At 65.7% G+C, this 105869-nt stretch carries 149 protein-coding genes (1 of these 149 running past the window's edge); 37 read left to right on the forward strand and 112 right to left on the reverse strand.

The features are described from left to right. The first annotated feature begins 595 nt into the window (after positions 1 to 595). Positions 596 to 1048, forward strand: coding sequence for a hypothetical protein (locus tag MYCSM_RS33055; protein WP_015297873.1), 453 nt, complete (start codon positions 596 to 598; stop codon positions 1046 to 1048). A 488-nt stretch (positions 1049 to 1536) separates the two neighbouring features. Here the strand turns inward: MYCSM_RS33055 and MYCSM_RS37525 are convergent, their stop codons facing one another. The 9 genes from MYCSM_RS37525 to MYCSM_RS35545 form a co-directional block, all read right to left on the reverse strand. Beyond that, positions 1537 to 1704, reverse strand: coding sequence for a hypothetical protein (locus MYCSM_RS37525; protein ID WP_015297874.1), 168 nt, complete (start codon positions 1702 to 1704; stop codon positions 1537 to 1539). 234 nt (positions 1705 to 1938) lie between these two features. Further along, positions 1939 to 2085: a hypothetical protein gene (locus MYCSM_RS37530; RefSeq protein WP_015297875.1), complete on the reverse strand. Its 147-nt coding sequence runs from the start codon at positions 2083 to 2085 to the stop codon at positions 1939 to 1941. Between the two features lie 28 nt (positions 2086 to 2113). Continuing rightward, entirely contained in the window at positions 2114 to 2347 is a 234-nt protein-coding gene (locus MYCSM_RS33060) for a hypothetical protein (protein ID WP_015297876.1), read from the reverse strand. A gap of 54 nt (positions 2348 to 2401) precedes the next feature. After that, positions 2402 to 2941, reverse strand: a complete 540-nt coding sequence (locus tag MYCSM_RS35540; RefSeq protein ID WP_157681600.1) for a DNA N-6-adenine-methyltransferase (Dam) — start codon at positions 2939 to 2941, stop codon at positions 2402 to 2404. 67 nt (positions 2942 to 3008) lie between these two features. Continuing rightward, positions 3009 to 3245: a hypothetical protein gene (locus MYCSM_RS33070; protein ID WP_015297878.1), complete on the reverse strand. Its 237-nt coding sequence runs from the start codon at positions 3243 to 3245 to the stop codon at positions 3009 to 3011. A gap of 57 nt (positions 3246 to 3302) precedes the next feature. Further along, entirely contained in the window at positions 3303 to 3662 is a 360-nt protein-coding gene (locus MYCSM_RS33075) for a hypothetical protein (protein ID WP_015297879.1), read from the reverse strand. A gap of 431 nt (positions 3663 to 4093) precedes the next feature. Continuing rightward, positions 4094 to 4840 carry an Rv3717 family N-acetylmuramoyl-L-alanine amidase gene (locus MYCSM_RS33080; RefSeq protein WP_015297880.1) on the reverse strand — a complete coding sequence of 249 codons (747 nt, stop codon included), beginning with the start codon at positions 4838 to 4840 and terminating at the stop codon, positions 4094 to 4096. Between the two features lie 96 nt (positions 4841 to 4936). Next, entirely contained in the window at positions 4937 to 5242 is a 306-nt protein-coding gene (locus MYCSM_RS33085) for a hypothetical protein (RefSeq protein WP_015297881.1), read from the reverse strand. Between the two features lie 92 nt (positions 5243 to 5334). Then, positions 5335 to 7323 carry a hypothetical protein gene (locus tag MYCSM_RS35545; protein ID WP_157681601.1) on the reverse strand — a complete coding sequence of 663 codons (1989 nt, stop codon included), beginning with the start codon at positions 7321 to 7323 and terminating at the stop codon, positions 5335 to 5337. A gap of 246 nt (positions 7324 to 7569) precedes the next feature. On the opposite strand from MYCSM_RS35545, the gene MYCSM_RS33105 reads away from it, so the two are divergent. After that, positions 7570 to 8016 carry a helix-turn-helix domain-containing protein gene (locus MYCSM_RS33105; protein WP_015297883.1) on the forward strand — a complete coding sequence of 149 codons (447 nt, stop codon included), beginning with the start codon at positions 7570 to 7572 and terminating at the stop codon, positions 8014 to 8016. A gap of 49 nt (positions 8017 to 8065) precedes the next feature. Here the strand turns inward: MYCSM_RS33105 and MYCSM_RS33110 are convergent, their stop codons facing one another. From MYCSM_RS33110 to MYCSM_RS35555, 12 genes are all read right to left on the reverse strand, one after another. After that, positions 8066 to 8329: a hypothetical protein gene (locus MYCSM_RS33110; RefSeq protein WP_015297884.1), complete on the reverse strand. Its 264-nt coding sequence runs from the start codon at positions 8327 to 8329 to the stop codon at positions 8066 to 8068. Positions 8330 to 8509: 180 nt separating this feature from the next. Then, positions 8510 to 8932, reverse strand: a complete 423-nt coding sequence (locus MYCSM_RS33115) for a hypothetical protein (protein ID WP_015297885.1) — start codon at positions 8930 to 8932, stop codon at positions 8510 to 8512. A gap of 265 nt (positions 8933 to 9197) precedes the next feature. Next, a complete protein-coding gene (locus MYCSM_RS37535) occupies positions 9198 to 9356 on the reverse strand; it encodes a hypothetical protein (RefSeq protein ID WP_015297886.1) in 159 nt (52 codons plus the stop codon). 165 nt (positions 9357 to 9521) lie between these two features. After that, positions 9522 to 9902, reverse strand: a complete 381-nt coding sequence (locus tag MYCSM_RS33120) for a hypothetical protein (RefSeq protein ID WP_015297887.1) — start codon at positions 9900 to 9902, stop codon at positions 9522 to 9524. A 43-nt stretch (positions 9903 to 9945) separates the two neighbouring features. Next, the gene (locus MYCSM_RS33125; RefSeq protein WP_015297888.1) at positions 9946 to 10233 is read right to left on the reverse strand and encodes a hypothetical protein; all 288 of its coding nucleotides are present in this window, start codon (positions 10231 to 10233) and stop codon (positions 9946 to 9948) included. 272 nt (positions 10234 to 10505) lie between these two features. Then, the gene (locus MYCSM_RS33130; RefSeq protein WP_015297889.1) at positions 10506 to 11162 is read right to left on the reverse strand and encodes a metallophosphoesterase family protein; all 657 of its coding nucleotides are present in this window, start codon (positions 11160 to 11162) and stop codon (positions 10506 to 10508) included. Between the two features lie 7 nt (positions 11163 to 11169). Continuing rightward, on the reverse strand, positions 11170 to 11466 hold the full coding sequence (locus MYCSM_RS33135) for a hypothetical protein (protein ID WP_015297890.1): 297 nt from the start codon (positions 11464 to 11466) through the stop codon (positions 11170 to 11172). A 64-nt stretch (positions 11467 to 11530) separates the two neighbouring features. Next, the gene (locus tag MYCSM_RS35550) at positions 11531 to 13279 is read right to left on the reverse strand and encodes an FtsK/SpoIIIE domain-containing protein (RefSeq protein WP_015297891.1); all 1749 of its coding nucleotides are present in this window, start codon (positions 13277 to 13279) and stop codon (positions 11531 to 11533) included. A 67-nt stretch (positions 13280 to 13346) separates the two neighbouring features. Beyond that, positions 13347 to 14114 (reverse strand): HNH endonuclease family protein, encoded by a 768-nt coding sequence (locus MYCSM_RS33145; protein ID WP_015297892.1) that lies wholly within the window; start codon positions 14112 to 14114, stop codon positions 13347 to 13349. Between the two features lie 212 nt (positions 14115 to 14326). Further along, on the reverse strand, positions 14327 to 15004 hold the full coding sequence (locus MYCSM_RS33150) for a hypothetical protein (protein ID WP_015297893.1): 678 nt from the start codon (positions 15002 to 15004) through the stop codon (positions 14327 to 14329). Positions 15005 to 15054: 50 nt separating this feature from the next. After that, complete coding sequence (locus MYCSM_RS33155; RefSeq protein WP_041315971.1) at positions 15055 to 15942, reverse strand: hypothetical protein; 888 nt, start codon at positions 15940 to 15942, stop codon at positions 15055 to 15057. Positions 15943 to 16227: 285 nt separating this feature from the next. Next, positions 16228 to 16479 (reverse strand): hypothetical protein, encoded by a 252-nt coding sequence (locus MYCSM_RS35555; RefSeq protein WP_051073998.1) that lies wholly within the window; start codon positions 16477 to 16479, stop codon positions 16228 to 16230. Positions 16480 to 16909: 430 nt separating this feature from the next. Here MYCSM_RS35555 and MYCSM_RS33165 point away from each other — a divergent pair, with 430 nt between their 5' ends. Beyond that, positions 16910 to 17236, forward strand: coding sequence for a hypothetical protein (locus MYCSM_RS33165; protein ID WP_015297896.1), 327 nt, complete (start codon positions 16910 to 16912; stop codon positions 17234 to 17236). Between the two features lie 13 nt (positions 17237 to 17249). Here MYCSM_RS33165 and MYCSM_RS33170 read toward each other — a convergent pair whose 3' ends face one another. The 3 genes from MYCSM_RS33170 to MYCSM_RS33180 form a co-directional block, all read right to left on the reverse strand. Beyond that, positions 17250 to 17927 carry a hypothetical protein gene (locus MYCSM_RS33170; protein WP_015297897.1) on the reverse strand — a complete coding sequence of 226 codons (678 nt, stop codon included), beginning with the start codon at positions 17925 to 17927 and terminating at the stop codon, positions 17250 to 17252. 227 nt (positions 17928 to 18154) lie between these two features. After that, the gene (locus tag MYCSM_RS33175; protein ID WP_015297898.1) at positions 18155 to 19063 is read right to left on the reverse strand and encodes a hypothetical protein; all 909 of its coding nucleotides are present in this window, start codon (positions 19061 to 19063) and stop codon (positions 18155 to 18157) included. A gap of 81 nt (positions 19064 to 19144) precedes the next feature. After that, entirely contained in the window at positions 19145 to 19549 is a 405-nt protein-coding gene (locus tag MYCSM_RS33180; protein ID WP_051073999.1) for a hypothetical protein, read from the reverse strand. 772 nt (positions 19550 to 20321) lie between these two features. Between MYCSM_RS33180 and MYCSM_RS33185 the strand changes: the two genes are divergently transcribed. Both MYCSM_RS33185 and MYCSM_RS37540 read left to right on the forward strand, forming a co-directional pair. Then, a complete protein-coding gene (locus MYCSM_RS33185) occupies positions 20322 to 21233 on the forward strand; it encodes an alpha/beta fold hydrolase (protein WP_041315975.1) in 912 nt (303 codons plus the stop codon). Positions 21234 to 21259: 26 nt separating this feature from the next. Next, on the forward strand, positions 21260 to 21418 hold the full coding sequence (locus tag MYCSM_RS37540; protein WP_015297901.1) for a hypothetical protein: 159 nt from the start codon (positions 21260 to 21262) through the stop codon (positions 21416 to 21418). A 15-nt stretch (positions 21419 to 21433) separates the two neighbouring features. Here the strand turns inward: MYCSM_RS37540 and MYCSM_RS36520 are convergent, their stop codons facing one another. Together MYCSM_RS36520 and MYCSM_RS33190 are read right to left on the reverse strand one after the other, a co-directional pair. Continuing rightward, entirely contained in the window at positions 21434 to 21802 is a 369-nt protein-coding gene (locus MYCSM_RS36520; protein WP_157681604.1) for a hypothetical protein, read from the reverse strand. Between the two features lie 111 nt (positions 21803 to 21913). Then, positions 21914 to 22492, reverse strand: a complete 579-nt coding sequence (locus MYCSM_RS33190) for a hypothetical protein (protein WP_015297903.1) — start codon at positions 22490 to 22492, stop codon at positions 21914 to 21916. Positions 22493 to 22886: 394 nt separating this feature from the next. On the opposite strand from MYCSM_RS33190, the gene MYCSM_RS37545 reads away from it, so the two are divergent. Beyond that, the gene (locus MYCSM_RS37545; protein ID WP_041315977.1) at positions 22887 to 23111 is read left to right on the forward strand and encodes a hypothetical protein; all 225 of its coding nucleotides are present in this window, start codon (positions 22887 to 22889) and stop codon (positions 23109 to 23111) included. A 38-nt stretch (positions 23112 to 23149) separates the two neighbouring features. Beyond that, positions 23150 to 23314 (forward strand): hypothetical protein, encoded by a 165-nt coding sequence (locus MYCSM_RS37550; protein ID WP_157681605.1) that lies wholly within the window; start codon positions 23150 to 23152, stop codon positions 23312 to 23314. 454 nt (positions 23315 to 23768) lie between these two features. Here MYCSM_RS37550 and MYCSM_RS33200 read toward each other — a convergent pair whose 3' ends face one another. Continuing rightward, positions 23769 to 24017, reverse strand: coding sequence for a MarR family transcriptional regulator (locus MYCSM_RS33200; protein WP_015297905.1), 249 nt, complete (start codon positions 24015 to 24017; stop codon positions 23769 to 23771). A 39-nt stretch (positions 24018 to 24056) separates the two neighbouring features. Beyond that, a complete protein-coding gene (locus tag MYCSM_RS36530; protein ID WP_015297906.1) occupies positions 24057 to 24269 on the reverse strand; it encodes a hypothetical protein in 213 nt (70 codons plus the stop codon). Between the two features lie 301 nt (positions 24270 to 24570). Between MYCSM_RS36530 and MYCSM_RS35560 the strand changes: the two genes are divergently transcribed. Further along, positions 24571 to 25479: a hypothetical protein gene (locus tag MYCSM_RS35560; RefSeq protein WP_015297907.1), complete on the forward strand. Its 909-nt coding sequence runs from the start codon at positions 24571 to 24573 to the stop codon at positions 25477 to 25479. Positions 25480 to 25545: 66 nt separating this feature from the next. Here the strand turns inward: MYCSM_RS35560 and MYCSM_RS33210 are convergent, their stop codons facing one another. From MYCSM_RS33210 to MYCSM_RS33235, 6 genes are all read right to left on the reverse strand, one after another. Continuing rightward, positions 25546 to 25845 (reverse strand): hypothetical protein, encoded by a 300-nt coding sequence (locus MYCSM_RS33210; RefSeq protein WP_015297908.1) that lies wholly within the window; start codon positions 25843 to 25845, stop codon positions 25546 to 25548. 170 nt (positions 25846 to 26015) lie between these two features. After that, complete coding sequence (locus MYCSM_RS33215; protein WP_015297909.1) at positions 26016 to 27476, reverse strand: UvrD-helicase domain-containing protein; 1461 nt, start codon at positions 27474 to 27476, stop codon at positions 26016 to 26018. A gap of 99 nt (positions 27477 to 27575) precedes the next feature. Continuing rightward, positions 27576 to 28115: an Imm61 family immunity protein gene (locus MYCSM_RS33220; RefSeq protein WP_015297910.1), complete on the reverse strand. Its 540-nt coding sequence runs from the start codon at positions 28113 to 28115 to the stop codon at positions 27576 to 27578. Positions 28116 to 28402: 287 nt separating this feature from the next. Continuing rightward, a complete protein-coding gene (locus MYCSM_RS33225) occupies positions 28403 to 28717 on the reverse strand; it encodes a hypothetical protein (RefSeq protein ID WP_015297911.1) in 315 nt (104 codons plus the stop codon). 129 nt (positions 28718 to 28846) lie between these two features. After that, the gene (locus MYCSM_RS33230; RefSeq protein ID WP_015297912.1) at positions 28847 to 29128 is read right to left on the reverse strand and encodes a hypothetical protein; all 282 of its coding nucleotides are present in this window, start codon (positions 29126 to 29128) and stop codon (positions 28847 to 28849) included. Further along, positions 29121 to 29372, reverse strand: coding sequence for a hypothetical protein (locus MYCSM_RS33235; protein WP_015297913.1), 252 nt, complete (start codon positions 29370 to 29372; stop codon positions 29121 to 29123). The genes MYCSM_RS33230 and MYCSM_RS33235 overlap by 8 nt, the downstream gene beginning before the upstream one ends. 201 nt (positions 29373 to 29573) lie before the next feature. Between MYCSM_RS33235 and MYCSM_RS33240 the strand changes: the two genes are divergently transcribed. Next, a complete protein-coding gene (locus MYCSM_RS33240; protein ID WP_051074000.1) occupies positions 29574 to 30329 on the forward strand; it encodes a metallophosphoesterase in 756 nt (251 codons plus the stop codon). A gap of 47 nt (positions 30330 to 30376) precedes the next feature. Here MYCSM_RS33240 and MYCSM_RS33245 read toward each other — a convergent pair whose 3' ends face one another. The 11 genes from MYCSM_RS33245 to MYCSM_RS37570 form a co-directional block, all read right to left on the reverse strand. Continuing rightward, positions 30377 to 30964 (reverse strand): exonuclease domain-containing protein, encoded by a 588-nt coding sequence (locus MYCSM_RS33245; protein WP_015297915.1) that lies wholly within the window; start codon positions 30962 to 30964, stop codon positions 30377 to 30379. Between the two features lie 117 nt (positions 30965 to 31081). After that, positions 31082 to 31234, reverse strand: a complete 153-nt coding sequence (locus tag MYCSM_RS37555; RefSeq protein ID WP_015297916.1) for a hypothetical protein — start codon at positions 31232 to 31234, stop codon at positions 31082 to 31084. Positions 31235 to 31325: 91 nt separating this feature from the next. Continuing rightward, on the reverse strand, positions 31326 to 31478 hold the full coding sequence (locus MYCSM_RS37560; protein ID WP_015297917.1) for a hypothetical protein: 153 nt from the start codon (positions 31476 to 31478) through the stop codon (positions 31326 to 31328). A 64-nt stretch (positions 31479 to 31542) separates the two neighbouring features. After that, the gene (locus MYCSM_RS38640) at positions 31543 to 31758 is read right to left on the reverse strand and encodes a hypothetical protein (protein ID WP_232425892.1); all 216 of its coding nucleotides are present in this window, start codon (positions 31756 to 31758) and stop codon (positions 31543 to 31545) included. A 216-nt stretch (positions 31759 to 31974) separates the two neighbouring features. Further along, complete coding sequence (locus MYCSM_RS33250) at positions 31975 to 32289, reverse strand: hypothetical protein (RefSeq protein WP_015297919.1); 315 nt, start codon at positions 32287 to 32289, stop codon at positions 31975 to 31977. Between the two features lie 169 nt (positions 32290 to 32458). Then, complete coding sequence (locus MYCSM_RS37565; protein WP_157681606.1) at positions 32459 to 32626, reverse strand: hypothetical protein; 168 nt, start codon at positions 32624 to 32626, stop codon at positions 32459 to 32461. A 62-nt stretch (positions 32627 to 32688) separates the two neighbouring features. After that, on the reverse strand, positions 32689 to 33006 hold the full coding sequence (locus tag MYCSM_RS33255) for a hypothetical protein (protein WP_015297921.1): 318 nt from the start codon (positions 33004 to 33006) through the stop codon (positions 32689 to 32691). Positions 33007 to 33154: 148 nt separating this feature from the next. Then, positions 33155 to 33394, reverse strand: a complete 240-nt coding sequence (locus MYCSM_RS36540; protein ID WP_015297922.1) for a hypothetical protein — start codon at positions 33392 to 33394, stop codon at positions 33155 to 33157. A 63-nt stretch (positions 33395 to 33457) separates the two neighbouring features. Further along, positions 33458 to 33646, reverse strand: coding sequence for a hypothetical protein (locus tag MYCSM_RS33260; RefSeq protein WP_157681607.1), 189 nt, complete (start codon positions 33644 to 33646; stop codon positions 33458 to 33460). Between the two features lie 510 nt (positions 33647 to 34156). Beyond that, positions 34157 to 34531: a type II toxin-antitoxin system death-on-curing family toxin gene (locus MYCSM_RS33265; protein WP_015297925.1), complete on the reverse strand. Its 375-nt coding sequence runs from the start codon at positions 34529 to 34531 to the stop codon at positions 34157 to 34159. Then, the gene (locus tag MYCSM_RS37570) at positions 34528 to 34671 is read right to left on the reverse strand and encodes a hypothetical protein (RefSeq protein WP_015297926.1); all 144 of its coding nucleotides are present in this window, start codon (positions 34669 to 34671) and stop codon (positions 34528 to 34530) included. Before MYCSM_RS37570 ends, MYCSM_RS33265 begins: the two co-directional genes overlap by 4 nt. 49 nt (positions 34672 to 34720) lie before the next feature. Between MYCSM_RS37570 and MYCSM_RS36550 the strand changes: the two genes are divergently transcribed. Together MYCSM_RS36550 and MYCSM_RS33270 are read left to right on the forward strand one after the other, a co-directional pair. Then, positions 34721 to 34930, forward strand: a complete 210-nt coding sequence (locus MYCSM_RS36550) for a hypothetical protein (protein ID WP_015297927.1) — start codon at positions 34721 to 34723, stop codon at positions 34928 to 34930. Then, positions 34875 to 35417, forward strand: coding sequence for a hypothetical protein (locus MYCSM_RS33270; protein ID WP_051074002.1), 543 nt, complete (start codon positions 34875 to 34877; stop codon positions 35415 to 35417). Before MYCSM_RS36550 ends, MYCSM_RS33270 begins: the two co-directional genes overlap by 56 nt. 143 nt (positions 35418 to 35560) lie before the next feature. Here MYCSM_RS33270 and MYCSM_RS33275 read toward each other — a convergent pair whose 3' ends face one another. Together MYCSM_RS33275 and MYCSM_RS33280 are read right to left on the reverse strand one after the other, a co-directional pair. After that, the gene (locus tag MYCSM_RS33275; RefSeq protein WP_015297928.1) at positions 35561 to 35974 is read right to left on the reverse strand and encodes a hypothetical protein; all 414 of its coding nucleotides are present in this window, start codon (positions 35972 to 35974) and stop codon (positions 35561 to 35563) included. Between the two features lie 321 nt (positions 35975 to 36295). Then, positions 36296 to 37378, reverse strand: a complete 1083-nt coding sequence (locus MYCSM_RS33280; protein ID WP_232425893.1) for a hypothetical protein — start codon at positions 37376 to 37378, stop codon at positions 36296 to 36298. Between the two features lie 114 nt (positions 37379 to 37492). On the opposite strand from MYCSM_RS33280, the gene MYCSM_RS33285 reads away from it, so the two are divergent. Next, the gene (locus MYCSM_RS33285; RefSeq protein WP_015297930.1) at positions 37493 to 38551 is read left to right on the forward strand and encodes a hypothetical protein; all 1059 of its coding nucleotides are present in this window, start codon (positions 37493 to 37495) and stop codon (positions 38549 to 38551) included. Positions 38552 to 38699: 148 nt separating this feature from the next. Next, entirely contained in the window at positions 38700 to 39146 is a 447-nt protein-coding gene (locus MYCSM_RS33290) for a hypothetical protein (protein ID WP_015297931.1), read from the forward strand. Positions 39147 to 39159: 13 nt separating this feature from the next. Here the strand turns inward: MYCSM_RS33290 and MYCSM_RS33295 are convergent, their stop codons facing one another. The 6 genes from MYCSM_RS33295 to MYCSM_RS33320 form a co-directional block, all read right to left on the reverse strand. Further along, positions 39160 to 39471: a hypothetical protein gene (locus MYCSM_RS33295; RefSeq protein WP_198345149.1), complete on the reverse strand. Its 312-nt coding sequence runs from the start codon at positions 39469 to 39471 to the stop codon at positions 39160 to 39162. Positions 39472 to 39578: 107 nt separating this feature from the next. After that, positions 39579 to 39959 (reverse strand): hypothetical protein, encoded by a 381-nt coding sequence (locus MYCSM_RS33300; RefSeq protein ID WP_015297932.1) that lies wholly within the window; start codon positions 39957 to 39959, stop codon positions 39579 to 39581. Between the two features lie 95 nt (positions 39960 to 40054). Then, entirely contained in the window at positions 40055 to 40483 is a 429-nt protein-coding gene (locus MYCSM_RS33305; RefSeq protein ID WP_015297933.1) for a DUF6283 family protein, read from the reverse strand. Beyond that, positions 40480 to 41472, reverse strand: a complete 993-nt coding sequence (locus tag MYCSM_RS35570; RefSeq protein ID WP_015297934.1) for a DNA cytosine methyltransferase — start codon at positions 41470 to 41472, stop codon at positions 40480 to 40482. The genes MYCSM_RS33305 and MYCSM_RS35570 overlap by 4 nt, the downstream gene beginning before the upstream one ends. Positions 41473 to 41606: 134 nt before the next feature. After that, on the reverse strand, positions 41607 to 41915 hold the full coding sequence (locus tag MYCSM_RS33315; protein WP_015297935.1) for a hypothetical protein: 309 nt from the start codon (positions 41913 to 41915) through the stop codon (positions 41607 to 41609). Between the two features lie 240 nt (positions 41916 to 42155). Beyond that, positions 42156 to 42623 (reverse strand): hypothetical protein, encoded by a 468-nt coding sequence (locus tag MYCSM_RS33320; RefSeq protein WP_015297936.1) that lies wholly within the window; start codon positions 42621 to 42623, stop codon positions 42156 to 42158. 298 nt (positions 42624 to 42921) lie between these two features. On the opposite strand from MYCSM_RS33320, the gene MYCSM_RS35575 reads away from it, so the two are divergent. Beyond that, a complete protein-coding gene (locus MYCSM_RS35575) occupies positions 42922 to 44022 on the forward strand; it encodes an FHA domain-containing protein (RefSeq protein WP_015297937.1) in 1101 nt (366 codons plus the stop codon). Continuing rightward, complete coding sequence (locus MYCSM_RS33330) at positions 44019 to 44765, forward strand: sensor domain-containing protein (RefSeq protein WP_015297938.1); 747 nt, start codon at positions 44019 to 44021, stop codon at positions 44763 to 44765. Before MYCSM_RS35575 ends, MYCSM_RS33330 begins: the two co-directional genes overlap by 4 nt. A gap of 15 nt (positions 44766 to 44780) precedes the next feature. On the opposite strand, the gene MYCSM_RS33335 is transcribed toward MYCSM_RS33330, so the two are convergent. From MYCSM_RS33335 to MYCSM_RS36555, 3 genes are all read right to left on the reverse strand, one after another. Next, on the reverse strand, positions 44781 to 46712 hold the full coding sequence (locus MYCSM_RS33335) for a serine/threonine-protein kinase (protein WP_015297939.1): 1932 nt from the start codon (positions 46710 to 46712) through the stop codon (positions 44781 to 44783). Between the two features lie 77 nt (positions 46713 to 46789). Beyond that, positions 46790 to 48031 (reverse strand): DUF7373 family lipoprotein, encoded by a 1242-nt coding sequence (locus MYCSM_RS33340; protein ID WP_015297940.1) that lies wholly within the window; start codon positions 48029 to 48031, stop codon positions 46790 to 46792. After that, on the reverse strand, positions 48028 to 48615 hold the full coding sequence (locus MYCSM_RS36555) for a DUF4333 domain-containing protein (RefSeq protein WP_015297941.1): 588 nt from the start codon (positions 48613 to 48615) through the stop codon (positions 48028 to 48030). The genes MYCSM_RS33340 and MYCSM_RS36555 overlap by 4 nt, the downstream gene beginning before the upstream one ends. Here MYCSM_RS36555 and MYCSM_RS37575 point away from each other — a divergent pair. The 3 genes from MYCSM_RS37575 (at position 48614) to MYCSM_RS33360 (ending at position 50374) form a co-directional block, all read left to right on the forward strand. Further along, complete coding sequence (locus MYCSM_RS37575) at positions 48614 to 49093, forward strand: hypothetical protein (protein WP_157681608.1); 480 nt, start codon at positions 48614 to 48616, stop codon at positions 49091 to 49093. The genes MYCSM_RS36555 and MYCSM_RS37575 overlap by 2 nt on opposite strands. A 214-nt stretch (positions 49094 to 49307) precedes the next feature. After that, positions 49308 to 49754, forward strand: a complete 447-nt coding sequence (locus MYCSM_RS33355) for a hypothetical protein (RefSeq protein WP_015297943.1) — start codon at positions 49308 to 49310, stop codon at positions 49752 to 49754. Then, a complete protein-coding gene (locus MYCSM_RS33360; protein WP_015297944.1) occupies positions 49745 to 50374 on the forward strand; it encodes a hypothetical protein in 630 nt (209 codons plus the stop codon). The genes MYCSM_RS33355 and MYCSM_RS33360 overlap by 10 nt, the downstream gene beginning before the upstream one ends. Positions 50375 to 50388: 14 nt before the next feature. Here MYCSM_RS33360 and MYCSM_RS38810 read toward each other — a convergent pair whose 3' ends face one another. From MYCSM_RS38810 to MYCSM_RS33395, 9 genes are all read right to left on the reverse strand, one after another. Continuing rightward, a complete protein-coding gene (locus MYCSM_RS38810) occupies positions 50389 to 50517 on the reverse strand; it encodes a hypothetical protein (protein WP_015297945.1) in 129 nt (42 codons plus the stop codon). Between the two features lie 112 nt (positions 50518 to 50629). Next, positions 50630 to 50833, reverse strand: a complete 204-nt coding sequence (locus MYCSM_RS33365; RefSeq protein ID WP_015297946.1) for a hypothetical protein — start codon at positions 50831 to 50833, stop codon at positions 50630 to 50632. A gap of 140 nt (positions 50834 to 50973) precedes the next feature. Further along, positions 50974 to 51135 carry a hypothetical protein gene (locus tag MYCSM_RS37580; protein ID WP_015297947.1) on the reverse strand — a complete coding sequence of 54 codons (162 nt, stop codon included), beginning with the start codon at positions 51133 to 51135 and terminating at the stop codon, positions 50974 to 50976. 114 nt (positions 51136 to 51249) lie between these two features. Then, on the reverse strand, positions 51250 to 51558 hold the full coding sequence (locus MYCSM_RS33370) for a hypothetical protein (protein WP_015297948.1): 309 nt from the start codon (positions 51556 to 51558) through the stop codon (positions 51250 to 51252). A 102-nt stretch (positions 51559 to 51660) separates the two neighbouring features. Continuing rightward, on the reverse strand, positions 51661 to 52578 hold the full coding sequence (locus MYCSM_RS33375) for a hypothetical protein (protein WP_157681609.1): 918 nt from the start codon (positions 52576 to 52578) through the stop codon (positions 51661 to 51663). A 177-nt stretch (positions 52579 to 52755) separates the two neighbouring features. Then, a complete protein-coding gene (locus tag MYCSM_RS33380) occupies positions 52756 to 53211 on the reverse strand; it encodes a hypothetical protein (RefSeq protein WP_015297950.1) in 456 nt (151 codons plus the stop codon). Continuing rightward, positions 53208 to 53816, reverse strand: a complete 609-nt coding sequence (locus MYCSM_RS33385; protein ID WP_157681610.1) for a hypothetical protein — start codon at positions 53814 to 53816, stop codon at positions 53208 to 53210. Before MYCSM_RS33385 ends, MYCSM_RS33380 begins: the two co-directional genes overlap by 4 nt. Before the next feature lie 11 nt (positions 53817 to 53827). Further along, a complete protein-coding gene (locus MYCSM_RS33390; protein WP_051074012.1) occupies positions 53828 to 54067 on the reverse strand; it encodes a hypothetical protein in 240 nt (79 codons plus the stop codon). A 105-nt stretch (positions 54068 to 54172) separates the two neighbouring features. Further along, positions 54173 to 55051 carry a sce7726 family protein gene (locus MYCSM_RS33395; RefSeq protein WP_015297953.1) on the reverse strand — a complete coding sequence of 293 codons (879 nt, stop codon included), beginning with the start codon at positions 55049 to 55051 and terminating at the stop codon, positions 54173 to 54175. Positions 55052 to 55317: 266 nt separating this feature from the next. Here MYCSM_RS33395 and MYCSM_RS33400 point away from each other — a divergent pair, with 266 nt between their 5' ends. Then, positions 55318 to 56328, forward strand: coding sequence for an immunity 63 family protein (locus tag MYCSM_RS33400; protein ID WP_015297954.1), 1011 nt, complete (start codon positions 55318 to 55320; stop codon positions 56326 to 56328). Positions 56329 to 56452: 124 nt separating this feature from the next. On the opposite strand, the gene MYCSM_RS33405 is transcribed toward MYCSM_RS33400, so the two are convergent. The 22 genes from MYCSM_RS33405 to MYCSM_RS33490 all read right to left on the reverse strand — a co-directional run bounded on the left by MYCSM_RS33405 (position 56453) and on the right by MYCSM_RS33490 (position 67410). After that, on the reverse strand, positions 56453 to 57040 hold the full coding sequence (locus MYCSM_RS33405) for a hypothetical protein (RefSeq protein ID WP_015297955.1): 588 nt from the start codon (positions 57038 to 57040) through the stop codon (positions 56453 to 56455). A 233-nt stretch (positions 57041 to 57273) separates the two neighbouring features. After that, positions 57274 to 57495 (reverse strand): hypothetical protein, encoded by a 222-nt coding sequence (locus tag MYCSM_RS33410; RefSeq protein ID WP_157681611.1) that lies wholly within the window; start codon positions 57493 to 57495, stop codon positions 57274 to 57276. A 447-nt stretch (positions 57496 to 57942) separates the two neighbouring features. After that, the gene (locus MYCSM_RS33415; RefSeq protein WP_015297957.1) at positions 57943 to 58476 is read right to left on the reverse strand and encodes a hypothetical protein; all 534 of its coding nucleotides are present in this window, start codon (positions 58474 to 58476) and stop codon (positions 57943 to 57945) included. An 80-nt stretch (positions 58477 to 58556) separates the two neighbouring features. Then, positions 58557 to 59072 carry a ribonuclease HI gene (rnhA, locus tag MYCSM_RS33420; protein ID WP_232425896.1) on the reverse strand — a complete coding sequence of 172 codons (516 nt, stop codon included), beginning with the start codon at positions 59070 to 59072 and terminating at the stop codon, positions 58557 to 58559. 11 nt (positions 59073 to 59083) lie between these two features. Then, positions 59084 to 59365 carry a hypothetical protein gene (locus MYCSM_RS37955; RefSeq protein ID WP_015297959.1) on the reverse strand — a complete coding sequence of 94 codons (282 nt, stop codon included), beginning with the start codon at positions 59363 to 59365 and terminating at the stop codon, positions 59084 to 59086. Between the two features lie 390 nt (positions 59366 to 59755). Further along, positions 59756 to 60046, reverse strand: a complete 291-nt coding sequence (locus tag MYCSM_RS37585; protein ID WP_157681612.1) for a hypothetical protein — start codon at positions 60044 to 60046, stop codon at positions 59756 to 59758. Between the two features lie 148 nt (positions 60047 to 60194). Continuing rightward, positions 60195 to 60809, reverse strand: a complete 615-nt coding sequence (locus MYCSM_RS33430; RefSeq protein ID WP_157681613.1) for a hypothetical protein — start codon at positions 60807 to 60809, stop codon at positions 60195 to 60197. A gap of 31 nt (positions 60810 to 60840) precedes the next feature. Beyond that, on the reverse strand, positions 60841 to 61011 hold the full coding sequence (locus tag MYCSM_RS37590; RefSeq protein WP_015297963.1) for a hypothetical protein: 171 nt from the start codon (positions 61009 to 61011) through the stop codon (positions 60841 to 60843). 269 nt (positions 61012 to 61280) lie between these two features. Further along, on the reverse strand, positions 61281 to 61487 hold the full coding sequence (locus MYCSM_RS33435) for a hypothetical protein (protein ID WP_015297964.1): 207 nt from the start codon (positions 61485 to 61487) through the stop codon (positions 61281 to 61283). Between the two features lie 106 nt (positions 61488 to 61593). After that, a complete protein-coding gene (locus MYCSM_RS37595) occupies positions 61594 to 61743 on the reverse strand; it encodes a hypothetical protein (protein ID WP_015297965.1) in 150 nt (49 codons plus the stop codon). A 219-nt stretch (positions 61744 to 61962) separates the two neighbouring features. After that, positions 61963 to 62439, reverse strand: coding sequence for a hypothetical protein (locus MYCSM_RS33440; RefSeq protein ID WP_015297966.1), 477 nt, complete (start codon positions 62437 to 62439; stop codon positions 61963 to 61965). A gap of 18 nt (positions 62440 to 62457) precedes the next feature. Next, entirely contained in the window at positions 62458 to 62610 is a 153-nt protein-coding gene (locus tag MYCSM_RS37600) for a hypothetical protein (RefSeq protein WP_015297967.1), read from the reverse strand. Between the two features lie 2 nt (positions 62611 to 62612). Then, positions 62613 to 62906 (reverse strand): hypothetical protein, encoded by a 294-nt coding sequence (locus MYCSM_RS33445; protein ID WP_157681614.1) that lies wholly within the window; start codon positions 62904 to 62906, stop codon positions 62613 to 62615. Positions 62907 to 62920: 14 nt separating this feature from the next. Next, a complete protein-coding gene (locus MYCSM_RS33450; protein WP_015297969.1) occupies positions 62921 to 63670 on the reverse strand; it encodes a DNA-methyltransferase in 750 nt (249 codons plus the stop codon). Between the two features lie 28 nt (positions 63671 to 63698). Further along, complete coding sequence (whiA, locus tag MYCSM_RS33455; protein ID WP_015297970.1) at positions 63699 to 64637, reverse strand: DNA-binding protein WhiA; 939 nt, start codon at positions 64635 to 64637, stop codon at positions 63699 to 63701. Positions 64638 to 64857: 220 nt separating this feature from the next. Further along, complete coding sequence (locus tag MYCSM_RS33460; protein WP_157681615.1) at positions 64858 to 65004, reverse strand: hypothetical protein; 147 nt, start codon at positions 65002 to 65004, stop codon at positions 64858 to 64860. A gap of 38 nt (positions 65005 to 65042) precedes the next feature. Beyond that, positions 65043 to 65603: a hypothetical protein gene (locus tag MYCSM_RS33465; RefSeq protein ID WP_015297972.1), complete on the reverse strand. Its 561-nt coding sequence runs from the start codon at positions 65601 to 65603 to the stop codon at positions 65043 to 65045. 10 nt (positions 65604 to 65613) lie between these two features. Then, a complete protein-coding gene (locus MYCSM_RS33470) occupies positions 65614 to 65898 on the reverse strand; it encodes a hypothetical protein (protein WP_041316096.1) in 285 nt (94 codons plus the stop codon). A 58-nt stretch (positions 65899 to 65956) separates the two neighbouring features. Further along, the gene (locus MYCSM_RS33475; protein ID WP_015297974.1) at positions 65957 to 66352 is read right to left on the reverse strand and encodes a hypothetical protein; all 396 of its coding nucleotides are present in this window, start codon (positions 66350 to 66352) and stop codon (positions 65957 to 65959) included. 150 nt (positions 66353 to 66502) lie between these two features. Then, a complete protein-coding gene (locus MYCSM_RS33480) occupies positions 66503 to 66697 on the reverse strand; it encodes a hypothetical protein (protein WP_015297975.1) in 195 nt (64 codons plus the stop codon). Between the two features lie 30 nt (positions 66698 to 66727). Beyond that, positions 66728 to 66997, reverse strand: a complete 270-nt coding sequence (locus MYCSM_RS33485; RefSeq protein WP_015297976.1) for a hypothetical protein — start codon at positions 66995 to 66997, stop codon at positions 66728 to 66730. A 101-nt stretch (positions 66998 to 67098) separates the two neighbouring features. Then, a complete protein-coding gene (locus MYCSM_RS33490; RefSeq protein WP_015297977.1) occupies positions 67099 to 67410 on the reverse strand; it encodes a PE domain-containing protein in 312 nt (103 codons plus the stop codon). Between the two features lie 102 nt (positions 67411 to 67512). On the opposite strand from MYCSM_RS33490, the gene MYCSM_RS33495 reads away from it, so the two are divergent. Further along, positions 67513 to 68517, forward strand: a complete 1005-nt coding sequence (locus tag MYCSM_RS33495; RefSeq protein WP_232425894.1) for an ATP-dependent DNA ligase — start codon at positions 67513 to 67515, stop codon at positions 68515 to 68517. 60 nt (positions 68518 to 68577) lie between these two features. On the opposite strand, the gene MYCSM_RS33500 is transcribed toward MYCSM_RS33495, so the two are convergent. Next, positions 68578 to 68922, reverse strand: coding sequence for a hypothetical protein (locus MYCSM_RS33500; protein WP_041316101.1), 345 nt, complete (start codon positions 68920 to 68922; stop codon positions 68578 to 68580). A gap of 58 nt (positions 68923 to 68980) precedes the next feature. After that, positions 68981 to 70810, reverse strand: coding sequence for a TNT domain-containing protein (locus MYCSM_RS33505; RefSeq protein WP_015297980.1), 1830 nt, complete (start codon positions 70808 to 70810; stop codon positions 68981 to 68983). Positions 70811 to 71108: 298 nt separating this feature from the next. Here MYCSM_RS33505 and MYCSM_RS33510 point away from each other — a divergent pair, with 298 nt between their 5' ends. Continuing rightward, a complete protein-coding gene (locus tag MYCSM_RS33510; RefSeq protein ID WP_015297981.1) occupies positions 71109 to 71450 on the forward strand; it encodes a hypothetical protein in 342 nt (113 codons plus the stop codon). Here the strand turns inward: MYCSM_RS33510 and MYCSM_RS33515 are convergent. After that, positions 71445 to 71768, reverse strand: a complete 324-nt coding sequence (locus MYCSM_RS33515; RefSeq protein ID WP_157681616.1) for a hypothetical protein — start codon at positions 71766 to 71768, stop codon at positions 71445 to 71447. The genes MYCSM_RS33510 and MYCSM_RS33515 overlap by 6 nt on opposite strands. A gap of 59 nt (positions 71769 to 71827) precedes the next feature. After that, positions 71828 to 72037 carry a hypothetical protein gene (locus tag MYCSM_RS33520; RefSeq protein WP_157681617.1) on the reverse strand — a complete coding sequence of 70 codons (210 nt, stop codon included), beginning with the start codon at positions 72035 to 72037 and terminating at the stop codon, positions 71828 to 71830. Positions 72038 to 72108: 71 nt separating this feature from the next. On the opposite strand from MYCSM_RS33520, the gene MYCSM_RS35580 reads away from it, so the two are divergent. After that, on the forward strand, positions 72109 to 73653 hold the full coding sequence (locus MYCSM_RS35580; protein WP_015297984.1) for a winged helix-turn-helix domain-containing protein: 1545 nt from the start codon (positions 72109 to 72111) through the stop codon (positions 73651 to 73653). Positions 73654 to 73744: 91 nt separating this feature from the next. On the opposite strand, the gene MYCSM_RS33530 is transcribed toward MYCSM_RS35580, so the two are convergent. Then, positions 73745 to 74632, reverse strand: a complete 888-nt coding sequence (locus MYCSM_RS33530) for an FtsK/SpoIIIE domain-containing protein (RefSeq protein ID WP_157681618.1) — start codon at positions 74630 to 74632, stop codon at positions 73745 to 73747. 489 nt (positions 74633 to 75121) lie between these two features. Between MYCSM_RS33530 and MYCSM_RS33535 the strand changes: the two genes are divergently transcribed. After that, positions 75122 to 76864 (forward strand): type II toxin-antitoxin system Phd/YefM family antitoxin, encoded by a 1743-nt coding sequence (locus MYCSM_RS33535; RefSeq protein WP_015297986.1) that lies wholly within the window; start codon positions 75122 to 75124, stop codon positions 76862 to 76864. 30 nt (positions 76865 to 76894) lie between these two features. Next, positions 76895 to 77134, forward strand: coding sequence for a hypothetical protein (locus MYCSM_RS33540; RefSeq protein ID WP_015297987.1), 240 nt, complete (start codon positions 76895 to 76897; stop codon positions 77132 to 77134). A 54-nt stretch (positions 77135 to 77188) separates the two neighbouring features. On the opposite strand, the gene MYCSM_RS35585 is transcribed toward MYCSM_RS33540, so the two are convergent. Next, complete coding sequence (locus MYCSM_RS35585) at positions 77189 to 78250, reverse strand: C40 family peptidase (RefSeq protein WP_015297988.1); 1062 nt, start codon at positions 78248 to 78250, stop codon at positions 77189 to 77191. Positions 78251 to 78493: 243 nt separating this feature from the next. After that, positions 78494 to 79243 (reverse strand): TetR/AcrR family transcriptional regulator, encoded by a 750-nt coding sequence (locus MYCSM_RS33550; RefSeq protein WP_015297989.1) that lies wholly within the window; start codon positions 79241 to 79243, stop codon positions 78494 to 78496. A 302-nt stretch (positions 79244 to 79545) separates the two neighbouring features. Between MYCSM_RS33550 and MYCSM_RS33555 the strand changes: the two genes are divergently transcribed. The 4 genes from MYCSM_RS33555 to MYCSM_RS37605 all read left to right on the forward strand — a co-directional run bounded on the left by MYCSM_RS33555 (position 79546) and on the right by MYCSM_RS37605 (position 82672). Beyond that, the gene (locus MYCSM_RS33555) at positions 79546 to 80457 is read left to right on the forward strand and encodes a DNA processing protein DprA (protein ID WP_015297990.1); all 912 of its coding nucleotides are present in this window, start codon (positions 79546 to 79548) and stop codon (positions 80455 to 80457) included. Continuing rightward, positions 80454 to 81284 (forward strand): phosphoribosyltransferase, encoded by an 831-nt coding sequence (locus MYCSM_RS33560; protein ID WP_015297991.1) that lies wholly within the window; start codon positions 80454 to 80456, stop codon positions 81282 to 81284. Before MYCSM_RS33555 ends, MYCSM_RS33560 begins: the two co-directional genes overlap by 4 nt. 301 nt (positions 81285 to 81585) lie before the next feature. Next, the gene (locus MYCSM_RS33565; protein WP_015297992.1) at positions 81586 to 82134 is read left to right on the forward strand and encodes a MerR family transcriptional regulator; all 549 of its coding nucleotides are present in this window, start codon (positions 81586 to 81588) and stop codon (positions 82132 to 82134) included. Between the two features lie 211 nt (positions 82135 to 82345). Then, on the forward strand, positions 82346 to 82672 hold the full coding sequence (locus MYCSM_RS37605; RefSeq protein WP_157681619.1) for a hypothetical protein: 327 nt from the start codon (positions 82346 to 82348) through the stop codon (positions 82670 to 82672). On the opposite strand, the gene MYCSM_RS33575 is transcribed toward MYCSM_RS37605, so the two are convergent. The 5 genes from MYCSM_RS33575 to MYCSM_RS33595 form a co-directional block, all read right to left on the reverse strand. After that, on the reverse strand, positions 82636 to 83691 hold the full coding sequence (locus MYCSM_RS33575) for a transglycosylase domain-containing protein (protein ID WP_015297994.1): 1056 nt from the start codon (positions 83689 to 83691) through the stop codon (positions 82636 to 82638). The two genes, MYCSM_RS37605 and MYCSM_RS33575, sit on opposite strands and share 37 nt — an antisense overlap. A gap of 158 nt (positions 83692 to 83849) precedes the next feature. Continuing rightward, entirely contained in the window at positions 83850 to 84170 is a 321-nt protein-coding gene (locus tag MYCSM_RS33580; protein WP_015297995.1) for a hypothetical protein, read from the reverse strand. A gap of 91 nt (positions 84171 to 84261) precedes the next feature. Then, on the reverse strand, positions 84262 to 85293 hold the full coding sequence (locus MYCSM_RS33585; RefSeq protein WP_015297996.1) for a hypothetical protein: 1032 nt from the start codon (positions 85291 to 85293) through the stop codon (positions 84262 to 84264). Then, entirely contained in the window at positions 85290 to 86426 is a 1137-nt protein-coding gene (locus MYCSM_RS33590) for a sensor histidine kinase (protein WP_041315997.1), read from the reverse strand. Before MYCSM_RS33590 ends, MYCSM_RS33585 begins: the two co-directional genes overlap by 4 nt. 68 nt (positions 86427 to 86494) lie before the next feature. Next, complete coding sequence (locus MYCSM_RS33595) at positions 86495 to 87163, reverse strand: response regulator transcription factor (RefSeq protein ID WP_015297998.1); 669 nt, start codon at positions 87161 to 87163, stop codon at positions 86495 to 86497. A gap of 272 nt (positions 87164 to 87435) precedes the next feature. Here MYCSM_RS33595 and MYCSM_RS37610 point away from each other — a divergent pair, with 272 nt between their 5' ends. The 3 genes from MYCSM_RS37610 to MYCSM_RS33610 all read left to right on the forward strand — a co-directional run bounded on the left by MYCSM_RS37610 (position 87436) and on the right by MYCSM_RS33610 (position 89419). Then, positions 87436 to 87657: a hypothetical protein gene (locus MYCSM_RS37610; RefSeq protein WP_041315999.1), complete on the forward strand. Its 222-nt coding sequence runs from the start codon at positions 87436 to 87438 to the stop codon at positions 87655 to 87657. Between the two features lie 3 nt (positions 87658 to 87660). Then, a complete protein-coding gene (locus tag MYCSM_RS33605) occupies positions 87661 to 88557 on the forward strand; it encodes a putative toxin-antitoxin system toxin component, PIN family (protein ID WP_015298000.1) in 897 nt (298 codons plus the stop codon). A gap of 151 nt (positions 88558 to 88708) precedes the next feature. Further along, positions 88709 to 89419, forward strand: coding sequence for a hypothetical protein (locus MYCSM_RS33610; protein ID WP_015298001.1), 711 nt, complete (start codon positions 88709 to 88711; stop codon positions 89417 to 89419). 79 nt (positions 89420 to 89498) lie between these two features. On the opposite strand, the gene MYCSM_RS35590 is transcribed toward MYCSM_RS33610, so the two are convergent. From MYCSM_RS35590 to MYCSM_RS33625, 3 genes are all read right to left on the reverse strand, one after another. Beyond that, positions 89499 to 89876 (reverse strand): hypothetical protein, encoded by a 378-nt coding sequence (locus MYCSM_RS35590; RefSeq protein ID WP_157681620.1) that lies wholly within the window; start codon positions 89874 to 89876, stop codon positions 89499 to 89501. Positions 89877 to 89965: 89 nt separating this feature from the next. Next, positions 89966 to 90601 carry an RES family NAD+ phosphorylase gene (locus tag MYCSM_RS33620; RefSeq protein WP_015298003.1) on the reverse strand — a complete coding sequence of 212 codons (636 nt, stop codon included), beginning with the start codon at positions 90599 to 90601 and terminating at the stop codon, positions 89966 to 89968. A gap of 11 nt (positions 90602 to 90612) precedes the next feature. Next, on the reverse strand, positions 90613 to 91212 hold the full coding sequence (locus MYCSM_RS33625) for a hypothetical protein (protein WP_015298004.1): 600 nt from the start codon (positions 91210 to 91212) through the stop codon (positions 90613 to 90615). Between the two features lie 335 nt (positions 91213 to 91547). On the opposite strand from MYCSM_RS33625, the gene MYCSM_RS33630 reads away from it, so the two are divergent. From MYCSM_RS33630 to MYCSM_RS38645, 4 genes are all read left to right on the forward strand, one after another. Further along, on the forward strand, positions 91548 to 91964 hold the full coding sequence (locus MYCSM_RS33630) for a hypothetical protein (RefSeq protein ID WP_015298005.1): 417 nt from the start codon (positions 91548 to 91550) through the stop codon (positions 91962 to 91964). Positions 91965 to 92354: 390 nt separating this feature from the next. After that, the gene (locus MYCSM_RS33635) at positions 92355 to 92939 is read left to right on the forward strand and encodes a hypothetical protein (RefSeq protein ID WP_015298006.1); all 585 of its coding nucleotides are present in this window, start codon (positions 92355 to 92357) and stop codon (positions 92937 to 92939) included. Next, entirely contained in the window at positions 92936 to 93580 is a 645-nt protein-coding gene (locus MYCSM_RS33640) for an RES family NAD+ phosphorylase (protein ID WP_015298007.1), read from the forward strand. The genes MYCSM_RS33635 and MYCSM_RS33640 overlap by 4 nt, the downstream gene beginning before the upstream one ends. Positions 93581 to 93839: 259 nt before the next feature. Then, entirely contained in the window at positions 93840 to 94067 is a 228-nt protein-coding gene (locus MYCSM_RS38645; protein ID WP_015298008.1) for a hypothetical protein, read from the forward strand. Between the two features lie 12 nt (positions 94068 to 94079). Here MYCSM_RS38645 and MYCSM_RS33650 read toward each other — a convergent pair whose 3' ends face one another. The 8 genes from MYCSM_RS33650 to MYCSM_RS33685 all read right to left on the reverse strand — a co-directional run bounded on the left by MYCSM_RS33650 (position 94080) and on the right by MYCSM_RS33685 (position 103238). Further along, positions 94080 to 94343, reverse strand: coding sequence for a type II toxin-antitoxin system VapB family antitoxin (locus MYCSM_RS33650; RefSeq protein ID WP_015298009.1), 264 nt, complete (start codon positions 94341 to 94343; stop codon positions 94080 to 94082). Positions 94344 to 95109: 766 nt separating this feature from the next. Then, complete coding sequence (cas6e, locus tag MYCSM_RS33655; RefSeq protein ID WP_015298010.1) at positions 95110 to 95847, reverse strand: type I-E CRISPR-associated protein Cas6/Cse3/CasE; 738 nt, start codon at positions 95845 to 95847, stop codon at positions 95110 to 95112. Between the two features lie 2 nt (positions 95848 to 95849). Then, positions 95850 to 96533 carry a type I-E CRISPR-associated protein Cas5/CasD gene (cas5e, locus tag MYCSM_RS33660; RefSeq protein WP_015298011.1) on the reverse strand — a complete coding sequence of 228 codons (684 nt, stop codon included), beginning with the start codon at positions 96531 to 96533 and terminating at the stop codon, positions 95850 to 95852. Beyond that, on the reverse strand, positions 96530 to 97660 hold the full coding sequence (gene cas7e, locus MYCSM_RS33665) for a type I-E CRISPR-associated protein Cas7/Cse4/CasC (protein ID WP_015298012.1): 1131 nt from the start codon (positions 97658 to 97660) through the stop codon (positions 96530 to 96532). The genes cas5e and cas7e overlap by 4 nt, the downstream gene beginning before the upstream one ends. A gap of 27 nt (positions 97661 to 97687) precedes the next feature. Next, positions 97688 to 98338, reverse strand: a complete 651-nt coding sequence (casB, locus tag MYCSM_RS33670) for a type I-E CRISPR-associated protein Cse2/CasB (RefSeq protein ID WP_015298013.1) — start codon at positions 98336 to 98338, stop codon at positions 97688 to 97690. Further along, positions 98335 to 99975 carry a type I-E CRISPR-associated protein Cse1/CasA gene (gene casA / locus MYCSM_RS33675; RefSeq protein ID WP_015298014.1) on the reverse strand — a complete coding sequence of 547 codons (1641 nt, stop codon included), beginning with the start codon at positions 99973 to 99975 and terminating at the stop codon, positions 98335 to 98337. The genes casB and casA overlap by 4 nt, the downstream gene beginning before the upstream one ends. Beyond that, entirely contained in the window at positions 99972 to 102716 is a 2745-nt protein-coding gene (locus MYCSM_RS33680) for a CRISPR-associated helicase/endonuclease Cas3 (RefSeq protein ID WP_015298015.1), read from the reverse strand. Before MYCSM_RS33680 ends, casA begins: the two co-directional genes overlap by 4 nt. A 165-nt stretch (positions 102717 to 102881) precedes the next feature. Continuing rightward, positions 102882 to 103238, reverse strand: coding sequence for a hypothetical protein (locus MYCSM_RS33685; RefSeq protein WP_041316003.1), 357 nt, complete (start codon positions 103236 to 103238; stop codon positions 102882 to 102884). A gap of 173 nt (positions 103239 to 103411) precedes the next feature. Between MYCSM_RS33685 and MYCSM_RS33690 the strand changes: the two genes are divergently transcribed. Then, the gene (locus tag MYCSM_RS33690) at positions 103412 to 103675 is read left to right on the forward strand and encodes a helix-turn-helix domain-containing protein (protein WP_015298017.1); all 264 of its coding nucleotides are present in this window, start codon (positions 103412 to 103414) and stop codon (positions 103673 to 103675) included. Positions 103676 to 104106: 431 nt separating this feature from the next. Here the strand turns inward: MYCSM_RS33690 and MYCSM_RS33700 are convergent, their stop codons facing one another. Continuing rightward, positions 104107 to 104577 carry a hypothetical protein gene (locus MYCSM_RS33700; protein ID WP_015298019.1) on the reverse strand — a complete coding sequence of 157 codons (471 nt, stop codon included), beginning with the start codon at positions 104575 to 104577 and terminating at the stop codon, positions 104107 to 104109. A 75-nt stretch (positions 104578 to 104652) separates the two neighbouring features. Beyond that, positions 104653 to 105384: a hypothetical protein gene (locus MYCSM_RS33705; RefSeq protein WP_015298020.1), complete on the reverse strand. Its 732-nt coding sequence runs from the start codon at positions 105382 to 105384 to the stop codon at positions 104653 to 104655. Positions 105385 to 105540: 156 nt separating this feature from the next. On the opposite strand from MYCSM_RS33705, the gene MYCSM_RS37965 reads away from it, so the two are divergent. Beyond that, on the forward strand, positions 105541 to 105869 hold the start of the coding sequence (locus tag MYCSM_RS37965) for a hypothetical protein (RefSeq protein WP_015298021.1). 2188 nt of this gene lie beyond the right edge of the window; 329 of the gene's 2517 nt are visible here — the first part of the coding sequence; the start codon lies at positions 105541 to 105543; its stop codon lies beyond the right edge, outside the window.

Genomic DNA, 105869 nt, shown 5'->3' on the forward strand with positions numbered 1-105869 from the left:
CTCCGCCCAATGTGCCATACCTGAATTATGCTGTACTGGAACGGTTCTCACCACCCGCGCCCGCTCACGGCTCCGCCGCGCGCTTACAGCCAAACCTACTGTATTGCAACGGGTTACGAGGCCAACACTGCGCGCCGGCTGCGCCGCGCTCATACCTTCACCCATGACTGCATCCTACCAGTGTTTGCTGGAACTATCACCGGATCCACACTGCCACCGGGGCGCCGGCTCACGCCGGCCCCCTCCCCCACCATGACACACACCCCACCAACCCACCGCCACCCACGGGCCACGCCCTAAAACCATAAACAACACAACGCAGCATTTACACCCCGCCGGGGGGTCCCCCGGCCCAACCACGCACCGCGGAACACGACACCAACAGCAGGACTCACACCGCACGCCTCACAGCACACCAACTCGTCACGGACGTGCTAATAGCAATCACCACACTAACGACACCGCACCCCCGAGATAGTCCCGCAAGGTGTCGTTATGCAAGCTTGTATGGCGCGAATTCTGGCGCTTTTCTGGGTCTTTCGTTGGAGGTCTTCGCATCGGTAGCCTGAAAAGAGTGAACATCGGGAACAGACGTATGAGAACGGTGACTGAGGCGCGCAATGGGTTCAACGCGCTGCTCGCCGATGCCGCTCACGGCATAAACACGCATGTCATCCGGGGCGCCAAGGTTGCGGCCCACATCGTGCCAGCCGGCGCGCCTATCATCGACGATCCGGCGCTCCTGGACCAAATGCTCGCTGCCTTCGTTACTGAGCAGGCCACAGCCATAGCAAACTCCAGCGACGCAAAAGAAGGCGCGTCATGGACCGCGCCAGACATCGTAGGCAGGATGTTCGCCTGGGCATGGCTCACTGATCCCGTAGTGTTCGACAACGCAGTTTTTGCATTCCACAAGGCACTCAGTGAGCAAACCGGGCGATCGATCGATCTTTGCGAACTATGGGACGTATTGCTGCCTGGGTTAACCGCCCACCTCAGCGATAGTGACATCCCCCAACTCGACGCCCGCCTACGCCGGCTTAGCTGATTGGCACTCTCGAGCACAATTAGGGTGACGATGGCGCGGGCCTTGAGGCCTCCTGCGCCTCGCTCAACTTCGGCCGCGCGGTCGTGATGGTTCGCGGCCGCGGTCTCACACTCACCGATATGCGTTGTCGTGGTGATGCTTCGGCACATGCGGCGCGAACACTTGTCGGGCACCCAGCGGGTTTCGATTGACCAGCGGATCGGTTGGTATACAACCTGATTCAGCGCAATGTTCAAGAGCCGCTACGACGGCAACGGAGCGTAGCCTCCGCCGTGGACGGGACCACCCGCATGTGCACCCCGCCTGCCACTTGCGAAACCCTGGGCACTGGGCTACCGAAGCGCAACCTTCATTTCTCGACACAACAAGTCGAAGCGCTACCGCACTCTGTGTGCCCGCGGATTGTCCATTCATCGTTGTCGGGCGACGGCCAGCGGGCGACTCAAGCCGCCGATTGTCTGTGCCAGTCTCATTTTTGGTGCCCGTGCTCATTCTTTGCCGAGGTTCCATAGCTCATCCAGGCCGTCGCTGAATCGGTTGTACTCCTCGGATTGTTCGGAGATGGTGAGTCGGCGGGACTGTCCGCCGGGCAGTGTGATGGTGATTTCGGCGTCATCGCTGCCGTCGCGCCTGACGATGGTGATCTCGGTGGTCATCGGCGTTCCGTCTCCTTTGGTTGATCGGTTTCACGCTCGCTGCTCGCGGTGTCAGATCGAATAGATGCGAATGTTCAGTGTTGCGTTTGATGGCAATGTTTCTGGCCTGTCGGTACCGGACCAGGCGTCCGTTTGTATCCACCCAAACGTGCTGTGCGTCTGCGCCATGCGAAGGTGTCGTTGCAGCGTCGGTGGCAGTCACTGTTCTGCCGACTCAGCCCTCTTCCTGGCCCGTCAGGTTGCGTGTTTCTCGATCACCCAGTCCCAGTAGCCGAGGTTGGTGTCGTCGTTCTGAACCTCGGACTTCCAGTCGCTACGGGGGTAGTCTGCGCACTCTCCCCACACGCCAAGTTCGTCGATCAGGCGTTCTTTCAGAGCCATGAGACGCTTGAGTTCCTTCCCGTGGTTGCTAACCGATGAAGTGCAGGAGCGCCCACACGGACCCGATCACGATGGCGTACGCCAGTAGTCCTCGGATGAGCCTTACGGCAATGCGTATGGGTCGCAGTACCAATCGCCGCGCTGCGCGCATCGTCCGCAGGGTTACGTGAGCTGCTGCCCCGGCCGACGCCGTCATGGTCACGTACGACGAGTGGGGGTCGACGCGGTTGATGACCGTGTCGAGGATGTCGGCTATCGCCATCAGATGCTTTCCCTCTGGTCTTGGTGGGTGGACGTCATGGTGCGAAGGTGCGTCTTACGCGGATGTGTTGATGCCGAAACGCTCTGGGGGCGACGCGGTTACGGTGTCAAAGAGGCTCAGTTGACGGCGGGGGGCATCCCACCCCAAGACCACGGCGCCGTCAAGGACTCCGTGCTCGACAGCCTGGCGCAAGCGTGCGGCGCACGCATCGCCGTAGGCGATGAGCGCGGTGGCCACCGGTGCCGGTGGCTGGCCGCTCACTACCTCGGACCGTGCGGGTGGACGTAGGCGTCCGTATACGAAGACGACCGCTGTGGCTTTCGCCCACACGTGTTCGGCGAACCACCTCGAGTCGGGCCGCGCGGGAGTCAGTGCGATGCCCCCCTCGGCGTGGTCCGCCAGGCGCGCCAACCATTGCGGTCTTGTGGCAGGTGGTGGATTGAGCCACACGACTCCGCTCCATGGCGCCCGTAACCCGTTCGCAGAAGCGTCGGTGATGCACCGCGCCGCGGTGGGCCACGGTTGCGGTCCTGGCGGGGGACACGGGTCCAGATCGAAGGGACCGAGGGCTTCGACGAGCCAGCGCGGAGCCAATGCTGCTGCACCGCACTGTCGCGCTGACCTTTTGGCGGATGACATTGTCACAACCCGCCGTTCGCGGTCACGATTGAGGCCCTGGCGACAGCGGAGTGAGTTCGTCGGCGAACACTTGCACGATGGCGCCGGTCGCTTCGGACTTCACCTCGTAGATGTGAAACGGACTGTCGGTGGGGACACCGTCCATGGGGCCGAGGCGCCTGAGGACGCTCACCTCACCTTCGGCTGCGCACACAGCGGCTTCGGCCGTACCGGCGAGGAATAGGGCGCGGTCACCCGGGTCGAGCTGAGGTTGTGCCATAGTCGTCGCTCCATTCGCCTGTGGGGATGGGATGCCTCGCGGGTCGAACCGTGTGGGTTACCAAGGGGTGTCGGCAACGACCTGTTGGACGAATAGCCATTCGCCGGCGGCGGCCGCGTCCCGCGTTGTGAAGGTCGGCTGCTCGTCAAAGGGACGGGGATCGCAGACGATGCGCCATTTGTGGTCGCTGAAGTTTCGGCTGACGCAGCCGCATCCGCCGTTGGGCCATAGCGTTTCGTGTACGTACCACCCGCCGTGCCGCCAGGCCTCGTACGTGAACTGGCTGGGCACCTGCCCGCTCATGCGGTGCTTGGCCATGGCCAGCGGGCTCACGTATAGGCCGTTCTGCAGCTGGAACCATCCGCTCTGCAGTTGGGCACTCTTGTGCTGATCGGGTATGGCTACTGCGTCAATCACTATGTTGGACAACTGCTTACTCCGCTTGTCGGTGATATCGGCGGTTGCGTTCAGCGTTCACAGAACGTGGTCGCACCGTCGGATCGTGGGGTGGTACCGTGAGCGCTCGGAGACCCGTGAAGCTGCTCATGCACATCGCGTCACTGCTCCCACCCCTCGTTAGTTCGCTCCGCCCGGTCAGTGTCGCGAGCTGCGGGCCCGCAGCTGTTGCGCGACGCGTTTTCGGGCGTTGTTTTTGAGCGACGACGGCGTTTCCGACTAACCGAGGAGCCTCTGGCCGGTAGGGCGGGCACAACTGGGCCGCGCAGTCAGGCGCAATCGTCGGCGAGGATGAGCAACTTCCACCGCTGGTCTGGCGCCTGCATCATTTGCCGTCGATCTGTCGAACGGGTCGCATATCAGCGGTGCCGTACCGATCATCCTGACAACTGTCAGCTGTGGCCGGCCTTCTGAGCGCGCAGAAAGGCGACGATGCCGTTCACGATGGCGTCTGCGTAGCGTTGCCGGCCGGCGGGGCTCTCCATGGCGCTGGCCTCTGCTGGGTTTCGCATGTTGCCTAGCTCGATCAACACCGCGGGATACTGGGCGAGGTTGAGGCCGGTGAGATCGGCTCGACCGTAGAGGCCAGAGCGGCCGATGTAGTTGGCCGGTGAGAATCCCGCGGCGACGAGTTGGTCCCGCGTCTGTGTGGCCAACTCGAGGGCTGGCCCCTTCTGGGCCTGGTTGAGGGGCGGGTCAGAGAAGTTGACGTGAAAACCGTTGCCGGTGGGCGGGCCCCCGTCGGCGTGGATGCTGACGATGGCATCGGGCTGCAATCCGTTCGCCGCCGCGGCTCGGGCGTCCACACACGGTCCGACCGAGGTGTCGTCGCCGCGGGAGAGCGCCGATCGGATGCCGAGGTCGGTCAGTGCTGCCCGCACTCGCAATGTGGTGTCCCAGGTGAAGGAGTGCTCTGGGTAGCCGTCGGCGGTGGCGGTGCCGGTGGTCTGACAGTCCTTGGTTCCACCGCGGCCAGTGGGGACCTGGCGGCTGATTGAGGCATCGTTGGACCCGTTGTGACCGGGGTCGAGGAAAACGATCCTGCCGGCGACGTCGGAGTCAGCCAGGGCGACTGGCGTCGCCAGAAGCGACAGCGCAGTCGTCGCCACTGCAGCGAGCGCAGCGACCAAGTTGTTCATATCCGCTACCTCCTCACCCGCGCCCGAGTATGCCGGTCAGGCGGCCCGACGGGGAGGAAGACAGCGGCATGAGAGTGCGGTTTCGCTGTGCCCGGCCTACTGGGCCTCGACGATGAAGGCTTCGGGCGGCAGCCAGAGGGTCATCAGCAGCTTGGACCGCTTGTTGGCGCTTCCCGCCGGCATCTGTACACACCCGAGCCAGTCCCCGTCCGCGCGCCGCAGCCATGCCACCTGCCGACCGAGCATGCGCGGCTCCAGCCAAAGCCCGGAGGCCTTGAGCCCAAGCGGCAGTTCATCCTTCCGGGCGCCCGATGGCGGGAACACGCGGGTGACGTCGACGGTGACCGCTCGATCGACGTGTGACAACGTCGGATAGTCCCCCTCCGCCCATTGTTCGAACACGCGTTCGATACTGCCAGATCGGGGTGGATTTGTCGCCGTCGGGCTTTCTTCCGTTGCGCTCCCGTGGCCAGCCAGAGGGCGAACGTTCGTTCTTATGCCGCAGCGGCGTCCTTACCGGACGCGTGGCGGCCACCACCGGTTGTTTCATGCGATGCGCGGCCGGCATCGGCGTTCGATCCACCCTTCTGCGAAGTGCCCTCGTCGCGCCGGTGGCGGCCGCCGGATTCCGACGGCGCCGAATCCGCGCCCTTGGTGGTTGCGGTGGACGCGCGAGTGGTTGCATTTTGCGGCGGCGTCGCGGCATGGCGGCCGTAGGTGTCGGCAGTCTGGTCGACGGTGGATGCCCCCGCCGTCGATGTTCCGGGTTTCGGTTTCACGGTTGGGGGCTTGTCGGTGTCTTTCGCGGTTGCCGGTTTGTCCGCGCCTTTCGTGGTTGCCGACTCGTCCGAATCCTTCGCAGTCGCCGGCTTGCCGGAGGCCGTCGTGGCGGTAGCGTCGGGGTCGGTCGTATCGGAAGGCGTTGTTGCCAACGGAGTATCGGTACGCGGCGCAGCGCCCTGGCGGTCGGGGTCAGAGGCCTCCGGTGTTGCACTTGTCGATGTTGATGCTGCCGCGTCATCGACGTCGGCGGTGGCGGCACTGTCCGGCGCCGTCGTCGCTGCGGCTGCTTTCCGCTGAGTGGCCAGGGGATGAGGGGAGTTGGGGATGCCTCTATCGTCGGCACCTGCGCTCGAATCTATGGCGCTGTCAGATTCGGCCACGCTCAGGGCGCTCAAGGCGACGGGGGTCGCGGCCGACTTCAATGAGGTGACCCACCCTCCGATGGCGTGTCCTACATCGATCGTGGTGGCGATCGCGTTGAGCGTCGCCGTGGTGGCCAATGCGGCCACATTGATGGCTCCGGTGACGACGGTGGCCAGATTGTTGGGCAGGCCGGCAACCAGTGGCGAAAGACCGGCCGCGAGAAGCAATCCGGACGCTGCTGTAGCGACACCGGAGACCAGGGAGTTCACCACTTGGGCGCCGGGGCCGGTCAGATCCGCCGCGAACCGGAAGGGCATCGAGGCGAACGCCGTGACGGTGTTGGCCACCGTTCCCACGGTGCTGCCCGCAGCGCCGACCAGAATCGACACGGCGCGGGTGTAGCTACCCAGGCTCAGTGGCTCTTGGCCGACGGCGCTGACCGCCCCAATGACAGCACCGGGCGTGCTGCCGCTGCCCAGCCAAGTTCCCACGATGGTGTTGGCCCCGCCGGCCACAAGCCCCAACGCGGACACTCCTGCATTGGTGACTGCCGAGGCGATGCCGTTCACGCCGGCGACGATGGCACTGACCGGTGCTGAGACGATGCCCTGGACGGCGGTGAGGGCACCGTTGATGAGCGCGATGTCGGTGACCGTCTTGCCGGCGTCGAGTAGACGATCTACCGCGTCTAGCGCATTGGTTACCTGCGCGGTGACACCGTGGACGAGATCGTTGACCAAATGCAGGCCGGTGGCTCCGAGTTGGCTGACACCGGTGATGCCGTCCTGCAGCGCCAGGCCAGCGACCCCGAACGGGGTGTTGAGAAGGCCGATGTAGCTCGACGCCGCCAGCGGATTGTTCACGACGCTGGCCACCGCTTGCGCCACCGTCCCCACGGTGCCCGTCACGGTTGACGTGAGCAGCTCGGCAATCTGGCCGGTGGTCAGGGTGATGCCGTCTCCTGCAGCGCCGACCGTGTTGTTGAGCTGAAGTAGCGCACCTCCGGAGGAAGCCTTGAGGGCGACGAGAACGGCTTTCAGGGTGGGGCTGCCGGCGGCCGCGGCGATGAGCTGATCCCACAGCGAGGTGTTCAGCCCGGACGCGGTATTCAACGCGCTGGTGAGGGAATGGCTGGCGTTGTCGACGAGCGCGGTCACCGTGGAGCTCGCCGACTCGAGTGCGACGTTGAGGTTCGCGGTGAGGGCGGCGACGTCGCGCGGGGAGATTGCCGCGGCCAGCTGCACCTCCGAGATGCTCACCTGGGGTAGGTGCACCGGCAGCCCGAGCGGGTGCTGGTTGGTAGCGATGACCGGACTGAGCGCGATGGCACTCGCCATGGTGAACGCGATACCGGTTCTGAACAGGGGACGGGCGGACAGTTCCACGGGAGCCTCCAACAGGCTGGTCAATCGGACATGAACAATGACGAAGGCGCTGGTCAGACGTGCGCAGCGGAGTCCGCTGACACCAATAATACTTTAAACGCGTACGCTATAACACTGCGTTAAAACACTCTGTCTACGCAATACAGCGATGGTGCGATGAGTCTGTGCGGTTATGAGCGACACCCGGATGGCCGCCGCATGAGCCGACGCGTTCTGCGCGGCTTCGACGCCGACACGTTCGCGACACTGCGCCGCGAGCGGGGATTCAGCGTCAGCGACCTGGCACGGCTGTCGGGGACATCGCTGAGCACCATCCACCACTGGGAGTCCGGGCGGCGAACGCCGCAGATCGACATCCTGGCCACCGTCATGACCGTCCTGGCGGCACCGATTGACGCCGTTGTGCGCATCGTGGAAGACCAGCGCTTCCCCGGCGATTGGCGGGTCATGAAGGGGCTCACTCAGCCGCAACTGGCCGCTCAAGCCCAGCTGCCCACCGCGACCGTGCAGCGGATCGAACGCGGAGAACACCCGTTGTCGGAGGCCAACGCTCACACGTTGTCTGGTCTGCTCGGCATCAGCCCGCAGACCTATCGCGACGCCTACCATCGTGCCCGCCAACGCCCCCCGGGTACGTCCTGCTGACTTGCGACACCGCGGGGGGTCGGTTCAAAAGTCATCGCGCCAGTGACAATCACTGCGGTGCCGACCCGAAGAACTGCCGAACCCATTCGGGGCCGAAGGGGCCGAATCGGGCGGGATCGTCGACGAACACCTGGGTCTCGTTCCCACCGGCGGCAGTGGTGATCATGACGACCGGTCCGCCGAGTTCGTTGCCGACGAAGACCACCGGCTTCGTCGGCTCGCCGGGGTAGCTGACATTGACACGGTAGGACACCTGCCCGGCGATACCGTTGTTCCGAACAATCTCCCCCAGAGTTGGTGTCACTTCGCCCATTTGAGTAATCCCCCAGTGCTGTCGAACCACCCGCCTATTACCGCGCGGGAGCGCTTGTGCGCTGTATCGTCAACCTAGGAGACCGTGGACGGGTGACCGCGCACATCTGCGTGTCGGCGGGGAGTTTGTGAGCCTGCCGCGGCGTTTCGAGCCGCGGACCGCGGCGGATGCGCTTGGTCTCTAGTCGCTGGCGATGTTGTTGATGCGAGCTGCCGCGTTGTCGTGAGCGACTGTGGCCAGCCCCGCGAAGGCGCCCAGGCCACGCAGCCGGTCGAGCTGGGCCTCACTGGTCGAGCCGAGGTGGGCATTCGGGAAGTTCTGGCTGCGGAACTGTCCGACGAGTGCTTGCGCAGCGTCGGCGTCGATGTTCATGAGGGCGAGAACCAGCGTCGCAGTGACTACCTCTTCGCCCTCTTCGTTGGTTCCGGTGTCGACTCTGGTGACGTTGTCGGTGCCGCTGGACGGAATTCCGACGACAACAGCGCGGCGCGAGAAGTGTTGTTGCAGTTCCTGGTTGACCGTCGTGACGGCATCGGTGAGGCGCTGGGGGGTGAGCTGATCGCTGGTGAACAGTTCGACCTGGGCCTGTACTGGTATCAGCACGATCGTTCCCCTCTCCGGCCCGCTCCGACTCCGACCAGCCTGCATCAATGCTAACCGGGGAAGTTCTGCAACACGACGACCTCGGCGGTAAACGCGCTGTTCCTTCCGGGCGCGGGTGTGGTTCCCTTCCAGATGTCTTGCCTATGTCTCCCGGCGCGGAACGTCGTCGCCCCTGATCTCAATCCGGGCGGGTGGGCGTGGTCGGGCCGCATCGCAGCGCCCACAGCGGTGTGGCCGCCCGGCCAGAGGCTGGTGCACCGTGGTGCTACGTGATCGCCTCGTTCGCGATCACATCAATGGCTTCCGGTATCGAGGAGTTCGGGAGGCAGTCGTCGATCGCCTCGACCTCCTCGTCGCTGAGTGGGCGCCGTGCCCACGCTTCCAGTTGGTCCCTGCTGAGCGTGATTCCTCGCCTGCTGTCCATCGTTACGTCCTCCGTGCTTTCTGTCGTCTGTCGATCCGCCGCTTCCCCCGAGCAGGATGTGTTCTCCGTGCTGCTGTGGCTGCGAGGAGACCCGGTCCTCCTGGTCTGTCGGCTGTCACACCCCTGGCGCCGCTCCGTTTGCGATGGGCAACGCCCCCAGGGCGGTCAGGCGGCGTGCAGAGCTGGGTTCCATCCGGCGCGGGCCGCTGCCGTGAGGCGGGCAACGAGGTCTGCCGCGGTGCCGCCATCCTCGGGCCCGGCGGCGACCGACAGTCGGCGGCCGACTTGGTCGGCATCGATCACGGTGATTTCGTCGAGGCACAACTCTTGCCAGCCGTGGTCGTCTTCGGTGGGGTAGCTGGAGTACTCCCCTGATCCGTAATGCATGAGGCCGATCTGCCCTGGTACGTAGTAGAGGCCATCGCTGAGCGCGGCGCGCGCTGCCTGAATGTCGGCCTCGGCGAGTTCGCCCTGGACGTGGATTTCGCCGTGCACCTTCCAATTCGACGCGTCGCGATACATCGTGGGTATGACGGTGATCTTCATGGTCTTCCCCTTTCGGTTGTGTGGTTTATCGCCGCGGGTCGTGTCACGGCGCAGTTCTCTGGTCGCCATCGCGGGCTGTGATGGCGACGGTGAAGTGGTTGACTGTCTCTACCTGCGCACCGAATTGCTGTTGGAGCGCCGCGAGGAGGTCGACGCGGTAGGCCCACTGAAACGGCCCGGTCTCCCAGCAGATGACGTACGGGGCGCCGTGACCTTCGCTGATCCCAGTGCGGACCTGCGCGCCGGCGTCGGATGCGTGCGCACCCAGCTGAGCCGGGATGGCGGCCGCTACCCGTTCGGCCAGTTCCCGTGTCCCGGCCTGGGCCGTCACGCTTCGCTCCACTTGGCTGTCTGCGAGTCAGGGAAGTCATCTATCCGCCGACGGCCGCGCCCATCCCAGAGGACCGCGATCCCGGTGTGCGCGACCCTCAGGCGCTGTGTTGCAGCGTCTTTGGCTGCTATCGCATTCAAACTGCGTTCCCTCCTCACGCCGTGGTTCGGCACCTGCGGCTGATGCTCACACGCCCACTGTTCGCGATGTGAGAGGCGGGTACGTGTCGGGGATACTTTCGGTTGGCGCCTCAGGGCGGCGCCGCGGCGTCCTCAGGTAGCGAACGTCACGATCCGGCTTCCCTGCACGTATTCGATGCGAGTTGGGCCGAATGCCGTCATCGGAGACCGGGGGTAGGTGTGCCCGTGAATCACCAGGCGCGGATGTCGTGCTTCGACCCAGGTCCGCAACGCGTCGATGCCGTGGTGCGCGGGGTCCTGGTGATCGTTGATCCCCCGTGGTGGGCAGTGGGTGACGAGGACATCGGCGGCCGGTAGCTGTTGCACCATTTGCCGATACTCTTCCTGTGTATAGAGGATGTCGCTAGTTCCGGCTTTGTAGCGGACGCATCCCTCAAGCCCCGTGAACGTCAGCCCCGCCACGTCGACAGCGGACAGATGAAGGTTGGTAAAACCCATGTTGGCCAGATACATTCCGTCGCAGTGGTTTCCATAGACACCGAGCGTGGGGCGGCTTGTCTGGGTCAATCCTCGGAGGTCGCCCGAGAAGAGGTCCCCGGCGAGCACTACGACGTCGACTGCTTCGACGTCGAGGAAGCCTTCGACGTCACTGGGGAGTTCGGGCGCCATGTCCGCAATGACGAGCAGGCGTACTATCCGCGAGGACGCCGGCGCGCGCAGTCGTTTGGCGGCGTTGCCAGCTCTCTTGATCCATGACTGCTTGGTGTTCCCAGCGTTGTTGACGGCCATGGGACCGTTACCCGAGGCCTTTGGTGGTGATCGCCGCGCGGATGCGAGATAGGGAGACGGTTCTGTCGGTGAGCATGGCCCAGCTCTCCCAGTTGTCGAGGGCTTGCTCGACATCGGTGAACGATACTCCCGGTCGGCTGATGAAACATGTTGTGCCGTTGTCGGATCGGCCCGCGGATGCGATGACGGCGATGAGTTGACCCTGGTCGCTGAAGTGCTGTTCGCGGCGGAATCTGAGCTGGTAGGGTCGACCGTCGCCGTCATCGTCGATGAAGTCGTAGGCCATCGCGTAGTCGATCTCCATAGTCATTCCTTCCGATGATGAGCCCTCGGGCATCGTCGTGTATCACGTTGTACTTGAGCGTGTTTCACATGGGTTGGCAGTTCTCACCGCTGACGGCGGGTAGGTCTGACGGTGCCGGGCTCGGCTGGACTGTGGGTCGTTTGAGTTCTCGTAGCGCCCCGTCGTGGTCGGATCCGCGTAGGTGGCCATTGTAGTCGTCGCGGCTCTTGTCGTACTGGAACATCTGCGGGTCGGGGGTGCCGTCGTCGAGGTCGAGGTTGACCATCTTCAAGGCGTGCAGCTCGGCCATGGGCAGAGACGCGAACTCGGGATCCTCCACGCAGAACCATTGCCGGCTATAGAGTTTCGGGATCTTGCGAGAAACGTTGTCGCGATACGTGCGCCAGAGCCCGCGAATACCTTCCGGCACTTTCGGGCCGTCGATGTCGGTGCCGGGCGTGTAGCTCCAGTACGACTGGAATTCTTTCACCGACGCGGTCTCGGGCACGGCGACCAGGCCGCGGCCTTGCGACTCCGGGCTGATGAGTTCGCCGACTCGTCGGGCCTTTGGTTCCATCTCTTGGGTGAACGCCTGCTTGAGTGTCATGTCGCTCGGTGGGCCAAGAGTGATGATGAGCTTGCACTGCCCGAGGATGTCGCGGGGGATGGTCCTGGCGTAGAGATCCTGGGTGGACAGCATCATGTGCATGCGAAATTCACGGCCCACCTTGAACATCACGCGCAGATCCTCGACGAAGGCGTTGTCTTTGCCTGGGTGCTCCTCGTAGAGTCCGGCAACTTCGTTGCGCATGGTGGCGAATTCGTCGAGGATGATGGCCCACGCCGGAAAGCCCATGGGGTCGGGGTGGCCGGCCGCCTTGCGTTCCTGTGCGACCCGCCGGCGTCGGGACAGCTCCTGCACCGCAGCGTGAACCAGGCGCGGATGCTCAGCGGGGCTGGAGGAGATCATGACCATCTGCGCCTCACCGTTGAGACTGGTGTAGTCGGTACCCTTGCCGTCCCCAGCCAAGATCGGTATTCCTCCGGCGCGCAGTTGTTCGATGATGCCGCGCACGAAAACGCTCTTGCCCGAGCCTGTTCCACCGATGATCAGCCAGTGGTGGTAATCCTTGAGCGCATATTCGAGCCGCTCACCAAGTTCATCGACGCCGATCCCGATGGTGAACTTGTCGTATCGACGGATGGCCTCCTCGGGGCTGTCGATGATGACTTCGGGCAGCGGGGGGGCTACCCACGGAGGGAAGGGCTTTTTGCGTGTGACGGTGACTTGATCACGTGCGGAGTCGACGTCGACGAGCCAGTCGCCGGCGACCGCACCCTGTAGCCGTTGGGCGACCATGGTGGCGTTGCGCCTATCGGCGAGGTATCCGGGGACGATGGCACGCAGGGCGTAGGACATCAGCCTGCCGGTGGTGTCGTCGTAGTGCACCGCTGAGTCGAGGAGTTCGAAGGGGAACTTGCCCGAGAGCAGCTGTCTGATCCGGTCGATGTCGCCGCCGCCGAGCACGACCTGGGGACCCGGTGGAGGCGACTGTTCGAGTGGCGCCGGCGCGGGCGCGGTGTGCTCTTGGCCTCTATGGGTGGTGGCAGTTGGGCGTTGGAACACCCATCCGGCCCCCAAGGATGTCGCGATGACCGCCGGGATCCAGAGCAGTGAAGCGAATTCGACATAGTGAGGGTGACCCAGCCGTCCCACCATGTACATCAACAGTCCGATACCGGCCAAGAGCAGGCAGCCGCCGGTGAGACTGCGGCTGGGAGTGAGCCAGTAGGACTGGGCGTGGCGCGGCTGCGGCGCATCGGGGTGTGTCACAGCCTCCCCGCCCTCGCTGCGTGCCGTGCGCCCAGATGGACCCGGGCCGGTGTGCGTGGTGCGCTGGTCATGGCGTCTGACCGCACGCGGCCACGGCGGCCGCCTTGTCGGACGTCGTGATGGGCAGCTGGTAAGCCACCACGACGCTGAGGTAGCGCACGACGTACGGGCACTGTTGTGCGGTGTTGGCAGGTAGCCATTCACCAGGCCCGAGGTCTTGCTTGGACTGGTTGGCGTGGGCGGACACGGCGAGCAGGTTGCGTTGATCGTTGGCGAACTGTTGCCGCCGGGCCGCAGTCCATGCCCACGCTCCGGCGTCGAAGGCGCGATGGAGTGGCACGACGTGATCGATTTGGGTTTGCGACAACGTGATTCGCTGTCCGGAGTACGGGTCCATGAGCCAGCCGGAGGTCACTTTGCAGTTGCGCGTGCCCGGCTTGAAGGTGACGTCGTGCAGCTGGGCGGCCAGTACGGTGCTGCGGGTGTCGCACCCTGTCGTCGAGGCCGGATCGTTCCAAGCGGGGCCGAAGACGCATCCTTCCTTCTGCCCGGTCTGCTTGTTGGTGCCGCATCCACGTTCGTAGCCCGACGCGGGGTCGATCTCGTCGACGACGCTTACCTGCACGATGAGGTCGTTGAACTGGTTCACCTGTGACGGCGGAGCCGCTACCGTGACGGTCGGTTCCGCTGTGAGGGGGCGCATCGCCCAGGCGCCGTACGCGCCGAGCGAGATTGCCAGCGCCATCACGGCGGTGATGATGCGCGTGCGCGGCCGGTACCGCCTTCCACCCCGTCTCGATGCTCCCGCCAAGGCGTCGAGTAGCAGCCCGGTCATCCAACCCCCTCTGTGCCCTGATCGCCGTGAACGGCGATCCTCGTGCGGGCCATTGTGGGTGCGCCGGACGGCGCCTCGGGTGAGGCTGCGGTGTTGCGCGCCAGGTTTTTTGGCTGAATGAACGGGCGACGAACCAAGACGCCCCAGCGGTGTGGGCTTCCGCAACGTCGTTGGATTCGAGCGCTGGCGTAACGCGCTCGGCGCCGATCAGCTCAGTTCAGGCTGAGGTTCCATTTGTCGAGCCATGGTCCGATCAGTTCGGCCACGGGTAATCCGTCATCGGAGCTGGCCCTGATGGTGATGCCTACTGCAAACGCCGTGCCGTCGTCTTTGAGCCCGTACACGGGGCCACCGGAGTCTCCCGGGGCGATGTCAGCGGCGAACTTGACCTTCGATGAGGAGGCCTCGACGACTCTGCCGCACGAACGGCCTGTGGCCACGCCGACCTTGCAGAGCCACATGCCCTCGGCGACGCTGGAGGCGAAACCGGTCACCGGTAGGTGGCCGGCGATGTTTGGGTCGAGCTGCAAGGCCCCGGTCAGGCTCATCACGGCGACGTCGGTTTGATTACCTGCATTACCGGCGTACTGGCTGACTACGAAGTTGGCGGCGGGGACGAGTCGTCCGTCGGCCGCTGAGTTCACCGCGGCGGTGTCGCCGGTATCGCAGTGGCCCGCGGTGAACAGGACCGGGGCGCCGCGCTGGTTGTGCGCAACGAAGCCAGCGGTGCAGATCGAGGGGTCATCGCCGAGGATCTCCATGCCTGCGCCCGGATAGAGCGCGGACACCGCGGGCAGTGGGCCGGCGTGGGCAGGGGTGGTGGGAGCGATGATCACACAACTGCCGGCAACCACCACTGCGGCGAGTCGTCGCAGTCGATGCCAACTCATTTCTGTTGCCGCCCTTCGCTATTAGCTCCGCCTTATGGTTGTGCGGCCGATCAGGCCGGGTGGACTGATCCCGGCGGTGATGGCCGGTCGTCAGGCACCCATACACCGGGCGAGATCTCCATGTAGCGGTTCATCCAGTACGGAGGCAGGGGTTGCTCGGGCGTGGGGCTCCACATGACCACGTCGTCGTGGCCCTGCTTTTCGATGGCGTCCCGCGTGAGCCCGTTCGGAAACTGCGATTCTGGGACGTAGGGCGGGTATTGGGGGGTATCGGTGCCTGGCGATTGTGCCGGCGCCGGCGGCAGCAGCGGCGGCAGCGACGGATCGGTGGTGGTCTGGGGACTCATAGGCGCAGGCTGCCATCCGGCCGACAGCACGGTCGGCGCGCCCGCCGCGGCTTTCTTCGCTGTCTCGTCGGGCGAGTCGCCACTGACGATGCCGTTGGCGACGACGCTGTGGCGGTCCTGAAAGGCCGACCTGGTAGACCGTATGCGTTCCTGGGCTTCGGCGACGAGTTCGTCTTTGGTTTGCCGCAGCTTCTGCTGGGGCCAGCTCTCGGCGACAGCGCGGTCACAGAGCTGGTCGTAGGCCGCGTGGTAGTCGGCGCTGATCTGATTCATCTGCGACTTGGTGGCGCCGATGTTTTCACCCCCGGAGTCCAACCATGCCGCCACGTTCAAGTGCCGCGCCTCGTCAGCCGTCAGCGTGTGATGGTGAGCCGCCAGCTTGGTGGCCAGCGCACCCCCGGCCAGGCCGCGGAACTCAGGCTCGGTGTATCCGGCGGCCGCCAGGGCCACCCCGCCAGCACCGGCGGCCTGCTCTGCCGCCCGGCGTTGCACCTGCGCTTCACGTGCGTAGGCGGTCTCATCCTGCACCGGGAAGTGTTCGCCGATGATCAGCGCCGTCTCCGGTAGGTCCACCGGTTCGATCGCACCCATGTCTGTTGCCCCCTGACTACTGCCCAGCGTGCCTGTCACCAGACCTCCAGATTAAAGCGACGTCGCCGAGGGGGAGCGTTTGAGCGCGGTGTCGCGACGCTTTTCACCGGGTGCCCATGAGCGGCCGAGACCTATCTCCCTGTCCCCCTGGTTGGCGGCATGTCCTCGGACCGGTGACGTCGGGTACCCAGCACAGGGGGAAGGTGACGCCTGGTCGCAGGGCCTTGGCGTTCGCGGTGACGGTAAGCCGCCGTCTGTTGCGCAGTCGGTAGCCTTCGCCAACCGTCATTCGGGAACGTCGATGGTGACGCCCACCTCTCCCAATGCGTTCAGGATGAACTGAGTGAGGCGTTTACCGCTGTAGTGATGCACGGGCCCGTTGATCGCGATGAACGGAATCCCTCCCAGGCTCGACGCGGCGATCGGACCGACGGTCACCGGAGGACTCAGAATGGGCCCAGGAGTGAGGGCGGTCTCACCGGTGTCGCCCGGGCTGGGCATCACCTGCCGCGAGGCGTCAGGTGGCGGTGCGTTCATACGGCGCAGTTTAATGACCGACGAACCCGGCGGGCATTCCGCCGCGTGTCGCGGGGCAGTTTTTCGCCGAAGCAAGCACCACCCATGGGTCGCCTAGGAGTCCCCGTGCACGGCTCGCCAGATTCCGCTATCTCCGAAGCGCGTTCACCTGGCCTGCGGCCTCGACGACACGCGCAGATCAGCCACCGGTTGCGACGTTGGCACCGCGGTCGGCCGCTTGGCACAGCAACTCATTCTGGGCCGTGGATTAACCGCCGTGACGCGCTAACCCCATCACCGCAACGTTGAAAATGCCGTCGCTGAGGACCAAGAGTCGGGTTGCACACCCTCTGACCACACGTGACAGTACGCACGTATTGCCAAACGGAGCCGCGACGCGCTTGCTCCGCAAACCCACGGGACCTTAAACAGGGCTTTATACTTCTGCTCTATGGCCCGGGAGAAAAAGCCCACAGCCGACCAGATCCCCGTTCTCGAGGACCTGCGTCGCGCGGCCGCGTTGCGCAATGAGGCCTACCGTCATTACTTGTCGGTTTTTCACCGGGCGCTCGAAGCGGGCGTCGGCCCCAGCGTCATCGCTCGCTACGCGAGTATCAGCCCCCAAGCGGCGAACAGCACGCGAAATCGGCTTGAGGCCACAGGTGACGACACCGAAGCCCCCGCAACCGTCGACGACGTGCTCAACCGTGCCGGTTTCCCGACCCGCCCCGGAAAGGAACACCGCCCGGCGCGGGGACGGCGAAAAAGCGCAAGTTGAAGACGGCCGAGACTCACCAACCGGCGAGGCCGGCGTGCATCAAGCACTCCGCATCGGACAGGTACGCGGCCCTGAGGTCACTCGGTAGATCCATCCACCGCCGCCCGTGCCGATGCGCCAACACCGCTCCTATTGCCGCGGCCGTGCGGTCGCGCCCGACGGTTTGAGCCGCAGGAGGTGCCGACGAGGGGACCGGCGGCAGCGGTGACCGCGCCGCCGCGACGGGTTCCCCGGTTTGAGCCGCGAATCGCCGCGACCAGAGAATCCGCGCGGACTCCGACACCGACACTGCGATCGTCACCCAGGCGTCCCATTCCTCTGGGTCGGCCTCCTCGATATGAGACGACGGATAGACGGCCGTCTCGCGCCAATGGGGATGTCTGGCGTTGAGGTAGGACATGAACCACTCCATGGAGCGATCGAATTCGAAGACCTCGGCTTCCAACGCCGGCGATACGGTGTCACCGGGATCTCGATCCACCCAGGACGGAGTCATGCCCTGGTCGATCAGCGCATCGGCGTCAGCGAGATATTCCACCTGCACCTCACCAGACAGCGACACCCAACCGCTCCCGTGATTGCCCGCCAACCGTGCAGCGATCGACAGCCGTAGATCCTCGCGAGGCGCCACCGACTGGCGTCGCGCCGCGTGCTCGGCACCGTCGATTGACGTGGCGTCGTCGGTCAACATCGTCCCCCATAGCGGTCTCGGTCTGTAGTGGCGTGGACCATACCCCCGGCGCCGGACGACTGCCGGGACAAACGCGTCACGCGCCCGCTATTTCGTATCGACGACGACGCCGTGCCCGGAGCACGGGGCCTTCACTGGTCGGGCGCGCCGCCGTCTGAACGCTCACGGCTGCCGAAGACCGACCGTCACGCCCGTACGGTGCCAACTCAGCTGCGCTGCCGTGGCGCTTAAGACGGGTTGAGGAAGTATTGCTCGATACGGGCCCTCGTCCGCTCACCCCAGTCAGTCGACAGGGCCGACATGAGGTTGTGCCAACGCCCCAGCCATAGCGCGTGAACCGCGGAAGGATTGCCCTCGTTGTACGCCGGCGCAGCGGTCGCCCAGGCGCGAGCAAGGCCGGCGGCTAGATCATCGACGATCCAATACACCAGCTCCTGCCGGTTGTCGGTAGTCCGCGGTGGCGTGCCTGCCAGCCCGTAGTAGGTTGCGGACGCTCCGTTCAACACGTATCCCGGAGCCTGCTCCGCATCGCTGATGAGGTCCGGAATCACTTCGGGCGCTGCTGCCGCAACGGCAGCCAGTTGGGACACCCACACCTCGAGGTCGCCGTCGACCTCGTCATAACCTAACGTCGACCCCGCCTCCGGTAGATCCCCCGCACCACTGGTTCCTGATGTCTCGTTGGCGGTCCCGATCTCGGTATCAATTCTGGCCTCGGCGTCGGCCCCGGGTGCCGGGGGCTCGGGTCCCGCCGCGACGGTGACGTCGTCGATGTAGGCCTCCCCCACGGCACCGATGTACGGGCTCGACAGGTCGTCGACCTCCTCGGGATTCAGGACGTAGGCAAGGTGAACCCGAAGCTGCCGGACACCCTGCAGGGATTCACTTCCGCCGGCCACGGCCACCGCGCGAACCCACAAGAATGGGCCGTGCTCGTCGAATTCCACCGTCAGCGAGGCATCGCCCGGGTGAGCATCCAGGGGAATGTGAAACCGCACCGGCCAGTCGAGCTCGACGATCCAGACTTGCCAGCCGTTGGGATCGGGCAAGCGGCGCGTCAGGGTGCCCGATACCGGGAGCTGGACCGCCAATTCCGGCGGCCCGTTGTGCAGCGCACTGACCGCGATTCTCACCATGGCCGTAACGTAGCAAGCTCGTCGCCATTGCGACGTTCGCTGATCACGCGTGCCGACCTGAACCCCGCGTCCGGGGGCCGGCTACACCGGGAAGTCATGGATCGGCACGACATCGGGGGCACCCAGACCCACCAGCTCGGCGGGTAGCCGCGCGTCTCGGTGCCCCCTGGCCAACCTCCCGTTATTGAGATGGAACCGGCCGGTCGCGGAATTGAGCACCACCGGCGACAGGTACCAGGTCACACCATCGGGCGTGCCGAACCCCCGCAGATAGGACGTCGAACTGTGGCCCGTATCGGCATCGAGCGAGGTGACCTTGGTGGCCCAATCCACCGAAACCAGGGCGTAGAGCCGCTCGACTGCATAGTCAGCCGGGCTAACCTCATACCCCTGAACGAGCGCATCGACCACCGTCCCAGGCTCCGGGTGCCGAGGAAACGAATGCACGTGCCCCACCAGGATCAGGGACTCGCCCTGTGTTGTCATGGCCTCAAAAATCATCGCTCACTTCCCAGTCTGCCTGTGGTATTTCATCATTCACCCCTAGCGCGGCGACCCAGCGGGTCAGTCCAGCGTCACGGGCCGTCCTAGTGCGCGCAGCAATGATCCAACCGCGGCGGACAGTTCTGCAGCCTCTCGTACGCCCGCAGTGTCCACATCATCCGGGTCGGCGGCCCGTTCGTACTCCACATGACGCCTGGCGAGATCATTGAGAAGACAGTTGATTTCGCCTCCAGGCGCTGCTGCGCCAGCGATCTGATCCATACCCCGCCCATTCCCTTCGCCCTGGGAAACGACAAGCCCCAGACGGAGACCCCGCCCGAAGGGTCCACGTGCTACCCGGCGTGAACGGCTGCACCATATCCACGCCGGCTACCCGCCCCGTCCGCACGACACGTGAACAACCCCATCAATTTTTCGCGGCCCCACCCAGGGCGGTGGCTCGCCAGTTGTCGACGCGCTGCGTCGATTCGCCGAGGCCCTGGCCACCACCGACCCCCTTCGTGGGCCGGCCACGTGGGTGTCGTCGGTCCGGGCGAATGTTCGCGGGACTGCGGGCAAGGTGTTGGTGACGTTGTTGAAGGCTGGCGACCGCGACACTCACCCTCACCAACAAACCCGCACGACACGCACCCGCCCTCGAACACCGGAACCTCGGTGGGTGCCACCCTCGCCATCGAGGCAACGCGCACCGCCGGACTTCGCAGCACACATTCGAGGCGGCTCGCCAGTCTCCTACGCCGATGGGAATCGCATGATGAATAGTTCTCGCCTGCAGCGGGTTTACACATCGGACGGAACGGCACTGGCCTATCGCCAGATCGGATCACCGACCGCCCCTCTTACCGTCGTGTTCTCGCATGGCTTCTGCTTGACGATGGACGCCTGGCTACCGCAGGCACGTCATTTGAGCACCGCTCTCGGAGACACCGTCCGCCTCGTTCTCTACGACCACCGCGGGCACGGCCAGTCCGACACCCCTGACGACCACGCGACCTACACCCTTGATCAACTCGGTGACGACCTCGCCACGATCATCACCTCGCTGAGCTTCAACCAACCCGTTGTGCTCGTCGGACACTCGATGGGTGGGATGGCTGCTCTCTCGTTCGCAGCGCGCCACCCCGAGATGGTCAGCCGTATCGCCGGCATTGGCCTCATCTCCACCGCCGCGGGACGACTCGATACCTGTGGTCTGGGTCGCGCACTAGCGACCCCAGCGGTGCCCCTGATGCAGTACTGCGCCCGCCAGGCTCCCGGCATCACCAGTCGGCTATGGTCCCTGGCCCGCAACACCATCGCGCCACTGCTGGGTGTTCCCGTCACGGCCAGCCCGACACTGCGCGCGAATCAGACATGCTGCCGCATGATCAGCGACACACCGATCGCCACTATCGCCGCGCTACTGAGCACCTTTCGGACACACGACGAGACAGCCGCACTCCCGAGACTGGCCCACCTGCCCGCCTTCGTCGCCTGCGGCAGCGCGGACAGAATCACCCCGTTGCAGCATTCGCTCGACCTCGCGGCCGCACTACCCGGAGCTGAATTCCTGCAGGTGCCTGGCGCGGGACACATGCTCGAACTCGAACGCCCCCAACAGGTCAACGACGGCCTGCTACGCCTCATCGCACGCATCCAGAACAATCACGTCATGGCGCACGCCTAACCGAGAACGGACAGAGGTCTGCTCAGATGTACACCGAAGACATGGATTTGGACCAGGCACGCCAGTGGAGCGCTCAACTCCAACGCCAAATCGACGATCCCGCATCCCAATCCAGCTCACGACGACAGCAGATTCGCCAGGACCTCGAAGACGTCACCGAGCGCATTGCCTACCTCACCCGCTGAGACACCGTCGGCACCTTAGGGATCGCCGATAGCATCCACCGCGGCGTTGAAGTAAGCGTCACTCGCATTGTCAGCGCACTGCCAGTAGACGCAGCCGGAACGGGCACCCATCACGTGGTCGTAAACATTGCCTGCGGCAACGGCTTTGGCGATGCTCTCTGCGTTCGGGTAGTGAACGCGTTCCACGACGCCGAGACGTTCCAGCGCCAGGATCTGCGGCCGAAGTTGCGGCCCCTTTGGCCCGGGCGTCTCCCAGCACCAGGCTGGACAGTGTGGGTAAACGCCACCAGCGCGACCTGCCCAGTCGGGGCACACCGGACCGCGCGGACTGTTGCAGTTGCGGCCGCCATCAGCTACGCGCACGATGATCTCGGGCGTTGGCAAAGGGGCCTCGGCAGCTTCCAAAACCGATACAATCAGCGTGCGTAGAGCAACCGAACGCGCGGCCGGCCTACCCATCGCATCCCCTACAGCAATCTTGCAGCACGACAAGCCTTACGCCTTGGCCTCGTACCCCAAGACCGTTCGGCAACTGGGGCATAGCGTCTTGATCCGACTGTATTGGGGCCCGGTGGATAGCGATCCCTCGGCTCCGCACCGCTCGCAGATCGTGGCCGACCGGCGTTCAGCTTCGGCAATCAAGGCATCGAACTCTGTACGCACAGCCATGTTTTCGGTGTGTGCGTAGTACCGGAGGGTCGCGAATTTCTCTTTGGCCTGATGTAGCTCGTAGTCGGGATCCAGCGCCGCCAATCCGGCGTCGAGTGCCGCTAGCAGCGGATACCAGCCTGCATCACAGGACACCCATCGGCCCCATCGTTCTGGAATGCGCAGCAGAATGGCAATGAGCGCCTCCCGGTAGGGCCCGGCGTCACTCGGTAGGTGCAGACTGTCGCGGACCTGCTCGAGATCCAGATTGAGTTGAGCCAGCTGCCGGGCATAGGCCGTCACGCCGGCGTCGTCGATCGTTCCGGCTGCGAGTCCGCGCATGAGGTCATCAAGCGCGGTCCGCGCTGCCGAGCGAACCTGGTCACGTCCGGTCAGCTCGTCGACCTCGTCCCCGTCGCCATTCATCTCAATCGATCCCCCTCTCCGGCAGCGATGACCATCGCCCGCCGGTGAGGGTGGTCCGTCGCGCTGTCAACCCTAAGTCGGACGCGCTGCTGTCTCACGGATCGACGCCGATCGAGGCATCGAATCTTCATCCGCTGTTCCCGAGGCACCGGGGGCTCCTCCGCCGAGGTGCACCAGGGGTGCCCGTACGCACGTCGTCGATGGGAAGGTTTCCCGCGACCGGTCGAGCACCACCCTGGGGCGTGAACACGCCACCGATCGTCTTCCCCGACATTCCTGCTCCCCAAAAGTGTCGGTCGCCGTGCGCTCCGACTGACCGGCCAACAATTCCTCTGTGCGCACCGCGTAGAACGCGACAGCGGGACTATCGATCAACATCGGGACGGCGGGGACCATGCAGACATCATCAGACAAGCTTGCCGAGGCTCGTTCCTCGCTTCATCTCGCCGTCGCCGCGGCCGACGATCCCGACTATCGACGGCAACACGCTCACCACGCATCGACCCTTGCGGCTGATGTGGTGCTGTCGAGCGATTCGAGTCCCGAGCAGAAACGTACGGCCGCCCTGTATCTGGATGAGGCTCTGGCAATGAAATCGCCGGCACGGCAGGGGGACTGAGCGATGCTCTCCATTCCGTCGCGGCGGCGGAGTGTCTGATGGCCTTGGTGTTGAGCGCTGGCTGCGATCTGTGCGGGGCGGAAGCGGAGTGGACAGCTGCGGTGCGCCACGGGAATGTCGACGTCGACGGAGATCCCGTCGACGACGGGTGGTCCTGTGACCTCGACGGCGAGTTCTGTCCAGCCTGCGTGGCTGCCCGATGACGTTCGCCAAGTGCTGCTGGCGGTGTGGGCGGTGGGGCACTCACCAGTTCAGGTCGTCCAGCTTCAACGATTGCGGGCGAGGCCGCGAGTGGGAATGCGCCAACGACCGCGCGTGCCGCCGCCGGGCTGAAACCACAGCTCCTCTGGGTCCTTCCGCGCAACAATGACTCGCGGAGACACCCGCAGATCGTGCAGGGATGCGACGGTTGGCGCCGCTTCGCTGAACGGGTAGCGATCTCGCGCGACACGGACAGTAGTCGATGACTGTCGTTGCGTGACAGGGGCTTACCGTGCCGACTCAGAGCGGGATGGCAGAGCAGTAGCCACAATCTAGGCAGACCTGCACAACCAGATGCGGGCCCGGTCGCTCGGTGCGAGGCACGTCGAAGGGGTTGCGATGTCGAGATCGCCGCAGTCGCCGCCACCGCATTGGGGGCAGATCATCCGTTCCCGATCACAACTCGCGATCGGCAACGTGATCGCGGCCAGCCGGCGTCAGGTGATACTTGTAGGCGGTCGACGCTGGCCGGTGTCGCCTCTCGATTAAGCCCTTGCGACACAGCGCCGCCAGCAGCGATGACACATCATTGGCATCGTGACCGCCGACGTCCATCGGGCGAAACCATTCGTCGGGATCGAACCCGGCGCGTTGGACCTGGCCGAGCATCCACGCCTGGTTGGCCGTCAATTTGAGATCGCCCATAGCTTCCTCGCTTCGTCGTCGACGTCGGCACGGCAGCGGCTACCCGCGATCAACGATCCGCCCGTGCTCGTCGACCTGGACTTCGACGCCGTTGTAGTCGAAGTGTCGAAACCGGGCCTCCTGATAGGTGTAGGTCCCACGGTCAACCGGCGGCTCTGACACGTCGACCGTGTGATAGGGCACCTTGTGCGCACGCCCGTACACACACGGACCCAACTCCGAGTGTGTCCACGTGCAAGAGATCGCCGACATGCGTCCTCCTTCGGTCGGCCGGCCGCGAGTAGCGCTGCTGTGACTGTCCGGCGTATACCTCTCGCCCGGCGTTTGATCACCGCGACGACGACCTGTATCGCAATCGAGGCCTTCTCCATGGTGGCGGCCCCGGCGGCCACCTCCGGTCATCTCTGGCGTGTCGGCACCACTTTGTCGCCCACCGCCCAGAGCCTTGAGCTACACGCACGCACGACGTGGCGATACCCCAGGACCGCACCCCAGCCGTTTAACCTCGATGGGCAGGTGAGGCGACGTCGACGAATCGGTTGGGGGTGAAGCGGTGACGGGCGGGGACGCTGTAGAGGGTGCTTTCGGCGGCGCCGACGCCACCGAAGACGGCATCGACGGACCGGACACCGCACCTATTCCGCTGCCACCGGCATCACCATTCACACCGTTTTCATGGGCCGCCATTCCCCCGACGTCCCCGTCCGACGGCGCGCCACCCCTCGGCGAGGAGCAGTACTCCCAGGTCAGGCAGCCGCCCGCGGCGACGATCGGCGCCACTCCTGCGCAGCGCCCTGAGCCGGGCTACGGCCACACACCGGTCCGTCGGGAGGACCGCTTCGCACGGCAAGCATCCCCGTTTACGCCCACCCCACCGGCGGGGCGCCGGCGCACTCGCCTCGCGCTGGCGATCACGGCCGCGGCGGTCATCGCAGGAGCGATCGTCACAGTGGCCGTCAGCACCAGCGACGGCGGCGGCGAGGACGGTCAGAACGGCACTGGCAGCGTCAGCAATGGACCCCACCCGCGTGACGACGCGGCGGAGACCAAGCTGCGCACCCTGCTGCCGACCGGTTACGGACCCTCAGCGTGCACAGCGGTCGATCCCGAAGGCAACGCGACGGCCACAATCCGATGCACCGCCAACACCGACCCGGGCGGCCCACAGTCGGCAACCTTCTCACTGTTCGGCGACGCGGCCGCCCTGAGGGCCGCATTCACCAAGGCGACAGCTGACAACTCTGTGGTGGTGTGCCCGGGCAACATTCAAAGCCCAGGCCCGTGGCGCCGAAACAGCGCACCCCAGCAATCGGCCGGGGACCTGCTGTGTGCCCTGGACACGTCCCGCACGCCGATCATGGCCTGGACCAGCACGCGTGACCTCCTGCTGGCCGAGATAACAGGGGACCTGCCGACAACATCGCTCAGCGGTCTCTACTCTTGGTGGACGACCCACTCCTGAATCTGGCTGAACGTTGATCGGCCGACAAGGCGCCGCGACGCCGTTCCATCAAGGGTCGAACCGGAGCTAGAAATCGAACACGTGCATGTCGGATTTGCGCGTGACATTGATGACCTCCACCGGCCTTTCGCAGCCCTGGGGTCGCGGCAAGGCGTAGCGGGCGTCCCCCTTCAACTCGCCCATGTTCTTGGCGGTCGAGAGAAAAGTGGTATCGAGGCTGAACATGACGTAGCCACCGTCCTCATCTACGTCGATAACGTCCCCGGCCGCCTCCAGCTCGGCGATGACAGTGACCATGGGTACGGTCCCGTCGAGGTGGTAACGGCCGACGGCGTACCAGTGCATGTCCTCCATCGTCAGTGCCATGATTGACCTCCTGTCCCCCAGATCTGATCCGCGTCGTGTTTGCCGAAGCTCCCCCGCCCGCCAGCCCCCGGTACGAGAATCACCCGGTTGAATAACGCTCCCCCGCAGCGCTTTACGCGCGTCGAGTAGCTGTACCTGTCATCGTTGGAGCCCGGTGACGGTTGGCGGTATCAGCTCGCCAGGGGGCCGCGGATTCCCGCTCGCATTCCCGGCCGGGTGTACTTGTCGATCCAAGCCAGTCCGGCCCGGTCGAGCTGGCGGCGGGCCCGCGTCACCGCGACGTAGCCCAGCATCGCGTCGGTCTTGGGGATCTCACCGCGGCCGATGGGTTCGGCGAAGTCGTTGGCGATCGACACTGACTCCCATTCTCGACCCTTGGACTTGTGCGCGGTGCTAACGGTTGTGTCACAGCGCTTCTCGTCGACCAGGGAGTCCACGGCCACGATGATGTCGTCCGCCCCATGCGCGTCGATCAGGTCCACGAACGGTTTGAGGTCCCGGCCGGCCTCGTCCCCTTCAACGTATTCCTGCAACGCGGCCCAGGTGGGGAACACGTACAACTCGGAGTGGCTGGTTCTGCGCCCGGATTGCAGTTCCTTGGCGGCCTCCGCTAGCCGTTTGATCTCCGTGCCACCGCCTGCCAGGGCCACCTTCTGCCCCTGGGCGAGCAACGACAGAACGTTGCGCACGGCTTCGGCGTTGGTCCGGCACAATATCGCCGTGGGTCGACTCAGCGCACCGATATGCGACCGTATCGCCGGGTTGCCCACCAGCCGCAAGGGTGTGTCGATCTGCTGTAACCATCGGTTGGCTTCCTCGGCGATGACGTGCCCGAACCTCCACGACCGCGACAGGTAGAGCACTTCATCGGCGTCCCAACTACCCAACGCGTCGCACGCGCCGCGCCACTCATACATCGACTGATTGCTATCACCCACGGCAATGCGCTGGGCGTGCACTTGCTGGTGCACCAGCTGCGCGACAACGGGATTGGAATCCTGCGCTTCATCGAGCATCACCACGTCAACGGGCAGCACCGGTCGCGTAAGTGCCCACATCTTCAGGTAGTGGTCGTGTTGAAACTTCAACGCACCGTCGGCGTCGTTGACGTCGGCCCACGCGCGACGCGCGTAAGGCACCACAGCGGCCGCCAAAGCTGAGTGCGCAGCCCCGAACACACCGTGTTGGTGCGGGACGTGTTCGGTGGAGATGTCGTCCTCGGCGGAGTAGCAGAATCGCGTCACCGTCTCCACGGCGATGCGCGCCATCTGTACCGGCGAGATCGTCAGCTGCGGCCCGAGATCGAGGAACGTCGTCCCCAGGAGCTCGGCGCGTCGTGAGGGAAGTTCACGAGGGCCGTTGAGTCGGTGTGCGAACCGTTTGCCGACCGCCGCGAACGCCAGGGAATGAGCTGTGCGGCAGGTGACATGGGCAGGGAAGCTCCGTCCGGCTTCCTGCGCGATCGACCGGTTGTACGCGATGTAGAGCGACCTGTCGCGGCGGGCCTGGGCGACCATTTTCAGCGTGCTGGTCTTACCCGTTCCTGCGCCGGCCTGGATGACGAGGTTGGCGCCGCGGCGGGCGGCCTCGACGATCTGAAGCTGCTCGGCAGTGGGTTTCAGTTCGGGCATGACGGGACTGTACGAGCGCCAGCCGACGAGCTGATGGATCGCCGCGGTTGATCGCCGCTTTTCTGGCTACCATGCCGGTCTCGTGCGGCCGGCGACCGTTCAGCGGGTGTACCGGCCGGCGGCGAGCAGGGGCTGACCACCCGGATCCAGAAATGACGCCTTCACCGACGCGAGGTCCCAACGCAGTAGATGCGACAACGGCACCAGCTTGACCAGCCCTTCGACACCGGCGCCGGCGCCGGCCAACGGACCGTGGCCGCTGCGCACCAGCGTCAGCGATCCCGGCCGCGACGTCGTCAGCTCGAATCCCTCGGCGAGCTGGTCAGCCGACCAGGGCAGTTCGAGAAACGGCAGCGCCAGCGTGTCGCGGACGTCGTCGCCCAGAACGCCCATCAGGAATGTCTCGAGCACCGGTACCGTCGCCGCATACATCACGACCTCGTCGGAGTCGGTCGCGCCGGGCAGGTACTCCGACAGGCGAAGGCGATCGCGGCGCCACTCGATCATGTACCGCGTCCCCTCCCCGGACACCGGAACCAACCGCGCCGAAGCGGCGTCGACCTCGCATCGGTAACCTGCAACCTTCGCCCACGCCAGGCATTCATTCCCCAGCTGCGGCGGTTCGAGCTGCACGCTCATGAAAGGCTCACCGCGACACCGCGCGTCGACATGCAAGGCGCCCTACACACGCGTCGTACGGTACTGGCCGTTGGCCACGGTCGGTGACCGCCCTACCCGCCTGACGCCGACGGCAGCCAACCCCACGACCTGGCGGTCAGCGTCGACACTGAGGAGCAGTTGGGCGCGGCACTGGAGGACCTGCGACGCGTGTCGTCAGCCAAGCCCCCTCCGGCTCCCGCGCCGGACTGGGTGGGCAGCTCCTCCCAACGGAGGGGCTGCCAGTGTTCGAGGCCTGCTGGCGCGGGTCAGTCGCGCGCCCCATCGATCGGACCGGCAGCGGCCATGCCAGCGCGCGTGACGGTGCGCTCTGGAATGAGGTGCCCGTTGGGGCCCACGGTATAGCCGTCCGGTGGTGGAAGAGGCAAAGGCACGATGGTTCCGCCGGTGGCGCTAGCGTATTGGTTGGCTTCGGCTTCCTCGGTAGCGGTGAAGACGCGGATCACCTCGGGCCGGCCCGGGACCTTCACCATCAGGGTGAAGTCGGACACCTGAGCGTTGTCGCTCCGCTTCCGTGGCTTCTGCATGACGTGGTGCGGGGTCGATTCTCCGGGCTCGCTCACTCGGCCATTGTCCTGCCGGGCACCGACAAGGCGTGTGACCACTCACTGAGCAGACACCCGCGACCTGGTCTGCCGCTAGGTGGCTCCGACTCCACGCCCGATTCAAGGCTGAGGTGTGCCGACGTGCACTCAGCTTCTGTGGACGTTGTAGGAGTGGTGGGTGCCGTCGGCTTCGACGACGAGCAGCCGCAGCCCGTCGACGGAGGCCTGCCCGCCACGGCCGGTGACGACGTCGGCCAATCGGTCCAGCTGGCGTTGTGCGTCGCGTTCCGTGTAGTGAGCAGTCAGCGGTTCACCGGTGCCTACGGGGTCTCCGTGGCCGGGGTGCCGGCGTACTTCGAACCTGTCGCTGTAGCCAACGCTCTCCCCCAGGTCCGGCGGATCGTTGTCGGGGCCCAGGATGTCACCCACTGCACTGCTCCGCGTGGGCCCCGTTGGCCGCCGAGTCGGACGGCAGGCGCAGGTGCCGGTCGTCGGTCTGGACGATCACGCCGCGTCGAATCAGCGTCCCGACGCCGGCGTCCGCGGAGCTGCGGGAGAAACCTCGGGCAGCCAGTTCCCTCAAGACTGTGCCCAGCGGCACACCGCGGACGCCGAGCAGTCCCACGATCGCGGTCTCTGCATCGTCGGCGACGGTATTGGTAGGTGCTGTCATCGTCGTCTCCTCCCGAGTCTGTCGGCACGCTCAAGCACCGAACACGCGCATCGTGCACTGACTAGGCGCGCCGCCGTGCGAAGGTCACCGTGTCGGAGCCACTTTCTTCGAACGGCGATCGGAACCGTCCGGCGGCCGATGGATTCCGGAGGGCCCATAATTGGCTTGCTCCCCATCGTTGTCGTGCAGCACCGTGGTCGGATGCCGCCGAACCCGTTGCTATCTCCAGAGCCAACGGCGGTAGTACTTGCCGGCGACTGGGACGCCAACATCGGCCGCGCAATCGAGGTCGTCCAGCTGGCCGGCAGCCGGGGTATCCGTGTGGTCCTGCAACTGGGCGACTTCGGCTTTGCCGTCGAAAGTGGCTGGGGTGATGCGTTTCTCGCTGCCTTGTCGCGACAATGCGTTCAAGAAGACGTCGATGTCTTCTTCGTTGACGGCAATCACGAGGACTTCCCCGAGCTGCTCCGCCTCCCAATCGACCGCGAGACGGGCCTACGACGGGTCGCCCCACGGGTCTATCACTTGCCGCGGGCACTGCGCTGGGTGTGGCACGGTGCCACCTGGATGGCGCTGGGGGGCGCGCATTCGATGGATCGGCGTGAACGCCGCGAAGGGGTCGCGTGGTGGCCCGACGAGCATCTGAGCGACGCCGACGTAGCGCGAGCGGTGGGGGCGGGTCCCGTGGACGCGATCATCGCCCACGACGCACCCGATGGCGTCGACATCCCGGGCCTGTGGCCTGCGGGCTCCGTGCCCGCCTCTGAGGCTGCCGCCGCGCAACGGCATCGTCAGCACGTCGGTCATGTCGTCGAGCAGACGCAGCCGGCGGTGTTGTTCCATGGTCATTACCACGTGCGTTACGCCGCTGTGCGCGGGCACACGAAGGTGGTCGGCCTCGCCGATGACAGCGCCCCTCTTCGGGATCACTGCAGCGTTCTGGATCTGATGCGCTGAGCGGGTGCCGGCCACGACAAAGACACGACCGGCGCCACGATCGATCGTCACGCGCAAGCCGGATACCGCGGTAGCGGCAGTGGCAACGTCGATGGGTGGCGGATGGGCAACTTCATCCGCCGCGCAGCGGCGCGCCTGAGTGCTGACGGCAGGATCGCAGCCAGAACGCGGGCGTCGTCGAGCGCGTCGTGCGGACGGGCCTGCGGGACGTTCCAGTAGGCGGCCAGGGAAGCGAGGCTGAGGCTGTCGAGTCCGAGGTCGAGCAGGCCGGCGAGTTCGAGGCTGCATAGCACCTCAGCGACGGGCAACGTGGCACCGCAGCGGTGGCTTTCTGCGGCCAAGAACCCGTAGTCGAACGCGGCATTGTGGGCGACCAGGATGCGACCGTTCATCAACGACGCGAGCCGGGCGGCAACGTCGGCGTATCGCGGCTGACCAGCCAGCATGGCCGCGGTCAGGCCGTGTACATGCGTCGGGCCAGGATCGACCCCGGGATCGAGCAGCGTGTACGTCGAATGCTCGACGACGCACGTTGGACTGAGTGTCAGGGCGGCCACGCTGAGTATGCGTGCGCTGGCGGGATCAAAGCCCGAAGTCTCGACGTCGATGACAACCAAGCCCCGGTTGATGTTCATGCAACCAGCATCGCCCTGGGCACCGACAGACGGACAACGCTCCTCGTTGCTGCACTGCGTCCTGAGAGCCCGCCGTGCTGCTCGCAGCGGGGTGATTCTCCCTGCTTCAGCGGTGCTTCAATAGACGGTCGACACTTCGTTGTTGTGGTGCACCGCGACGATGCTGATCTCCTCAGCATCGGTTAGTTCTGGATGGTTTTGCACGACGTGGGCGGCTGCCACGGCGTTGGGGCGTTCGTCTTCGGAGTCGATGAAGATTTCAATTCGCATGATTCGAGCTCGCTTTCGATAGTTCGGCTAGTGCCTGTGGGGGGCAACCGGTTTCACAGCAGGTTGGGTGAGGTCGTCGCGCTGGCCGTGATCAGCAGTTGTCCCAGTTGTCGACGACGCGGCGGGCGGCGGCTATCAGGTCCCTTAAAGCGTCACCGATGTCGGCGTGCCCTCCATCTTGCACACGTTCGGCGTATTCCAACGAGGCGTCCAAGTCATGGACGGCGTCTGCTAGAGCGCTCATCTGTTTCTCCCCGCTTTCTCTGCTACTCAACGGTTTTGGGTCAACGCACTTCAGGTGTAGACGCTCACGGCCAGGAGCCGAGGTCGGTGTAGTCGGTTTCGTCGAGATCCCATGCCTGCCCATCGGTATCGAGCACCCAGTCGTGGCCGCAAGCTGGGCATCGGAAAGCGGTGAGGATGAGCGCGAGGCGGCGCGTATTCCGCTGCAGCGCAGCAGTAACCGAAGGAGCGTGTTCTGCTGAATCCGAGTCGGCGTCCGCCCACGCTCGGCCTATACTCATTGCGGGTAGGGACGTGCCCGCGCACTGTGTGCAAGGATGCACCGATCGTGCGCTTCGCCCACATATTCTGATCCCCTGGGTTGGTGACCACGCGCCCCATTCGACAGCCAAGCCGTCCCACCGAGGTGGGAGGTCATGGGTGCGCGGCCAGAGGTCGAAACCGAGTTGCTCACCGGCCATTTCGCCGCCTTTGATGGCCTTGTTGTCGTCCGATTGTCACGGCCGGGTCAGGCGGTAGCCCAGTGATTCGGCCCATTGCTTCAGTAGGGCGGCCGCGCCGTCCTCGGTGTGGTGCGGACCGGCGTAGGTGCCGGTGTAGACCTTCGTGGAGTAGTTTCCACCCACCGCGATGAGAACCACGGCGTCGGCATGATCGGCGGCGTGGACCGTGGCAACGTTGGCGTGCCTTCCCACGGCGATCTCGCCGCCGGTGGCCATCCGGCTCTTGACGGCCATGACGAATTCTTCTGCATGCATTCCGATCTCGGCCAGTCCATCGTTTCGGATGACCACGGTTGTGTTGAAGCCCATGATGGCGGTCCTGTTCCTTTCATTCCGGTCGAGACTGACGCCGTGCGCCCGATGTCCCTAGTCGCCAACGTCGATGCCGGCGGAATCGACGTGTCCGCCGGCCGCTGGTCGCTGGTGGGTCGCGACGTTCACGGGGTGATTACTCCAGGCGGGGGTGACCATGTGGCCTTCAGTTGTCGAGGACATCGATGGCGTTGATCACGGCACGCAGGCTCCGCCTCAAGGCCCGGCGTTCGCCCGCGAGCATCGTCTCCAGCAGTGTGTCTACGCCGTCTTCATCCTCGGCTAATGCCGCTTCCACGACGTTGAGCTCCACGAACTTGTTCTCATAGCCCATCGTCAACACGCTGCCCGGATCCGGCTATCTTGCAACGGATTTGCGAACCTCATGGTGTGCACTCAGCCGGCGTGCGTGTATGACGCCTCGACTTCGTCGACGCGCTCTGCGAATCCCTGTTGTCGGGCCAGGCGTGCGACGACGTTCCACACGCTCTCTGGTTCCTCGAAGCGCTGTCCGGTCAACGCGTATCCGATGTCCTCGACCGTCCTGCAGAGACCGAGCACGCTGCTCATTCCCACGCTGTTCTCGTATGCGTAGTAGAGGGCCCACGCTTGGATGGCCGCTTGGTCGCCGACAGCGATTGCCTGGTCGAGAGTCCCGTCGGGCCGCGGTGGCGGCAGTCCCACCCCAGCCGGTGCGCTGCGTGTCGTCGTCATCGTGAGCCTCCTGAGAATCGCCGGCAATATCTTTGGCGATTCACATCGTGTTGCATCACGAGCCGGTGCGGGTGTAGCCGGTAGGTGTCGTATCGAACTTTCTGTCGCGCCGACTCGCTCATCTCGGCACGACGGTCGGCATGCTGGCTTAGTGCCGCGGAACAGACGGCTCGTCCCGTCGCGGCCGTCCGCGAGGGTTGGGGTCGGGCCAGTAGGGTTCGACAACTGCCAAGACCTGTTCGGGGTGTGTACGCAAGGCGGTGAGGCACGCGACAATGAAGGCGCGCAGTTCGAGGCCGCGGCCCGCGAGTGTGTGTCGAGCGTCGGCTTTGAGCCCTGAGGGGACGCGGACGGTCATCGCCGGGTCTTTGTGTTGGCTGCCGCTCATCTGCCCATCGTAGATTTATGGCTTGCCACTAACAAGCGTCCATCGCCTGCGCTGCCTGTGCTCTCAGTCGCCGACCTGATACGCGTAGCGCCCCGGATCGCACTCGCTCCACCGGCCCACCTCGAATCCGTGATCGGCCACCAGGCACGCCGCGGCCGGGCCGAGCACCCGCTCCGCGCGCCCTTCAATGCGCGCAAGTAGCGATCCGTCGGGCACCCGGGTCAACGCCCAGACGTTCCCGCTCTCGTTCACCAATTCAGCCACCGTAACCATCAGCGGAGCCCGTCCTGCTCACGGCTTGGGCAGGCGGCCCCAAGGTGGGGGCAGGAGTCCGCCATTGCGGGTGAACCCATTGGTTCGTTGCACTGCGGTGCACACCGCCTACGGTGCCCGGCACCCATCGCCAATTCCGTTGCTCGTCGGCACCGGATGGCGGCTGTTGTGCACAGCGCTATCACCGATATCGGCAACGCCATGGCGGTCAGCGGCCCACCATGTCGAACGTGCCACGCCATCAGCGTCGCCGAGAGACCGACGGCCACCGCCGACGCCGCCCCGGCCCGCCATGGCCTCCGCGCGCCGATCAAGTTCCCGCGCAGCCGTCGTTCCATGAGCCCACCCCCTCGTCTGATCGCGCCGACCAGACGCGCCCCGGCAGGATCACCCGACCCAGCCTTGCCAGCCGGCACCGACACAAGAACGAGTCGCTTTTCCCACGGGACACGTGGCGGTCGCCCCCAACTCGGCGGGCAGGCGCGCGGGTTAGACGCTCCAGACTCGCAGCTGGGCGGCGATAGCCGGCACGTCGGCCACCTGGCCGGCAGCCACGGCAACCACGAAGGAAAACCGATCCTCGACCGTGGCCGTGACGTGCACTCCGTTCAGTACGAGAAACGTTCGACATGCGGTCCAACACAACCTCTTGTTGCCGTCCGCGAGAGGGTGATTCTTGGCCAGCGAATGCATCAGCGCCGCAGCCTTGGAGTACAGGTCGGGGTAGGCGTCGGCACCGAACACCGTTGCGTGGAGCCGCCCCAGAGCAGACTCGAGAAGATCGTCGTCACGCACAGCAAGGGCATCACCGACGGCGCGGAGCGCAACCAGGCGGAGGTCGTCGAGGTCGAGGTACTCGGTCACGTGTCCTTCAAGAGGCGCAGTACTTCCAATTCCTCGGCCATCACTCGGTCCAGAGCGGCGTGCACTGCCGCCGCATGCCGCGCGGCGCGGCCCGCATGGTCGGGGTCGGCTGCGTCGTGGCCGTTACGCGTCGGCACCATCGGGCGATGATTTGCAGGTGGGGAAGACTCCGTCGGCAAGGAGACACCCATGAACGCGATCGCACTGAACACCTTCCTCGGCAACCGCCAGCGCTACTTCCCCCGCAGCTGTGACCTGAGCACGGTGGAACTGGGCGTTCCCCGGGTGCACTACGAGAGCCTGCACAGTGTCGAACTGCTTGGACTGGCGCGCCGAAATCTGCATGTCGGCACTCGACGCGCACGGCCAGGCGCCCGATGTCGTGGTCGGCAGCGTTGAGTTCCTCGTCCTGCGGCTGGGTTACGAACCGGTCTGCGATGTCCTGCCGCAGTTCGGCGAGCGTGCCGGCGACTTTGCCGTGCTGTTCACCGACTCTTGGCTCGGCGAGGATCTCGACGAGGACGACGACTTCACCGCGGGGATGCCGATCAGCGTGGCACTGCTGGTTCTGGGCGCGCAGGTGGCTATCGCTGATCCCGATCTCCGGGCGTGGGCCCTTGCCGAGGTCATTCATACGATGCTGCCGACCAGCGCCGGCTTGGTGCTAATGGCAGCCAATCCGCCCCTGAGATGGGCCAGTGCCGCGACCCCGCGGATCCTGAACTCCGTCGCCTCGCCGGATCCGGATTGGCCGCGGATCGGCTGTTCTCGGGTCCCCGGTTACCCGTCGTTCTTCGGCCGGTCGACCGCCTACACCTTCCTCGACGACGCCCGCGCAGCACTTACCGGATGTCGCGACCGAACTGTTGAGGTACCGATCGGTTGAAGGGGCTAGGCGCAGCTAGAGGCGCCTTCGACCGGCACGGGCCAGCGACGCCGGGTGCAAACTCCAGAACGCGTGATCGAGCATGGCGGTAGGGCGGAGGACGTGATCGACGCCTCGCCGCTCACGACGAATCGTCCCTCGACTCATGAACCCGGTCGCAGTTCAATGCCCGCGGTCTGCAGTCCCGGGTAGTTGATCGCTGCACTGCGGCAAAGGCCGGCATCGCCGACGAGTAGATGGATAAGGAGATGCTTGCGTCCCAGGGCAGCGACGAGCTCGTCGACGAGCTCCTGTCGAAAGTGGTCATGGGGTCCCGAGAGGCTAGCCGCTCGGGTTATCGTCAAACACGCACCGTCAGGGAGTTTTTCGATCAGGCCCCATACGTTGGAGGAGGTGTCACCGATATAGGGGCCGATGAGCTGTTCGAGAGTGACTTCGGTGTCCGCCACTGCGGTTGGACGTGTTGTGGCCGATAGCGCCTGGCGGTAGTTCATGCCGGTGCGGCTTTGGAGCTGGCGGGCAGCGGCCTTGGCCGCGTTGTTCCGTCGGTCTGTCATCGTTTCAGTTGTCCCGTCGAAAGTCGCGACCAACGTCGAAGTAAGTGCCACGCACACCCGTTGGCCGACCGTCGAATGGAAGCAATCTGTCGCATCGCCCGAAGGGCGTTGCCCTAGAGGAACTCTCGGCGTGGTCGAGTGTGCTAGGGGGCCGCTGCGAAAGCGGGCTGCCTCGATCGTAGCAGCCGGGCCATACCGCGGCTCGAACCACAATGGCCGCGTAGCACGTTCCGATCGGGCGTGCCTTGCAACCTGCAGTGATCACCGGCGGCGTTCATCCGACGCAAGTTCGGGGCGTTTACCCGCACCCACCATGCGCCCCTAGTGTCCGATCAGGTCTTCGACTACACGCTTTGACCTCTGTGGAATGCGGATGCCGGGGAAGAATCGAGCGACGATGTCCCACGCTTGTTGCCGAGTGCTGACATGCAGATAGTCAATCAGCCTCGCGCAGTCTTCGCGGTCCGAAGTCGAATGTCCCGCAAGTAATTTCATGGCCAGCAGGTGGTCCGCCGGAGTGGCCATCACGTGCAGGTGCGGGTGATCAAAAACCCGCGGACCCTCCCCCGGGTTCCTCGAGGCGTAGACCGCGGCGTGATCGTTCAGCCACGTGCTTGGCCATCGACGTTCGCGGGCGATGTCGCGCGCCGCGTCGACCACCGCGGCATCCGGGCTGAACATCGCACCGATGTCGCGCGTGCTGGCCCGGACCGGACGGTAGGCCAAGAACATGGCCGCACCGCCGATCACGTGTACCTGCCCGATCACGTCGGCGTGTTCGAGGCGCGCCGCAAGGTCGGTGAACGCGTCGAGCGTGTCATCGCGACCGAGAAGCGGTTCGGGCACGGACACCCTTCCGTCGTCGGCGAGGTCGTAGCGATCGACGTAGATGCCGCGCCGGCGGAACGCTGCGGGTGTGCCCGCCAGCGCGTAGAGCCGGGCTGACGGGAGATCGCTGACCCACCAGGCCGAGGTGAGGAATCGTTCCCAGGCGACCGTCCACAGTGGGCTCGGAGTCCCGTAGTGGGCCGTGATGTCCTCGGCGGCCGCGGCAAGGAGCGCGTCGTAGCGTGGCTGGCCGGTCAGGACGGGCTCCGCTTCGACCAGGGACAAAGCGGCGCGTCCGACATCTGCTGCGCCGCGGCGGAATTCCAGGAACATGCGCCAGCGGGTGGGCTCCGATTCCGTGTGCGCGAGGGAGCGGGCGATTTCGGCGAGGGTAAGAGCTCGGGCAGTGGGCATGAGGTCGGTGCGGGCGCCGCGACGCAGGGTTACCGACAGGATCGCGGCACGTGAGTAACCGGTGACTCGGTCGATGCGGCGCGAGGACACGATGCTGCGCGCCCGGGCGGCGGAGACACCCCAGTAGTGCGCGGCCTGGTCGATTGTCCACAAAGGACCCACCACTTCAACGTACGCGCGCGGTGCGCCCATGTTGAGGGCCGGGTCGCGCGCCTGGGGGACCCCGCGAGGTGCCGCGCATTGCAGAATGGACGGCGACGACGAGAGGGGGACGCGATGAGCAGACGCGGAACAACGCCGTGGGCGGCGACCAGCATGCCCGACATCCGCCGCCAGTGGTGCCGTGCGATCGACGCGGTCGCGAACTACTCCTGGGACCACCTCCTCACCGAACTACCCCCTCAGCCACCAGCGCAGCTCGTCGCGATGCGCAAGCGCATCGACCGGACGACGGCGAAGATGGCGGCGATCTCCGAAGTTCTCAAAGACGAGGCAGCAGCCATCCGGAGCGCACCCTTGTACTGGGTGTCGCGCGAAGCGGTCGATACGGTGATGCACGCCGCGGACACCCTCCCGGAGTGGACACCCGCCATCGCCGCCCCAGCGCAATCGGGGTTCCTCTGCTGGGCGAAGTCCGCGGGCACCACGACGTGGGCCACACCGTCGGCGGAGCACACCGAGGCCTCACTCGGATCCAGCGACTACTCCCCCATGCCACTCGATGCGGCCACCAACATCACCGAACTGCCGTGGGACGGCATCGTATGGTGGACTCGCCCAGACGGCCTCATGCAGCTCCTGCCCTGCAGCCGGGACACTTCGGCGACTACCGCGCTCACCCGGGTCGGCATGTCATCGCCAGTCTGGGGCAGCCACACGGTCATGCTCAATCCTGACGTACCGCGCACCGCGGAGGTTCAGAAAACGGTCGGGTCGCACCGCTTCGTGAGCGGACTCGGCGCCGCCTGGCTTCTCATGGGCCAGGCCAACGTCACCGAAACCCGCACCATCGGTCAGCCCACGCCTCCGGCACCGCCGCCCGACAGTGACACCGACGACCTGGAGGCATCACCGTCGGCACCCTCGGCGGTCACCATCGTCGACCTTCTCCGACGTGGCTCAGCCACCCGCCGGTCGACCGGTGCCGGCAAGCAACTCGACCACCGCATCCCGGTAGAGGGCTACTGGCGCCAGCAGCCATGCGGGCCGCGCAACAGTCAGCGTCGACCCCAGTACATCGACGACTACGTCAAGGGCCCCACCAACGCTCCACTCGTCGCCAAAGAACGCGTCCACGTCTTGCGCAACCGACCCGAAGCCGACCTCGAGCCGTGACGCCGGCCACCGCATGCAGCTCGCACCGACAACTACTCCCACACACGGGGCGAGAGGAAATCGACCGTGACGAACGCCTTTCGGGACGCCGTTGCCGCGGCCACCTCCGGAACGCCCTACACCGTCACCGACACCAAGCGAGGCTTCGATGTACGCCTCGACCTCGCCGATGCGCGCTGGTGGGCGCTGGTGGGCGCTGGTGGGCGCTGGTGGGCGCCAGGGACTACGCAACAGCTTCCGGTGGCGCGTCAAACAACAGCCGAACTACTACACCATCATCGACCGCCAGATCACCCTCAACTGGCGGGCCGGGCGTCCCTTCGTCGCCAATATCCTGTGGGAAGTGCAGAGCGGCCGCATCCTGTGCCTGAGCCGGCAGAAGATCTGGGCGCTCTCTGACCACCGCCGTATCGAGCCCGTGTTGGACTACCAATTCAATGCCCGCGAAGGCCGCGACCTCATCCGCGCCGTCGCACGCCAACAGGGGCTCAAAGAGCGACCACCGCTGATCCTGGTACTCCCGCCGGCCATCATCGTCGCCCTGACCTTGGCCCTCATCTCCGCCCTGGCGGTGTACACGGCCACCCACCCGTGAGCGCGGACGCCGATCAGTCCGGGTCCCGGCGGGTGAAGATCGACGCTCTTCCCTCGGTCAGCCATGCGGGTTCCAGGTACTCGTTGAGCGAGATGACGAGAGTCCTTGCGGCACTCGACATCTCGTCGACGTAAAGATGACCGGGATGACCGTCCCCGCCCAACGCCTTGGACTTCTCGAGGATCTCGCGCGCCTTGATCCGATTGAACCGCCAGGCCACACACGCATCGCCGACCGCGATGTGGGCAGCCCCGTCGTCGACGACGGCGAACTCATGGGACCGTCGTCGCTGCAGCCGCGACGCTCCGTTCTGCAACGCGGTCACCATAGCTGCTACTAAGGCCGCCAAACCAGCATCGTCGACGGCCAACAGCAAGACGTCGTCGCCGTTGAAATCAGGCAGGCGCTTCAGCCAAACCGCTCATCGTTGCGCTACGACAACCCGTTGCTGCGGTGTAGCGGGCACAGAACACGACCGCCCACCGTCGAGGTCCACCCCTGGGCCACCATTTCCAGTGGACGCCTGTCGCCAGAGTGGTCCTTATCGGCGGCGAACACCGCCTTGCACCCGGCGGTATCGCATTCGAACAGCCGCCATTCGTCAGCTTGCTCCCTCGTTTGGATCGTCGGCGCAGCGTCCGCTTGAAAGACGATGAGGTACGAGTGGCCCGGGTACCTCGCCAGCTCAATTTCGATCCGCTGCTGCATCTCTGCACATGTGAGCGCTTGTGCGCCGCGGAGCGCCTCGTGGAATCCCGGGCTACCCCGCATTGCGGCGTGCTTGAGCTGCATCTCCCAATCGTCGGTTGTCATCGTGATGCAATCCTTCCTGGTGCGATCCAAAGCCTCGGGATGACCGGCTAACGCTCAGCGACTCGAACCCTATGACTTCGAGGCTCTGTGTTCTGCTATCGCATGTCGGGTCGGCGGCGAACGATCGCGTCGATCACCGCACTCGCGGCCGGGCCGGGAGCGACGAGGTCCCGCAGGCCGTGACGGGCCGCGGCCGCCCCGCTTTCGAACAGGGGCACCGGGCTGGTGTAGTTCATCGCCGCCCGCACCACCTCCGGTGGCATGTCGCGGCGCGCGCCGGCCAATCGCAGGGCCAGTAGCTGATCTCCGTGACACCCAGCCCATCCGGCGCAGAGACGGGATTCGGCGCTCTCCGGTGAATTCTGGTGGCAAAGAAACATTTCGGCAGGTTGAGCGGCCGTGTCTCGGTCGTAGGCGCCGAGTTTGGCGTACTCGCTGGCGGCCCACACTCCCGAGGGGACGTCGCGGCGGTAGGGGCAGGACTGGCACGGGCGCGGCGCCGGCCCGCGCACGGCGGGGCTCACGCCGCGGCCTGGCGATCGGCCAGTGCCTGTGCGACGCGCTCGCCCAACCATCGTGCGACGGGCACCGGCACTGCGTTGCCGATCTGGCGTTTGACCTGCTTGGCCGTGCCGAGGAATTGGTAGTCGTCGGAGAATCCCTGGGCGCGTGCGCATTCACGGTTGGTGAGCATGCGGTGGTAGACGCCGGTGCAGGACACGGTGGCCAGGCCATGGTGGTTGCCCCCTGCGGTAATGGTGGCCAGCGGGTTTTGGTCGGCACGGCGGGGTCGAGCGTTGCGCCGGTACATCACCAGGTGCGGGACGTCGGTGTCGGTGATCTGGTCGATCTGCGCGGAGACGTACAGGCGGCGGGTGAGTCGCGTGCCGAGGTCGGCTTCCAGGATGGCGGCCGCCGGCACCGCCTCGCGTAGAGGGGGTGTGAGGTCGACGGCGCCATCACGGGTGAAAACGCCGAACCAGCGGCGCCGACGTTGGGGTGCACCGAAGTGGGCGGCGTCGAGGACCACGGTTTGGGCGCAGTATCCCAACGCGCGCATGCCGTCGAGCCACCATCGGTAGAGAACCCAGTCGGCGAACTCGGGGACGTTCTCGACAATGACTGCTTCGTAGGCGTGCGCTTCGGCGGCGGCGATGACGGCGAACGCAGTGGCGCGGTCGAGAGCGCCGGCGTCGTTGCGGCTCATTTCCTCGTTGACGGGCAGCTTCTTTCGCCCACCGGCGGGGGTGTGCCACACGCATGACGGTGAGGCCCACAACAGGGTGGTGCGGGGGAACCGTCGCATGTCGGCGTCGTGGAGGTTGGCCAGGTGGTGCTCGGTGTCGGGGTGGTTGAGGCGGTGGGTGTCGACGGCGGTTTCCCAGTGGTTGGCGCAGGCGTCGATGCGGTAGCCGGCCTGGCGTAGTCCTTCAGAGGATCCGCCTGCGCCGGCGAAGAAGTCGGTGACCGTGAGTCCCTGCGATCGCGCGGAGCTGTCGATGAGCGAGTGCATGTCGCCCCTCCCGTCGTTAATTAAGTGGCTTGCCACTTACGATAGCCGGCGATGCGTTACGGCGCCAGGCCATGGGCGTCGGCGAGGTTCCGGGCGTTCCCGTTGGCGTTCGACGGTGGGGCCCAGTTGCGGCATTAGGCGCTGGAGCGGGGTGCCACGTCGGCCCACCGCGCGGCGATGACGGACGAGGGTGCGATGCCGAGCTGGTCGGCGGCGCCGAGCGCAGCCAGGAATACATCGCCAAGTTCTGCCAGTACGTCGGCGGTTTCGGCGCGCCCGTAGGAGCGTTTGATGAGTGCGCCGACGACTTCTCCGCCTTCTTCACCGACCTTCGCTACCCGCACCCAGTCGCATCGCTGGACGCCGAGCCGGTCGAGGTGTTCCCCGACGTCCTTGGCTAGCGCGTCGAGGTCGGTGAGTGTGCGTGGCCGCGTCGTCGACATGTGTTCTCCCCTAGGTTCTCGGATGTGGGCACTGCACGTGCCGCGCTTCCGGGATTGCAGTGTCGCGGTTGCAGCGGTGGTCAGACGAGACGGACACGGCGCGACGCACACTATCTCCGCAGACCGGCCTGGCAGGTGCGTCCGAGGTCGGGGTTGGTCGATGCTCGTTCAATGAACGGTCTCATCAACCGGCAGCTCGCGGGAGGGGTCAGCCAGGCGGGCAGGTCACGGGGAGGCGCTTCATCCGGTTGTCCGAGCGGGTGCGGCGTGGCCGAGGAGCGAGAGTTGGTTGTCGGCATCGAGGGAGTTGATGTGCCAGCTGTGCGGGAGGACGGCCATGTGGTGCTCGGTGAGCAGCCAGTAGTTGACGAGCTCGAAGACTTCGGGCAGTGGCGTTCGAAAGACTTGTTCGGATTCGTGGTGGGTCGCCTGCCCGGCTTCGTATCCGTCGGCGTACCAATCGGTTTCGCCGCTGATGAACCTTGCGGTGAACGGGAGCCCGGGTCGCTGTTGAGTGACTTCGACCGTGTAGGTGGTCTCGGTGACGACGAAATCGAGCACGTCAGCGCCGTAGCGGTCTGCTGGGGTGTGATCTTGGTCGAAGACGGGGGCGACCGATTTCAACAGTGGGGGCCCAGCGAGCGCCTCGACGAGCGGAGGGTTGCCGCGATCAGTAAGGCCTGCGGCGCGGAGTGCGTTGGCAGTCATGAGTTGGAAAAACCTCCCGGTGCTACACAAATAGATGAAGCATATGGGAAGACTATAACCATGCGCCAGATCACATGCAACACCTAAAGATGAAGCACTCCGCGTCCACCCGTGTTGCAGTACGCAACTGTCGGAGCGCTCCGCCATGCCATCTGACCTGCATATGACCGTCCGGCGGCTAGCGCAAATGCGAGAAACGCCCAATCGTCCCCCAGCAGCTGTCCCGCGCAAAGATGCAGCAACTAGCCCGTTTTCCCCGTCGAATCGCCCTTGGTGTGCGATTTAAAGATGAAGCAGCATGGGATACGATTTGACCGTGCCGAACATCCCTCCGCTGCTGGTAGCGACCAGCGGCACCACAACGTTCGCAGTTCAGCCAGACGACGGTGTCGCCACGCTGGGACGCGACCCCTCGGCGACGATCCACATTCCCGACAACCGCGTCTCCCGGCGACACCTGCTGTTTGAGCCTCGCGAGGACGGCTGGCACGCCGTCGACACCAGTCGTAACGGCACCTATCTGGCCGGCGAGCGTTTCGAGGACATCGTGATCAGTGCCACCACGGAGGTGCATCTCGGTGCTCCCGAGGGCATTCCAGTCCGACTCACGGTGACCGAGACAGCACCCAGTCACCCCGCCGACCCGGCAGAGCCCAACGCGGACGCCGATCTCGACGAGGACTTCGCTGACGACACCGAGGATGTCGACCCCATCATCGCTCGGGTCGGATCTCAGGTCGCCGCCCGCCGCGAGCAGCTCGGATTGGCTCAACGCAAGCTGGCCCGCGACGGCGTGGTTGCCGCTGGTGCTCTCATCGCACTCGAGAAGGGGCGCCGGTGGCCGCGGGCGAAGACCATTTCGAAACTCGAACATGCACTTGGTTGGCCTGCCGGATATCTCGGAGAGCTTCGCGACGAAGCCGCGGCCTCGTTGTCGACGACAGTAGAGGCTCCCCTGCTGGCCAGCGCAATCGAACTTCACCTGGCCACCCTGAGAGCCTCCGTCGGTCGGCTCCCCGCTATCGACGATCCTGACTACACACCGGTGGTGACGTCAATCTTGGCCGACCTGCGCAACGTGGAGCACGTGGTCGCAAATGCCGCGCGGACGGCAAAGGGCACGCCAGCGATCGCGCGCACACTCGGCTCGGTACGCCAACTGTACGGAGACCTCATGACCCAGGCGGCGCGCTCGCCGTACGCCACTCTCGGTCAGCGTCTCTACGCCACCCGGACCGCCGGCGGGCTGACCGCCGAGGAGGCCGCCAACGCTGCTGGCGTCGCCGCGGACGCAGTCCTGGCCGTCGAGGACGGCCGGGACGTCGACCCGGTCACGGCCGCAGCCCTTGCTGCGCTCATCACCCAGCTCCAGGGCCCCGGCGGAACGGCTCCGCGATGACGATGAGGCCCCGCGGTGCGCGCGCGGCTGGCGTCGTGGCCGTCGTCTGCGCGGCCGCGGTCACCGGGTGCACGACGACCATCCCTGGTGCAGCGCACACGTTACGGACCAGCCCACCCAGCACACCTTCCACCGCGGCGCCACCGGCCGGGGACGGCCCTTCGAGCGGCTTCATCACGCCGACGTCGTTGGGATCGAAACTTCTCAAGCGCGACGCCGTCGCAGAGACGGTGGGAGACGCCGGCCTGAAGCCGATACAGACCTACGACAAGCCGGATTTCAGTTCGGTGATGCAACCTCCGCAGTGCGACTACCGGGCATTCCCGGCGCGCAGCACCGCCTACATGAGTTCGCTCCTGGAAGGCATGGCCGGGGAGGCCAACAGCGATGACGCGACCGGTGTGCTTGCGGCGCAGGTTGTCTCATCCTGGACGACGGTGGACCACCCGAAGATGGTGCTGTCGACCATCACCGGGGAATGGCGCATGTGCCCAGAAGGGCAGGCGTTCACCTCGTTTTCCAACGGTGACACGACACCGTGGGTCAGTGGGCCGATCACCACGGCCTCCGAGGATCGGGCAGTCTCGCTGATGACTCGTCAGGAGGGGGCCGCGAAGTCGTGTGCGCACGTCGTGACCGCCTACCTGAACACGGTGATCGAAACGTTGGTTTGCGGGCCGGGTGACACTGTTGCCCAGGCCAGCGTCATCGCGGATGGCCTTGTGGCGAATCTGCGGGCCTGACCGAGCGCGTCAGCGCTACTGCAGCGCCGCGGCCAGTTGGGGGGCCAGGTTCTCGTTGAGATACTGGGTGGCCAGCACCCCGCCAGGATCATCAAGCGCCGCAACGACGTTGGGGTCATCTGCGACGACGATGGTCCCGTGGTAAGCGACGAGCTGCTTGGGTAGCCCAGAGAAGCCTCCCCCGCCGGCGTCCTTATCGGTGCGAATCACGAGAAGGACATCGGACTCGATTTGGTAGAGCTTCTCGGGGTTCGCCAGCGGCCGAAGGCCAGTGGCGTCGGTGGCTTCGCGCCTGAGATCCTGGTTGTAGACGAAGCCCAGCGCAGTCAGGTAATCCGCGGTGTTCGACGGTGTCAGGACTTGGCCGACCCCGAAGTCGGTGAGGGTGATCGCCGTCGCCGACTTGTTCTTGAACGCCTCAGTGTTCGCGTTGCGCATGTCAGCCAACTGCGAATCAGACAGGGCAATCAGCTCATCAGCCGATTGCTGTTTGCCCAGGATCCGCCCAACCCATTTCAGTCGTTCGCGCCATGTCCAGTCCTGGGGACGCAGGGCTTTGGGTTCAGTGATGGTGGGCGCGATCGCCGTCAGTTTCGTGTACGTCGCATCGTCGATCGCGCCGGAGGCGATGATGACGTCGGGATGGGCTGCCGCCACGGCGGCCGTATCGAGGAAACCAAGGACGTGGGTCCCCGTGGCGTCTTTCGCCTGCAGCCATCCCGGAAGTGTCCCGCCGGCGGCGACGGCAACTACCGGGTGCACACCGAGCGCGAACACGGCGTCCGCATCGCCCGGCCCCACGACGGCAACGGCTGACGGCGCCGAGGCCAGGGTGATCGATCCGTGGGTGGTGTCGAAGGTTTGGGGCAGATAGACCGCCTCCGGCGCGCGGCCGGGCCACCACCAGAGAACTCCGGCTGCGGCCACGGCCGCCACGACGGCCATCAGCAGGATCGGGCGCAACCACCGTCGCCGTGAACGGGCGGCCACGTGCGCAGCTCCCGGCCGGCTGCGTCCCGATTGTGGGCCAAAGAACCGGCCATCGGGAGGCGTCGACGCCTCGGCTGCCGATGGATCCGTGAACTGCCCGGACCGCGCCGACGTACCGGCGGGGACCTCGTCGAGGGCAGCTGCAACGGCCGCGGCGAACTCCCCCGCGCTGCTGTAGCGGTCAGCCGGATCCTTGGCCATGACCCGGACCAAGATCGGGTTGAGGGCTACGGGCAGGTGCGGGGCACGGTCGGTGAGCAACGGCGGCGCTTGCAACAAGTGCGCGGCCGCCATTCCCGCGAGACCGCCGCTGAATGGCGCGTGCCCCGAGAGCAGTCGGAACAGCGAGCATCCCAGTGAGTAGATATCGGCGCGCGGACCCACCGCTTGAGGATCACCGGCGAGGGTCTCGGGTGCAGCAAAGGCGACACTGGCCATAACGGTGCCGTCCTGGGTGAGTGCCGAGGCTTCATTGAGTGCGCGCGCGATGCCGAAGTCGGCCAGCAGCACGCGACCAGATTCGGCGGCGAGGAGGAAGTTGGCGGGTTTGATGTCGCGATGGATGATGCCGCGGCCGTGCGCGTAGTCGAGGGCGGCGGCCACTTCGGTCACGATATGAACGGCGCGCTGCGGTGCCATGTGGCCGGCGGTCTGCTCACGGTCGGCGTCGGTGCCCTGGACGTACTGCATTGCGATCCACAGTTGACCGTCGCTGGTTTCCCCGCGGTCGTAGACGGTGACGATGTTGGGGTGATCGAGCGTGGCCGCCAGATCGGCTTCGCGAACGAATCGGGATCTGAACTGTTCATCGTGGGAGAGTTCGGCGCTGAGGATCTTGAGGGCGTCGTGACGGGGCAAGGAGCGGTGGGCGGCTCTGTAGACGGTGCCCATTCCTCCGGCGCCGAGTCGCTCTTCGATGCGGTAGCCAGCGATGGTGGTGCCTGGAGGTAGCGTCACGACGCGTCCTCGGTGCTGTTCATCGCCTCAAACTACCGGCGGCATGGGCCCGTTCCCCCGGCCGCGCGCCGACGCCGTCAGGGGGCGGTGAGCATCAGATACTGCGCAGCGGACTTTTGGCGAAGTTCTTCAGGATGGGTGGCCAGCACCACAGCGACGTAGCGGCCGGCGGTGAGAAGACATTGGTAGAGACTGAGCGGATCGGTCTTGCTTTTACCGCTGCAGACCGTCGTCGAGGGCAGGCCGTCGGCCGGCGGGAGCGGTATGAAGTCGGCGTCGGCGGTGATGTCTCGGGTGAGGCCGTCGAACAGTGTCTTCGCGGCGGCAGCATCGGGTGTTGAGTACACCGCGGCCGCGTCCCCGACGCCTTGGACTTGCATGCCGGAGTCAGCGAACAGCTTGGCCGAGACGACGGGGGCGCCCTGGAAGTGCAGTGCGGCCCGCGGCTCGAACACACCGTTTTGGATCGTGAGATTTTCGCGGGCTACCGGCAGGGTTCGTTGCAGCACCCCGTTCGAGTCGACGGGAAGGGTGCCAAACTGCGCCGGATCGGTGGCCGGGAATTCGTCGAGGCGCGGGAGCTGCAGGTCCAGGATCTTGGCGATCAGTTCGGCGGTTTCGTCGCTGTCGCCTTTTTGGATGCGGCTGTAGTTGTAGATGACGTACTTGCCATGGGGGGTGAAGCTTTCGACGGTACTGGTGCCGTCGGTGAGTGTGCCTGCCCGGGCGCGGGCTTGCGGATACCCAGGGACGCTGTGAGGGGACACCTGCCCGTTGGGATACAGGGCGGCGGGCGGGGGTTGTTGGCTGATGTCGTCGGCCGCGGCCCGCGCGTCGTCGGGCGAGGCGAATTCCCAGACCGAATTGGTAAGGCCCTTGGCCCCGCCGGCTTGTCCCCCTGATTCGATGGAGGTGGTTCGGTCCGACGAGAACCCGAGCACGAAGTGGTGCCGTTCGGCGAGGAATTGCACTGGGTCAGGAAGTAGCCCACTGAGCGCCTTCGCATTCTTGAGGGCGTAGGTTTCGGTCACGACGGCATGCAGCAGTGTGGGGTCGACCTCCCAGGGGCCCACGACATAACCGGCCAGGCGCTGCGCCTCAATCACCGTGCCGTTGCGTCCCTCCTGATCAGCCGTACCGAGCGGCCGCGACGGGGTGGTGGGGTAGTTCCCGGGGCGCAGAAGACCCGGGATCGCCGAATCTGCGGTGAAGCCCCGGTCTCGATGGGCGTGCCCGTCGACGATCGGGGTGCAACCAGCGCCGGCCAGAGCTATTGCGAGCAAGACACTGGTGGTGCGCGCGGCCTTGCTCACCGTCACTGCGGGGGACTCACCGTGTAGTCGCCCGAGGAGTTGTCGAAGGAGACGTTGACACGTCGCGGGATTCCGTTGATGCGCACGGTGCAGGTGAACGTTGCGCCGGCGCGCACGGTGGGGTTCTGGCCGTTGTTGCAGGTGACGTCGGAGACCGCGCCCAGTCCATAGCCGTTAGCCTTGTCGGAAAGTAGCTGCTCGATGCTGCGTTGAGCGACGGTGATGTCGAGCTTGGTGGTGTTCAGGAAGCCCGGCTTCCACAGGCCCAAAATCAGGAACGCGGCAATGCCCACCGCCGCCGCGGCACCGACTTGAGCTGCGCGTCTAGTCGTGGCCGCCCGGGTGCCGGATGGGGTGTCGGGGGCGGTTGTTGCAGTCAAGAGGTGGGCAGTCGGCGGGCCAAGTCGCTCGTCGGCTGCGTTCGGATGTAGCGGCGACGCGCCAGGCCCCTCTTGGTGCTCCTCTGCGGCAGCTCCCTGCTCGACACCGGCCGCGATCTCCGCGAACGGGTCCGGCCCCGGGGCCCGGGGCGTCCACGGCGCAGTCCCGTCCGAAGTTGTCCCTTCCGACTGTGATTCCGAGGGATCCATGCTCGTCATCCTGTTGCAATTCTGCCGGCGCGCGCGCATCGCAACACCACCACATCACAGCGCCGACTCACCCGGCGCTCCCGCCGTCGACGGCGCCGCCGAACTCCCTGAACCACACGAAGTACTTGTTGTTCCAAATGGCAGCATCGGTGAGATCCCCAACATCGACGCCTTCAGGGCCGTAGGTATCGAGCACCTCCAACGCGAGCCGGAAGCACGCTGCAAGATTGGGGCCTTGCTGGCTATTCCACAGAGCAACCAAATCGTCGACACGTTGGCGCACTTCTGTCACAACGTCAACGGGAGCATCAGCAGGCAACGTGATGAGGACTTGTCGCGCGTGGGCGAGCAGGCGTTGCCCATCGACGAACTGTCGGGCCAGGACCTCGATCGCGGCGGCAGGCTTCATTCGGAAGACAGCATCGCCGGAATCGCTATCGGTTACGTCCATAGGCCTGCTCCAATCCCCTCCGGCTGATCCTTCGGGACGCAGAAGAGCCGCCGACTACCTTGCTGGTCGAATCTACAGAGTTCCGGCTCTCTGGCCTCCCGGTGGACGGACGCGCGCTGTTTTGGCCGTCGCCGCGACACCGCAGACCTCCGATGAACGGCGCGGTCGACCCGGGGCCGTTCATCGTCGGCGCATGCCGCTCACGCCGCGATAACCTGTCGACACGACACGACCACGATGGATGCTCAATTTGCTGACCACACTGCATGCCAGCCACAACGGCGAGTTCTACCGCACCCGGCTGCACGACCTCCTCGACGTCGCCGAACTCATCCGTGAGAGCCCGCGACGCCTCGAATCCGCCACCACCGCCCACGGATCCCTGATCATGTGGTTCAGCCCGCGCTCGCGCTCACTGGTCAACAAACACGCCACCGAACTCCTGCTGGCCACCACAACCTTCTCCGCAAGCCAGGTCCCCCTATTGCACGGCGACATCGTCATCACCGGGCGTGACGGTCACGGCCACCTCGACAGCCTGACTGAGGAGCAACTCCAGCACCTCGTCAACTACGAGCCCGGGATCATGCGGGCCCGCACCCTGAGCCGCCGCTTCGCCCGTGATCACCGCCATCGCCGCGCAGCGTTCGACGCCGCATCTGCGGCCACCCCGCCTCCATGGCGTTGACCGCGGCCGCCCCTACGTGGGTCGATTCACCCTGGCTCACTCTCGTTCGAGAACTCGCGCCGGCGGCGGCCGCTCTCATCGCCCTGGGCGCGGCATGCGTCGCGTTCGTCATAGGCCGGCGTCAGATCGCGGCCAGCAGCGCCAACCTGGACAAGCAGCTCGCCGCCCAAGCTCGCGAAGCCCGCCTCGACCGGCAAGCGCAGGACGCCCGGGCCACACGCGCCGAGCGACGCGATGTCCTCGTCGACGCCGCACGCGCCGTACAGACCGTTCGCCACCTCGCCATCCGTTTGCACTGGATGCGCATCGCGACCCGCGCACCCGAACTATCGGGTCAGCCCTACAGCGCCGACGACGCCAACACTCTCTCCCAAGAACTCGACGGCGCACGCGAGACCATCGACTTTTACGTCAGCGTGCTCACCGTGATCGGCTTATCAGAACCCGCCCAAGCCCTCTCGGATCTCCAAGACACCTTCGACTCATACTGCACAGCCGGCGACGCACCACCCGGCGAAGTATCCGAAGTGACTGCCGCGGCCCGCGCCACCCTGAGCCGCTTCGCCGCATCCCTACCCACCGAACGGCGTCCCGTCGCGGGGGATGGTCCGCACGATTGAAACCACCGTCGGAGTTACGTGCCGCGTACCGAGATGATCAACCGCCCGTCCGCAACGTAGGCGCTGAATAGCTCCAGCGGGTCGCCGTTCACGTCCAAGACATCAATCCCGTCGAGGTTGAGCAGATTCGACGCTTCGTCCATTGGCCTAGTTCACCTTTCGTGTGCTTGACCTGATCTCATTCAGGGCGACCCTCGCGCTTGCTGAATCGGCGAGCCCGCGGATTGCACCACCAACCGCACCATCGCCGAGGGATCAGAGGGCAACCACTTGACCGGTCGCAGGATCGAATACTTCGACGTGCTGGCCGAAGATCTGCTCCTCAGGCGCCCATCGCCATTGCAGGCCTCGCCTACCCAATCGCCGGTTCAGCTCCACCTGCTCGTCGTCGTATCCGAAGTCCTCGGCCTTGTTCATCCGCTCGATCAGTGCCCGATCGCTGAGCCGCGCGATGTCCACTACGCACCTCCCCGAAGAACGTTCTTCGATTGCCGTTGGCAGCCATGATGCATAGCGACGAGCCACCCACCAGGCACCGACACTGAAACTCGCACAGGTTTCCGGAAGCTTTGCACCGCCGACCGACCGGCAGTCCTCTGTCAACCAGTGATCACTACTCCGGCTATTGCGGCGAGCGCCAGAACCAGGCAGAGGAGCGCCCACCATGGGCGGCGCTGGGCCAGCAGAACGAAACCGAGAATGCACAGGACCACCCCGGCCGCAGCCAGAAGCAGCCCGGCGACCGCCGCACTCAGCGACATGCAACCCCGCCCAGTCCCAATACCTGCTGCACGTGGCGCCTCTCCCCGGCTCGATACAGAAGTGGTTGGCGATCGCCGTGATCACACCCACGCCTCTCAAGGATGCCCCAGAACTCAGCGATCATTGTCTGGATCCAGCAAGGCTGCCGCCAGTCGGTCTTCCTCGACATCTGCTGCGACGATGACATGCTCTTCTCCTGTCAGGAGGTAGGGCCATCGCGCGTCGGCGAGACTACGACGCGCCAGATCGCGGCCCAGGACCGAGCGCGCCCACTCCTCACCGCGCCGCTGGATGACCGCCAGACAGGCGTGCACGGCATGTGGATCGACGAACTTCGACGCACGGCCCGCTGTGACTGCGGCCTGACGCATTTGCACCAGCTGCGGTTCCGGAATCTTGGTCTGCTGCAACGGTGTTCCCATTCTTGTCATCTGAGCCGGATAGCACGACCACGCGCGAACCGACTCGTTGCCTGTCAGCCGTTCTGTTTTTCTCACAGGGTTACGCCATGCAGGTTCGGCGTTTCATCCCCGGGCTCCACTGCCGGGCACCGCTGAGGTGCAGGCCGTCGCGGCGCCTTGCAGGTCGTCGACTTCGCGGTCCAGGTAGTCCAGCTGCGTTCGTAGCGATCTGATCGAGGGTCGGATTCGCGCCGCTATAGCCTCGGCGGCGGCGGTGATGTTGCCGTATTCCTTTACCGCTGCGCCTATCTGAGCGATCGCCGCGACGTCAATGGTGGGATACATGGCTGTGGAGGCATCACCCCAGTTCACGCGGAGTCCGAGCGCATCTTCGAGCACCCGCAGTCGTCGGTGGAGTTCTTGGGCGTCGGGACCGCGTCGCTTCGCGAATTCGGCCTCGACCTGCAACCGGATTGTGCGCCGCGTCTCCTGCTCGATCTGCCATGTCTGGTTCTTGATGGTGCTGGCGCGCAGAGTCTCTAGGCGAGACATGATCGAGCGCAACGCATCCCAGGACGGCTGGTGGTCGCGTTTTCGCTCAGCCCGCACATGGACCGTCATCAGATGGTCGCCGCCGGTAGGTGGCGACATCAACCCCCAACCGTGCGGCAGTTCACCGTCTTTGACGATCGCGGGGTCGGATACGACGATCCACCACTCATGGCATTGATCGGCCCACTGGTCCGCTTTGTCTGCTGCACGGGTGATTTCGCGGCGCCAGTCAGCGCGCGAGGTCTTGATTTCGTATCCGATGAGGCATCGACCCGACGCGGCGGTGTATCCGACGTAGACGGCGTCTGCGCGTCGGCCGTCCCCGAAGGGGCCGTTCGGAGACACTTCAGGGACGAGGGTTCCGCCGGCCCATTGATCGGCCGGGCCTGTCAGACCATGGTGGGCGCGCAGCATCTGGAGTAGAGCAGCAGCTGTGACCTTCGGTGCGGCTGAGCAGTTGCCGCGCCGGCTCGTTCTGCTTGTCGTCATTCGAATATCCCTGTCCCGTAGCGTCTTCCGCTCTACTGATCACGCCGCCACGATTCGAAGGACCTCGCGGTCACCGGTAGCTGGCCAACCATTGACTATCTTGGCCGCCGCCCGGCATCCGATATCGGAGGAAGGGTGTGTCGCAGTGGACTTTCCGCGCCTAGGGCCGGGGGCGGTTCATGCGAAGCGACAGGCCGCCATGACACGTTGTTCGGTATCCACGATGTCGGAGACGTCGACGGCGAAGCCGCCGGCGATCCCACGCTGGCTGGCCGAGCCGGACGGGGCCGGGTTGTCCCTGGCCAAAGCCACCATCCCCATCGTGTGGCGGGCCCGATCGGCGATGCGATCGAGCTCGGGCCTCACGGACGGTGACGATGTCGACTCGGCGAAGCGCTGCAATGCGTCCGCCCATGCGAGGTAGTCGCTGAGGGGCGGCCCCGCGTCGATCTGGTCGTCTGCGATGAGGTCGCGGTGCTCGTGGATGTAGGACACCGTCGCGCGGACGGTGCGACAATCCGCGCTCGGCGCGGTGATCAACAACGCGGCGGCCCCGACTGCGGATGCCACCAACACGGCGAAGGCTGCGACGCGGACCCACTGGCACCCATGCGGCGCGCGTTCTCGGTTCATCGTTGGGTGGGCAGCGCTTTGCCGGTCAGTGGCACCTCGAAGGAGACGCACATCGCCAACACGGGGCTGCAGGGCCAGTCCACCTGGCACTCCGTGTAGGTCGTGCCGTCGTACTCGCCGCCGCCGATATACACAGGGGTGCACCCACGGCACCACAGCTCCAAACGTGGCGTCGCGGCGCATCCTCCTTCGGGATCACGATCGTGCTCACAATCGCCGTCCCAGCACTCTTGCGGCTTGGTGGTAACCCGCCAGGGACGATGAATGTCGAGGTGCGCGAACAGGCCGTCGCCGTAGGGTCCCTCACCGGCTGCTCCGTGCCGGCGGGCGATGGCCTCGCGCAACGCAACCTCGAGCGGCTCGCGTCGATCGCGGGGCGGCACACCGAACAGGCCGGGTTCGCCATCGGGATCGCCGACCCGAGGATTCAACCGGTCAGCGGCTTCTGCGGGGTCGATCAGTGCCGCGTAGTGATGGCGGTAGCGGTCGGTGTCCCATACGTGCGCGCTGACAAAGCCCATGGCATCGGGCATCCCGTCGAACGGTCCGAACATCCACCGCAGACCGTCTGCCTCGACGCCAACGGCCAAGCGGCCATCCCACATCCCACCCACCGTCACCCTCCCCGCGTCGCTTCTACGTCACCTCGACGCGTAACCGACGCCGCTGCAGCTGCCGCGGTCATGCCCGATTTCCATTGGGCGTAGAAGCGGTCCATGGAGTAGCCGTCGGTCTTCTCGTCGCCATCGGCGCTGTGGCCCAGCTGGGCCTCGAGGTCGTCGACCCAGCGCTCCCATGCGTCGGGTTCACAGGCCGCCGACTCGGCGGCCCACAACGCGGCGTGATCATCGTCCATGCCCTGATTCTGTGCCCGCACCCCGACAACCGCGGTGTGCACACGCTCAGCTGGGCCGGAAAGTGCGACAGCGGCGGCTCGGAGGGTCTGATCGGCACGGGTCGGTTACCCAGCGGCGACGCTGCGACCAGGCGGCCGGAACTGCTCCGCGGGGCGGTGCAGCAGCGCACCGAGCCGCCGCCAGGCGGTCGGCGTCAGGCTCAGGCCGGCCGCGGCGGCCTGCAGTGACATCGGCAGGCCGGCGTCGCGGGCTGCCTGGCGCTTGCGCTGGTCACGGCGGGCAAGTTCGGTAACGAATTCGTGGTAGGCGGTCTCGACGTCGAGCTGCATGAACAGTCCGCTGAGTCGGTGGTAGATGCGGGTGTTGGGCACGTCTTGTGCGTAGCCCAAGCGTCGACCCACGATGTTGAGCAGTTCGTCTCGGCGCAGGACCCGAAACAGTGAGGAACGCTCGATGCGGTCGAGTCCCCCACTGGGTGGCCGGACGGCTACGACTGTGTCGTCCTCGGAGAGGGTCGATACCCCGACGTGCCATGGAGTTTCGGCGAGCACCCGGTTCAGCTTGGGCGGCGAGGTCAGAACGACGACATGTTCGAAACACGTAGCGTAGCTATGTAGTTGAAGATCGAGGCGGCCCAGCCCGTCGAGGTCTGTCTTGATCTCGTAGACCACTGGCCGTTCGCCGGCGATGACAAGGTCGGCCACCGACATGAACACCGGCAAGCCGGTCATCGCGTTCACCACCTCCCCTGTCCCGGCCGCTTGGCTGATCACAGCGGTGGCGTAGACGTATTCGCAGCGGTAATCGCGCCTCAGTGCCGCGTAGGCGGTGTCGAACGCGCCCGCCAAGGTGTCACCGGGCAGAGCATGCTCGAGCACGGTTGCGAGCCGGTCCCACGGCGCGGGCTGGTGCTTACCGGCCAACTGCCTGATACACCGGGTACTGAACGCCGCTGCAAGCTCCCGACCCCAGCCTCTGCTCATCGCCCCCCCTCTTGCCCCCGGTGCGGGCCGTCCGCGACGCTGCGAGCCACACCGCCAGTTGATCCCGCCGATTGTTGACACCCGTCGGCGGCGATGGTGGGACGTCCACACCAGGCAGTGCATGAAAATTGCTATCGGGGCACCGCGGCTGGGGGGAATGTGCGGCGAAGCCGCGTCACACCCGCACCCCCGCGACGGCACAGCCTAGGGTGCGCTCATAAGCACCTCAGCAAGGTCGATCAGCCCGGGGGAAGGAGTACAGGAGCATGGAGGATCCTGCGACGTTGCAGTTCGTGATCCGTGAGGTCACCGCGGCGAATGCCGTGCAGGTCGATGAGGTAGTCGGCACCGAGGCCGCGGTTGTGACTGCTATGCCCACGACCGACGGGCACACCGTGTACTGCGCTCAGCTGGCGCAACCAATCACGCATCAGATCGACCCTGCCCAGCGCGACCGCTACGACCCGGCCTACCTCACCGAGGATCACACGGGCACCTTCGCTTGGGCCTACTTCGTCACGGTCCACCCCCACCAACCGGGAGCGCTTTACCCCGGCGCCATCGACGTCGCCGCCGACCTGGCATTCGTCATCGACCTCACCCTCAGCGCTGATGCGTACTTCGACCCGAACAAGGTCGAGTGGGCCGCCACCGTCATCATCGACACCGCCCCCGCGGAGACCGGCCCCGCGCAGACCGCACCCGCCGCACCGCCCGCCGCCGCCGACCAGCACTGGCCGCCGCCGGCCGCCACCGACCCGCCGGCACAGGTTCCGCTCGGGCCGGCGCCGTCGCAGATGCTCCAGCACAGCGATCACACGGTGTCATCCCCGCAGTTCGCCCACGCACTTGACGCCGCCATATCGACCGCGGCCACCCTGACGGGGACACCCATCGACAGCATCCCGCGACCGCAGGAAGTGAAGCCGCGCAAACACTCTCGCCACCGCGGCGCTGGACCGTCTTACAGCATCGGCGCCGAGTTCCGCTACCACACAGCCGATCCCATCAAGGGTGTGATCTGGAAGTCGACGACCGACCCCGAGGAGGCCTTGTACTGGGTCGTCGACGACGTCACCAGGTCCCTCGCCATGGCGTGGGCCCATCGCACCCCCGCCGCTGCCACCATGAACGACCGCCAACTGCAATGGACGGTCGCCGTCCCGTTCTGGCACACCTTGATGACCGCCCTCGATCCGCGGTGGGAGGCCAAGACTCGGGCCCGCATCGCCGAACTGCGCAACCACGCCGGGCTCGGCGGCCCACAGCGGCGATAGCAGCTGGCTGGGCTCCCGTCGGCGCCCCGCGTACACACGAGGGCCATCCCCCCACGTCCCGACCTGTCGGAGTGTTCAACTGGGCATCAGCACCAGTTGAACATTCGCGCCTGCAACAGGACGCTCAGAGCGCCGCCACCGCTGCCGACGGCGGCGCACTCCACGCCCGCAAAGCGTGCACGTGCCGCGCCACGACCACAATCGCCGCGGGCGCACCGGGCGTCCCCTGCTGCTGCTCAACCGACGATAGGCATGAGCTGGCGTGTGTAAGCATCGCGACGACGTCGTGAAGCCCCGTATGCGTTCGCAGCGACCCGGGAAACGCCGGCGACGCCGGCGACGGTTGAAAGGGATCGTCAGGGACGAAGGGGCCGCACGCACTCATCATGTCCACGAAGGTGGCGACTTCGGTCAAGCACATCGCCAACCAGTGCGCGAAGTAGAAACCTTCCACTCGGCGATCACGGTCTACAGGTTCGCCGCAGTCCTTCGCGGCGGCCTCCAGCAGCGACGCGGCCTCGCCGACGTAGCTCGCGCAGCTGGCCACCGTCGCGTAACCCGGTGACTCCGCGAACTTCCGCCAGCTTTGTGCATCCGGTGTTGATGCGGTGTAGGCGTCGGTGTACCGAAGCCCCGGGTAGCGCTTCTGAAGGCGACGCGCGTCGGCCTTGCGCGCATTGTGTCGGCGTCGCGTGTCTTGGTCGTCACTCATCGTCGGATCCCGTCGCACTCAGTGCTGCACCGGGCGCCCCACACACCCACGGCGGCAGAGCAGCAGGTCGGAATAACTGGTTTCACTTCCGCACCGCCCGCGTGGGCGTTCCCCCATGACGTCGGTGGCGGTGTGGGGCCGCCACCGGGAGGTCCGCCGAACGGACGGCGGTGCGTTCAGGATAGTCCGCCCAGCGAGGCGACGCACAGGTCCTCCGCAGCGACGCGCAGTGGCTACGCACCGACCACGTTGGTGACGATCGACCAGAAGTCTGGGTCTGCAGTGGTCACCACCTGCCCACCCTCGACGCTCCACGTGTCCAGCGGCGCATCGGCGATCAGAGCATCGGTGATCTCCCAGCAGGTCTTGTCGTCGTAGGTGACACCTACACGCGCGGCGACATAACCCAACCGGATGTCCATGCGCGTCAGCGGACGCGGATGCTGAACTGTCACAGTGCGACAACACCTTTCATCGTTTCCCACCTCTGGTGGTGGCGAAGATCCGCCTGGGATGTGACCGGCGCGGCCACATCAAGCCCACCCTGGTCACGACTTACCACGGTTCCGCAACCGGCGGGCCCCGACGATGGCCAGGACGACGATCACCGCGACGATGATGAAAAGTGCTGGGGCCAAACGAAACAAAGAGTGAGCTACGTCGCTTCCAGTTCGCCAGGCGAAGCCCCGAAGCAGTGTGTCGATAAACGATCCGCGACCGACGTGGGAACCGTGATGCGACCCGCCGAGGGAAAGCTGCCCAAAAGAAGTACTCATGGGCGCCATGGTGCCCTGGGCCCACAGCTAGCAGGGCTCACCGACGCGTTAGCGCCCGCCCTTTTCCTCCCCGGCATCCCCCGGGGTCGGTGGGCGCCGCACCCGCGGTCGGCCACTCCGTCAGCGTCACTGCTGTCGTGGGTCGCCGGCCACCAGCCACGGGCCGGGAAGGTCGTGTCCGGTGATGGGCCCACCAGCTGGGGCCGCGGGGTGCACGTCAGAAGCCCAATCCTCGTCGCGGAGGTGTACCCACGCCTCGGCGTCCCCGGTCCGACGATGGATCGCGCCGTTGCTGATCGGTCCCCGGCAATGAAGGCAGATGTCGTGGGTGATCAACTCGGCCCCGGGCCCGAACAGTGCTCGGCGCGCACGCGTGAATCGTGTCGCGTGCCGCACCGGCGGAGCGGCCTCGGAGAGCCAGTCCTTGGCAGCCTCGAAGCAACCGGTGATCACGTCCAGGTGCTCGGCGTCAGGTGCTGTACGTACCGCCCGCACGATGCGGTTGGCGTCGGCGCGCACGTCCACCTCCACGCGACCCCGCGTAAACAGGTAGCCAACCGCGGAGACATGGAACAGTCGCAGCGGCATGGTGTCCCACCCGTGTGATTGCGCGGTCCTGTCCAGCTCACGCAGTCGATTCGGGATTGGCGATGCACTCATGGAGCTCCTCTAATCTGACAACCGTTACCTGGCAGCTGTTTTCGCGGAACAGACTCGGTCCACCGTCGTCGCTGAATGGCTTACCTGCCGGTGTCTCGACGCACACCCCGGTGACCACGCCGTGCCGCGCCTGGCGGTCGGCGGGACCCCTCGCTCGTCTGCCGTCTCGAGCCGCCGTGTTCGATCGCCCCGCGGGTCGCGAGGGCGTCGGCCAGTTCGTTGCCCTCATGCCCCGCATGGCCCTTGATCCACCGCCAGTCAACCGTGAGAGTGGTTGCCGCAGCGTCCAATCGCTGCCACAGATCAGCGTTCTTCACAGGCTGACGCGCCGCGGTACGCCAGCCGTTGCGTTTCCAGCCGGCGATCCAACTGGTGATGCCACTGCGCACGTACTGACTGTCCGTCCACAGCTGCACGGGCAAACCCGAGGTGATCGCCTCCAACGCCATGATGGCCGCCGTCAGCTCCATGCGGTTGTTGGTCGTCGCCGGCTCCCCACCGTAGAGCTGCGTTTCCTCACCGTCGATGAAGCGCACCACCGCGCCCCAACCACCCGGTCCTGGATTGCCGTGGCAGGCGCCGTCGGTGTAGACGATGATGGAGTCGTTCACGATGCCTCTCGCTTGTAGACATCGCCCTCGACGTACTCGATGCTGCTGCCATCGACACCAGACACCGCCGTCCAGTGGTAGTCCGACTCGATGTGGCTCACCCGCCATATGCTTCGATCGAGCGCTTCAACGAGCTGGTTGTCCCCACCCGATCCGGCGAAGAACGCGTCCCCCGAACTCGTTTCATGCCAACGGTTCAGCGCGACGATCAGCTCGTCGGCTGTCCGCGCGACACGCGCATCGGATAACGCCTTGTCAACTCGCTCCCAAAACCCCATGCGCCTCTCCTGGGTAACTGTCGCCCGTCACAACGGGACCGGCCAACGACTCGCCTCTTAGCGCAGAACCGGATTCGGCCCCCGCTGCCTGAAACGTCATGGTCTCTGACCAACCGGCCGGGACGGTGCAACCTGGCGTGTCGCGAGGGACTTTCTCGGCCGAGCAGAAGAACCGATCGAGTTGGTCCATCAATGTCCTCGCCATATCCACTGCGCCCCTCTGCTTTACCAGCACGGAGCCGCTTGGGTCATCATCAGGAGACAGGCGCCACCCATGGGGATCCCGCCGGCCAGGGACGGCCTACTGCAGCGACGACAACGGAGCGAGTAGTAGAAGTCCGAATCTTCCGCGCCGAGTGCACGGTCTGTCGCCGATCCACCTAAGCAGGACTACGTTCTATTGATCCGGCCCAACTCAGCTGGATTCCGCACACTCAGGAGATCGAGCGCTTTCCGATGGAGAGGAGAACCATCGGCCGCGCGGGTCTTCACGTGACGCCAAACATCAGCATCACTGTCGAACGGGTACGGGATCGGCGCATTCTCAACTTCATCGGGACAGTCAAACCGCTGCAACTGCATGTCCCCATGATCCGAACCAGAACACTCAAATAGGTCCCAACCTTCGCGCGACGCCGCAGCACTATCCTCATCCGACCAATCCGCCTGTACATCCGTCATGCTCTCAATTCTCCCAGCGCAGTAGGACATCTCTGGCGTGCCTATCCAGACCGCACGCGCGAACTTACGCATCGTCGTAGATCGTGGTACCTGAGTCACTGGCGTCTCATTGGCCGACGACGCCACCCCAGGGCGACACGTTGCCCGATCACCGACTTCGCGTTGATGCGCCTGCGATGCCGTGCTGCTTGCGCACCCGTCTCCCCTCCCGGGTGAAGTACTCCAGGTTCGCGAAGGGCAACGGCGCTGTGGGGTCGGCCATGACGCTGGCGGTTCGCTCATCGACCTGCTCGCAGAACAGGCGCAGCATCGTCCGCTCGACGGTCTTCACCGCGCCACACAGCGCGAAGTGCACCCAGAGCTGATCGAGCCCGCCCAAGCATTTCAGCGGCCAACCGCCTGCGTGAGGCTTGGCTGCACCGAGCGGCGTTCGGTGGTACTGGCCGACGCGCGCAGATAACGACGAACCGGCCAGGCCGATGTACAGGACGGGCTCGCCTGCCGGGCGCATCGCTTCCAGGCGCCGCATGAGTGCGGACGCGGCAGGTTGGATACCGTCGAGGCGCAATCGCGGGCAGTTCGTGAGCAGCTCACCAACCGCGGCCGGCGACACGCCTACCCGTTGCGCAGGTTCGCTGTCCGCGTCGTCTGGATCCCGATTGGCGGAGACGAGGTAGACGCCCGGCCCGCTCGCTGGCACCGGCGCACCCCAGGGCACGGACCCCTCCCAGCGCACATCGGCAGCATTCAGGAGACTTCGCACGGTCGCAACCACGGTTGTCGTCTCGCTCGGATCAGCCGTACACCTCGGGCAATGACTGAAAGGGGGACGAGGGCGGCCCCTCGATGGGGCCTCTCAACTCCATCGGCTGACTGGGCAGCTGGCTGATCTGGACCGGCAGCCGCTGCGGCGAACCCACGAACTCGAAGGCGTGGACGTGGTCGTCTCGCGCATCATCACCCATTCGTTCACCTGCCATCCGCCTCGATTAATCCGGTCTGACTCTCCCACACCTGTACATAGAGGGCCAGCGACTCACGCGCGCTCGCGGAACCATCTTCGGTCAGGTTGCAGAGTGTCCGGCGCACAGCCAGTAGGGCTGCGGCCAAGGCTTGCGGCGGCGGTGATCAACGTGAGGGAAGACGATGGCCACACCCGGTTGATCGCAGTCACGGCAACGGTGTTCGGTGCCCGCGAATCGGGCGCGTGCGTCAATGACCGTCATGCCGCTCCTTATGCGAGCCTGGGTCGGGCCGCTCCGTCGAGACCATCCGGCATCGGCTCGTGTTTCATGGCGGGCTGTCCGATCACTTTCTTGACACAGAACCCGAGGATGTCGTCCCGGTCATCGGGTATCCAGTCCCCGGCGGGCGTTTGCGCAATGGACTTGCCGCAGTTGCGACACGTAGCCACCATGCGCACCGTCTCTGATTCCCTCACCTGCTCTCCTTTCGCCGATAAGCGTTGCGGCGCTTCGCCTCAGATAGTCGCCGCATGGGTGATTCGTAAGCATGACCGCATCGTTCACACCACCCGTGCTTCATCGTCACCACGTGTATCTTTCCGCTTCCCAGCTGCATTCCGGCCCGTTAGTACCGGATACATAACCCTGCTGAATCAGCAGGGAGACAGAATCGACGTAGGCAGTCACCTCGGCCTTCGGCGTGCCGTCGGGGAGATTGATCGTGATCTTCATCGTCTAGCCCTTCGTACTCTGCGCTGGACGAGCTGCCGAATGGCTTCTGCTCGTTTGGGTCTGCCCGCGCGCTTGGCGTACGCGGGCTGCGGCCACGGCTTGCGCCGCCGGTGATCGACGCGCGCAAGGACGAAGGTCACCACTGGTCGCGTGCAATTGCGGCACGGGTTTTCGGTGTTCTTGATAACCCGGCCGCACACGTCGATGACTATCATTCGGTCACCCCTCAAGTCTGAGGAACATGGCCGCCCGGTCCTGGGCCACTTCGATTAGCGCGGGTATCCGAGCATGGGCGCTTCTCGCGTAGACGTGCAACGCGCCGGCGAGTTCGTATAGAAGCTCGGAGTCGGTGAGACGCAGCGGGTCCGTCTCCGATTGGCGCTCCCCGCTCTGCGGGCTTGACGTCAAGCAGGCGTGGATGTCGTCCAACCGGACGACGGCTGTTTCGATCACGCTGCCGTCGTCCTGTTCGACCTCGAACACGTCGAAGGGTTGTGCGCACACCTCGCCCAAGGCGCCCAGCTTGGCCACCGCGGACATACGTGCGTCGAAATGCTCGGTGGCGCGAACACGCTCGGCCTCGAGTTCGGATTCGAGGAGCTCGACCATGTCGAGCAGTTCACCGTGCAAGCCGTCGAAGACACCGTATTCGCGGCAATACCGTGCACGTTCCGTCAGATCACCCAGGTTGCTCATGGTGTCTCTCAGTCGATTTCAGTTGTTGGGGATCGTGGGATAGGTCCACACGGCGATGGCATCGAGCAGGCGTTGATTCGCAGCGAGCAGCACGTGCGCGGTCTGTCGTAGCCGTTCGTTCTCGGCCGCCAGCTCGTCGCAGTGAGTACACGTCTGCTCGCGATTGGTCATCGTCATTCCTCCAGGTGCGCAGGTATCAGCACGGAGTGGGTTCCATCGGCGCGGACGCCAACCCACTTCGTATCCGGCGGTGATTGGCGACTCTGCGGCGCACACCGCCGGCAGACGATCTCGGCGTCCGTCGTGGAAAGGTCGTAGTCGTAGTAATCGTCGTTGAGCTGAATTCGGTGATCGCAGGCTGCGAAGCACCCCTCGTTGTTGTCGGGCCGGTGCAATCTGGTCTGCGCCGACGGATAGACGTCCCCGTTCGCATCGCAGATGCGGTAGAAGGAGGTGCAGCGATCCATGCTGGCGAGAATCATCAGGTCGCCAGTTCCAGTGTCACGTGCGAAAGCCGTTCCGCCGCAGCCTCACACTGCGACTCGCGGAGCTCTACGCCGATCGCTCGGCGACCCGTCTGTCTCGCGGCCACCAGCGTCGACGCGGAGCCTGCGAACGGGTCGACGACCAATCCGCCAGGCGGACATCCGTAGCCGATGAGCGGATCGAGAAGGGCAACGGGCTTCTCTGTCTCGTTGATCGCGCGCCCATGCATCGACCGGCTGTAGATGACGGAGCGCATCAGGCGCGGCCCGCCGTCGTGGGATTCGTACGCAGAGGTGTTGACGTTGCCCGTGTGCGGCGGCCTGGTCTTCCTGCGTACCTGGCGGGCGGTCTCGTCGGCTGTCGTTGGGGTCTGGTGGTGGATTTCCGACCACGCGGCATCGGTTCGGTACCAGTGCAGTGCGTGCTCGTGTACCCGTTTGAACCGATCGGCGGCGAAGCCGCTGCCGTTGTGCTTCTCCCAGACGACGTCTTGCGACATGCGCCAGCCCGTGAACTCGTCTCGTCGGTCGAGGAACATCCGCATCGATCCGAAGCACCAGAGCGACTTGCCGAACGGACGCAACGCCATCGGCCAGCCAGTAGGCCAGCTGTCCCAGCTGAGCGAGGTCTCACCGTAGGGAGGATCGGCGATCAGCAAATCGGCCGTCACGCCGAGCGCGGGCAGCACGTCTCGGAAGTCGCCGTGGTACAGCGCGACCCGCTCATCCTCGTAGTACGGAATCATCGCGGACCCAAACTCATGAGACAGCGCATCAGGCCGGCTTGCTCGTCGAGCGCCTGTCGGCCAGTCGGATCAGGCGACGGATTCTGCCGGCGATCGCGTCCTTGGTCGTGGGTGGGTCGGCCAGTTGCGCGAGCTGTTCGAGGGAGACGAGGCGATGTTCGATGCGCAGCCGCCCGGCCTGCACCAGCTGGGCTGGCGCGTCATCGCCGAGCACCGTCAGAGCACGTTCGACCTCGGCGGCAGTCGCCGCCGCAGCTGCCTCTGAGCGCAGACGGTTCGCGCTACCGAACTGCCGTGCCGCCCCCGACGCGGCGTTCTGCGCCCTGCGCGAGCGACGGTCCTCCCACGCGGCCAGTGTGGCGGACGCCCCGAACGACGCCAGCAACGCGGCGATGTCTTCCTCCTCACGGACAACGACGCTGATTCCCTCCGTGCGACTGTCGTGAGTCTTGGCCCGGACTCCCAATCGGCGCGCGGCGCCGACCAGGGCGACCGCGGTCTCGATACCGGGACAACGCACCTGCACGCCTCCACTGCTGCGCCTGTCGGATATCAGCTGTCCGGAGCCGAGAAAGGCGCCACGCCAGAGTGATTCGACGCGTGCCACGTTTCCGCCGAGCAGATGGGCGGGTAGTCCGCTGACCAGTTCGCCCTCAGGGGTGAGCAGCCCGGTGTGGGCGGCCAGCTTCGAGACGTCGTGATCGACACGCACCACGTACCCGGAGGCGGCGCCTGGTGCTGGGTGGTGGTGCACCGTGGCGCGGTAGCCATAGAGCTCCGACAGGCTGCGCTGCACGCGGCGTGCGGTGAGGTCCAGGTCCACCTGGGCGGAAAGGGACACCCGCGATCCCGTGAGGCGGACACCGTCGACGAACCTCAAGAGCGCTGCCAGTTCGGCGACCCGTGTCTCAGGCGACTTGAACACCAGACGGCACAGCTCGCGCTTCGCTTCCGTTGTGAAGTCCACTGATTGGGTCCGATCTGTCAGTTCGTGGTTCTGTGCAGCGAACGGTAACTGTTGGGGTCGACTCAACTCGGTAGCCGACGCGTAACCAGACGGTTTTTCTGAAAGGCCCCGTCCGGGGTTTGTCAGCTACACCGCAGGCGGCCATGCGAACGTTCGGCGCGCCGGCGCGTGCCGCCCGCTTTCGTCCTGCAGTAGTGCAGTGGCATTGGCCCAGCCGGGGTCAGAGGTAGATCCCGTAGTCCTTGGCCGCGGGGTCGCCGGAGTGCGCGCGCTCGGCGATCGCATCGGCGACGGCGAGCAGGCGGTCGTGTTTGGTGTCGTCGATGTAGGTGCCGATGTTCCGTACGAGCCGGTCATGCTCGGTCACCAGGTCACTCGTTGACATCATGTGTGGCTCAGCGGGTTTCACCTGCGGGCAGCCTTTACCGGTGTTGATTGGTCGGCGAGGCGCCACAGTCCGTTGGCGAGGTTCTCGGAGGCTCTGTCGACGGCCCAGAGGGCGCACTCACTGCACTGACCCGTGTTGTCGTCGTACGTGTGGGCCCAACTGCACGGTCCGGTGAGGCCCGCACACGCCGCGTACTCGGTACATCCGCAGCCCCGGCAGATCCTCGGGTAGGTCCATTCGATGCGGGTGATCTCGCTGCTTGGTTGCACTCCGCGGTGGGTGTTGCAGAAGAATTCGACGAACGCCGCCGGCGTCCACTCCGCAAACCCTTCGGCTGCGACGTCTGCTGGGGAGATCGTTTCGAGCGGTTCTCGTCGTACGTCGACGACGTCGACGATGGTGATCAGCTCGCGGTCTGCGCGACGGACGCCGCGGTACTTGGGGCACAGTGCCAACTGGTTCCCTGGCTGCAGGCGCAGCCACCCATCGCGTCTGGTCTGGGTCTTGATGCGATCGCGTACCGCTTGCGTGGTGAGGGCCACGGACATCCACCGCACTGGGGCGTGTGTGTCTGGCATGCCGGCGCTCCTATCGTTGGCTGTGGTCACCGGCGAGGTGCCGACGCCAGGTGGTTTCGAACTCCGCCAGTGCTTCGGCTTTCGCTTCGCTCAGGTAGTGCGCGTATTCCTCGGGGTGTGCCTCTTTGAGCCGGGCCATCGCTCGTCCTGCGCACGGCGATACCGCGTTGTGCCGCAACACCGTACGCCGAACCCCGCAGCTGCACCGTGCCCGTGGTGAGTCCACTTCAACGGACGCGTCGTCGCGATCGAGATCGACGATCGCGTGTCCGGGGTCGTTGCTGGAGGTCGTCATGTCTACATCGCGGAGGGAGTGTTGGCAGCGGAAGGCGAGTGCCATCGACTGCATGTGCTCAGTCGGCCAGCCCGAGTGTCCGGGGTCCGACGGGGCGTTCGGTTTTCTTGCTTGCTGTCACTGCAGCCCGGGCGGCTGCCTTGCGGACAGCGATGCTGTACCCGCGACGCGTCGCTCGATCTTCGGCCCCGATGGGCAGGGCGGCCAATGCCTGAACCTGCGGGTCGACCGGGCGACCCGACTTTTTGCTCGCGGTCACCGCGGCCCGGGCGGCCAGCTTGCGGACTGCCGTGCTGTTCTCGCCGCGCGGCGTTCCTTCTCCCGGTGTGATGGGCAAGGTGGCTAGTGCCTTTACCCGCGGGGCGACGGGGCGGCCCGATTTCTCGCTGAATGCCACTGCGACCCTGGCGGCGAGTTTGCGGATGAGGAGGATCTGAGCTGGTCTCTGTGTCATGGGTTTTCCCTTTCCGACGGTGGGCCGTCGCACCGGTGAAGTGTGTTGCGGGTGGCGCTTTGGGTGGACGCTAGCTGCGCTGTGCCCACGAAATATGGATCAACGCGTTTGGGTGGGAGCTTTGTTCGCCGCTGGTGTCGCTGGTGGGCGTCAGCCGCCGAAGTGCATCGACCAGTAGACCTGTTGGGGGTGGGCGTCATGGCTGACCGTCGTTGTTTGGTCGGTGATGTCGACGGGGTCTCCGCCGGCTTCTCGGACTGCGGTGGCCGCGAGTTCCAGCATGGTGGCGATCGCCTCTGCGTCGTCGTATCCCGTTGTGCTAGCGTTGATTTCGAGGTTGGTCACAGGCGGATCCTCCTGGGTTGGTGGTGCCAGTTAGTTCGCGTTGGCGCGCCAGGCGGTGCAGTAGGCGTACTGCCGCCCGTCGAGCGGGTGCGTGTCCGGTTCGTCGCCGGAGCGACACAAAGCCGCCAGCGGGTAGCCGTTGTCGACGACGGTCAAGTCGGGTCGCCACGTGCGGCGGGCAAGTTCCTGAGCCTGGTCCAGCAGCTGCGGCCATTCGTCTTTGAGTCCGGTCACCGACAAGGTCTGCGGGTGGTGGGCCGAGTGCAGTTGCACCTCGATCGGGTAGTTGTGTTCTGACATGTGTCGCTCCGGTCGGGGTGCTCGCGAGGTGTTGGGGTGCACGGCGGTGGGCGGCCAGGCGCCGCCCTTGATCGCTGGCAGTCCTTTTGGATGTCGTGCGGTCAGAAGGTGAATCGGGCGTGGGCCGAGGCGATGGCGGCTTCCTGGTTGTCGGCCACGGCCTGGAGACGCCGCGCGAAGTCCTCGATCGACTCGGGTGCCACCGCGGCGTTCGCCTCGAATGTGTCCGCGGCGTTTCCCAACGCCGCCTGCGTCTCGCTGACCCGGTCGGCGGCCAGCTCACGCAGCTGAGCTACCACGTCGGCGACCACGGAGTCCCTCGTCCCGGGATCGGAGCGCAGCTGCGCCGCCAGAGTCATCAGCTTGTCTGCACCGCGACGCAGCGCGTCGGGGTCGAAAACGATCATTCCCATGACCCCTACCTATCAACCGGCTGTCCAGAGCAAGCGGACCGACGCGTTTCGGACCGCACTATTCGCCGCCGAGGCCCATCGATGGCGGCGTACCGTCGTGTCGTGGCCGTTCATGCCGCCGGGGCGCGCCACGGGTCGCCAGAACCCATGCTGGCCACGTTGCGGCCTGTGCCGGCCAGCGGCGACGGCGTAGCTGTGGAGTGGAAATATGACGGCCAGCGCACGGCGGTGGTTGTCGACCCCACGGGCACCTGGATCGTGTCGCGTAACGGCGTCGACGTGTCGCGCACGTTCCCTGAGCTGGCGGCGATAGGAGACGAGTTCGGTGGGCGCCGCGTCATCCTCGACGGGGAGATCGTTGCCGTCGATGCGCAGGGCCGGCCGTCGTTCACCCGGCTGCAGCGTCGATGGCCGCAGCACCGCCGCCCGACCCCGACCCTGCTGCGCGAAGTTCCCGTTCGCGTGCTCGCCTTCGACATCGTCGCCCTCGGCAACCGATCCTTGACCGGCCTGCCCTATTGCGAGCGACGCGACATCCTCGCCGAGTTGACCGACGGTCTCACGTCGCCTGTTCTGACCGTTCCGCAGTCTTTCTCGGACGTGTCGCCGGCAGACATGCTGCAGATAGCGGGCCAGCACGGCATGGAGGGTGTCGTCGTCAAACGCGTTGACTCGCCGTATGTTTCGGGTCGTACGACGTTGTGGACCAAGCACCCGGTGCGGTCGACCGCGCAGCTGCTCATCGTCGCGTTCTGGCATGCGGGCGGGCCCGGCGGCGCCCGCAGCGTGGGCTCTGTGCTCTTGGCTGGTCACAACGCTGCCGGGGACCTGGTGGTAGTCGGCCAGGTGGGCACCGGGTTCAGCGCGTCGACGCGTCGGCACCTGTTCGAGCTGCTCGACCCGATACGCCGCACGGATCCGCCGGTCGTATCCGCGCCGGAGGTCCCGGGCGCTGTGTGGGTCCAGGCCGAAACCGTCGGGGAGGTCGCCTACCGCGAGTATGTCGCTGGGCGGTGGCTGCGCCACACGAGCTGGAAGGGTCTGAGGGACGCCGTCGACCCGGCGACGGTTGCCGTACCACCTGTAACCGCGCCCCTCGATCCGTGAGGGGGCAACCCGCCGTCGCCGCCGGCATGACAGCGCATCGTCGGCAGCGCGGCCACCGATTCAGAGCGCTTCGCCGATATCGGGAAGCAGGTTGAGGTCGTCTGGCCGCGCCACGCCCGGTTCCCATTGGCGGAACTTGGCGGCCAGCTCGCGCACGCGTCGTTTCGCCCACTCCGGACTCAGGGCACTGAGAGCGTCGTACTCGTAACGGAACCGGTCCTTGCGGTCGGAGATGTAGGAGGCCTTGTCGGTGACGATGCTCTGGGCGTACCAGTACAGGACGTCGTCGAGCGTGCCGGCATGGTCGAACGCCAGCTGGCCGCGTTCGTAGAACGCGAAGTGGTAGGTGCCGCTGTCGTCGACGAAGACGTTGAGGCCGTCGTTGGTTCGCATTCCGACGGGCATGGGAGTGGTACCCAGCCGCGCTGCAAGGCGGTCGATCTCGGTTTGCAATTCGGCGGATCTAGCGTCCAAGGGGTGGTCCGGCACGTTCGATGATTCCCTTCTCGAGTAGGTCGTTCACCGAGATCCTCGTCCCTTCGGGACCGACGACCATGTATTGAAGCGCTCCGGGGGAAGGTGTCTGTCCGAACCACGGTTGCACCGGCCCTTCGACGATGCGCCAGCCCGGGGGCATGGGTGCGCCGGTGACCATGTAGCGGCTGTACTGGCCGCCGACGGTCTCGGGGGTGATCGCCCGGTCGCTGTAGGGGGTGCCATCCGGCGAGAGGTACTGCCCGTACTCGGATCCGAATCTGTCGATGATCGTGCCTTCCGGTAGTTGGGCGGGTTGGGGAACGTAGCCGGGTGGGAACCCGTCGTTGTCGGGCCAGTTCCGTGCCCCCGGTGTTCCGAAGAGGTTTTGGAAATCCTGTGCGGGCATGCCGCCCATCGGGTCCCAGCCGCGCATGACGGCAAGGGGCGCCCCGCCCTCGGTGACCAGTTCGGCGGGTAAGCCCGCGCGGACGGCAGCGCCTTCGCCACCGAACGGCGCGGTCGCCGCGGCGGCGGTCAGGTCGAACGTCTTCTCTCCAGCGAAATAGGCCGCGCTGGGCGAATCGAGCGCATGCTGGACCTGCCCGACCGCGGTGCCCACCGGGTTGGTCACCGCCTGGTTGACGCCCTGTGCCACGTTCTTCCAGGATTCCAGGACACCGGGAGCCCCGGGCCCGCCCTGGCCCAAGAGGTTCTTGATGCTCTGCTCGGAGTTGCGCCACGCGTCACCAAATCCCTCGCCGAACCCAGGTGCCGGCATGCGGGCCGGCTCCGGCGGGCGATAGAACGGGTTGACACCCTGTGCCTCCGCCTGGGCGACCATCTGCGACAGCCGCGACTCGATCTGGTCGGCCGGTACACCCTGACTGGCCAGAAGCGGCCGCGCCGCGGCCTTGAACGCCTCAACGTCCTTGGCCGGTATCACCATTGGCGTCGCGTGGTCGGGCACCGGAGCGCCGGCCAGCTGGTCGAGCGCACCAGAGAGGTTGGCTGGTTGACCGCCAGGATTGCCGGCCGCTGCCTCCGGCACGTGCGCGCCGGCGACCTGATCGAGCGCACCCGACAGATCGGCCGGTTGACCGCCCGGCCTGACCTTCGGGTCCGGCGCGCCAGGACCGAGGAGGAGGTCCTGCAGATCCGCAGGTTGGTCCGGCCCGCCAGCTGGGCCGCCGGCTGGCAGCAGCATGTCGGTCAAGGAGCGCGGTGCATCCCCCGGTTGGTCGGCCCCAGTGACGGCTTGCACCACCGATTCCGCGGACGGCACCCCACGAGCAGCCAGGTCCCGCTCGGCATCGGTGACCGACTCCTGACCCGAAGCCACCTTGATCGCAGTCGCCAATTCCTGGTCGGCGGCAACGGCTTTGAGCATCATCCGGTGAATCCGGTCGCGCACCTCGCGTTGGGCGCCCTGACGGTCCCTGAGCTGATCCTGCGTCAATCCGGCCAGCGCGAAAGTCACAGCACCGGTGGCCAAGTCGATGTCGAGGTGCTTCTCGGCCGCGTAATGGGTGATGTCCTCCCATTCCCGCTTCACCGCCGCAACCTGTTCCTCGGCTGCGGCCGCCGCTCGCGCGACCAGCTCGCACTCCCGCGCGTGCGTCCGAAGGTCCAGCGCCACCTTTCCAGCCCCGGCACGGGCCGCGTCAGCGGCCGCGCTGTCCCAGGGGACGGCGTTCATGACGGCGGTCAGCGTGTCGGCAGCCTCATGAGCTGCCGCCCCGTGCTCGGACGCTGCGCGGAACATGTCCCGGATGGACGACGGCTCCCACCGCTGCACATCCTCCAAGGTGATCCCCACCGGTCAATTCCACCCCCTCGGCGCCGCCCCACCATCATGGTCCTGATCACAGCGGGCTCCCAGCCTCTGGTACCGCCCGGCGACGAGGATAACAACAGATCAGCTCGGCGCCTCGCTTTGCAGCAAACACTTCCCGCCGCCACCTCACGGCCGGGGCGACGCCCCCAGACCCTCCGCGCGGCGACCGAAAAAGGCCCGGCGACACGCGTGACCTCCACCAGGCCGCACGCCGCCGGTGCTTCAGTGTGCAACGGAGCGCCCCGATAAACCGACGCTGGCGCCCCAGGGGGAACTCATCATGCCCACCGCGGTCGTGATCGACATCGACGCCACCATCACCGAGCACGAATCCACACAGGCCGCCGCCATCCTGCACGACCGCCGCACCACTACTCGGAAACCATTGCGCGCCAACATCAGTGACGACGGTCGCACCGTGTACTGGGCGTACCCCTCCCGCACCGAACCGTTCAACGCGATCGCCACTGCACTGTGGTATCAGGACTGTGCGGCTGCCCGCGCCACAACGTGGCTGGCCGGAGAAGTAATCATCAGCGGGCCCGTCGACGATAACGGCACCCTGGCCCCAGTTCCTCAGGACCGGATCGTTGCGTTGCGAGCCCTAACCGGCGGTCTATAACCCGAGCCGCGGCGCCGATGCACGGTCGATCCTGCCGGCCGACCCCCGGTCGGTCGCGGGCACAGCACGCGCAGCTTGGTGCAAGATCTCGGCGTGCGCAGCGATCAATGACGAGACTTGCGTGCTGAAGCCTTCCCAGCGGGCGGCCTTGACGGCAAACGCCGCGGCGGAGTCGCCGACCAGACCGTGGGTGGCCGCCGCAGCGACGATGCGCGCGCCTTCGTGGCGGCGGGTCATCTCTTCGTGGCACCCGTGCAGTTGGCCTGCGGAGGCGACCACGGCCTCGGGCTGCATTGCGATGCGCTCAGACTCTGTCACCAGACCCCCAGAACTCCCTCATACGGTTCCCTGCGGCCACGGTAGCAAACATGGCGGCTCTACTGGGGCTGTCCGCAGGCGCGGTGGCCGACGGAGTGGGTGACCCGGAGACCGCACCGGGTGCAGTGCATGTCGCGGCAGGTGATCGTCGTGCGGTCGTTGCTGATCTCGACGAGGCATTCGTCGTGTGTGGCGTGGGGGAAGCGGACGGCCAGGGCATCGTCCCACTGGACCGCCCGCGGGGCGGAGTCCTGTTGGTCGGGGCTCACGTGTTCATTATCCGTTTTCCGCTTGTCGGGGCGACCGGCAATGAGGCGCCCGAGAGCGCTATATTCCATCTATGCGAAGTGTTGCGCCGGCGTTGTTGCCGATCTTCCGGTCTTCGCATCAGGCCGGCCTCCTGGGTCGCCTGTTCCTCACCGACGACGAGATCCCCATGACCGACCTCGCGCACGCCCTCGACATCCCCCTGACCACGCTGCACCGCGAAGCCGAACGCCTCGAAGAAGCAGGGCTGCTGACGAGCCGACGCAGCGGACGAGCACGACTGCTCCGCGCGAACCGGCGCCACCCCGCCGCGACCCCGCTGACGGGACTGCTCACCGTCACCTTCGGCCCGGCTCAGGTCGTCGCCGAGGAGTTCGCCGAGCTCAGCGCCGCCACCGTCATCGTCCACGGCTGTTGGGCGCAGCGTTACGCCGGACAGAACGGATCATTCCCTACTGCTGTTGAGGTCCTCGTCGTCGGCGATGGCCTCGACGACAACGACGTGCGCGCGGCCGCCGCCGTTGCACAACTCCGCCTGGGTCTGCGCGTCGTAACTGCGATCTGCCCCCGCAGGGTCTGGCAGGCCGAGCATCCAGACGACCCGGAGATCGCCGCCATCCGCGCGCAGCCCTTCCTGACCGTCCTCACGGCATCCGAACCGGCCTCAGCGGCCGAGGGCATCTATCGCATGCGGCCGTCCTGGACTCCCCGCTACCAGCCCGACGTCTACGTGCCCACCGACTTGAGCCTGCTCACCGGCCCCGTAAGCGGTTCCCACGACCCGCCCGTTCACCTGTACTGGCAGCCCGGCGACCTCGACTTCGCCAACCCCGCTGACCGCAAGCTGTTCTACTCCTCGGCCCTCACCACCGCCAGCAGCTCCGAGGACTTCACGCGGTGGATCAATCGCGACGCCCTCATCGCGGCGTGGCACCACCTATCGCTGCCGACGCGCGTACGCCGCGCTTGGGAAACCCTGCACCCGACCCTACGAGACGAGGCCACCATCGTGAACGACCGCATCCGCGTCCAGGACGCCATCTTGGCCGGGATCGCCGAATTCGGCTTTGCCCTCGCCGGCGGATCAGCCCTCATCGACTACGACGTCGTCTCCCGCGAAACCGACGACATCGACGCCTTCAACGACCGCTGGGACGTCGGCGCGTTCACCGCCGCCTGCACACGCGTCATCCAGGTTTGTCACGAACACGGTTGGCACGCAGCGCTCGTGGCCGACCAGGACATGGACAAGAAGATCCGCGTCGACGCCGGAACCGGTCACCCGGTCATTGTGCAACTCGTCTACTATGGCCGCTCACAAGACCCCGAGCAACGCCTTGGCGGCGGTCTGCGACTGATCTTCGACGACGTCGTCGCCGGCAAGGGCGCCGCCATCGCCGACGTCGCCCGCGGCCGCGACTTCTACGACCTCGCCAACATCCTGACCACCCCCGGCTGGACCCTGCAGCGCGTCGAATCCGCCATGTACGCAATGCGATTCGGCGACCTCATCAACCAGTTCCGCATCAACCTCGACCGCTTCCGCCGCGGCGACTTCGACGACGACATCCGCAAAGCCGGATTCGACCCAACCTTCTGCCACCGGATCCTTGGCTGAGCTGGGCCGGCCGATACCTCATCGCGAACGGCACCACAATCATCAGGGCCACACTCGGCGTTCCAGGCGAGCAGGACCTGGCCCACGCAACTCATCGCTCGCGGATGCGTCGACTCAAGACCGAAGCCACAGGCGCCGCGTAGAACATGCGCACCGGCCCGGCCAAGCCATGTGCCGCAACCCTCAGGTAAGACTGCGCCCTGAGCGGCAATTCCGTCGCTTCCGAGCCGCCCAGGAGTGCGGTGCTCGTAGCCGAACGGGAATGGAAGACCACCACACCGTCATGGCGCAGCGGTATCAGGTCATCCCGGTAGACCTCATGCCGCATGCTTGTGACTACGACACGCACGCCCAGCGCAGGCCCCTCAGTGACGAGGCGGGTATAGAGCGCGATGACCTCGGGGTTGAAGAGGACAAGTTCATCGAACGCATCGATCAAGACCACGAAATCAGCTTCTGCCCTGAGCGTTTCAAATCGCATAGCCGCACGGCGGTCGACCTCGTCGCACACCGCGGAGCAAAAATCTGTAGCGCTGAGCATCGACGGGTCGCCCTGCTGGCGTTGTAGCGAGCACACGACGTGCGGGAGATCTGCACACTGCTCGAAAGTGGCGCCCTTGAGGTCGAGGAGCGCCAGCTTTACCCTGCTGGGCGGGTAAAGGGCACAGATGGCCAAGACCAGAGCCTCAAGCGCGGCACTCTTCCCCGTACCCGCTATTCCCGCAACGAACCACACAGCACTCGCAGCCGAGAGACCAACCGAGACAACCTCTTCCGGCCTATCTACCAGCACCCCGACCGGTGCACGAAGCGCGGCATCACGGGCATTACGCCCCCATCCTTTGGCCGGATCAAACGTATCGACGGCACCCACCCCGAGCGCGTCGAGAAAGGCCTTGTCGACTTCGCGACGTACATCCCGTATGACACCCTCGTCCGCCTCGCGACCAACCGCCCGCAACGCCGCGGTGTAGGACACACCGTGCCTCCGTTGGTACTCGCGTGCAGCCTTCTTACGCGCATTCGGTGTCGGCATCCTCAACCGCCCTCCCGTCTCGTTACGCGGACAACGCGGAACTCCCACACCATCCCGCCGCCACGCGCACCAACAGGAAAGCTGCGCGGCGCCCGTAGGGCGTTGTCCCGACTCGCGAGAAGACCGGTGTGGGCGGTCCATCGACTGCGGGAGCCAGCCGCGCGCATGCGGCGTACGCCCAAGAATATGCGCTGTGTCAGCGCCCGACGCTGAGGACTCCACGGGAATGGCAGCCAAATCGATCGATCGGCGCCGCGCCGACGTCCACGTGGCGCTTGGTGTGCCCTGACACACACCATCGGCGGTCTCAGTAGGAGGCCAGCGTGACGCCGGCACATGCGGGCGAAGAATGCCCGCGCTACATAGCATTTTCGAGAGCATACTCTGCATAGAATCGTGCACACTCGCGTGTGTGCTGTTAGAGTCACGTTTATGTTGGTCGATACGAACGATCTTGTCTCTGCGACGGAGTTCAACCGCAACACCGGCCGGTACACCAACCGCGCCGCCGAAGGCCGCCGCGTCGTGATCATGAAAGACCAGAAGATCGTCGCCGCGCTGATTGGTGTCCACGACCTGAACCGGCTCGACGCCCTCGACACCACCTCCAAGCTCGGCTTCGACGACATCCCCGACATGAACGACGACCAGGGGGCAGATGACACCTCAGCGGAGGCGAAAGCGGTGATGCCGATCGGCGTCACCGTGGGCGGCGAGCCCGCCCTCATCAACCCCCACGAGGACCTTCTCGTCGTCGGCCGCGGCGCAACCGAACTCATGGGCGTCTTCGTGACGCAAGCGGGTGAACTGACCGAGCCGCAGCAGTTCGTGATCGGATCCGGCAGCCCCACCTTCCTTCTGCCGAGCAGCCGACCAGAGGCCACGCCGCCGGCAATCCTGGACGTATCCGTCGACACGAGCATGTCCGCGCAGCAGCGCCTCGCCACGCAGATCTCAGGCGAGTTGCAACGGCGCACAGCATTGCTGCGTGACCACTCGGTGAACACCGTCGAGCAGTACCGACAACTCGACACCGGATCCGCACCACTACCGACGTTGACCGTCGCCCTCGACACCGCCGATACCTATCTCGGCGGCCCGCTGGGTGAGGTCGTCTCCCAAATCGTCCGCACAGGACACGATCTCGGCGTCAACGTGTGGCTGTTCAGCAATGCAGCGCTCTTTGCCCAGGCGATGCAGTTGGCCGCGATTTCTCAGCGCCTTGCCCTACACCTTCCCACGGCCGCTCAGTCACGCGAAGTGATCGGAAGTGACGCCGCGGCCCACCTCAAGCCACGCCAAGCGGTTCTGCGGAACATTGATCAAACGCTCACACCCGTCGTCACCCCGCCCGCGACGCCACCACTCACCCCCGCCACCCCCACCGCGCCGACGGCTGAGCAATGGCCGGGCTTGCCGCAACCAACATCCATCAACTCAATCGTCGAGATGTGGACCGCGGGAGCACCCGACGACGGACCCGCACTGCCGCTGGGCTTCGTCGACGACGCCGCCAATCACCGCCATACCCTGTTCTCGCTCTCACTGATCAAGGGTGGCCACACCACTGTGATCGCAGATCCTGGACAGGCTCAGAATTTCGTACAGACCCTGCTCGCCACCGCTGCACTCATCGACCCGGTCAATCTGCAGTTCCACTACCTCGGCACCCGGGTACCTGGCAGGACACCCGCCGTGAACAGCCACACCTACGAGGACCTGAAGCACGGGGAAAGCAGTGCCGCCGTTCAATCCGTCGCCACGGCGCTCACGCAGGCAGCCGAAGCCTCGCCGCGGGCCGTCTGCCTCATCGTCAACCTCCAGGAACTCACCAGGGCTGAGAAGGTCGGTGATTCCTTCATGGTCAAGACGTTCATTGCGGACCTGTTGGACGACGAGTCGACCCGACATGTACATGTCGTCCTGCTGTCCAACGACACTATGCGATTGGACATGCAACTCGCGCCCACCCGCAGGCGCCAAGCAGCCACTTCCATCTTCTACGCCGGCACCGACCCGACCTCCATCGGGCGCGACATCCGCGACAAGGTCCGCCAACTCCCCGAGTATGGCCCGGACGCGGAATACCACGCCATCGCGATCCAACGCCCAGACCCCACCAGGAAATACGACGGGGTGTACGTCGTCCTCGCCCGACCCGACGGGTCCCAGTAACCGCCGCAAAGCACTCCGAGAGGCCACACGATGACGTTCACCGCCACCGTCACCGACCTTGCCGCCGATTCGGCGCCGCTATGGGAGTCGTTCGATCACGCGTCCGCAGAGGACGCTCACACCGCCGCGGTGCAGCACATCCGCACCGCTCAGCCGACCGACCAGGTCAGAGCCGTAGGGGACGGCGTGTACGAGGTATGGAGTTCCGCGGAGAGCGGCGGATCGACGCAGCACGTGGCCACACTGACCGTCGTCGCTGCTGACGACTAGGAGCTTCACCGCGTAGTGCTGGGTCGCAACGGCCGCAGCGGCAGCCGCGCGGACCTACGAATGGAACCGACGGAACTCCGCTCCCGACGACAACGCACTCACCTTAACCGTTTGCCCGCTCGACGGAGCCTCAAGCACCTGACCCCCGCCGAGATACACCTGAACGTGGCCCGGCGGACGCCCTGCGGAGGCGGGAAACACCAGGTCACCCGGCCGCGCTTGACTGCCGCCGACCGGCACACCGGCCGCGAATTGAGCCTCAGATGTCCGCGGGATCTCTACACCGAACATTTGCCCAGTGACGAAGCGTGACAGACCAGAGCAATCGAAGCCGACCTTGCGGTAATCGCCGGCGCGGTCAGCAGGGCCACCTCCGTCGGAGATGCCTTGCGTCGGACCGGTCATCGAGCCGCCACCCCAGGCGTAGGGAATGCCCAGAACGTTCTTGGCGATCGCGTTAAGCTTCGTCCCGTCCGCGCCACTGGCACTTCCCAACGCCAAACTGGCTGGGCCGCCGTCAAAACCATTGGAGGCGTTGGCCTTGGCCAACATGTTGTCCAGAACCTGGTTGCCGCCCGGCCCGCTGAGCATCTGTTGGAACGGCGCCGTCAAACCTGACAGTCCCTGCAACCCTTGCAGTGGTGAGGACAGCGCGCTCGGGATGGATTGAGCGGCCTGAGTCAGGCTCGGGAGGATGCTCGACGCGGTCTGGTTCATTGGCATAGACGACTGGTACGGAGACGCGCCGGCCTTGGCTAGATCGGCGGCGGTCAGCCTGGGTGCGCCAGCGCCCCGCAGAGCATCGCCCGTTCCGCCGCGGCCGCCGCCCTTGAGCGGGTCCTGCGCGTCGGGGCCGCCGCGTACCCGGTTTCCGCTGGCCTCATCGGTGTCACCCATCGCGGACGACGCCTGGGCGCCGGTGCTGGATTGCGCAGCGCCTTTGCTGACGTTCTGACCGAAATCGGTCGTCATCGTGCCGGTCGCGGTCGAGAAGCCCGAACGGACCCCACCGTCAGCGGGCAGCGGTGCACCATTGATGCCGCCCAGTTTCTCGGCGGTGCCGCCAAAGACGCCGGCCGCCTCGGCCGGGTTCAGCGTGACGTTGCCTTCGGTCATGAGCAGCTCCCGAGCGTCGCATGCGATAGATGCGGCTTCACCGGTGCCGTAGGCCTGCGTCCCATCGCTCTCCCCTACCTGCCATTTCGGACAGTTCTCACCGCATTCTACGGGTGAACCGGCCCGTATCAGAGCCTCAGGCGGGGCATTGAGCCGAAATTCCGGGCCGCAGCCGGGCGTCTTGTTCCAAGGGCAGACCCCCGGGCAGTACCCGTCGCCCTGACGGCCTCCGCATAGGCGCGGCTACCGATTCTTCTCCGGCGGCACAAGAGGCGTTCGGGCCGTAGAAGAGGTGCGGGCTTTGCGCGCGCCCACCGGCACCGCATGCACCCCATTGGCGGGCCCGACGCCTGCTGGATAGCCGCCCTCCTGCTCCAACCCGCCACCGCCGGACCCGCCCGCTGGGTAAGAGTGCAGATATCCCCTGCTCATCAGACCGTTAACCGCGGCACCCCACCGGGCCAATTGGTCAGGGCACAGCAACGGGCCGGCCAGCTGGCGCTCGATGTGCGGACGCAACAACACGGTGCCGATGACGAGCACGACCGTGTTCATCGCCGCCCACGGAACGTCCAAGTCTTCGACGGTTTGCCCGACATCGGCGCGATGGCGCCACCGCGCGATTCCCATTTCGATCAACGTGTCGAAGATCGCGGCCCCGAACGGAGTGTCGTCCACCAACGCGCGAGCGAGGTAGTCCGCCACGACGGTGTGCTTGGTCAAGAGCTGCATCACCTGCTCGCCGAAATCGTCGACCGTCACCGGTTCGGGCCCGGAGGCAAGCGCCTGGCGCAGCAGATCGGTCACGTGCCAATTGACCGCGTCAACCAAGTCGCCCTTGGTGCCGAAGTAGTGCTGGATCAATCCGACGGACACGCCGGCCCTCGCCGCCACCTCCCGAAGGGAGGTGGCTTCAACGCCTCGCGCGGCAAATTCCGCCAGCGCGGCATCCCGGATCTTCCCGGGCTTGTCATCCGATGGCCAGCGCGTCATCCGTCCACCGATCCCACCCGAACCCGTTCCCGCGCTTGCATTCTAGCCGTGCGCGGACGCCCGGTTCAGCGACTGACGCGACTGTTGGTTGATCATCACGATCTGCCTCACTTCTATGTGTTCCCGCCCCGCGGCAGCGCCGGCGCCCCCACAAACCGCGTGCCGGGAGTTCCCAGAACTTTCAACGCGCGAACGTCTCATCGCTCACCGGGGCGCGTTCGGCAATATGACGGTGCCGCGCGCTACCCTCCGACTACGCAGGCGGTGATCGCCATCGCTGGCAGCGAGGAGGTGTGGGCACAGTGAGATATCCGGCGGCCGCCACCGTCGTCGCTTTGATGCGCGATCTGCCCGAGACGTTGAAGCTCGCCGACCTCGGCGAAACACTCCTCGACGCCGGCTCCGCTGACGCTCTGTGGGACGCACACGTCGGCGCCACGTTGATCGCCGTGCCCGGGACCGAACCCGACCGCGACACCGCTGCCCGCGACGTCGAGCACTGGCACGCCCGCGGCTGGGGCGTCTACACGGTCCTCGACGAGCAGTATCCCGATCGGGTCCGGGCCGCCCGCCGCCCACCAGCAGTACTGATGACCCAAGGCAGTCTCGTCGCTGATGACTACGGGGTCGCGATCGTCGGTTCCCGCAAGGCCTCGACGGCCGCCCTGGGCTTCGCCGCCGACGTCGCGCGCGGCCTGGTCGACCACGAGGTCACTGTGGTGTCCGGCCTCGCCGAAGGCATCGACACGGCGGCGATGACCGCAGCGATCAACCTCGGTGGTCGCGTCGTCGGGGTTATCGGCACCGGCATCGACCACGCCTATCCGGCGCCGAACACCGAGCTACAGGCCACGATCGCCGAACGCGGACTGATTGTGACTCAGTTTCTCCCAGGCTTCCGCGGAGCCCGGTGGGCTTTCCCCGCCCGGAACAAGACGATGAGCGCCTACGCGCGGGCGACGGTCATCGCAGAAGCCACCGAGCAGTCCGGGACCAAGCATCAAGCCCTCGAGGCCGTCGCCCACGGGCGCCGCCTCGTTCTGCACCGCACCGTCGCCGAAGGCACCACCTGGGGTCGAGCCCTGGCCGACCGGCCCGACGTGTTCGTGGTCGACAACGCCGGCGAGGCCATCGGTCAGCTGGAGCACATCGCAGCCGCCGAGCAGTCGGTCCGCAACCGCCTCGTGGCCGCTCAGTCGAGCATTGACTGGTGACCGAGCGCGAGTCCGACGAGGTCCTGCGCCACGACATCGCCGTCGCACTCAGCCGAGTCGCCTACTTCCACAACATCGCCGCCCAAGGCCCGGGCGTCTGCCCGGTCTGCCACGGCCCCGCGCCCGGCCAGGGGCTGTGCTCAACCTGCCTCACGACACAGGCGAACCTCCATGGCGCGACGTGTGACAGCACCTTCTTCCTCGCCTACGCCGACGGTTGGCACCCCGACGCGTGGTCCCAGAGCGCGCACACGATGCGCCAGTACAAGGCAGTCCATGCGCCGCAACAGTGCGTCGACGACGTCCACATGCTCACCTTCACCGCCACCTGGGTCCACGACCCCTGCATCCGCGCCGCCGAGCAGGGCCAGGAGTGGGACGTCGCCACCTACGTGCCCTCGAAACGAACTGGCCTGCATCCCGTCACCGGCGTCGCGCTCAACATCGCCCGCATCGCTGCCCAGAACACCGACGATGGCACACCCTCGCGGACCAAGCGGGTGTCCATCGCCTGCGGCCCCGTCCACGCACCCCGCGTCGCGAACGTCGACCGCTTCACCGTGCCCGACGCCGTGCGGCCGGCCATCGAAGGCAAACGGGTGCTGCTCGTCGACGACACCTGGACCTCGGGCACCTCGATACAGTCCGCTGCTGCCGCCCTCAAGGCTGGAGGCGCGGCCTCCGTCACCGGACTATGCGTGGCGCGGTGGCTGAGCTGGCGCTGGGAACCCGACGTGCCGCTACTCCAGAACGTCACCGCCGCGCCGTACGACCCGTTCCACTGCTTCGCGGGCACTCATCAGTGCCGGCTCCGCGCCAACCTTTGACCGCTGGTGGGCCGCACGCAGCGCGACGAAGGGAACCGGCCCTCTCGGTGGCCGATTCACTCCGTCCGCCGCCATCGACATCTGCTCTCCCGTGCCCGACGTAGCCATCTGCGTGGCCCACGCGGAACAGTTCGTCAACACCACGTTCAACACCGCTGAGAATCTCCAATGTGAGCGTCACAATCGTTCGCCGAACCACAAGCGGCCCAATGGAAGTCACCTATAGGTCGAACAGGGGCCGTCGGCGACGCCGCCGGCCGCGGGCTCTCCGATCTATCCTGGACGTGGGAGGGACGCGCAAATGTCAGACCAACTGAGCTTCGAGGACGTCGACGCAGAAGTGTTCGACGCCGCATCCGGCGACGACGACACTCGGGGATGGCGAGGACCGGCCGCGTGCACGGTAGTCGGCATCACTTACCGGCAACTCGACTACTGGGCACGTACTGACCTGGTCCGACCGTCCATCGCCACCGCTGCGGGATCCGGAAGCATTCGCCTGTACAGCTTCCGCGACCTGCTCGTTCTGCGGGTCGTGAAGCGTCTGCTGGATGCAGGGATATCGCTGGCCAACATTCGTACCGCTGTGGAAGCGCTGCGCAACCGCGGAGTCACCGACCTGTCTGGGCTGACCCTTGTGTCCGACGGCGTCGGCATCTACGAATGCAGCAGCGCCAACGACGTCGTCGACCTACTCGCCGGTGGCCAGGGCGTCTTTGGCATAGCCGTCGGGGCCTCGCTTCCCGGCCTGCGGGAGGACCTCCGCCATGTCCCGTCAGAAGCCGTCACCGAGCAAAGTCAACCGCACGCTCACGATGAGCTCGCCAAGCGGCGCAACCGCGTCGCCTAAAGGCGGCCAGCCGGGAATGAGGCGGAGACGGTTCGCCAACGCGACCAGCGTGGCCGAGAACCATGCAACCGGGAAGCGAACCGCTGAAGCTCGGCGTTGCCCCGCATGCGGCCGGACTGCGGCGCTGATCAACGAGTACGACGCTCACGGCCGACGAATATGCCGCTGGGAAGCCTCAGGTAAGTGTCCGGGCACAGGCGCCGCCGCCGAATTGGCTGGCAAGATTGGCCGGCTGTTCGAGGTGATGCACAAGCGAGACGCCCCGCCCATGTCTTCCGCCGCCGCAGCAGCGGCGATCACCGCAAAAAGTGGTGTTCCCGTCAGCGCGGCGAGGCTCGAGGCACTGCGCTCGGGAGATAACGACGTGGCGGCAACGAACACGGAACTGGCTGCTATAGCAACGGGTTTCGGCGTGTCACCCACCTACCTCACCACTGCCGGCCCAACCCCCGACATCGACGCCCAGCTCGATCTCCTGCAAACGCTGCGCGACGCAAGTGTTCAGGGCCTCGTCCGCGAGACGCGCTCAGAATCTTGATCCGGTCCGGGGTCAGCAAGGCCGACGTCTTCCTGCCGCGTCGCGCCGACGAAAGCAGGGCCGCCGGCGTCACACCGTCGTGTGCCGCGCGCCCTGGGGCGTACTGAGCGCGCCGTGCCGGCCTTCCGCGGCGGGTGGGTACGACGTTGGCAGCCCCTGCTCCCAGTCACCACGGTGGCGCCAGGATCAGACGGCGGAATGTACGTCGGGTCTTCCTGCTGTAGACGCTGCGAGACGTCTTCGGGCATCGATGAGCATGAATCGTCATCGACGTCGCCGGCGTGATCCGCTGCGGTGTCGGTGATGCCGACGGTTCTGACTACGGCTTGCCATCCGCCGTTGTTGGCCAGTTCGGTTGGTAGCCAGACATTCTTGGAGCCGTTGATCAGGTCGACCGCTTTGGGGTTGGCATCCGGGCCGAGATAGATGCCGCCGCCGATCTGACGTTGGACGAGATCCGGCAGCGGAAGCAACCCGACGAGTTGCGCGGACTGGTCGTCGTCGAGCATCGACGGCGGTTGATCGAAGTAGTACCAGCTCGCGGCGCAGACACCGTAGAGCCCGGCGCCGAACTGCGCGTAGTTGACGTAGAGCTCCAGGAGTCTGGCGTCGGAAATGCTGAAGGCGAATTCCGTCGCTAAGGCGGCCTCTATGGCCTTACGGAACGCTCCTCCGCCACGCCACAGGAAGATGTTCTTGACCAACTGCTGCGGGATGGTCGAGCCTCCGGGATCTTCCTGACCGCCCAGGTGGGCGCGGGCCCGGCCGATGAACGCCGCCAGGTCGAACGGTCCGGTGCGCGGGCCCAGGTTGATGTCTTCGTGGACGAGCACCGCGGCCAGGAAGCGGCGACTGATGTGGTCATTGGACACGAACTGGTACTGCGGTGACCCACGGTCGGCGAGCATGAACGCCGTCATGGGGGGCGTCACCCAGCGAAACGCCACGGAGAGCAACGCCGACGTAACCACCACGACGGCAACACATTTAGCGACCTTGGAGAACAAACAGAAGATCATGAGGGGCCCTTTCGGGGATGACACTGTGAGGGATTAGGCCCGGTTGGACAGCATCGTCGAACACGGGCGGTGCAAAGCGCCCGCCGCGCTGGGTGCGTGCCGCCTTCCCCCTCACGAGGCGGCAGCGAGCCAGAGCGGCGGGCGCGATCGCAGCGGGTTTACACCCGGCAGCGCCAGCCGCTGGCGGTCTGGTTGACCGTCACGGCGATCGCGTTCGGGTTGACCTGCTGGCGGCAGGCCTTGGCGACGTCGACGGTGACCAGGCCGAGGCGGGTCCCGCAGCGCCAGCCGTCCCACCGGTTGTTGATGTTGGTGGCCTGGCTCGGCGCCGCGGTGCCGCTGGAGACGTTGTTGGCGCAGTAGGTGGCGATGCTGACGCCGTAGTCGGCCGCGTTGGCCAGCGGCGATGCGGTGAGACCGACCCCAGCCAGGGCGGCGGAAGCGGCTACGGTCAGTGCTGCTGTGGTGAGTTTGTTCATGAAATTGATTGAACGGCACCGCCGTTGGTTCCCGCGATCACCATTTTGGGGGTCACCCAAAAGGGGGCCACCCAAAGGGGGGCACGGTGAGTCAGGTGATGCTGACCGACCCGTCGGCGCTCATCCGCAATATTCGGCCCTCACCGTCGGCGTCGACGGCGACGATGCTGGCCAATCCGCTACGACCTGGCGGGGGCACCCGCACGGTGATCTCGCCGTCGACCGCGTGGCTCAACCATTGCGCGGCCAGGGCGCGGAACGCGGCCGCGCGGTCGGGGTGGCCGTCGAGGCCGTGGTCGTCGAACAAGTCGACGTCGACGCCGCGCGCACGTGCAGCGCGGGCGGCGACCCGCAGTTCGGGCACGTCGAAGAACGGTGAACGTATCGAGTCGCGCAGCTGCTCGCCCAACAACACGATGTTCTCGGCCTCCTCGTCCGTTAGTGGTACATCGGAGGCCAGGCGCTCCAGCGACGGCCACGCATGTTCTTGCAACGTGTCTTGTTGACGCTGCCGCTCGGCGTCGCGCTCGAGGCTCGCGACGATGTCGGCGTGCGCGGCGGCTTCGCTGGCACGCACCTCGCGGACGTCGCGGGCGGCCGGGCGCATGATGCCGGCGAACGCGGTGGCCATCGCCAGCACCGCGAGGTTGGGCAGACCCACCAGGAAACCGGTCCACGGGCCCTGACCCGTCCACTGGCCCCAGGCGGTCATGATGGCGGCCGCGGCCACTTGAGCCACCCAGGCCATCTTGACGCGGCCACGCACACACAGGAATGCGCACAGCGCCACCCCGGCACCAAGGGCGTTGGTTTGGTTCGGGTTGGCGACGTGACCGGGGAGTGCCAGGCCGGTGATCAGCGCACCAACCGGCACTGTGGCCGCGGCCAGGGCCGCGGTGCGGCCGGGCATCGGATCGGTGCGGGTGGCCATCAGCGTCGCGATGCCGCCGGCGACGATCACCACCGCCATGACTAGCCCCGGCAGGCTCGAGTTGTCGGCACCGTAATTGGGCAACGATGCCAAGGTGGCGGCAACGAACCCGCCGGCGACGACCTTGGCGGGCAGGGTGTGCAACCACAACAGCGTCGGAGCTGACAGGTCGTTCTCGTCACGGAAACTCATCGGGGCCAACGCAGTTCGATGGTGGTCCCGGCCCCGGGGGCGGACACGATGCGAGCATGACCGCCGACGTCAGACATCAGCCCGGCGATGCTGTTGGTCAACCCCAGTGCCGTCGCGGCAATCGTCGTCAGATCGAATCCCGGGCCGTCGTCGACGACGGTGACCACGACGGGAAACCTGTCCACCCGCGCGGTCACGGTGACGGTGACCGCTTGTCCGCCGTGGCGGCGCGCATTGCGGATCGCTTCACCGGTGGCGTCGGCGAAAGCCGCACCGACACGCATCGGCACCGTCAACGGGCGCTGCGGGTTCAGATCGCCCTCAACGGTGAGCGTCAGCGCTGGGTGCGCCGTGCTGAGCTCCTCGTGAAGCCGGTCCAGCACGTCCGCGGGCCCGATGGGCTGAACCGACGACCGCTCGTCGGCCAACCCCTCCCAATTGCGCAGCGTTCGGCGAGCATCCTTGCCGACGGTCGGGTCGACGTTGGCGCGACGCGCCTCACGCATCACCGCCAACACCCTGTCATGGATCAACCGACCGTAGATCTTGCGCTGAACTTCTCGCTCACGCTGACCCGCCGACTCCGCGGTCAGACGCAGAAGGCTGACATAGGACTTGTCGAGTTCGGCCCCAGTGCGCACGGCCATCAGACCGGCCAGAACGAACAGCGCGCTAAAGGCGACCCCCCAGGCGATGTCGGTGACGAGCAGTTGCCCGTACTGGGTTGAGCGCGCCTTGGCGTTGGCGATCTGCACGACGGGAAGCGCGACGGCCAAGTGGGCCAGCGCGGCCCACGGGCGCGGCGTCACGACCAGGGCCAGCGCCGCCAGGCCGGGGAAGGTCACCAGCCACGTGCCGGTGCTGGTGGCCGAGTGTTCGCCGGTCCACACCGGGAACCAGCTGCCGACGGCCAGGAGATACCCCACCGCGCAGCACACAGGCAGCACCCCGATCGTGAACTTCGTGGTGCGAGTGGAGAAGCTGCTGGCCAGCATGGCCCATCCGGGGACGAACACGATCGCCAACGCCAACGGTGTCCACCACGTAGGGACAGTGGGTGTCGCGTCGAGGTAGATCTCGACCATCACGATCACGAAGTAGGCGACATAGCCATATCCGATGAACTCCGCCAACGCTCGCCGGATCTCTCGACTATCACGACGAGGACGCACGGGCGGCGTCGCGGTGGAGGGCGGCGCGATCACTGAGCTGGTGGGCGACCGTAGTCCGGGGAGGTGTAACCGTCCTCCATCGCCCGCCGCGACAGCAGGGCGGCGTTGTCGGCGGGACGGCCGATCGAGGCGTACTTGCGCCGGATCTTTCCCACGACACTCTTCACCGTCTCCGAGGAGATGTGAAGCTCCTTGGCGATCATCGACCACGTCAGACCGTCGCCGATCAAAGCCAACACTTCCTGCTCTCGCGCGCTCAGCTGCGCGAGCCCCAGCTCCGGGTCACCGTCGAGAGCCACCGCCCACTGCTTGTCGACGACCTCCTGGCGCTGCGCCACCTGCCGGATGGCCTCCTGCAGCGCGGCCGCCTTGGCCTCCTTCTTGATGGTGCCCAGCACACCGGCACGAGCTGCTGACCGCAGCAGGTCGAACCTCTCGGCGCCGGTGTAGACGAGGGTGGGAATGCCAAGGGCATCCAGGCGCGCGACGTTGCGTTCGGGGGTGGAGTTGTCGGGCAGCGAGAGATCGAGCACTACGACATCGAAGTCGCCCGACAACGCCAACAGCTCATCCACCGTCGGCGCTGTCCCGGCCCACATGAGATCGGGAGCCTCCTCGACCATGGACCGCAGCCCCCTCGCAGTGCTCTCATGGTCTTCGACGTAACCCACCCGCCACGGGCCCACGGCATTCACCACGCTCTTCCCCCCTCGCGACGTGGGCGCTCGCCCCCGAGGCGCCGATCGTATAGTCAAACTGCGAGCTCGCCCCCACGATCCGGTTGCCCGTCCGGTTCCGCAGCCCCACGAGGAGCGTGAACGCGGTCACCCCGACGACGTCGACCCAGTTCGTTTGGGTCGGCGCTGGCGACAGCGAAACGCACGACCCTCCCGGCGGATTTCACCCCTCGCCCCCCACAGACAGACCCCTCGCCCCCCACAGACAGACGGCAGCTACTAGCCTGGATGTCGTGTCGGCAGGTGAGCAGCAGAAACAGGCAGCGCGCGCCCGCCTGGCCGCCCGTCGCGGCGCGTGGACCACCGACGCCGAGCTCATCGACGCCGCCCTACCTGCCCCTGCCGACGACTCTCACCCTGCGATCGACGAGCCAGAGGTCAATGACTTCGTCGAGCATGAGATGGCGGCCATGCGCGAAGAGCGCCGCGCCCACCACGACGTCACCGCGCGCTGAATCGTGCTCCGCGTCGTCGGCGACACCAACGTCCTGGTCTCGGCCGCGATCGGCTCCCGACACGGTGCATCCGCCAAACTCCTGGCAGCGGCCAAACGCCACGACATCACGCTCCTGGCGTGCAACGCTCTCATCGACGAAGTGACCGAAGTCCTGGCACGGCCCCACCTGCGGGCCAGAATCTCCGAACAGGATGCGCAAGCGTTCGTCGACGGGGTGATCCTGCTCGCCGAGTGGGTGCAGGACCGACCGGAGTCCCAGATCCCGCAGGTGTGCGCCGATGCCGACGACAACTTCCTCGTCGCCCTCTACCAAGACGGCGACGCCGCCATGCTCGTCAGCGGTGACAAGAAGGTCCGGCAAATCAGCTACCCGAACGTGCACGTCTATTCACCTCTCGACGCGATCAACACCCTCACCCGCCAACATGATTCGGATGACGGCTTTCTCCCCGGCAGGGCCGAGGACTTCTACCTGCACGTCGATGCCGAAGGCATCCGACCTCTCGTCACCCTCTACGCCTACCTGCACAAGCAGCTGATGTTCGGCAGTCCTTCCGAGCTGTCCAGCATATTGCCCAACCTGATCGTTCCCGAACGACTTCCGTTGTTCCGCAGCAACATTGACGCGATGCGCGCACTGCTCGACAACCGCAGCCTCTACTCACGGCCCTCCTACGCGGCGCCCGACGTCTGCCACCTCCGGCTGCCACCGAATACCGGGGAACTCGTCCGCTCCACTCGCGACATCGTGCTGCCCGAGGACACCATCTTCCTCACCGCGCTCCGCTGCCCAGATCTCGAGGACCCGCCATGGCTGGCGGTCGACCACTGGCGCGTCTTCCACATCGACCTCGACCCTGTTCCACCATCGGCCATCGGAGCCCGCTCACCGCGCTAGCCCCCCGGCATCAGCCCCGAGACGCTTCGAGGTCGAAGACCACATCGCCCCCTGCAGGACACAGGCCGCGAAGGCCGGCGAGTAGTCGACGACGACCCGCGGCCGTAGCCGCGCCGTTTCCTCGTCAGCGCCTGGCACTACCGTTGACCAGATGCGCCGCGCCTACATCGCCGCCGACGAACCCTTCGACCGCGCCGTCGCGCGCGCCTTGCTGTGGGCCGGCGAGACCGCCACCATCCACGCCCCCGACACCGCCAGCATCGATGAGAACAACCTCAACGATTACGGCGTCCCCGTGACCTGCGCGTCCAGGCGGTCAAAGTTCTTCGGCACTCCTCGCGGCACTGTCATCTGCACCTTCCTCGACCTCAGCCAGGTCCTCGACGTCGAAAGGCACGGCCGTTCTCGCGGCGTCCTACCGGCGACCGTCGGCGGATTGATCGTCGTCGATGCCTACGGCCCTCAGCCCTACGCCAAGGACGGTCAGCACCACTCTCCCTGGATCACCGCCCTCGACGTCGAACACCTCGCCGGCGAACCGATCACCCCCGTCGCCCCCGCGCCGGCGCCGCTGCGCGCCGCGATCGCCGACCTGACCATGATCGCTGTCCGCAACCAGGGCCTTCTCGACAAGCGGGAACGCTCCGAAGCGGTGCACGCCATGTCGTACCTGCGGGCCAGGGGTTTACCGCTTGACCCCGACGCGCTGATGGTCGAGGCGCTGCGCAACGAGTGGGGCGGCACCGGACCCGAAACGCTCCGCCAGATCGCGATCGACCTCAACAAGGGCACGAACCTGCAATACGACAAACGTCGCCTCGGACCCGACCGCCTGCAGCGATGGGCCACCACCACCGACTAACCGCCTCGCGGGACCGAAGCAACGACCAAACACGGCCCTGGAGCCCACGGCCTAGCGCCCGCGAGCAGCCCGGTTGCTGCTAGGCCGTCGCCGCGTCGAGGCCTGGGTCGTCCCGGCGTACGGCGTCGGGCGCCCTCGCGGGGCAGGCCCCCGCGGCGACGCCGGCGAGTAGGTCCCGCAATCGCGGTTCGTCGTCGTGTCCGCGGTAGCAGTCCAACCAGGCGGTCACGGTCGCCATCAGATCAGCGTCGGCATGCACCTGCTCGCGAGCGATGACGGTCAGCAGCAGGTCGATCGCCGCGAATTGATCGCCGAGACCGATCGCGATGTGCACGGAGCTGGTCTCGGCCGCCGAGAGGTGGTTCCGGGCTGTGTCGGCGAGCTCCCAGGCCAACTTCGTGTCGTCCGGTAGGACTGGCCGCTGCGTCGGCTTGTGCGCGCCACTGCGGGTGTTCACGCCGCCCACGGTACGGCGTCGCCTGGCCCGCCGCAGCGCCGACGAAGGCGATCCCAGGCCGCCCGATGCCCTCTCGCGCCCATCGCCGGTCACGCCACGCCGTAGCCCAACCGGCTCGCTGCACCTGCAATGCGGGCCGCCAAGTTGGGATGGGTCAGCGGCAGGGAGAGTTGCGGCCGGACGGGCATCGCGTCGGCTGCCGGCGCGAACAGCGCTAAGCACGGAGCACCGGCGAACCGACTGTTGTATCTGAGGCCGTCGATGTCGGGGTGGGCGTCGACGATCGCGCGAGCCCACGACTGGGTGACGGCATGCAGGCCGGTGGACATGGCGTAGGTGCCGCCGGCTCGGGTGGCCCAGGCGCCGTGGCTGTCGGCGGCGACGTCGAGGACCGTGAGCGGCCGCGTGAAGGACAGCGCAGTCAGGTACGGGCCGTTGAGCCCGCGGTCTATGGTGCGGTCGACCTGGAAGGCCTCGGCCAGGGCCGCGTCCGGTGTGGATGCGCCGTACCAGACACCGCGGCCCGGGTCCTCGCCTCGGGGGAGGCGATGCGGGTCGAAACGCAGCAGCGGACCGAACGTGCGCAAGGAGTTCCACGCCAGCACGTGACCGCCGGCGGTCTTGTGCACACGCCACCACAGTTCGTCGACGGCGACGATGCGGGTTTCTCCGGCCCGAATGCCCAGCGCGCGCATCTCGTCCGCGGGCGGCGGGTCCGGCAGCATCGGGTCTGGCGTCACGTTGCCGCCCAGTCGCCGACGTCGACGAGAGTCAGCACGGGCTCCTCGGATTCGCCAGCTAGTAGCCACTCCCTGACCGACGTGGGTTGTCCGCCGAGGGGCAGTTCGGGCTGCGGTGTGAGGAGAAACCCGGCGATCGCCGTGGGATGCAAACCCTTGGTGAGTAGCTGCGGGAGGACTCGATCGAGGCCTCGAACGTGCTTGAGAGTCAGCGGGGCTCCGCGGCCGTTGTCGACGAGCTCGAACTGGACGACCGGATACACCCAGGTGCCGCCGTCGTCGATCGCCCACAGAGTGTGATTGAGGCGGCGTTGCCTGACGCGGGAATCGTTGACGCCCAACCCGCTGGCGACTTCGGCGGCGGTGTAGGCGGTGCTGTAGAGCCGGGCCATGTGAGCGGTGACGTCGGCAGCGATCTCGGCGTAGGCGTCCGGATCCTCGGCGAAGCCGGCCTCGTCGAGCAGGCGGGCCTCCCCCGCGGTGAGGGTCGCCGCCCACGGGCGGTGCGCGGGCAAGGTCTTCAAAGCGGCGATGAGATCGTCTCGGCCCAGGTCGAAGCGGTCGCGCAGGAGTTGGTCGAGTTCGTCAACGGTCATGGTGGGTCCGATCCTCACATCAGAAACTAACGATGGCTAACGCCAAGATACCACCGTTACCCCGAGTGGGTACGGTTGCGTCGCCACCGTTCCCAGGAGACCTGCGAACCCACACATCTGTGTAGCGCTAATACATGTTCGACTCGCGCCTCGACCGCACGACCGCGGACCTACGCACCGCACGAACACGTCACGCTCTGACCGACCTGACCTTCCGTCTGCGATACAGAGCAGGGGGGCGACCTAAACGACGAACCGCGGCCTTCGAAGCACTCGATGCTCCTCACTAATCGCACAGGCCGCAACCAACCCTTTGGCCGGTAATCTCAGCGAGCATGACGAAAGGTCGTCGACCCCGAAGTGTTGTCGGAGGATGCGGCCTGCTCGCGCTCGCCGCGACGGTCGCCGTGATTGGCGCGCGGTTGCCCGCAGGCGGCGCGGGGCCGTTGCTCACGCGTTACGCGGCCATCGCGGGAATCGTCGGCGTCGTTTGGCTACTTCTGGCGTTCCTCGACCGTCGTCATCAGCCCGCCCAAGCGTACTTTTACGTCAGCGCGATTCAGGACGGCCGAGCGGTTCTCGTGACTGGTCCCTACGCAACCCGCGATCTTGCTGCCGGCGACATTGCTCGGGTTCGCGGTGCGCTGGCCGAGCACGGGAGCCTCGATCGGGCCTATTCGTGGGGTGTGTCAGAGAGTCCGGATCGCTTCGACGGGCTGGCCAACGCCGAACTCGGCTTCCAACCCGCCTGACTCCGCCGGGCCTGGCTTGGCCGCCGGGCCGGACTTTCTACTTCCCGTACCCGACGGGTTGCGCGCCGACGGCGGGCTTCGACGTGTCCAACGTCAACTGCTACTTCTGCAACCACGGCTGTACCAACTCCGCGACTTATCCCGACTCGTCGCCTCGAATAGCAATGCCGACAGCGATGGCGTCCCCGTCAGGCTCGGTCAGGTATACCGGCCCGCCGGAGTCGCCCTCCGCGGGCGCGCCAAATACAACCTTGGGTAGGAGTCACCGCAGTCACCGGACCACACTTTTGGCCCGTCACGACTCCGCACTTGCAGACCAACTTCGCCACCCTCGACATCAACCATCTAACGGCGATAGTATGCCGTTAATATACGTTAGGAGAGATGCTGATGTCCGTGTCCACCGAACTTGAACAGCTCTTGCGCGACCGCTTCGAGATCAGTCCCGATGACTTCGTCAACGCCCTGCGATACCTGCCGGCGTCGCGCCCATGGGCGGCGTCTCTCACCGAAGCCGAGGCCCGCCTGCTCGACGACGCCGACTTCGCCGAGGACCGCGACGCCTTCATCGCCGCCGGCACCGAGATCGCCGGACACACAGCCCACCTCGCGGTCACCGCGTTCACCGCCGACGAGGTCGCCAGCGGACTGAACATCAGCGCTTCCCGCGTACGCCAGAAGCGCCTCGCCGGCGAGCTGTGGGCCATCCCCGACGGCCAGACCTGGCTGTTTCCCATCCTGCAGTTCGAAACCGGCGACAACGGGGGCCCCACCTGCCAGGTCCGCGGCCTCGACCAGGTCCTCAACGCCCTCCCTGGCGACCTGCACCCCGTGGCGGTAGCAGGCTTTCTACGCACCCCGCAGCCCGACCTCGTCCACGGCCGCCCCATGACCCCGATCGAATGGCTCCGCACCGGCGGCGACGTCGACCAGGCCGTCGCCGCCGCGTCTGCCGTCGACTGGTACGCCACGTGACCGCACGCCTACCCGGCCCGCCATCAACCGAGGAACTTCGCGCCATCGGCATCCGCGACGTGAAACTGCGCACCGTTGACACCGACGAGACGTGGTGGCGAGTCCACCGCACCACCGGCACCCACGTGCTGGGCTGGAACGCCTTTCGCGAACACGGACCGCACCTGCGGTTCGACCCCCACCCCCCACCGGCTCGCCACCACGACGGGATCGGCGTCTGGTACGGCGCTTCCGAACCGCTGCCAGCTCTAGCCGAAGCCTTCCAAGCCGACCGCACCATCGACCGGTTCCGCGGTGACCCCTACCTCACCGCCGTGCGGTTCACCCGCGCCCTTGAACTACTCGACCTCGCCGCCGACAGCACCGGCGCCTGGCCCACCCGAGCCGGCGGCACCTTCGCCCTCTCCACCGGGCCGCACTCCATCACCCAACGCTGGGCCAGACGCATCACCGAAGCCTTCCCCGACCTCGACGGCCTGCGCTACAACAGCAGGTTCGCCGGCCAACCCTGCATCGCACTCTTCACCACCGCCGCCACCGCAATGCCCACGCGCCCAACACTTTCACTTCCCCTGACCCACCCAGGGTTGACGACCCGCATCGCCGCCGCCGCGCAGCGACTCGGCTACCTCACCATCTAACTCATACGCAGTTTGGGTCGGGCGTGCTCGATGTCCGGGAGGCGATCACGCGCTGATCTACTCATAGCGCAACGACATGCGCGCGCATCGCCGCCGACATCTCCCTGAGCGGAGGAAGTTCTCGGTCTCCAGCCGTACCCGACGGGTTGCGCGCCGCCCGCGGCGGGCTTCGACGTGTCCAGCGTCAGCTGCCACTTCTGCAGCCAAGGGCTGGACCAGCTCGGCCACGGTTCCGCCGGCGTCGGCACCTCGGATCACGATGCCGACGGCGACGGCGTCTCCGTCTGGCTGGATCACGGGTACAGCGCAGCATTACTTCCCGTACCCGACCGGCTGCACGCCGACCGTGGCGGACTTCGACGTGCCCGGCAAGGTCCCCTGCCACAGCGTCTCCGTCAGGCTTGACCAGAACCCCGTTGCAAAAGAAGGCCCGGCGGGTTCCACCGAAGTGGAGACGATCCGACCGGGCATGCGCCAACGAGAATAGCGCATGATCGACTCACACGCCCGTCGCAGGGTCGTAGCCGAGGGTCTGTTCGCGTTCGGATCTCAACACCGGGCGACGGTCAGTGATCAGCGGCCGGATCTCGGTCCGCATCACTTCCAGAAGATCCTCGGCCCGATCGGGTCGCTGGACAATCCCGAAGGCCCGTCGCGCACTGCGGAGGGCCTCGCAAATCGCAGCAATCTCGGTAATACCCATTTTGGCGGCCACCTCCGTGGCCAACCGCTCGACCTCGGGATCATCGATGATCAACGCCATGGACGCACCTCACCTATTGCTGCCAATCTGCCGAGGGCAATACACCCCTCCACAAGATGGTATTCGGAACACATTCCGAGTACTTAGCATGGACCACAAAAGCTCCAGGACCCAGACGCCGCTCCTGCGTCTTAAGCAAGCGCTCCGCTGAGGCGTGGCCGACGACCACATCATGGTGGTGACCCGGAGCGCCGGCCAGACACGACGGGGTTCTTTTCACTTCCGCTCAAACCCTGCAGGCGCGGTGGAGTCGTCCTCGTTGTCAGTCCGCCAGAACTCATCCCCGTAGGCGCGGGGAGGATAGTGCCGCCGGTCCGCTCAGCAACGCGATCAGGGGCCCATCCCCGCAGGCGCGGGGAAGACAAACGCACCGCCTCCGAACCGAGCTGGTAACTCGGGCTCATCCCCGCAGGCGCGGGGAAGACGAACGCCTTACCCATCACAGTCGCGCGCGATCGGGCTCATCCCCGCATACGCGGGGAAGACTGTGCCGCCGATCCACTCAGCGACGCGATCAGGGGCTCATCCCCTCACACGCGGGGAGGACACTATGCCGGGAACGCGCGGCCAGATCCACTTGGGCTCATCCCCGCGGGTGCGGGGAAGACGTAGCCACTGCCGACGGGCTGTCCCACATCCCGGGCTCATCCCCGCAGGCGCGGGGAAGACGAGACCGTCAGGCTGCGCGGGTATTCCTCCCCGGGCTCATCCCCGCAGGCGCGGGGAAGACGACGGCGCGCCACCATGAGACGCCGCCGGATTGGGCTCATCCCCGCAGGCGCGGGGAACACACTTGTTCACCACGGAACCAGGTATTTGTCGATTTGGCTTCATTGACGACTGTCAACGGGGCCAGTGTGAGCAGTCCGCAGCCGTATGCTTTGGCTCGGCCGATTCCGTCGGTGAGTGTGTGGGACAGGGCGTCGATGTCGCGGACTTCGAGGACACCATCGAAGGTCGCCGTGCCGATTACGACCCGGTGACCTCCTTTCGTGAATCTGAGCGTCGAGCGATTGGTGACGCGAATCGATGTCACGTCGTGCGATTGATCTGGCACTCGAAATCCGGCCCGCTCTGCTCTGCTCAGCAACCAGTGTTCTTGTTGCTTGGCGGTAACGTGTGCAAGGGGCTTGGTGTCAGCCCAATTCGCCCCCGTCTTATATCCGTTGAAGGTGGGGTTTGCGGTGAGCCGGAACGCCCATACCTGCCCTACCGCAAGACGATTGAGGAGGTTCCGGTAGTCCCTGGTGCGCCAACTGTCACCCGTTTGCCAGCCTGCTTGTTCCACGAGATGGGTCAGGTCGGGGGCGACGGGGCTGACAAGGTAGAGCGTCGTTTCGGCGTTCGTTGCGCGGTCTATGCGCCAAAGGGTCCGTCCCCCAGCGTCTTCGAGTGCGCGTGGCGGAAACGCGGACTGAACGGCGGCGTGCATTGCCTGCGGTGAGGACAGGAGCTTTACCGCGCCACGCTTCCGGGTGTGGATGGGCATTTTAGTGAGGAACATGATCACGCTCCTTCGAGTGCAGCCATAGGATCGTGCCGGTCCGCCGCACCTTCCGGGTTGGGCGTTTCTACGTACTCTTCGACCACGGTGCGCCACTCGTATTGGCGTAGTTCCGGGTTGAAGCTGACTGGCACGTCGCGGACGAGTTCACCTTCGTCGAATGAGCAGCCGTCGATAGCCATTCTCAGTTGGACCGTCTTGGGCTGCTTTTTCCTATACCAGGTGGCCGCCTGCCACGGACACTCGCGTAGCGCCGCCAACAGTCGGTCCTCGGTGACAGCGATGGGCAGTGGTTGGCTCGGCGGGCACGATCGGCGGCCGAGATATAGCGGGAACGCCGGATTGCGCAGCGCTGCAACGATTTCTTTGATCACGGTGGGGTCGCCTTCAATGCCTGCGACGAAGACCGCGTCGCCGAGATAGTATCGGTCCGACGGTTTGGTCCCGTCGGGAGTCATGGCGGTTTGGTAGTCGCGGATGAGCACTCCCGCCTGGTCGACGCGGACCCCGAACGGCAGAGCGGCGAGGTGTTCGAGCCCGTCTGTGCGGCGCATCCCTTGTGCAGCAGCTATCAGACCGAGCACGCCACTCTTAGTCGGTTCCTGGCGGGTGTCCCTTCGGCTGAACCGACTCGATGCACCCCACGCTTGCATCGGTCCCGCCAAGCGAATCAACAGTGTTGTCATGCTGGGGCACCGAGGTATTCGAGGATGGACTGCTCCAACTGCTGGGTAAGGGTTCGCATGTCGACACGGTCGCCGACCGCCTCTAACGGAGCGGCCGCGTCGCCTAGGCTAGCCACCCACGTCTTCACCGGTGGGCCGTAGACGTCCGCGACCGCACGATGCCGATCGGCCAGTGCCGCAGCAGCCTTCGCAACCACACTCCCGTCGGCCCGGGGTTGAATGGGGTTTTCGAATGCACCGACGAGGTTGATCGGTTGATCGGACCGGACCGACACAAGGATCGCTTCCGGTACTGTCCGGTTCGCAAAGGTGCTGAGTTTTCCCGTTGGCATCGACAGGATGAATGAATCCACGAACGCCGCGACAGCCCTGGCGGCGGCGGTCGAGTCCCCGAGATTCTGACGGAGCCCTGGAACGTTCACGGTTGCGTACCGGTAGAGAGTGGACGAGTTGAACTCGATCGTGCCGATCATCCCGGCTCCTGCTTGCTGGTCGCGTTCCTGCATATCGTCAACCGCAGCGAAGTAGTCGAATTCGGGCTCGACAGCCTGCACGCTGATCGCGTGGGCAACTTGGGCGGCGGCATCGACGTTGAGATTCAGGTCGTCGGCGACCATGCGCCCGAACAGCGCCACGTCGAAGCTGTGCTCGGAGTTGATCGCCTGCTTGGCGACCTTGCGGGCAACCTTGGCGCTCGCCTGGTGAGCTGCAACCGCGAGTTCCGCCAGCTTCGCGTATTGGCCTGCGCTGACGAACAGCAGGGACGAGGTCAGTTCGATCGGTTGGAAGCCTTTGGGGGCATCCTTGGGCGGCTTGGGCGTGGTGAGCGTGATTCCCGCTGCCGTGAGTGTCTGGCTGGCCAGACGCCGCGCGTCCTCAGTGGATAGGCCACCATCGAGCTGGTGGATCTGTTCACTGAGCTTCTCGACCACCCGCTTTGTGCGGCAGCCGATGTTGGACTTGTCGAGGGTCGCGTTGAACCGCGAACGGGTTGCCCGCTTCCATGCCTGGCTTGAAACTCGGGCCCGTTGCGCACCCCCGAAGATTGCTGTTTTCGGGCTGCCTGTGTCGTCACGATTGATGTTGCTGGGAGGAACGGACTGGAGAATATGTGTGTCTACGAACATCGTTGCGGCTCCTTCAGTGAGACCTGGTTAGTGGGCGGGCAGATCGTCTGGCGCCGGGTTCTCTGGGTCTCCTGTCGTAGCGCGGTGGAAGTCGCGCCCCCACCGCAGCCTGACTTGGTCTGCCCGGCTTCCGTCACGCAGCTGGCGAAGATCGACCGCGAGTTGGGCGTAGTCGAGAGGGATGTTCTCCGAACGCATCAGCATGATCAGAGCGCGGAGATGATGGACCACGGCCGCGGAGGTGCCCGCGGTGGCGACGACCTGGAACCGGCGGCGGATCGCCTCGTCGCGTCCCGTGGCACGGGCTAGACGACGTACCGCGCAACCCAGCGATATACCCCGGCGATGGACGCCGGTAGAACGTGACTGCTGGTGCAGCGCGTACAGGGTGATCGCCTCATGCGCGGCGCGCTCAAAGTCGGTGGGTTCGTTCTCTGTGTGGGTGCCCTGACAGAGTCGTTCCGGCAGGGCCCCGATGGTGTCGGCCCAGACGTCGGGGTCGCTTCCCGGGGCTGAGGGGCCCGCTCGCCTCAACTTCGCCAGCCTCGCAGCGACGTAGGTGTCACGCGGATTGCTGAAGTACCGACGTTGCAAATCGGCGACCACCCGGAGGACTGCCGTCCTGAGCTGATCGTCGAGCGACGCGCGAGGCTCCGACACGCTTGTTTCTGCCGTCACTGCTGCTCACCTTCCTGAGGGGGTTCAGTGTCGAACGCGGCCGGTAACGCGCTGCGCAGCGCCGACCAGAAGTACTTCGAGGCGAGCGACGAGTCGAGGAGCCGCTGACCCAACATGCGGCCCTTCCAGGCGGACTTGCCCGCGGAGCTGATCAGATCGCGCCCGTTCGCGCCGATGATCTCGCGAACCTGCCGCTGCCATTGGGCGCAGTGCTCTTCAAGGTCGGTGTCCTCGTCGAGATCAGCTACCCATTGGCGATATGGGGCGTCGAGGGCGAAGTAGGCGGCGGCGCGGGCTGTCGCCTTTCGGAGCTGTGCGTTCCCGCCGGCGGCCTCGGCCAGATTCCCAGCGAGATTGGCCAGTGCAGTAGCGGAGTCGTTGGCTGCCTGGACCGCGCGGTTGGCAAACACGCGCGGCTGGCTCCGGCGTCCGATGAGCGCCACCTTGATCTGAAGTGCGTCGTCGATACTTGCGACCACTCCGTTGGGCTTCGGGGTCCATGCGTTGGTGTATTGCAGCGCGAGTGCATGTGGCCGGATCCGCACTGACCTGTCGAGTAGTTTCTCCGCCACCAAATAGTCGATCCAGTTGACGACTCCTGGGGCCAACCTGGGGGCTGGTTTGCCGTCCTGTGACGGTATGTCGGCTAGCAGTCCCTCGATCCCGCGCCACAGGGATCGATCCGGGTCGAACTGGGCAGGAAGGTAACGGGTTTCACCAAACTGCTTGGACTGCGGCTCGCTGTGTCGCCACGCGGTGCAGAATTCGATGTCCTGGCGGTTGTGTGGCGAAATCCGGTCGCCATTGCCGACGATCGCTCCATTCACGAATTTCCCGTCGTGTTGCAGCTTGATTCGGCGGCTCTGCCAGGTCAGGACATCGCACGGTCCCAACGGTGCGGTGTCGTCCCGCTCCCCCACTTCGGGATGGGTCCGTTCCCACACCGGCACGTCGGAGGGCCACGTGGCGGTCCCGTTCGTGTTGCGCAGGACGGTGTTGAGCATCATCGTTTCGAACAGATTGCTGCCTTCCAGCAGGACGCCACCCAACTGGCCACACCACGCGATACCAATCGGATATCCCTTGCCGTCCTTCGTCCTCGGGTCCCGAAGGTCACCCGTTTTGATTCCGGAGGGATCGAATGCCTGGCAATGCACGACCCAACGGGCCGCCTCAGCCAGGGAGAGCCGCTGCGCTCCGGCGCCGGCTCTCGTGGTGAAGTACTTCGCGCCCGTCGGGCGATCAGCGATGAGCAGATCGACCGGCTTGAACACACCTGCTGCGGTTTGCAAATCGGCCACCTGGTAGAACGGCGCAACCGTGTCGAGCAGGTCAAAGCGGTGATGAACCGTCCGCAGGTAGCTCTCGACCTCCGCTCGAGGAAATTCACCCGCCCGCCAAAGCTCCCCCCACCGCCGGACCGGATCCTCACTCCAGTCGATCGCACGGCGGACGATCGCGAGCAGTACCCGCTGGATGGCGAATGCTTGAGTCGGGATGTCCCCGCCGACAGCGCGAATGACGGGCGCTTCGGTGAACAACTCACCGATCGACACTTCTCGCGAGCGTCCATCAATGGATCGAACCGGAATCCACGGCTGGTCGATCAGGTTGAAGGTGTCCCCCAGCGTCGTCACGTGTGGGCTCCATCTCTGCCCACCACCACGAGCCCTTCGATGTCGTCGTAGTGGATGCGGTAGCCCATCACGTCCGCACGTAGGTCTTCGTCGAGCTCAACGACGAGCTCGCCGGCCAGCCATTTGGATCCTTGCCATCCCTTATACATTCGCCGCTTCAGCGAGTCGATCGTCTTGTCAGCGATGCCCAGGTGGGTGAGAGTCTTTGGTAGCCTTATGGTTCCGGTGAGCGCGCGACGCGCATCGGCGTCATCGGGGCAGACGTCAGTGGCGATCGCTCCCCCGCTGCATCGTTGCAGTAGGTGCACTTCGTCACCGATCCGCTGGGTGAGAATCACGTCGATACCTTCGTCGGTATCCCGAACCTTGGCCTGTCCGCGTGCATCGTCAACCTCGCCGACGTTCTCCGCAAGCCAGTCGACGAGAGTCGCTTCTCGCTGCGGCTGCCTGATGCGCCATGTGCGGGCGCGGTCCTCAAGATTTGCAACATGTTTGTCGGTTGCATGCTTCGCCGATGTCAACTGATGCTGCCAGCTCGCTGGGACGTCGAGTCCCTCGCCGTAGGCTGCCTCCACAAGAGCAGCGATATCCCGAGGCAACGTGACGTGACTGCGGCCTGTGAGCACTAAAAGCGCACGGAGCAAATGGAATTCACTGTAGATCCGGGCAGATTCCGCGACTGGTCGCGGCGGGTCGGCCGCCCAGTCCTGCACACCGGTCAGGATCAGCCGTGGTGTGGTGAGATTCCCGGGCCGTTCTCGCGGATGTCGGTGCAGGCGCCCCACTCGCTGGAACAAGAGGTCGATCGGGGCGAGATCGCTGATCAGCAGATCGAAGTCGACGTCGAGCGACTGCTCGATCACCTGCGTGCCGACAACGATCCTGCGCACAGGTCTGTTGCCTCTCGGACCAAGCTCAGAGACAAGAATCGATTCGAGGTCGGCACGGTGCTGCGCAACGAACCGAGAGTGTAGGAGCACGACCTCGCCAGGGAAGTGCGACTCGAGGAGCCGCGCGGTCTGCTGTGCCCGCCCGACGGTATTGCGGACAATCCCCACGCAACCACCGCTGTCGAGCAGCTGTTTGAGGCGGTCGATCAGCGACTCGACGTCGTCGTCAAGGCGCTCCAGTTCCACCTGCGTTGTCGCACCATCCCACTCGGCACAAACGGCTCGGCGTTGTCCATCCACGACCGTAACCACCGGGTATCGGATGACGTTGTCCTCAAGACCCGCACTACACCCGGCCCATCCGCGGCCCGATTCGTAGGCTTCCACCAAGGCGAGTCGCTGAGACGACGGCAGGGTCGCCGACATCAGAACGACCGGCACCCTGTATGCCCCGAGCCATTCCAGGACGCGAACTAGGTACTGCATCATGTAGGTGTCGGCCGCGTGAACCTCATCGACGATCACCACTTTGTTGACCAGAGCAAGATGCCGCAATGCGAGGTGCCGCGCCTTCAATCCAGCGAGAAGCAGCTGGTCGATGGTGCCTACCGCAAAATCGGCGAGCAGACCCTTCTTCCGCCCGGACAGCCAGGAATGGGCGATGACCTCAGTCCGGCATGAGTTCTCGTCATCGACTGCGTCCCTTCCCAATTCGTGAAACTGGTTAGTTCTCAGCAGTCCTCGGTACGAGTCTTCGAGAGTAGCCTTCCCGTGAGAGAGAACCACGCTCGCGACCGGCACACTTTCCTGCGCTTGGATCCATCGAAGAACTCGCGTGAACATGGCGTTGGACGTGGCCATCGTCGGCAACGCGAGAAACGCGCCACCCTGACCGAACCTGGCGGCCAGACACTCGGCCGCCATGAGCGCGGCCTCGGTCTTCCCAACACCCATCGGGGCCTCTAGGACAACGAGGCCCGGTTCAGCCATCGACCGGACGGCATCGACGACAGTCCGTTGGACCGAGTTTGGGTGCGCACCCTCGGGGAGATCGAACCGATCACGCATTAGCTCGTCAACCCTGGCCGGCTGCGACGGCATCCAGCGTGGCGGCAGACCCAGGGCAGCCCAAGCGGCCGCCGCGGTGGACTCGGATCCGCGGCAATCACTCAATGGGAAGTGGTCGCTGCTGGCGATCCAGTCCGCCATGATCACGAAACCGGTCCACAACACCTGTTGCTGGGGCGTCATGGGCACCTCCGCCCAACTCCCCAGGTGCGCCTCCGCCCCCACGACGGCAGTGATGTGGTCCAGAAGCTCGTTGCGGGCGATGGTCCACTCGGCGCGGCCATAGTGGCTGACGTCCTCGTCGAAGGCCAGCTGTCCACGTGAGGGCGGTACTCCATGATGTCCGCCGGCGATGACCGCATAAGTCGCCGCTGTCCAACCAGACCATCCGCGACCCATCAAATAGTTCTCGATCGCACGGTGACTTACGACCGAATGCGGTGTGTCCTGGCGGCTAGGCACAGACAGCTTCATTCTGAGACCGCAATCACGCATCTTGCCAGCCAAGGACGGGACCTGGATCGCGAACGCCGGGCTGAGCTTCCCGACATCATGCACACCTGCAAGCCAGCACGCCAGCACCCTCACCTCATCTATGGATCGACCTGCAGAGAGGTATTCACGCGTCGAGCGCGGGACCCAGTCGTCCCACAGATGGGCCGCGACCGCCGCGGCATCCTCACAATGCCGAACCAACGACAACGAACAGTCGTCGGCGCGGCGATGCTTCGCCCACGCGCTCCGGACCTGCTCACTCAGAGACGAAATGCCAACCGCTGTCATAGCTTCAGCCCCCTCCAGCGGCAGAAGCACGCGCGTCAGGCGTCACCTCGACCCCTGGCTGGTTCGCACGGAGTTTCACGACGCCGACGCCGATAGCCATGCCGTGGACCCTAGGAGGTGGGTCCGACACCGATACCGATCGGTTGTACTGGGAAACCCTGTTAATCATGCGGACTGCGCGCTTTCAACATGGTGTGCAAGTTGAGCGGGCGCTACCCGCCCGTTGAAGGCGACAGCGTTGTCCGTGTCAGTCGAATCGAACTGCCAGGACAATGGGAGAACCGCGTGCTGGTGTTCGGCTAGAAGCCACTCGTTCACCATTTCGAAGACAACAGGCAGTGGGGCCCGCAAAGTGCAGGTGGCGATGACGGCGTCGACTGATTCTCGGTAACCATCTGCGTACCAACGTGTTTCTGTGCGCGAGAGGGTCGCGACGAAAGGTGAGCCGGGCCGCTCCTGGGCAAGTATGAGCTCGGCGTCGACCGTCGTCGCGACAAAATCAATCATCCGCTTCACCTTCACCTAGGTGGTGCATCCATGCATCACCTAGGTTACATCAAGTGGTGCGCGGATGCACCACCCGGCCCTATAAGTCGTCCTTTTGTCACCACCACGTCCGACAACTAACCAAGCAATGGCCGGAGCCGGTGGGTCAATGAGAGGAGCGCAGCTCAATCTGACTTAAACTCCGCCGCATGGATCCCGCGAACCAGGCTGTGCGCGACGCACTCAACGAACTGTCGCGAATCCAAACCATCTTCGAACACGAAACCGACGGACACCAACTGCTAACGACCCTGGCCGATCTCCGCGAGGTCCGCAAGCAACTCGACACCGCAATTCGTCTTGCCGCCGCGCGCCTAGCCCGCACCCACGGACTTCGACCGCGAGCGATCGCTGATGCGCTCGATGTGGACAAGTCGACGGTTACCCGCTGGATCTCCGCCACGAAACACTGACAATCTGGTGCTAAAGGGCCGTGCTCCGAACTGGAGGTTACCGCCCCCCTGGCCACACAATCGGTCGGCCGCTAATGCGCCCTGCGCCTAGCCTCCACCTGTTGGCCAGCCGATCACGCGACTCCCAAATCCGTATCACGCATCGACCCAGACTCGGCTAACCCGCCTGACACTCTCGGCACCTATACGGACGCCTGCCTGGTCGAAAAGCTGTACTTTCCGTACCCGACGGGCTGCGCGCCGACCGTGGCCGGCTTCGACGTGTCCAACGTCAACTGCCACTTCTGCAGCCATGGCTGGACCTGCAGCTCGGTCAGGGTTCCTCCGTCATCTGCTTCCCGGATCGTGTACCGACGGCAACTAAGTCTCCGTCTGGCTAGATCAGCCACAGGCTTGGACTTCTTGCTTCGACTGCGCCTTGCCGCCACTGATCAGACCTCGGGAGAGACCTGGTCCACCTCGGTGCCCTGGTCAACAGGTACCGGCGTGGACCACGTCACCACGACGGCGACGACCGCGAGCGCCAGCAGCGCCTTCGGGGCCGTCCCCGTCTCCAACGCCACACCAAAGAGCTGCGTCGGCGGGATTCCGGACGCCTTCTCGGTGGCCACGAGAGCGACGAGGGCGGTTCCCGCGGTCACAATCGAGCCTGACAGAACCCGCAAACCATACGAGAAGACGCGGCTCGTCAGGCTACCGATCACGACCAGGATTCCGCCTGCGACTGCTGGCCACTGCAACGGCCAGCCCGTTGCGTGCGCATCCGCTCCCCGAACCAACCAGGCGCCGGCGCCGGTCATCTGCAGCCCACCGTCGGCCATCGTGGAGGCAATCAACCACGGCTGCTTCAACGCGACCACGACCATCGCAACCCCGCACGCGAAAACTACGAGCCGCCTCATCCGATAAGCCTCCCCCGACGACCTACGACGCTTGGAATCCGCCCCAGGCGGGCCGCCCGCCGGGACGGAGAGGTTCTACTTCCCGTACCCGACGGGCTGCGCACCCACGACAGGCTTCGACGTGTCCAATGTCAGCTGCCACTTCTGCAGCCAAGGCTGCACTAACTCAGCCACTTCCTCGCCCGATGCATTGCGGCCCAAGGTGATCCCGACCGCAACGGCATCCCCGTCAGGCTGGATCAAGTACACCGGGCCACCGGAATCCCCAGGTTCACCGTGCGCAGCAAACTGGACCTTGCTCGCCGTCGGGGCCGCAACGACTGGGCCGCACTGCCGCTGAGTCGCGTTGCCGTACTTGCACAGCACGTCACCGACCTTGACGTCGGTCGTGGCGCCTTCGACGGGGCGCCGGTCGAGCACTCGGCTATCGCCGGGAATTGCGCCGTTGTCGAGCGCAATCAGGGCGATGTCGGAATCCTCAGCGCCTTTTCCTTCGTTCACTGACCTCGTGAACGATCCGATGGTCTCGTAGGCGCCGCTGATGGTCCACTTCATCGAGACCCTGCCGCCCATGTCGCAGTGCCCGGCCGTGAACATGACCGGCTGTCCGGAAGCATCGTGGGCGAGCCATCCCCCGGTGCATGTGTCTCCACCGGTGTCGTCCGCGTTGCTTACAACCAGCCCCACCCCCGGGGTGATCGCCGGCGAAGGGGGCAGGGGCGGGGCCGCGGCGGCCGGGGAGGCGAAGACGACGGCGATGGCCGTCAATACCGCGGAGATCGTGGGACTGTTCTTGAGCCTGGTCATCGTCGTTGTCACCTCCTTCTGGCAGTAAACACACCTTCAGTAACACAGCATATCTGGCCGCGCGTTCCCGGCATAGGTGCGTTTGCTCGTCGTAGCATGTAGCCAGGTGTTTCGGCCTTCAAGCTGGCCGAACGTGGATTCTGGGGGTCTCGTTTTATGGCTGTGAGTAAAGGCGGCGGTGACTGCGCCGACGAGGTCATCGGCTCGGCGTGGCCGACCGAGAACGAAGACTCCTACGCCGCCTACGCGACTGCGCTGCTGGAGAAGGCGGCGCAGGCCCAGAAGGCGGCGCAGGCCAAGCAGGCCGAGCAGCAGTACGCCCAATCCGAGACGAGCAGCCAGACCCTGGATGCGTTGGCCAAGGCCGCCGGCATGGACGCTGCAAAGCACATGCAGAGCGCCGAGGACTTCGCGAAGGCAGCCGGGTGGGCGAAGTACGCGGCGACGGCTATCAAGGCGGCGAAGCTGGCGATGAACGAGGCCGC

The sequence above is a fragment of the Mycobacterium sp. JS623 genome (assembly GCF_000328565.1).
Lineage (GTDB): Bacteria > Actinomycetota > Actinomycetes > Mycobacteriales > Mycobacteriaceae > Mycobacterium.

Excerpts from the sequence above, each read along its gene's own strand:
- MYCSM_RS33070 (WP_015297878.1), bottom strand. The coding sequence starts at position 3,245 with ATGGCACAACCTCAGCTCGACCCGGGTGACCGCGCCCTATTCCTCGCC.
- MYCSM_RS33620 (WP_015298003.1), bottom strand. The coding sequence starts at position 90,601 with ATGCTGCCGGACCCGCCGCCCGCGGACGAGATGCGCGCGCTGGGCATT.
- MYCSM_RS33120 (WP_015297887.1), bottom strand. The coding sequence starts at position 9,902 with ATGAAGATCACCGTCATACCCACGATGTATCGCGACGCGTCGAATTGG.
- MYCSM_RS33690 (WP_015298017.1), top strand. The coding sequence starts at position 103,412 with ATGGATCCCGCGAACCAGGCTGTGCGCGACGCACTCAACGAACTGTCG.
- MYCSM_RS37580 (WP_015297947.1), bottom strand. The coding sequence starts at position 51,135 with ATGTCGCTGAGTGCGGCGGTCGCCGGGCTGCTTCTGGCTGCGGCCGGG.
- MYCSM_RS33235 (WP_015297913.1), bottom strand. The coding sequence starts at position 29,372 with ATGACAGCACCTACCAATACCGTCGCCGACGATGCAGAGACCGCGATC.
- MYCSM_RS33275 (WP_015297928.1), bottom strand. The coding sequence starts at position 35,974 with ATGACAGACCGACGGAACAACGCGGCCAAGGCCGCTGCCCGCCAGCTC.
- MYCSM_RS33240 (WP_051074000.1), top strand. The coding sequence starts at position 29,574 with ATGCCGCCGAACCCGTTGCTATCTCCAGAGCCAACGGCGGTAGTACTT.
- MYCSM_RS37535 (WP_015297886.1), bottom strand. The coding sequence starts at position 9,356 with ATGGACAGCAGGCGAGGAATCACGCTCAGCAGGGACCAACTGGAAGCG.
- MYCSM_RS38810 (WP_015297945.1), bottom strand. The coding sequence starts at position 50,517 with ATGGACGAAGCGTCGAATCTGCTCAACCTCGACGGGATTGATGTCTTG.
- MYCSM_RS33130 (WP_015297889.1), bottom strand. The coding sequence starts at position 11,162 with ATGGCCGTCAACAACGCTGGGAACACCAAGCAGTCATGGATCAAGAGA.
- MYCSM_RS33510 (WP_015297981.1), top strand. The coding sequence starts at position 71,109 with ATGCCCACCGCGGTCGTGATCGACATCGACGCCACCATCACCGAGCAC.
- MYCSM_RS37585 (WP_157681612.1), bottom strand. The coding sequence starts at position 60,046 with ATGACGGATGTACAGGCGGATTGGTCGGATGAGGATAGTGCTGCGGCG.
- MYCSM_RS33330 (WP_015297938.1), top strand. The coding sequence starts at position 44,019 with ATGACGATGAGGCCCCGCGGTGCGCGCGCGGCTGGCGTCGTGGCCGTC.
- MYCSM_RS33180 (WP_051073999.1), bottom strand. The coding sequence starts at position 19,549 with ATGACAACACAGGGCGAGTCCCTGATCCTGGTGGGGCACGTGCATTCG.
- MYCSM_RS38645 (WP_015298008.1), top strand. The coding sequence starts at position 93,840 with ATGCCGACGGCGACGGCGTCTCCGTCTGGCTGGATCACGGGTACAGCG.
- MYCSM_RS33190 (WP_015297903.1), bottom strand. The coding sequence starts at position 22,492 with ATGAATGGCGACGGGGACGAGGTCGACGAGCTGACCGGACGTGACCAG.
- MYCSM_RS33165 (WP_015297896.1), top strand. The coding sequence starts at position 16,910 with ATGGCCCGGGAGAAAAAGCCCACAGCCGACCAGATCCCCGTTCTCGAG.
- MYCSM_RS33220 (WP_015297910.1), bottom strand. The coding sequence starts at position 28,115 with ATGAGCGTGCAGCTCGAACCGCCGCAGCTGGGGAATGAATGCCTGGCG.
- MYCSM_RS33550 (WP_015297989.1), bottom strand. The coding sequence starts at position 79,243 with ATGACGCGCTGGCCATCGGATGACAAGCCCGGGAAGATCCGGGATGCC.
- MYCSM_RS33500 (WP_041316101.1), bottom strand. The coding sequence starts at position 68,922 with ATGCCCGTCGGAATGCGAACCAACGACGGCCTCAACGTCTTCGTCGAC.
- MYCSM_RS37550 (WP_157681605.1), top strand. The coding sequence starts at position 23,150 with ATGGCCTTGGTGTTGAGCGCTGGCTGCGATCTGTGCGGGGCGGAAGCG.
- MYCSM_RS33585 (WP_015297996.1), bottom strand. The coding sequence starts at position 85,293 with ATGAGTTTCCGTGACGAGAACGACCTGTCAGCTCCGACGCTGTTGTGG.
- MYCSM_RS33700 (WP_015298019.1), bottom strand. The coding sequence starts at position 104,577 with ATGAGGCGGCTCGTAGTTTTCGCGTGCGGGGTTGCGATGGTCGTGGTC.
- MYCSM_RS38640 (WP_232425892.1), bottom strand. The coding sequence starts at position 31,758 with ATGAGTATAGGCCGAGCGTGGGCGGACGCCGACTCGGATTCAGCAGAA.
- MYCSM_RS37955 (WP_015297959.1), bottom strand. The coding sequence starts at position 59,365 with ATGGGGTTTTGGGAGCGAGTTGACAAGGCGTTATCCGATGCGCGTGTC.
- MYCSM_RS33705 (WP_015298020.1), bottom strand. The coding sequence starts at position 105,384 with ATGACCAGGCTCAAGAACAGTCCCACGATCTCCGCGGTATTGACGGCC.
- MYCSM_RS33535 (WP_015297986.1), top strand. The coding sequence starts at position 75,122 with ATGTTGGTCGATACGAACGATCTTGTCTCTGCGACGGAGTTCAACCGC.
- MYCSM_RS33360 (WP_015297944.1), top strand. The coding sequence starts at position 49,745 with ATGGCGTTGACCGCGGCCGCCCCTACGTGGGTCGATTCACCCTGGCTC.
- MYCSM_RS33470 (WP_041316096.1), bottom strand. The coding sequence starts at position 65,898 with ATGACGACCTCCAGCAACGACCCCGGACACGCGATCGTCGATCTCGAT.
- MYCSM_RS33315 (WP_015297935.1), bottom strand. The coding sequence starts at position 41,915 with ATGTCGACGACGCGGCCACGCACACTCACCGACCTCGACGCGCTAGCC.
- MYCSM_RS37570 (WP_015297926.1), bottom strand. The coding sequence starts at position 34,671 with ATGGTGCCGACGCGTAACGGCCACGACGCAGCCGACCCCGACCATGCG.
- MYCSM_RS33145 (WP_015297892.1), bottom strand. The coding sequence starts at position 14,114 with ATGACCGGGCTGCTACTCGACGCCTTGGCGGGAGCATCGAGACGGGGT.
- MYCSM_RS33255 (WP_015297921.1), bottom strand. The coding sequence starts at position 33,006 with ATGACGACGACACGCAGCGCACCGGCTGGGGTGGGACTGCCGCCACCG.
- MYCSM_RS33290 (WP_015297931.1), top strand. The coding sequence starts at position 38,700 with ATGTACGCCTCGACCTCGCCGATGCGCGCTGGTGGGCGCTGGTGGGCG.
- MYCSM_RS33060 (WP_015297876.1), bottom strand. The coding sequence starts at position 2,347 with ATGGCGATAGCCGACATCCTCGACACGGTCATCAACCGCGTCGACCCC.
- MYCSM_RS33540 (WP_015297987.1), top strand. The coding sequence starts at position 76,895 with ATGACGTTCACCGCCACCGTCACCGACCTTGCCGCCGATTCGGCGCCG.
- MYCSM_RS37575 (WP_157681608.1), top strand. The coding sequence starts at position 48,614 with ATGCTCGTCATCCTGTTGCAATTCTGCCGGCGCGCGCGCATCGCAACA.
- MYCSM_RS33150 (WP_015297893.1), bottom strand. The coding sequence starts at position 15,004 with ATGAGTTGGCATCGACTGCGACGACTCGCCGCAGTGGTGGTTGCCGGC.
- MYCSM_RS36540 (WP_015297922.1), bottom strand. The coding sequence starts at position 33,394 with ATGAGCGGCAGCCAACACAAAGACCCGGCGATGACCGTCCGCGTCCCC.
- MYCSM_RS33440 (WP_015297966.1), bottom strand. The coding sequence starts at position 62,439 with ATGAGCAACCTGGGTGATCTGACGGAACGTGCACGGTATTGCCGCGAA.
- MYCSM_RS33575 (WP_015297994.1), bottom strand. The coding sequence starts at position 83,691 with ATGATCTTCTGTTTGTTCTCCAAGGTCGCTAAATGTGTTGCCGTCGTG.
- MYCSM_RS33270 (WP_051074002.1), top strand. The coding sequence starts at position 34,875 with ATGTCGGCACTCGACGCGCACGGCCAGGCGCCCGATGTCGTGGTCGGC.
- MYCSM_RS33610 (WP_015298001.1), top strand. The coding sequence starts at position 88,709 with ATGCGCCGCGCCTACATCGCCGCCGACGAACCCTTCGACCGCGCCGTC.
- MYCSM_RS33185 (WP_041315975.1), top strand. The coding sequence starts at position 20,322 with ATGAATAGTTCTCGCCTGCAGCGGGTTTACACATCGGACGGAACGGCA.
- cas6e (WP_015298010.1), bottom strand. The coding sequence starts at position 95,847 with ATGTTCCTCACTAAAATGCCCATCCACACCCGGAAGCGTGGCGCGGTA.
- MYCSM_RS35575 (WP_015297937.1), top strand. The coding sequence starts at position 42,922 with ATGGGATACGATTTGACCGTGCCGAACATCCCTCCGCTGCTGGTAGCG.
- MYCSM_RS37545 (WP_041315977.1), top strand. The coding sequence starts at position 22,887 with ATGCAGACATCATCAGACAAGCTTGCCGAGGCTCGTTCCTCGCTTCAT.
- MYCSM_RS36555 (WP_015297941.1), bottom strand. The coding sequence starts at position 48,615 with ATGGATCCCTCGGAATCACAGTCGGAAGGGACAACTTCGGACGGGACT.
- MYCSM_RS33250 (WP_015297919.1), bottom strand. The coding sequence starts at position 32,289 with ATGGGCTTCAACACAACCGTGGTCATCCGAAACGATGGACTGGCCGAG.
- MYCSM_RS33245 (WP_015297915.1), bottom strand. The coding sequence starts at position 30,964 with ATGAACATCAACCGGGGCTTGGTTGTCATCGACGTCGAGACTTCGGGC.
- MYCSM_RS33215 (WP_015297909.1), bottom strand. The coding sequence starts at position 27,476 with ATGCCCGAACTGAAACCCACTGCCGAGCAGCTTCAGATCGTCGAGGCC.
- MYCSM_RS33395 (WP_015297953.1), bottom strand. The coding sequence starts at position 55,051 with ATGAGCAGAGGCTGGGGTCGGGAGCTTGCAGCGGCGTTCAGTACCCGG.
- MYCSM_RS35585 (WP_015297988.1), bottom strand. The coding sequence starts at position 78,250 with ATGACCGAAGGCAACGTCACGCTGAACCCGGCCGAGGCGGCCGGCGTC.
- MYCSM_RS33450 (WP_015297969.1), bottom strand. The coding sequence starts at position 63,670 with ATGATTCCGTACTACGAGGATGAGCGGGTCGCGCTGTACCACGGCGAC.
- MYCSM_RS37540 (WP_015297901.1), top strand. The coding sequence starts at position 21,260 with ATGTACACCGAAGACATGGATTTGGACCAGGCACGCCAGTGGAGCGCT.
- MYCSM_RS33300 (WP_015297932.1), bottom strand. The coding sequence starts at position 39,959 with ATGACAACCGACGATTGGGAGATGCAGCTCAAGCACGCCGCAATGCGG.
- MYCSM_RS33175 (WP_015297898.1), bottom strand. The coding sequence starts at position 19,063 with ATGGTGAGAATCGCGGTCAGTGCGCTGCACAACGGGCCGCCGGAATTG.
- MYCSM_RS33155 (WP_041315971.1), bottom strand. The coding sequence starts at position 15,942 with ATGGGTGCGATCGAACCGGTGGACCTACCGGAGACGGCGCTGATCATC.
- MYCSM_RS33320 (WP_015297936.1), bottom strand. The coding sequence starts at position 42,623 with ATGACTGCCAACGCACTCCGCGCCGCAGGCCTTACTGATCGCGGCAAC.
- MYCSM_RS33680 (WP_015298015.1), bottom strand. The coding sequence starts at position 102,716 with ATGACAGCGGTTGGCATTTCGTCTCTGAGTGAGCAGGTCCGGAGCGCG.
- MYCSM_RS35570 (WP_015297934.1), bottom strand. The coding sequence starts at position 41,472 with ATGCACTCGCTCATCGACAGCTCCGCGCGATCGCAGGGACTCACGGTC.
- MYCSM_RS33385 (WP_157681610.1), bottom strand. The coding sequence starts at position 53,816 with ATGTGGGATGGCCGCTTGGCCGTTGGCGTCGAGGCAGACGGTCTGCGG.
- MYCSM_RS33210 (WP_015297908.1), bottom strand. The coding sequence starts at position 25,845 with ATGGCACTGACGATGGAGGACATGCACTGGTACGCCGTCGGCCGTTAC.
- MYCSM_RS33485 (WP_015297976.1), bottom strand. The coding sequence starts at position 66,997 with ATGTCAGAACACAACTACCCGATCGAGGTGCAACTGCACTCGGCCCAC.
- cas7e (WP_015298012.1), bottom strand. The coding sequence starts at position 97,660 with ATGTTCGTAGACACACATATTCTCCAGTCCGTTCCTCCCAGCAACATC.
- MYCSM_RS33080 (WP_015297880.1), bottom strand. The coding sequence starts at position 4,840 with ATGAACAACTTGGTCGCTGCGCTCGCTGCAGTGGCGACGACTGCGCTG.
- MYCSM_RS33285 (WP_015297930.1), top strand. The coding sequence starts at position 37,493 with ATGAGCAGACGCGGAACAACGCCGTGGGCGGCGACCAGCATGCCCGAC.
- MYCSM_RS35580 (WP_015297984.1), top strand. The coding sequence starts at position 72,109 with ATGCGAAGTGTTGCGCCGGCGTTGTTGCCGATCTTCCGGTCTTCGCAT.
- MYCSM_RS33380 (WP_015297950.1), bottom strand. The coding sequence starts at position 53,211 with ATGAACCGAGAACGCGCGCCGCATGGGTGCCAGTGGGTCCGCGTCGCA.
- MYCSM_RS33445 (WP_157681614.1), bottom strand. The coding sequence starts at position 62,906 with ATGGATCGCTGCACCTCCTTCTACCGCATCTGCGATGCGAACGGGGAC.
- MYCSM_RS37590 (WP_015297963.1), bottom strand. The coding sequence starts at position 61,011 with ATGGGTGATGATGCGCGAGACGACCACGTCCACGCCTTCGAGTTCGTG.
- MYCSM_RS36530 (WP_015297906.1), bottom strand. The coding sequence starts at position 24,269 with ATGTCGGCGATCTCTTGCACGTGGACACACTCGGAGTTGGGTCCGTGT.
- MYCSM_RS33400 (WP_015297954.1), top strand. The coding sequence starts at position 55,318 with ATGGAGGATCCTGCGACGTTGCAGTTCGTGATCCGTGAGGTCACCGCG.
- MYCSM_RS33490 (WP_015297977.1), bottom strand. The coding sequence starts at position 67,410 with ATGGGAATGATCGTTTTCGACCCCGACGCGCTGCGTCGCGGTGCAGAC.
- MYCSM_RS33475 (WP_015297974.1), bottom strand. The coding sequence starts at position 66,352 with ATGACACAGAGACCAGCTCAGATCCTCCTCATCCGCAAACTCGCCGCC.
- MYCSM_RS33200 (WP_015297905.1), bottom strand. The coding sequence starts at position 24,017 with ATGGGCGATCTCAAATTGACGGCCAACCAGGCGTGGATGCTCGGCCAG.
- MYCSM_RS37600 (WP_015297967.1), bottom strand. The coding sequence starts at position 62,610 with ATGACCAATCGCGAGCAGACGTGTACTCACTGCGACGAGCTGGCGGCC.
- MYCSM_RS37530 (WP_015297875.1), bottom strand. The coding sequence starts at position 2,085 with ATGGCTCTGAAAGAACGCCTGATCGACGAACTTGGCGTGTGGGGAGAG.
- MYCSM_RS33135 (WP_015297890.1), bottom strand. The coding sequence starts at position 11,466 with ATGGAGATCGACTACGCGATGGCCTACGACTTCATCGACGATGACGGC.
- MYCSM_RS33565 (WP_015297992.1), top strand. The coding sequence starts at position 81,586 with ATGTCAGACCAACTGAGCTTCGAGGACGTCGACGCAGAAGTGTTCGAC.
- MYCSM_RS33110 (WP_015297884.1), bottom strand. The coding sequence starts at position 8,329 with ATGGGCGAAGTGACACCAACTCTGGGGGAGATTGTTCGGAACAACGGT.
- MYCSM_RS33635 (WP_015298006.1), top strand. The coding sequence starts at position 92,355 with ATGTCCGTGTCCACCGAACTTGAACAGCTCTTGCGCGACCGCTTCGAG.
- MYCSM_RS33105 (WP_015297883.1), top strand. The coding sequence starts at position 7,570 with ATGAGCCGACGCGTTCTGCGCGGCTTCGACGCCGACACGTTCGCGACA.
- MYCSM_RS33355 (WP_015297943.1), top strand. The coding sequence starts at position 49,308 with ATGCTCAATTTGCTGACCACACTGCATGCCAGCCACAACGGCGAGTTC.
- MYCSM_RS33170 (WP_015297897.1), bottom strand. The coding sequence starts at position 17,927 with ATGTTGACCGACGACGCCACGTCAATCGACGGTGCCGAGCACGCGGCG.
- MYCSM_RS33405 (WP_015297955.1), bottom strand. The coding sequence starts at position 57,040 with ATGAGTGACGACCAAGACACGCGACGCCGACACAATGCGCGCAAGGCC.
- MYCSM_RS33370 (WP_015297948.1), bottom strand. The coding sequence starts at position 51,558 with ATGGGAACACCGTTGCAGCAGACCAAGATTCCGGAACCGCAGCTGGTG.
- MYCSM_RS37565 (WP_157681606.1), bottom strand. The coding sequence starts at position 32,626 with ATGGGCTATGAGAACAAGTTCGTGGAGCTCAACGTCGTGGAAGCGGCA.
- MYCSM_RS33630 (WP_015298005.1), top strand. The coding sequence starts at position 91,548 with ATGACGAAAGGTCGTCGACCCCGAAGTGTTGTCGGAGGATGCGGCCTG.
- MYCSM_RS37595 (WP_015297965.1), bottom strand. The coding sequence starts at position 61,743 with ATGAAGATCACGATCAATCTCCCCGACGGCACGCCGAAGGCCGAGGTG.
- MYCSM_RS33465 (WP_015297972.1), bottom strand. The coding sequence starts at position 65,603 with ATGCCAGACACACACGCCCCAGTGCGGTGGATGTCCGTGGCCCTCACC.
- MYCSM_RS33415 (WP_015297957.1), bottom strand. The coding sequence starts at position 58,476 with ATGAGTGCATCGCCAATCCCGAATCGACTGCGTGAGCTGGACAGGACC.
- MYCSM_RS37560 (WP_015297917.1), bottom strand. The coding sequence starts at position 31,478 with ATGAGCGCTCTAGCAGACGCCGTCCATGACTTGGACGCCTCGTTGGAA.
- MYCSM_RS33650 (WP_015298009.1), bottom strand. The coding sequence starts at position 94,343 with ATGGCGTTGATCATCGATGATCCCGAGGTCGAGCGGTTGGCCACGGAG.
- MYCSM_RS37525 (WP_015297874.1), bottom strand. The coding sequence starts at position 1,704 with ATGACCACCGAGATCACCATCGTCAGGCGCGACGGCAGCGATGACGCC.
- MYCSM_RS33580 (WP_015297995.1), bottom strand. The coding sequence starts at position 84,170 with ATGAACAAACTCACCACAGCAGCACTGACCGTAGCCGCTTCCGCCGCC.
- MYCSM_RS33390 (WP_051074012.1), bottom strand. The coding sequence starts at position 54,067 with ATGGACGATGATCACGCCGCGTTGTGGGCCGCCGAGTCGGCGGCCTGT.
- MYCSM_RS33055 (WP_015297873.1), top strand. The coding sequence starts at position 596 with ATGAGAACGGTGACTGAGGCGCGCAATGGGTTCAACGCGCTGCTCGCC.
- MYCSM_RS33625 (WP_015298004.1), bottom strand. The coding sequence starts at position 91,212 with ATGACCGTTGACGAACTCGACCAACTCCTGCGCGACCGCTTCGACCTG.
- MYCSM_RS33375 (WP_157681609.1), bottom strand. The coding sequence starts at position 52,578 with ATGACGACAAGCAGAACGAGCCGGCGCGGCAACTGCTCAGCCGCACCG.
- MYCSM_RS35545 (WP_157681601.1), bottom strand. The coding sequence starts at position 7,323 with ATGGCGAGTGCCATCGCGCTCAGTCCGGTCATCGCTACCAACCAGCAC.
- MYCSM_RS37555 (WP_015297916.1), bottom strand. The coding sequence starts at position 31,234 with ATGCGAATTGAAATCTTCATCGACTCCGAAGACGAACGCCCCAACGCC.
- MYCSM_RS36550 (WP_015297927.1), top strand. The coding sequence starts at position 34,721 with ATGAACGCGATCGCACTGAACACCTTCCTCGGCAACCGCCAGCGCTAC.
- MYCSM_RS35555 (WP_051073998.1), bottom strand. The coding sequence starts at position 16,479 with ATGAACGCACCGCCACCTGACGCCTCGCGGCAGGTGATGCCCAGCCCG.
- cas5e (WP_015298011.1), bottom strand. The coding sequence starts at position 96,533 with ATGACAACACTGTTGATTCGCTTGGCGGGACCGATGCAAGCGTGGGGT.